Source organism: Borreliella bissettiae DN127, from assembly GCF_000222305.1.
Lineage (GTDB): Bacteria > Spirochaetota > Spirochaetia > Borreliales > Borreliaceae > Borreliella > Borreliella carolinensis.
This window is the reverse complement of sequence record NC_015921.1, coordinates 634,386-749,728: the sequence shown is the minus strand read 5'-3', so window position 1 is coordinate 749,728 and position 115,343 is coordinate 634,386. Positions and strand designations below refer to the sequence as shown.

The window sequence follows — 115,343 nt, the reverse complement described above, 5'->3', positions numbered from 1 at the left end:
AAATTCAAATCAACCTCCCTAAAAGTCTTCCAAAGTAATTCCAAGTCTCTCTCTTGCTGCTTCTAAATAAGGATTAAGATTGAGAGCTTCTCTCCAGTATTTTCTAGCTTTAGGATAATCTTTATCTTTCTTCCTATATATATCTCCTATTTTAACATAAACGCTAGAATTTGAACTATTAATTTCTAGAACTTTATTATAGTAATTAAAAGCATTGTCATAATCGCCTTTATCTAATAGAATGTCTCCATAAAGCAAATATACCTTTTGAATTAAATTCTCATCCGTTTTCTCACCCTTTGACAATTTTCTTTTTTCTTCTTCTATTATTCTTTTTATATACTCAATGCTTTTGTTTATATCATTCAGCTTATAATTAACATACGCCAAACTCCAAAGCACCAAATCTGATTTATTTTCATTAAAAGCTTTTTCAAAAAACTTTAAACTGGACTTGTAATCTCTTAAAAGCTGATAAGAATATCCCAAATATTCAAAAATATCTTCTTTAATGTTCATGAAATCAAAATTATCAGCGCTTAAAGCCTTCTTTAAAAATTTTACAGCAAGCTCACTATAAAACTCTCCTTTATGAGAATACGCCTTCCCTAATATGTAATACAAAGGACTTATAGAGACTCCGTCATTTATAGAAATTAAAAATCTCAATCTTTCTATGGATTTATCTAAAAATTCTCCTTTTAAATATCCTTCATTTACTATTAAAGAATAATAAAAATATGAAAATCCCAAAAGTAAATTTAAATTAAAATCAAATCTATGATTTTTAATATCATTCTCAGCATAATCTATTATTTCTTTATATTCTTTTTTATCCCACAGTAAAAGCAAATCAACTTCTGTTGGCCCTGCTTTTAAATAAGAACTAGAAAAAGATTTAAAATATGATAAAATATAATAAATTAAAAAAATGAAAATGAAAATCATAAATGCGTAAAAAATATATCTTAAATATCTTATTTCCATTTAAAACTCTCTTTTAGGCTAATGAAATTAAGCTGACACCCATAAGCCGAGTTCTGTACTATGCCATCATCTCTCTTGTTTTTTTATCGCTAAAAAAATCTTGCGATCTACCCGTAAGCATGTCCTCAAGAACAAAGGCTACTTACATACTTGATCTTGCTCCTAATGAGGTTTATCTTGCCCATATTTATTGCTAAATAAGCGGTGAGCTCTTACCTCACCTTTTCACCCTTACCTTTTAATGGCGGTAATTTTCTGCGACACTTTCTTAGGTTTAAAACCCCTAGGCATTACCTAGCATTATGTTCTTATTGGAGCTCGGACTTTCCTCTTAAGCTTTAATCAATAAAGCTAAGCGATGGCTGACTGCCAGCTTAAATAAAAAATATCAAATTAATAAATTTTATTCAACAAGATCTGCTAAACTACCAGGAATTATTTCATCACTTATTTGAATTTTATCCTGATAATAAAGTATTCTACTACAATAAGGACAAAATTTAATATCGTTGGGCTCACGTCTTACTTTATTTGCAAATTCAACAGGAAGTATCATATGACAACCTTTGCAAACATTGTTCACCAAGGGCACAACTCCATTTGATTTATTTCTTATTATTCTTTGAAATTTAAATAAAAAATCTTCATTCATTTTAGAAGCACAATTTAGCTCTTCACTCTCTATTTCTAAAAGCTTCTTTTCAATTTCTAAAAGCTCTTGCTCAAAACTACTGCTTTCAGCTCTAAAACATTCTTCTTCTTTGCTGTGCTTCTCGTTGACATCTAATATTTCCTTTTCTATTTTGGTTTTAAGCCCATTAACATGTGTCATCTTTTTTCTAATCGTAACTTCATCGTCAATAATCACTTGAAGTTCTTTTTCAAGAGCTTCATATTCTCTTTGAGTTTTAATGCTATCAATTTTTTCTTCAGCCTTGCTCTTTCTTGAATTAATATCTTGAATATCTAACTTTAACGCAGAATCTTCTTTTTGATATTCCTTAAACTTTTGTTGCAAATCAACAAGAACTTTCGATAATTCTTCAATCTGATTTTTTTTAGCCTCCAAATACTTGGGAATACTTTTTCGCCTTTCTTCAAGCTCAAACTTAGACTTATATATAACTTCAAGTTTTTTTAATGTATCAATGTTATTTTCCATCAATCCTCCTGTTCAATTTAAATCTTCAAGATAATCTTTTAACTTTTGAGTTTTTTTGGGATTTTTAAGCCGCCTTAATGCCTTAGATTCAATTTGCCTAATTCTTTCTCTTGTAACATTAAAATGAAGTCCAACCTCTTCAAGAGTTAAAGAATAGCCATCTTCAAGCCCAAATCTCATTTTTACAACTTCTTGTTCTCTTTCAGGAAGAGTTCCAAGAATTGCTCTTATTTGATCTTGCAAAACTACAAAAGATGTATGATTTGCGGGATTTTTTATTGCCTTATCCTCAATAAAATCGCTAAGAACAGAATCCTCCTCTTCTCCAATTGGCGTTTCAAGAGAAACGGGCTCTCTTGAAACACTCTTTACCGTTTTTACCTTTTTAAGCTCCCATCCAAGTCTGTCTGAAAGCTCTTCATCTGTGGGATCTTTGCCTAAAACTTGAATTAAATATCTGGTTTCTCTATTAAGCCTATTTATTTGTTCAATCATATGCACAGGAACTCTAATTGTGCGAGCTTGATCAGAAATAGACCTTGTTATAGCTTGTCTAATCCACCAAGTAGCATAAGTTGAAAACTTAAAACCTCTCTTATATTCAAACTTTTCAACAGCTTTAATCAATCCAATATTGCCTTCTTGAACAAGATCAAAAAAATGAAGACCTCTGTTTGCATATTTTTTAGCAATACTTACAACAAGCCTTAAATTAGCCTTAATTAACTGATCTTTAGCATGCTGCATCATTTGCTTGCCTTTAGCAATTTCTTCTGACATGCTTATTATTTTATCCGTTGGATATTCATAATACATCTCAATTCTTTCAAGTTCTTTTTGAGCAAGCTGAGCCTCTGTGATCTGCTCTTTAATAGCATCTTCTTTAAGTTTGAGAGATTTTTCTATCTCTATTTTTTTTTCAGCAATAGTCAAATCTCTTCCAAGAACCCTCAAATCTCTTATTTTTTCAATTTTCAACCTGCTTAGAATTATCCTTTGCTGTCTTTGCAAATCCTTTATTTTATTAGCAGAATCAATATAATCATCTGAAAAAATCCTTAGTTCCTCTTGATACAAAGGAATGTCTCTTAAAAGCTCTTTTAGGGCTAATCTTTCTTTTTTTAAATTCTTTTCAAAAATATCCCCCCCAAGATCATACACCCTATGCTTATTATCTACATAACTTATTAAACGATCTTGAATTGGCTTTAAAGGAATTTTATAAAAAGAGGCAATTCTTTTTTTTTTATTATAATAATCCGGACTATTCTCTTTATCCTTATCTTTTTCTCTTTTAAAAAACTCTTCCCTTTCCATTCTTGAGTAAATAGTATTCACAAGATTATAATAATTTTCTATAACAAGTCCTTCATTCTTAAGAATATTCTCAATGATACTCTCTCCAGAATCCATTTGTTTTGCAAGTTCAACTTCTTGATTTCCCGTTAATAAAAACTCTTTTCCTATTTCCTTTAAATAAAGTTTAATTGGATCTTCTGAATGGCTATCTTTTAAGACATTGTTTTTAATATACCCCGAGCCTAAATCATCCTTGACAGAAATATCTTCTTCATCACAATCATCCAGCTTATCATCAATGTCAATATCTTCCTCATCACTTTGAAACCCATCATCTAAAATCATAAAATTTCTATCAGATTCAATTTCAACCTCTTCCTCTTCATCATTTCCATCTTCGCTGACAACCAGATCTAATTCCGAAATTTTATTAACTAACCTTATACCCCTATCTTCAAGAACAGAGCAAATACAATCAAGAATCTCTGGTTCTAATATGTCATCGGGAAGTAAATTTGATAATTCACTAAAACTAAGAGATTTTCTATCTCCCAAATGAGCAATAATACCCTCTATCAGTTTCGAATATTTCTTTTCCAAATCCGACAAAACCTAACTCCCTGGAACATCATCTATGTAGATTTTTAAATTTTTTCTCTGCATATTTAAAAACATTAACTCATTTATTTGAATCTTAGCATTTACCAAAGAGTCCCCATCATATCTTTTTTTGCAAAGTAAAACACGAGAATCTAATTTTCTTCTCTTGATTGCAAGTAAAATATGAATGAGCATCTCATCATCTACTTCAAACTCAGAATTTAAAATTTCTTCAAAAAAAAATTCACTAACTTTATAGGTATCCTTTAAATCTTTTTTTAAATCCATTAATGAAAAATCTTTATTATTTTCAAATAAATTTTCAAAGCACATAAAGATTTTTCTGGCATCAATATTAATTAAATCACTATCAATAATATTGCGCCTTACTGTACTAAAATAATTAAAATTTTTCAACAAAGCTACTATTAGATACCTCTCATAAGAATCATCATTATGAGCATACAAATTTCTTTTATTATTGTCAACTACAAATCTTTCTTTTATTCTATAATAATCTTTTAATAAAGTTGTCAAACCAATACCAAGCTTATTGCTTAGCTTGTCTAAAAAAATTTTTTTCTGAGTATCTACTTTTGATAAATTTATCAAATTTAAAAATAAATTAATCATGGCATTTAAATCTACAGTTTTATTTAAATCATATTTATTAGAATAAACATCTAAGAGATATTCAAAAACATCACATCTATTATTTAAAATTTTTTGCAAAGCGTGTGCACCTTCACTTTTAAAAACATCTGCAGGATCAAGACCAAAATCCATTCTAACAACACTAACATTGATATTAAATGGCAAACAAATTTGATAAGCTTTTAAAGTTGCAGAAAGCCCAGCATCATCCCCATCAAAAGACAATATTATTTCATCAGCATATCTTTGAATCAAAGCTAGATGTTCTTTTGAAAAAGCAGTGCCAAGAGTAGATACAGCCCTCTTAATCCCAGATGCAAAAAAAGCAAGAACATCTATATATCCTTCTACCAATATAACTGATTTTGTAGATTTAATCTCCTCAAAACCCTCATAAAATCCATAAAGAAGTTCCTTTTTTTTAAAAACTTCAGTTTCACTTAAATTAATATACTTAGAACTTTTCCCATCTAAATCTCGACCCCCAAAACCAACAACATTTCCTTTAAAATCTTTAATTGGAAAAATTAATCTTTGAGATAGAATAGAGGCTCTAGGATTAGTTTTTGAGAACAAACCACTTTTTCTAAGTATTTCAGAAGAGTATCCTTTTGAAACCAAAAAATCATGAAGCTCTAACCCATTTTTAATGTTAAATGGCAAATATCCAAGTTCAAATAAATCAACGATTTCCTTAGATATTGCTCTACTCTTTAAAACATAATCTAAAGCTTTTTTGTTTTTATTCAAAAAAAATTTAATGGTATTAATTAGCCTAGAATTCAAAGAGTAAATTTTTGAAACTATGTCTTTATTTTCATTTTTATTTTCACTTTCTCTAATTATTTTTAAATCATCATAATGAATACCAAATTTTTCACATAAAATCTTAAGAGCATCATTGTAATTGATTTTTTCCATATCCATTAAAAATCCAATAACATCCCCACCCTTTTTGCATCCAAAACAATAAAAATATCCTTGCAAAGGATTTACAAAAAAAGAGGGAGTTTTCTCAGCATGAAAAGGGCAAAGACCTTTATAAGCAGATCCCGATTTAACAAGCTTAATATACTGCTCCACAATAGTTACAATATCAAATTTGCTTTTAATTGAGGCTGCTGTTTGTAAATACTTCATAATTCTCAATCCTTAGTAATAAAATTTTTAATATAATCTTTTGCCCCTAAAAGATGTGAAGAATAATCTGATGAAAATTGATGGGTGCCCAACTTAGAGTCTTTTATCACAAAAAATAAATATTGCGTATTTTTGGGGAAAAAAGCTGCTTGCAGCGAAATAATACCGGCATTTGAAATTGGAGCGGGAGGATATCCTTTATTAATATATGTATTATAAGGAGAATCTATCTCTAAATCTGAAAAATAAATTCTCTTAGGGTGGCTTCGTCCCAACTCCTCTGTAATAACATATTCAATAGTGGCACAGGATTGTAATGCCATACCAGATTTTATCCTATTATAAAAAACTGAAGACATTATTGGGGCTTCGCTTTTAACCCTATACTCGCGTTCAACAATAGATGCTATTATTACCCTATTGTAAAGCTCCTTACTTGAATAATCACTTAAAACAACGCCTATAGATTTAAGCTTACTTAAAAAATTATCAACAAACATACGAACTACATTCTTTATTTCTATACCCTTATAAAATTTATAAGTATCTGGAAATAAAAATCCTTCAAGAGAATCGTAATCAAATCCAAGCTCATAAATAAATGATTTATTATTGATTAAAAAAATAAAATCTTGAACATCATCAATGACAGAAAATTCTTTAAGCTTTAAAGCGATTCTTCTGCTAGTATACCCTTCAGGTATTGTAACATCAATATTTACATTAGAAGATCCCTTTAAAAATTCTTTATATATTTCAAACGTAGAAAGATCACCATTGATTGAATATCTTCCCTCTTTAAATTGTTTATCACTGCCTAAAATATACGAAATAAAAACAAGAAGCAGTTCGGATTTAATTAACTTTTGCTTTTTCAATTCCTTAGCTATTTTCTTAACTCCCCAACCTTTCTCAACATTAAATTCATAAACTAAGCCATTTGCTAAAGAAGATAAATTTAAGAAATATATAAAAATTGACAAAATAGATACTAAAAAGAAGAAAAGAATAAATATTTTCCCTATTTTAATAAGCACAAGAATCTCCTAGCTAAGCAAAAGTTTTTACTAATTACACTTTAGCTACCAATTAAAATTTTTAATTGGTAGCTAACATCATATTTTATAACCAATAATAACTTTTCTAAATAGACAAAAATACAAGCACCAAAATGAACCGACATCACATATTTAAAAGATCATAATCAAAATTATAAAAAGGCAATCACTTATAATCCCACTAAATTGGGGAGGGTGGGATTCGAACCCACGTAGGCAAAGCCAACAGATTTACAGTCTGCCCCGGTTAACCACTTCGGTACCGCCCCTAAAAGCCGACTGTCGGATTTGAACCGACGACCTGCGGTTTACAAGACCGCTGCTCTGGCCAGCTGAGCTAAGTCGGCAAATATAAACTAATAGTTAGTTTATAAAAATAAAATTCATTAGTCAATAGAATAATGATAAATAATTAATACAATATTCTTTTTGATCTATTTGTTGCCAGAAAGAAAAATTTTAAAAACAAGAGCACAAAAAAATATCACAAAACTAAACATTAAAATTAAATAGTAATTAATTTTTTTATTTCTCAATAAATAAAAAAATATCAACCTAGTAGATTCAAGACCAAAAGAAACAGAGCTTAAAATAATAGTAAGATCAAGATAGAATTTCTGAAAATTGTAAACAAAAATATTGTAAGAACCAGCCAAAAACACAAATAAACTCAATAAAGAATTTAAAAACAATACAATAACCAAGATTCTAATAAAATTTGAAAAACGTCTTAGATTTTTTACTTTAAAAACTTTCATAAAATTTATAAATTTTTTATTATAAAAAGTGCCTGATTTATGATTTCCAAAAGATTACCAATAACATCAGCTAATGTAATTGTTTTATTTTCATTTACCATTGATTTGTAAGAAACCGTTAAAGATTTTCGAATAAAAACATTCTGATTTTCCAACAGAGCCAAACATCTCTTTTTAAGCTCAATAAAATAATCCACAAATCTATTTGAAACTTTATCAATAGAAGTTGATTCATTTGAGCACCACTTCAAAATCCTTTCCCTATAAGGGTCATCAATTTTATTCTCTCTTTTATACCTTTCAAACTCTTCATTTTTATAATCAATCTCAAAGTAAATATTATAAATTTCTTTTTTCAAAGCAGTAATATTATTTTCAATGTCAACATATGTATTTCTCAAATCATGATTATTAATTAATACGACATTATTTATAGTTCTTAAAACTTCCATTATTCTAATATCATATATGTTTTTAAAAAAATCATTAAGAAAATATAACTTTTTAAAACTATACCTGCCATTTAATTCATTAAAAATCTCACCCTTTAAATTTAAAACTACCCCAGGATCTCTAACAAGACTTTTTATTTCTTTGATCACAAGAACTTTTAAAGAACTTTCATGCTTTTTAATAGCCTGACCCATAACATTTAAAAATAAAATGTTCTCATAAAAATTTTTTACATCAAAAAAAGGTACATATTTTTTAGGAGATGCAGCAGGGTTTTTGCAATATACTTTAAAAACATCTAAATAAGGTAAAGTTCTTGACAAGCCAACAATTTTAGATACAATCGATAAAACATTTTTCAATACGTATTCTACTCGAGATATATGATCTTCTCTTGAAATTATCTCTGAATTACTAATATCATCAGATATTGAAAAATAATTCGATATAATGCTTTTAATGATATCCTCATCTATCTCAATATCTTTTAATGTATACAAAATGTCAAAAAAAGAATTTAAATACTTACTAACACTTGAAAAGCTAGTTCCAAATCCAACCTCAAGGTCAACAATGCTAATATTGTCAGTGTTATCTAAAAGATCTACATTGAAAAATGAAAAAAAAGATTTATAAGGGAAAAACGCCAAACTATTAAAAACATAATAAAACTCAAACATATCAGAGACAATTTTGTAAGTATTAGATGAAATAGAATTAATATACTCATTTATCTTGATTTTAAGAGATTCTTCTAAATCGTTTTGAGTTTTTTCTTTTTTCAAAAAAAGCTCATATTCGCCTTCATCTAAAAAATCTTCCAAATTTTTTTTAGAATTAAGAACTTTGCTTTGAATAATTTCTAAAATAGTTTGCTCAACAATAATGCCACCTTTTTCCAATTTCTTAAAAAATTCTTTCAATTCCATTGAATATCGATAAACACTAAAAAACATTTCTACAAAACCAATATGCAAACATTCTCTCTTTAAATCTATTACTGGATTTTTACACATTTCATTAACTTGATTTTCTAGATTTTTTATAACATAAGCTTTATAAATATCTTCTTTACTTTTATCTTTCTGAAAAAAATTTAAAATAGTTAACCACATTCTAATAAGAAATGATTCTTCCATTAAACGCCCCGAAAGAAATTTTTCAAGCTGAGAATCAACATAAGGCTCATTGTTACTATTGGGTAAAACAAAATCGGAAGAATTCAAACCTAAGCTTTTTTTTATATCATTCACCAACCTATTTTTAGTCTCTTTTGAAAGTTGACCTATAGAATTGTATACACTATTGTTATTATTACCACTCATAAAACCCCAATAAAACCATTTAAAATAAAGCATTATTTATAACATACTTCAAATAAATTAAAATTGTAAATCAATTTTAGAAAAAAAATATTTACACTATAATATAATTTTATATGAATCTAGGCAAAGATACTCAAAATATAATTAAAATTGGCAAAATATTTAAAAAAAACAACTATGAATTTTATCTGGTTGGAGGCGCTTTAAGAGACTTGCTACTTAATAAGCAACCTTACGATTTTGATTTTGCAACAAATGCAACTCCTGAAGAAATAATAACATTATTCCCAAACAACATTAAAACAGGAATAAAACATGGAACAATTGGTATTATTTTTAATAAAAAAGTCTTTGAAATAACAACATACAGAATAGAAAAAGAATATGAAAATAACAGAGCTCCTAAACAAGTAGAATACACTAAAAATTTAACTAAAGATCTTGAAAGAAGAGATTTTACAATTAATGCAATTGCAATGAATATTTTCAGCTTCAACATAATAGACTGCTATGGCGGGGGGAAAGACCTTAATAAGAGAATAATAAGATGCATAGGAAATCCAAATAAAAGATTTGAAGAAGATGCTCTTAGAATACTTAGAGCAGCAAGATTTTCATCCACCCTTAATTTTAACATTGAAAAAAATACTTTAATTTCAATGAAATATAAAAAAGAAAATATTTTAATAATTTCAAAAGAAAGAATAAAAAATGAATTTCACAAATTGCTAGAAGGCACAAACATACAAAAAGGAATTTATTATCTTAAAAAAGTCAATTTTTTTAAGAATTTTTTCAATCTAGAAATAAAAACAAAATTAATCAAAAAAACTGCCCTACTTGATAAAGACAAATTTTATTTAAAGGCAATCACAATATTGACAATTAAAAAACCTATAAAAGAACTAAAGGAAAAATTAACTTTACTTAAATTCTCAAATAAAGAAATTAAGCTAATTTTATTTTATAGAAGCATAATCGATAATAACAATATTTTTAATGTCAAAAAATTAAGTGATATTAGACATTTACTTAGCAAGAGCACAAGAGAACATTATAAGGAAATAATTGACATATATAAAGCACTCAAAGGAAAAAAGAAAAAATATTTATTTATAATAAAAAATATAAAAAGAAAAAAATTGTTAAAAAATCCTCTATCTTTAAAAGATTTGAAAATAAATGGAAAAGACATACAAAATCTAAAACAAATAGACAATAAAAATATAGGTAAAATTTTAAACATATTACTAAGCTGCGTAATTGAAAATCCCAAGCTTAATACTAAAAATTATCTTATGAAAAAAATTAAAACTTTAAAGGTTAATATTTTCCATAGCTTTTAAAGCTACTTCGGCCGCTCTCATTTCGGCTTCTTTTTTAGATTTACCCTTCCCGTTTGATATAAAATTTTCTCCAACATAAAGTTCAACGCAAAAAACCTTATCATGGTCTGGGCCTATTTCCTTGTCTAGCTTATAACTTGGTGAGATTTTGTATTTCTTTTGAACATATTCTTGCAACAAACTCTTATAATCTTTAAAATCACCCCTATTAAACATCAATCTTATATACATGTCAAAAAGCCCAACCACAAATTCTGTTGCTCTTGAAAATCCACTATCAAGATAAATAGCGCCTACAAAGGCTTCAATAGCATCTGCAAGAATGCCTTTTTTGTTTCGACCATCATTACTCTCCTCTCCTCTGCCAAGTAAAATGTAAGAACCAAGATTAATCTCTCTAGCAATATTAGACAAAGAATCTTCACTAACAATATAAGATCTAGCCTTACTGAGCTCTCCTTCACTTTTATTTGGATAAGTTTTATAAAGATGATCTGTAATAATTAAATTAAGCACAGAATCTCCCAAAAACTCTAATCTCTCATTATTGCTGGATTTTTGATCCAACTCATTAGAATACGACGAATGACTCAATGCTGTATTTAATAAATCAAAATCACTAAAATTAATGCTCAAATTTTCTAAAAATTCACTTAATTGAGCTTTTCTTTCACTACTCAAACAAAAATCGGAAGAATTTTTTTTCATCAACCTTTTCTCTTTTTAATAAAATTAACAACATCGCCTACCGTCTCAAATTCATTGGCTTCGTTCTCTGGAATCTTATCATCAAAGGCCTCTTCAAGCAAATACAAAAGCTCATAAATATCTAAACTATCTGCATTAAGATCCTCAACAAATCTAGAGTCTATAGTAATTTCATCTTCTTTTTTATCAAGTTGCTCAGATATAATAGACCTAACCTTGCTAAAAATTTCATCATTATCCATGAATACACCTTCCTTACTACAAGCTACAAACCTATTTCTAGATATTGGTTATTCCTATAATATCCACATTTTAAACAAATCCTATGTCTCACTCCAAGATTCCCACAATTAAAACATTCTTGAAATTGCGGAATTTTCTTTCTCATATTTATGCTACGCCTTGTTCTACTTCTAGATTTTGAAGGCTTAAATTTTGGAACAGCCATTATTTTCTCCTAACTACTTTTAAACTACATTAAATTATCTTAATAATATATATATTAACCAAGTCATTTGTCAATAAACTTAGATTTTAATCTATTAAACACCAATTCTGGAACAAAATTAGAAAGATCAACATCCTTTTTGCTCATTAATTCCTTTACAAAATCTGACCTTACATATAAATGTTCTGCACTACTTGGTAAAAATATAGTATCAATTTTAAAATTTAACTTATTATTAACAAGATATCTTTCAAACTCTATATCAAAATCATTAAAAGCCCTAATTCCCCTAACAATAAATTTAATAGAATTAATTAATGCATAATCAACAATAAACCCGCTATACCTATCTACAAGTACATTTGAAAAATTTAAAGATGCGACAACTTCTTTTGTAAGACTAAACCTCTCAACATCACTTAGCAAATATTTTTTTGATTTATTTTTAGCTACTAAAACAACAACTTTATCAAAAATAGCCAAAGATCTTTTAATTAAATCAATATGGCCCCAAGTAATTGGATCAAAAGATCCTGGAAAAACTGCCACCTTCATATCAAGAAAGCCTAAACCCTCTATTAATATCTTTAAGAATTTTTTTACGCCATATTGGCTGCTCTTCTAAATTTTCAAATTCAATTTCTTTAATAATTTTGAAATATAAATATTCCCCTCTAGAAGATGTATCCACAATAAAAAATTTACCAGCACCTCTATAAACCAATTTTTCATTACTTGAAAGATTATTTTCAACTGTTAATTTATTGATAACACAATCAAAATGAACAGGTTTATCTTCATTTTCAATCTTTAAAGACATACTACAAACAATATCATTTATTTTTTTTTCACAAATAGCACAAGCAATATCAAGATTTATCCTTGTTCTAAATTTTATACTTTTTCTTCTAAACTTACCTTTAAAAAAATTTTGTTTATCTGTATTCAAAACAGCCGATTTATTATTAAAACTATTTATTGGGGCAACATTTTGACTTTTGCTCTCAGAATTTAATCTTTTATTCTTAAAACCATAAAAACGTTTATTGTGTTTCTGAAAATTACTACTCTTAAACTTACTTTGAGTATATTTCAAAATCAACCCCCTTAACTACAGAATAAATATTTACTCTGCATAAAACTAAAAACAAATATTTAAGAACAAAATCATTCACATAGCTTAAAAGTTTTTCAAAAAATCGAAATTTTAAATCTTTAGCTTTTTAAAGACCAAGGTACAATTAAATTTATATTGAAATTTAATAAGAATGGTTAATCAATGTTCTTAATTAGAATTAATACACAACCAAACTTGCCCAAATTATTTCTTAAAGCAGTAAAAATCTTACTAAATATTGAATAAAAATTCACAAAACAAAAGATCAATCAAAAATAATTCTTAATCTCAATCTAATTTGATTCATCTTATGACTTAATTTGCTAAAAAATTTAAAATAATTAAAAACTTAATGCTTAACTTTTTTAATATTAAGACGCTCCTTTATCTTCATAGCAGCTTTACCAATTCTATTCCTCATATAATAAAGCTTTGCCCTTCTAACCTTTCCTTTTCTTAAAACTTCAACCTTTTCTATAATAGGAGAATATACTGGAAAAATTTTTTCAACACCTATTCCTGAGGAAATTTTTCTAACCAAAAATGTTTTGCTAATTCCCTTGTTTTGAAAAGCAATAACAATCCCTTCAAAACTCTGCAACCTTTCATTACTACCTTCAATAATTTTATAAAAAACCCTCACAGTATCTCCCACATTAAAAACAAAAGCCTCATTTTTCTTATTCTGAGCCTCAATTTTTCTTATCAAATCCATTATCTTCTCCTATTATCTCTAAATATTTAAGGTATAAATCATATCTATTTTTCTTAGTTTTTTCTCTAGCTTTAACAAGTCTCCACTTCTTTATATTTTCATGATGCCCCGAAACAAGAACTTCTGGAACCTTTGCCCCCTTAAAATCATAGGGCCTGGTATAATGAGGATATTCAAGCAATCCATTTTTTACACCAAATGATTCTTCTAATAAAGAATTAGGATTTATTACTCCATCTAAAAGCCTATATACACTATCTATTAAAACAAGAGCTGAAATCTCTCCTGAAGATAAAACATAATCTCCAATAGAAATCTCAAAATCAACATACAAATCTATAATACGCTGATCAATTCCTTCATATCTTCCACAAATTATAACAATTTCTTCTTTTTTTGACAAGGAATACGCCAACTCTTGGGTATACTTTATTCCAGAAGGACTTAAGAATATTGTTGTTTTATTGACAGCTTCTACATGCTCAAGAGCAAAAGAAAGAGGTTCAGCCTTCAATACCATTCCAGCACCGCCTCCGTAAGGCAAATCATCACATCTTTTATGCTTATCTTTTGAAAAATCCCTAACATCAACAAGCTCAAAACTTACTATTCCCTTGTCAATAGCCTTTTTCATTATTGAATTTTCAAAAAATGGTTTAATTATTGCTGGGAAAAGGGATAAAACTGTAAATTTCATTTTAAAAGATCTAAAACCTTAAGCTCAATTGTTTTTTCTTTAGCATTTATATCTCCAATATAAATGCTTAAAAAGGGAATAAAGAAAAATTTAATACCCACTCTAACCTCAAGAAATACATTATTTAAATATTCAAAGAAAGCTACAACTTCTCCTAGTTTTTTATTGTTATTAACAATAGAATAGCCAATAAGCTTTCCTAAGTAATATTCACCTTTTTTTAAACTCGATGCAAGAGAATCATCAACCCACAATTCAAAACCAATCACCGGCTTAACTGCCTCTGGGGTATTAATTCCTTCAAACTTTAAAAATAATGAATTGCCCCTTACATTAACATCTACAACTTTAACTTCAATATCAGAAGCATTGTTTTTTTTTAAAAGCACTTTATTATTTTTCAGATTAATAAAATCACAAAAATTATTGGATATGCTTTTAACCTTAGCATACCCATTAACTCCATAAGACGATAATATAACGCCTTTAATAAACATAAATTAATCTAAAATTTCGAGTTGCACTCGCCTATTGGTTTTAGCAGCACACGCTCCAAGTAAAGTTCTAATAGCTCGTGCAATACGCCCCCGTCTTCCTATTATCTTACCTACATCGCTTTGAGAAACCCTTAATTCCAAAATAGTTGATTTTTCTCCCTCAATTACATTTAGTTTCACTTCATCTTCTTTATCTACAAGAGACTTTACTATAAACTCTATAAGCTCAATCTCATTCCCATACTCTTTCATCTAAACCTCCTGACTTTTCGCATTCAAGCTGTTTTTATTTAAAAGCATTTTCACTGTATCACTTAAAATTGCTCCCTTGCTTATCCAATCTTTCATTCTATCTTCCTTAATTTTTATTTGGCTTTGCTTTTCAACAGGATGATAATAACCAAGCTCTTCAATTGCTCTACCATCTCTAGGAGATGTAGAATTCATAACTACAATCCTATAATAAGGCCTTTTTTTAGCTCCCATTCTCTTCAATCTTATCTTAACGCTCAAATTTATTCCTCCTTATTTTCCCCAAAGGGATGCAATCTTACTTTGAAAATCTTTATTTTTCATTTTTTTCATAATCAAATTTGTTTGACTAAACTTTTTTATGAGCTTATTAACATCAAAAACAGTTGTTCCACTTCCCAGAGCTATTCTTTTTTTTCTTGAAGGATTATTCAAAATCACTGGATTTATTCTTTCTTTTTTGGTCATAGAAAGAATAATAGCTTCTTCTTTATTAAAACCCTCTTCATTTAAATTGTTGCTATTCAGCATTGATTTTGAAACGCCCGGTAAAAAACTTACAAAATTAGAAAACCCTCCTACTTGTTTAATTCGCCTAAATTGGCTCAGATAGTCTTCAAAATTAAAACTGGCTTTATTGATTTTTTCCTCAAGCTTAATAGCCTCTTCTTTGTCAACAACACTTTGAACCTTCTCTACAAGACTAACAACATCCCCCATGCCAAGAATTCTAGAAGCAATTCTTTCTGGGTAAAAGGAATCAAGATCCTCAATTCTTTCTCCAACACCAATAAATTTAATAGGAACTGCACAAATACTTTTAAACGATAATACAGCACCCCCCCTAGTATCTGAATCAAACTTAGAAAATATTGCACCAGTAAGCCCAACATTTTCATTAAATTCCTTAGCAATATTTACAGCAGCTTGACCCATCATAGAGTCTACCACCAAAATGGTTTCTGCGGGTTGCAAAATCCCCTTGATTTTTTTTATCTCTTCAACTAACAAAGATTCAACCTCAAGTCGTCCTCTAGTATCAACTATTACAGAATCAAAAAAATTAGACTCGGCGAACTTTATAGATGCTTTAACAATTTTAATAGGATCTTTTTCCTCCTCAATTGAAAATACTGGAACACCTATTTGGCCACCCAATATTTTTAACTGCTCTACAGCCGCTGCTCTAAATGTATCAGCAGCTACAAGAAGCACTTTTCTATTTTCCTTTTTAAGCTTTAAAGAAAGCTTGGCACATGTTGTGGTCTTGCCAGATCCTTGAAGTCCCAACATAAGAATATAAGATTGTTTATTGGCAGGATGTAAACTAAGCTCATAACTTTTGCCTCCCAAAAATTTAACAAGATTATCATTGACAATTTTAATAAACTGAGATTTTGGATCAATACCCCTTAAAACTTTTACTCCCTTGGATTCTTCAATTATAGAATTTAAAAAACGCCTTATAACTCTTAAGTTAACATCAGCATCAACTAAAGAATTTTTAATAATCTCAATAGCCTCTGCAATGTTTTTATCATTTATTGTAGATTTTCCAGAAAGATAGTTTATAAAATTTCTAAAATTTGACCCCAAACTTTCAAGCATTAAAAATAACCCTTATTCTCAAAAATAATCTTGTCAAATATAAGATACAAAAAAAGGCAATATTAATCAATATCTCCCCCTGTCAAATAAAATTTATTAAAAATAACACTAGAAGCAGGCCCAACAACAGAAACTTCAGTGTCTAATGAACTAAGCTTTAATACTATATTTTCTTTATTAAGCTTTTTAATCTCTTCTTTTAACAAATCAAAAAAGGCTTTTAATTTAAAACTTTGACCATACAGTACTAAATAATTAAAATCAAGCATTCTTTGAATATTAATAATAATTATTGCCAAATATTTAACAGTATCTTGCATAATTTTATTTATAAAATCATATTTCTCATAAAGAGAAAAAATGTCATATATTGTAACCTTCTTCAATCTGCCTTCATACTTTTCATAAAGCTCAGGAATCTCCCCATTCATAAACTCTTTTGAAATCAATCTCTGCAAAGCAAAATTAGATATTAGCATATTAACACAACCCTTATTACCACAAGTTGGACAATTTTTTTCTCCCTCATAATCAATTATCATATGACTAACCATACCTGATTTATTATTAAAACCAGGATAAACATTGCCGCCTGACCAAATCGAAAGTTCAGCGGTATCTGTGTAGTCAAAAAACATAATATTATCTATATTTTTGCCCATAAATTCAGCAAGGGATAAATTTTTAACATAACTTTCAAGGTAAACTGTAAGCGAAAAGTATTCCTCAAGTATTCTCTTAACAGGAACATCTTTTTCAACCCATGCCCCATAACTATCATTAACAATACCTAATTCTTTATCCTTTATTAATCCTGTAATACTAAAGCCTAACCCAATAAACTTATCTCTTGAGAAATTATGCTTCCAAATAATTTCTATCATATGATCTTTTATTTTTTCTAAAATATCATAAGCACTAACTGGAGGCTCAAAAGAATGAGTCTCGCTTATTAAAACCTCGCATTTAAGATTAGCAATACCTATTTGAAAATAATTGCTAGAAATAATAACTCCCATTGAATACGCATAATCTTTATTAATATCAAGAAGTATTTCTTTTCGCCCATGTTTTTTAATATCAGACACCCTAGAACCAACTTCAATCAAAAGATTTTCTTTTATCATTTGATTAGTCAAAATAGTAACTGCAGCATTTGTTAAGGTCAACTTACGAGCCAGGTCTGTTCTTGAATATTGCATATTTTTCAAGCTAAGAAGAATTTTTCTTCTATTTCCGCCTCTAATTGAGACCATATTTTCACCCTGCATAATGCACCTCCTTTATTTTTAAAATAAAAAAATATTATAAAATATCATATTAAAAACCAATACAATATTTTATCTATTCCTAAAAGACAAAAATGCCTTTATAGGGCTAAAAAATATTTTACATCATAATATCACATTCATAAACTATCAAAAACTTAAAGCTTGACAAAAAAAGGAATAAAATCATTTTTACATAAAAACTCATCAATAAAAATTAATTGGGTTTAAAAATAATAAACACAAGAAAAGCCATTTTGCCTTAAAAACTAATAACTTTAACTTATTTTTTCCTTAAAATAAGAAAATTCCATAGTAAAACTACCTCTTCCTTTAGTAGAGCTTCTTAAAATAGAAGCATACCCAAAAAGTTTCTCAAACGCCGCCTCTGATTTTATCAAATCATACTCTCCAATATTGCTAACCGAATGAATAACCCCCCCTATAACATTTAGTGTAGAAATAATTTCTCCTGTATGCTCAATAGGTGTTCTAATTTCTAATAACATAATTGGCTCAAGTCTAATAGGATCTGATTTTTGGAAAATACTATGAAAAGCAAATCCTGAAATTGACTCAAAAGTACTCTCGCTAATTTTATTAGCACCACAAATAATAGAAAAAATGCTAACATTAATATCAACAATAGGGTATCCAAAAATTCCACTTACAAATGTGGCTGTAATTCCCCTCAATATTGCAGACTTAATTGCGGGATCAATACTGCATTCAAAATCAATTTTATTTCCCTCGCCCCGTAACAAAGGCTTAATGATCATTCCAATTTTAAAATCAATATTTTTACCACCAAAAATATTGTTAAATTCAAAAACTTCTTTCACAATTTTACCAGCACTTTCTCTGTAACTTACTTGAGGTTTTCCTGTATAAACATTAAGCTTAAATTCATCTTTAATTCTTGTCAAAATAATCTCAAGATGTAATTCGCCCATTCCAGATATAATCAATTGCCCTGTTTCTTTACTCTCAGAATAACTAAAGGTAGGATCTTCTTTGGATATTATTTCAAAAACTTCCTTTAACCTAACCTCATCTGATGATCTTTCAGGCTCAACAGACATTAAAACAACCGGCTCTGGAAACATAACAGATTCAAGCAAAACATTATTGTTTTCTTCAACAAGAGTATCTCCTGTAACAGAAAACTTTAATCCTAAAACAGCACCAATATCGCCTGCTTTTACAAAATCTATTTGTTCATTTTTATTTGAGAAAACTCTAAAAATTTTTGTAAACTTTTCACGCTTACCATTTGAAGCATTGATAATTCTTTTATTAGAATTAATTTCACCAGAATAAACTCTAACAAAATAAAGATGCGCAGCAATTACACTTGAATATTGAACTTTAAAAACAAGAGCCGATAATTTTTTATTTTCACTAGGATCAACTAAAATTTTTTTATTTGCATCTAAAGAAAAAGCACTAAAACTTTTTTCAAAAGGACTTGGCAAGTAGTCTACAATCGAATCAATCAAAGGCTCTATTCCAATATTTTTTAAACTAGTTCCCATTAAAACAGGAATAATAAATCTAGAAATAGTGCCTATTCTAATCTCTCTTTTAATAATATCTAAGCCAATCTCTTTATCTTCAAGAAATAATTGAGTAATTTCTTCACTAAATTGGCTAAGAATGTCTATTATTTTTTTTTTAAAAAGAATCACTTTTTCAACAAATTCTTCTCTAATTTGACTATAAATTAATTTTGGAATTCCATTTTCCATTGAAAAATGAAGCTCTTTATTTAAAAGAATATCAACCACTCCTTCAAAATTGCTTTCATTTCCAATTGGGATTTGCAAAACTAAAGGAATGGTTTGAAATTTATTTTCAATATCTCCCACAACTTTAAAAAAATCAGCGCCTATTCTATCCATCTTATTAACATAAGCAAGTCGTGGGATTTCATATTTTTCTGCCTGTTTCCACACAGTTTCCGTTTGGGCCTGAATCCCATCAACAGCACTAAAAATAACAACGCCCCCATCAAGAACTCTAAGAGATCTTTCAACTTCTGCCGTAAAATCAACATGTCCCGGAGTATCAATAATGTTTATTTGACAATCCTTCCAATGGCAAGTAATAGCAGCTGAACTAATAGTAATTCCTCTTTCTTGCTCTTGGGGCATCCAGTCAGTAATGGTGTTTCCCGAATCTACATCCCCCATTTTATGGCTTTTGCCAGTATAATAAATAATTCTTTCTGTGGTAGTAGTTTTGCCAGCATCAATATGGGCCATAATTCCAATATTTCTAATACTCATAAATCTCCAACACCAACTACAGCCTTAATGCAGATAAACTCATTAGTAGAAGTTAACCCTTTTAATAAAATTGTTATTTTGTATCGCACTCACAATACTTGCTTTCATGCTCATCATGACAAAAACAATTACAATTTTCAAGTATTGCCTTATGCATCCATAAATGCTTCTCAAGATCACTCATGATATCATCTATAATATTAGCTGTACCATAATCACCAGCAGTATCAAGCAATTTTCTCATTCCAAAAATATTTTTTAAAATCTCATCAATACTGCAAACAATGTTTTGCATTGAAGGCAAAAAATTTGAAGTTGATTCAATATCAAGCTCCTTAATAAAGGATTTTTTCATAAACTCAGAATATCTAAATTCAGAATCATATCCAAGCATTCTTGAGCGCTCTGCAACAACATCAATAATTTTTTCAATATATTCATAAAGATTTTGAGTTTTTTCGTGAACAACAAAGAAATTGGTATCTTTTATATTCCAATGAATACCTCTTAAATTAGAATAAAAAATATGCAAACTTGCTAACAATTCTTGTAATTTTAATTGTATTGCTTCTAAATCATCCTTTTTTATATAGCTTAAATACTTTTCCATAATTATCTCCTTTATATAATCATTATAATACATAATGAGATATAATTATAATTTTAATACTATAATAAATTAAAAGGATATTTAATGGAAAAATTGTTTTTAATTTTTATATTGTTTTTATCTCAAGCATGCAATTTAAACACAATGCACCAAATAAATACAAAAGAAGATATGAAAATCCTATATTCAGAAATTGCTGAATTGAGAAAAAAGCTAAATCTAAACCATCTAGAAATAGATGATACCCTAGAAAAGGTTGCAAAAGAATATGCTATTAAACTGGGAGAAAACAAAACGCTAACTCATACCCTTTTTGGCACAACCCCAATGCAAAGAATACATAAATATGACAACTCCTTTAATTTAACAAGAGAAATACTGGCATCAGGAATTGAACTTAACAGAGTGGTTAATGCATGGCTTAATAGTCCAAGCCACAAAGAAGCTCTTATTAATACAGATACCGATAAAATAGGTGGCTATAGATTAAAAACAGCTGACAATATAGATATATTTGTAGTTCTTTTTGGAAAAAGAAAATATAAGAATTGACACCATTAAAGCTTATACTGTATACTACTTATTAGTAGTAAAAGGGCTCATAGCTCAGTTGGTCAGAGCGCCTGCCTTACAAGCAGGATGTCGGGAGTTCGAATCTCTCTGGGCCCAAAAATAATCTAAACCTCAATTACTTTTAGTTCTAAAAGTAATTTTACTTTAGAATTTTTAAGCATATTATTTAATTCTTTTTGCACTGTGTTAGCTTTTCTTAGGCTTTCAAAAAGAAAAATAAACGCCCCCCCTTTACCAGCGCCACTCAACTTACCAGAAAGAGCACCCAATTTGATCCCCCTACTTATCAGCCAATCGAGAGTATCATTAGACAAACCCAATCGCTTTAAACAATATTGTGCAACATTCATTTCATTAGCTAAAGAATACACATCTTTATTCTGAAAAGAAACATAAGAGTTGCTTACAGAAAGGCCAAGTTTTTCAATAAAAACAAATAAATCCGCATTGGATAATAGATGTTTTTTCAAATTGAGAATTATTTCTTTAGTTGTTAAATCTCTTTTTATTGCTCCTATTAAAAAATAAAAACCAGAATCTTTTATTCTTTTTGAATGCAAAACATCTTCTTTTTTCTCTAAATAAAAAGTTCCACCAAGATCAATTAGTCTAATATCCATTCCAGAAGATTTGCCGTGAAAAATATTTTCAATTTGATTTGCCAACAAAATTTTATTACAATCTCTATATTCAAAATGACTTGTAATATATTCTGCAAAGCATAAACTAAGACTGGCAGAAGAGCCAAGACCAACTCCAATAGGAATTTCAGAAACTATAGCAAACTCAATCGGATTAACTTTACTATAATTTGAAACAATAAAACTTATAAGGCCATTTAATCTCTCGCTGGACTTTCCTAAATATCTCCAATTTTTAGACACACTATAAGCCAGTTCCATATAAATTGGAACTGTAGCTCCAATAACTGGAAACCCATAAACAGCACTATGTTCTCCTAAAAACAATATTTTAGCGGGCTTTCTTATTTTTAACATTCATCACTTTCAAGCTTAATGCCTTCATGCTCTAAAACAATTGGAATAATTTTTGACAAATCAAAAGCTTTAATATTGGGCCTGTAAACTAAAAAAGTTTCATTTCCGGCTCCCAAAGCTTTAATCAAATCACACTGACCCAAAAGGTGATCAAAACCTGAAGACAAAGCTGCCGAAACTCCTATTGCCTCTCCTATTGCCAATCCCAATTCTTTAGCCCTTCTTAAGCTAGAAATTAATGCAGAATTAGAATTTCTAACATTTAAAACAAGTTTTTTCATCTCCAAATTGCATTTCAATATAAAGTCTAAAATAGAATCTCTATGTTTATTGTATTTGTAAATAGAAGTAGTGGTTTTAACAGCTTGCAAACCTCGCATCAAATAAAAATCATTAAACTCTAAAGCGCCTAGCTGCCTGCATTTAGGATCAAAACCACCTTCAAACTCAATAACACCCCCAAAAATACTAGTAGCAATATCATATCCACTACCTATTCCTCCTTGAGAATGCCTGTAAGCTTCTAAACAATATTTAAAAATTTTAACCTTATCAACAACATTGGTGGCATTATAAATTAAAAAAAGCCCACAAACTATGCCAATAGCAACAACAGCACTTGAGCCAAATCCCCTTTTAATTCCATCATTAAAGAAAAAATTACTTGTATCAATATATATATCATATGCAAAGCTGTCTAGATTAAAAAAACAATTTTGACTTAAGTAAGAAAACATTTTAAAAACAAAATCGTTTCTATTTTCTATTAAAGAAAAATCGTCTATCTTTTTCTTTTTGCTAAAAAACCGCCAAGAATCGCTCTTTTTAAAAGAAAAAAATGCTCTCTTGTTGATGGCAATTGCCAACCCCAATCCCTTTTCCTCTAAAATAGTATATTCCCCCATTAAAAGCAAATTTCCGGGTACAGAAAAACTAATCAAATCCATTCTAAGCCACGCCCAACCTTTGAAACAATAAAATCAATGCCAGTAAAATTTTGCTTAAGTCCTTTTAAAATAGTATTTAAATTTTTCTCCAAACAAATAAACTTTACTTGGGGCCCCGCATCCATTGTCTCAAATACAAAAATACCCTCATTTCTCAAATCAGCAGCATACCTAATTAAATCTATTGTACTATTTTTAAAATAAAAAATAGAAGATGCAAACATTAAGGCAAACATATTCTGATAACTTTTTACAATGGTTGCTCCAAAACGCATAAAATCTTTTTTTAAAAAAAAATATAAAGCATCTTTAAAAATCTTTTTACTAGAAGCAATCCAAGCATCATAATAAAATTCATGGCGCTTGCAAATATTCATTGCAACTCTTGAAGACAATTCTTTTTCATTACTATCAATTATGGCAAATATTATTCGCAAATCATTAAAATAAGATTGATCTCTTAATTGAAAAGATTCTTTTGAACCCTCTTTTAAAATAGTAAACCCCCCGTAAATAGCTCTTGAAGCAGAAGCTGATCCTACTCTTGCAAGATTAGATGCGCTATTACAAGAATATTTATTAAAATATTTCAAAATACAAGCAGCAATAGAGGCAAAACCCGAACTTGAACTTGCAAGACCCGCTGCTGTTGGAAAATTGTTTTTACTTTTAATTTTAAATCTAACATTCGGTTCATTTAGAATTTTTCTTGCATAATCAAAAAACACCTTTTCTCTATTTTTTAATATAACTGGCTTTGAATTTAAAATTATTTCATCTCGATCTGAAAGTTCAAGCTCACTTATTGAACAAAACTTATCAACACTAACAGCAAGACTAGAAGTGGCTGGAATGTTTAAAAAAGCATCCTTCTTGCCCCAATATTTAATTAAAGCCAAGCTTGCATGAACTTTACACTTTATTTTCATTCTCCAACCTTATTTTCTTTAAAATTTCAAAAGCAAAATCAAAAGAATAAATATTCATTCTTTCCATTTCTAATAATATTTTGTCTTTCTCAAAATCAGAAATATTATATTTTGTTTTTAAAAGGTAGAGTATTTTATTAAAATGCAATCTCATGTGACCCTTTTGAATTCCATTAAATGCAAGAGCTCTTAATGCTGCAAAATTACTAGCAAGTCCAACACACGAGAGAATACCAATAAATTCGCTCTTACTATTTACATTCATAATTCTAAAACTTAAAATCGAAGCTTCACTAAAAGATATAACCCCGCCCTTAGTTCCAACTTGCAAAGGAATTTCAATTTCTCCAACCAAAAAATTATCAGTCGTATAAAATTTACTAAGGGGAAGATATTTGCCGCTTTTTGAAGCAAATCTATGAACAGAAGCCTCAAGAGCTCTTGTGTCATTAAAAGTTGCAAGACATACCCCTGTAATTCCATTCATAATGCCTTTATTATTAGTAACGGCTCGCTCCTCCTCGTGAAAACCTATACTAGAAATAAGTTCAATTTTTTTAGCCAAATTCCAAGAATCCTCTTTGCCTGGTAGCAAATGTTTAAAATCTAAAACAAAGCGGGCTTTGGCTGTAAATTCACTAATATCATTGCTTAAAACTTTTAAAACACACTCATATCCTAATTCTAAAAAAATAAACTCTGCTACGCGCTCTGCAATTGAGTTTAGCAAATTAGCGCCCATAGCATCACAAGTATCCACATAAAGATTTAATTTTTGAATACCAAGCTCTTTAATGTACCTGGTTGACAACCTTCTAAACCCACCCCCCCTTTGATTCATATTGATTAAAAGGGGTTCAGCCCAAGTTTTGATTTTATCACCAAGATCAACAAAAATTTTACTTAAATCTTTTTCCGATTTTATATAAATTTGAGAAATTCCCAGCACTTCACCCAAAGAATAACTCAAATCAGCATTTTCAAGAATCTTTGCCGCAAAATTTAAGGCAGCAACAACAGAAGGCTCTTCTGTTGCAATTGGCAAAGAATAATATTTGCCATTTATTTTCAAATTTTTTACAATTCCAATAGGAAAAGATAAATATCCAATATAATTTTCTATCATATTAAAAAGAAAATCTTCATTGGAATTATTATAAAAAAAATCTTTAAAAGATAATCCCAAAAAACTTTTTATCTCTTGCCTTTTTTCTAAAACACTTTTATGTCTAAAATTTTCACTAAGTTCCATAAAACTGTTTAAAGACTCCAAGTTCATCAAGCAAATAACTACTCAAAAAATACTTATTATTTCTAAGTTCTGATAAAGTTTTGCTTCCACTTAAAAACATAGACATTTTTAAAACATGCTCATAATCTGAAAAAAGATTAAATACAGCATCTTCTCCTGAATTATAAAAAGCCCTAAGAACAGCTGCTGCAACACCTATAAGTCTAGCTCCAAGGGCAATGCCTTTAGCAATATCCATACCTGTCTCATATCCACCAGATGCAAAAATATTGGCCCTTAGAGAATCATCAACACTAAGTAAAGTAAAAATCGAAGGAATTCCCCAATCAGAAAAACAAGACGCAATGTTTAAATTATTGCCCTTAATGCCTTCTACTAAAATCCAATTGGTTCCACCACTCCCCGCAAGATCAATATAAGAAACGCCAAGACGGAATAATTCCTTAACGTCTTTTGGTGAAATCCCAAAACCTGTCTCTTTTACAATCAATGGAATACTTAAAAAGTCAGACAATTTGGCTATTGACTTTCTTATTCCTTTAAAATTTCTATCTCCATTAACATTCATCAATTCTTGTCCTGCATTAAGATGAACAATAATTGCATCAACTTCCAATCTTTTGATCATTTCAGCTATTTTAGAAATACCAAATTCAACAATCTGAACAGCGCCAATATTGGCAAATAAAGGAATATTATGAGCATACCTTTTAAGAGCAAAGTCTCTTATGTACTCGGGATACTTAAACAAAAGCTTAAAAGAACCTAAGCCCATAGGAATTTTTAAATAATTTGCAATTCTAACTAAAGATTTATTAAAGTCATTACCTTCTTTACTGCCTCCTGTCATGGAAGAAATAAAAACAGGCATGCTAATATTGTATCCAAATATCTCTTCTTTTGTGTTTATCTCAGAAAAATTAAAATCACTAAGAGCATTATGTTTTAGCTTAATAAACTTTAAGAAATTGCAGCTACTTTTAACATCGTTTTTATTTAAACAAATCTCAATATGCCTTTTTTTATTTTCCAATATATTAGGCTCGATACCCATAAACTCGGTATCCATCATTCCTTAATTCTTTCAAATAAAATCCTCTGGATTCACCAGGAACTATTTTATTTTGAAAAAAATCTTTATATTCTTCAAAATTTGCATTATTTCTGGTTTTTATAAGCCCATCAAGATCCCATAATTTAACAACATCAAAAGCGCCCTCTTCAATGGTAAGTTCATAAATAATCATAATATTGCCAGACCCATAAGAACAAAACAATATCTTTTCCCCTGTAATGTCTTTCTTGGAAAATACTCTTTTTAAATAAAATGCTAAAGATAGAAAAATTGAACCCGTATACAAATTTCCTACTTCCATAGCAGCTTCAACACCATCGTAAAAATCTATTGACTCTAAATAAGCATTTCTAACAGATTCGTCATCACTATAATATTTTTTCAAAATATAATGCATTGAATCTATTGGCATTTTAGCAAAAGGAACATGCAAAACAAACCTATAATTAGAAAATAAATCTTTCATGCTAAGTTGCTTTTTGAAAGCAAAATCTCTTAAAGCATTCTCATTTGCATTATTGTAACATTCAACTGAATATTGACCTCGCACCTTAGCTTCAACACTTCCAAAAGGCCTAAAAAAATCATCAACATCATCGGTATAAACTCCAAATTCAGATAAATTGATCGAAAGTATCTTCGGATTTTTTTCAATCAAAATTGCAGTTGCACCAGCTCCTTGGGTAATCTCAGCCGTAGTAAGATTGCTATAATGCGCAATATCTGAAGAAAAAACTACGCCATATTCAGAATCATTAGAATGACTCAAAACACTTGCCACAGTGTGCAAAGACATAGCGGCCCCAGCACACGCATGCTGAACCTGGAAAGTTAGAAAATTATTTCCTAGATAAATACCAGATTGCCTTAAAGCTCCAAAAACATAAGAAGAAATGGCCTTTGAATGATCAACGCCGGTCTCAGTTCCACCCAAAAGCATTCTAATTTTGCTTAAATCAAGATTATTGTTGTCAAAAATAAGCTTAACAGCCGAACTTGCCATAGTTACACTATCCTCATTAGGTCTAGTAAACCTAAAACCTTTTTGCAAGGTTACATCTATTGCTCTATTGATTTTTTTAAAAAAAACTTCATTAGAAGAATATAAAGGATTTTCCAAAAGAATAGAAAAATCTAAATAATTTAAAGGTAAAAAAATTCTAATATCACTAATACCTATTTTCATATATTCCTCAATGCATTATTAACTTAGATATTATATTATAATTTACAAAAATTATCAAAATCTTATATAATAAAACCTAAAAATGGAAGTTTATGAAAATAGCCGTACTTTTATCTGGAGGGGTTGACAGCTCTGTTGCCCTTTATAAAATTATAAATAAGGGATATTCAAATATAAAATGCTACTATTTAAAAATTTGGCTTGAAGATGAACTGTCTTATATTGGAAACTGCCCTTGGCAAGAAGACTTAAATTATGTTGAAGCTATATGCAATAAATTTAATGTACCGTATGAAATAATAAACTTTCAAGAAGAATATTATAACAAGGTAGTAAGCTATACTATTGAAGAACTTAAAAATGGCAATACCCCAAGTCCAGATATTTTTTGTAATCAAAGAATTAAGTTTGGAGCATTTTTTGAAAAAATAAATAGCCAATATGATTTGGTTGTAACAGGACATTACGCCAAAATACAAATAAAAGAAGGCAATTTTTTTTTAAAACAGGCAAAAGATAAAATTAAAGACCAAAGCTACTTTTTATCTCATCTCTCTCAAAAACAAATGTCAAAACTATACTTCCCCTTAGGCACATTGCTTAAAAGCGAAGTAAGACAAATAGCTAAAAACATAAATTTACCCAACAAAGACAGAAAAGATAGTCAAGGCATTTGCTTTTTAGGAAAAATTAAATATAACGAATTTATCAAATATCATCTTGGCGAGAAAAAGGGAAATATAATTGAAAAAGAAACAGGAAAAATAATAGGAATTCACAACGGATATTGGTTTTTTACAGTTGGACAAAGAAGAGGAATAAAGCTTAGCAACGGGCCATGGTTCGTTATAGAAAAAGACCTAGAAAAAAATATTATATATATATCCCATAACGAAAATTATTTAAAACAAGCAAAACGCAAATTTTTAGTTCATGAAATACATTGGATAAACGATATACCTTCAAATTTTGAAAATTTTAAAATTAAGATAAGACATGGAGAGAAAAAATACTCATGCAAATTAAAACTTATTACAAATAACTTAATGGAAATTTCTTTAAATAAAAAAGATAATGGACTCTCTCCAGGGCAATTTGCAATTTTTTACAAAAATACAAAATGCCTGGGGGGTGCTAAAATTTTTAAAATTATAGAATAATAATCATATAAAAAGTAAGTAGAAGCTTTAAAATTTCTACTTACTTTTCGATCTTAAAGTAATCAACAGATTCTTTTAAATCTTTTACACTCTCTAACATTTTTTCAGACATTGCAGAAAGCTCTTCACTGCTTGAAGCTGTAGTCTGAACTAGCTGACTAACTTGCTCTATTGCATTTTTAAATTGCTCTATTTGAACACTTTGCTTAGAGCTTTCATTAGAAATATTTTTCACAAGTCTGGCCGTTTGCTCCATGCCAGGAACTATTTGTTCAAAATTTTCCCCAGCACGACTTGCAACAGTTAAGCTTCTGTTTGCAATATCAATAATCTCTCTTGCTGATTCTTTGCTTTGATCCGCAAGCTTTCTAACCTCAGCAGCTACCACTTCAAAACCCTTGCCCTTCTCTCCCACTCGTGCAGCTTCAATCGAGGCATTTAAAGCAAGTAAATTAGTTTGTCTTGTTATTTCATCAATAATTCCAATTTTTTCAGTAATTACAGTCATCGCCTCAATAGCTTTAACAACAGATTTATGCCCCTCTTTAGTCCTTTCATTAGTATTAACAGCAATTTTTTCAGTAGTAGATGCATTTTCAGTATTCTCAGAAACACCTTGTGATATTTGCTCAATATTTGCTGTCATTTGCTCTAAAGTAGAAGCCTGCTCAACAGCGCCAGAGCTTAAATTTTGACTTGCATTTGCTATTTGAATCGCATTTTCATAAAGGTAATCTAGATTTTCAATGACCCCTTTTGCAACTGAAGAAAAATTGGTTCTCAATTGTTCAAGACCTTCGTACAAGCTATAAAGCTCTATGCTATCCCATTTGCCAAAATTAACATCAGCAGTAAAATTACCAGAAGCAAGTCGTTCAGAATATTCTAATATCTTATTCAAAGAAGAACTTAACTTTTTCACAAGATAAAGAGTTGCAATAGCAAGAATAAACAATGTAAATGCAAAACTAATACCTAAGATTATAGACGTGGCTCGTGACATGTAATAAAAATCATCTTCCGAAATTCTCATTAAAAGAATAAATCTATTATTAGACAATTTTAATAACACCTTTTGACTAATTCCCACATATTTCTTACTGCTATTAGGATCATAATAATAAATAGTTGAAATTTCTTTATTTTTTTGTAATAAATCTTCAGATGTTTTCTTAATAATATTAGAATAAGAAGCACTAATATCAGTCAAAACATCACCAGGCAGTACTGTATGATGAACCAATAATCTACCCTTAGTATCATAAGCTAACGCACGACCGCTAGAGAGTATCCCAAAATTAATTCCTCTAAAAGACCTATATATATAATCCATTGAATAGAAAAAAATAAAATAACCAAAAATATCGCCTGTTTCAAAATCTCTTAATGGTATGCCTATTAATATGTAAGGAATCTGGCCTTTTTTATTTTTTATCTTAGAAATATCTTTAACCAAAGACTCCTCAATAGACCCAGGATCTGTCAACATAACAAAGGAATTGTAAACAATACTTTGAGACTCTTTAAGTTTTGTAAAATATTCTCTATCTCCAATAGATTTGCCAAAATCACTATTATCCTTAACGGCCGAAGTAAAAATTATTTTACCTTCTTTGTTTGTAACCATCATATTACTACCGGTTTGAATAAGCATTTCAGATTGATCTGAAATAAAACTCAACCTTTTGGATTTAATTTTACTAGCCTCATTAAATTTTTCAGCAGAGTTGAAATACATGGAACTAACCCTAACTTTCTCTTCCATTGAAGAAATATAAAGGTTGAAAGAATTTTTAATGTTTCCAATAAGATTCATCATAAGATCAAACTGCTGATCTACCAATTTACTATTAATCAACATTCCAAAAATAAAAAACAGAATTGATATAAAGAATGCTATAAGAATAAGAACAAGTAGCAACATCCTAGCTTTCAGCTTCATACTAACCACCTCTTTCACAAAAAATAAATTCTAAAACTCTGAAAAATCATCATCAAAATTTAAATTCTTATCAGCAATATCGATAGCTTTTTTAGGGTCAACTCGCTTGTTAATAGTTCTTACAGAGGACTCGCTCTCAATATCTAAAGAATTATTATTTCTATTACCATTTAAATTTGAAACCTCATTACTTTTTAAATTTGGATTTTCATCTTTAAAAGAATTATCAAGACAATCCATTAACCTAAAATCATATTCATCATCTTCTAAATTCTCAATTGTAGAATCTTTAATTTTGAAAAATAATACAGATTTTCTAAGCTCTTTAGATTTTTCTAACATTTTGTCGGACATGCTAGAAAGTTGCTCGCTGCTTGAAGCCGAAGACTGAACAACTTCTCCAACCTGGTCTAAAGCCATTTTAAATTGAGCAATCTGATCACTCTGCTTAGAGCTACCTTCTGAAATCTTCTTAACAAGATTAGCCGTTTCTTCAATTTCGGGTAACATCTCTTTAAAAATCACTCCTGCTTCGGTTGCTACTTTAGAGTTATCTTCAACCAACTCTCCAATCTCAAGAGCCGAAATTTTACTCAAATCAGCTAACTTTCTAATCTCACTAGCCACAACAGCAAACCCCTTTCCTTCATCACCGGCTCTTGCAGCTTCAATAGCAGCATTCAAAGCAAGCAAATTAGTCTTTCTGGCTATTTCTTCAATAACACTAACTTTCTCTACAATATCTTGCATAGCAATAACAGATTCTTCTACAGCCCTACCACCTATTTGAGAATTTTCATTTGTCTTTAAAGCTATTTGTTCTGTTTCATAAGAATTATTAGCGCTCATATTTACGCCTGAGGCTATTTGCTCAACATTAGCTGACATTTCTTCAAGAGCAGATGCCTGCTGTAACGCACTAGAACTTAAATTTTGGCTTGAACTGGCAACTTCTAAACTTGCCTTATTTACATAACTAATATTTCTTAAAACACTTGCAATCGCTACAGAAATAGCTTTTTTCATTTTCACAACCTGAAGACTCAACATTCCAAGCTCGTCAAAAAAACTATCATCATCAAGGGCATAATCTTTATCTAAATTACCCTTAACCATATCTTGAACTAAAACTCTAATTGAATTTAAACGAAAACTAATAATCTTATCTATTCTCATTAAAAGAACAAGACTTAACACAGCAATACCTAAGAGAGAATATAAAAGATACTGAAATTTTAGACTAGATATTACTCCGTAAATATCTTTATAAGGAAGCCGAGCAATAAGTACTCCGCTCTTCTCTCCTAACTTACTGCTTATGGGTAGCAGTGCATAGTAGCACTCTTCTCCCATTTCGGATAAAAATATTTTATCAATAGTGTAAACCGAAACTTCAGTAGGAATATTTGACAAAAGAGGTGGTTTAGAAAAAACATCTTTAAGGGTATTTAAAAATTTAGAACTAACTCTACTAGTTTCATTGTACTCTTCAAAAGGATTGACTGCTATATTATTAGGATCCACATAAATAAAATTGCCTCTCTTATAAAAACCGAATCTAAATCTATCAAAACTATCTGCTAAAATATCATTAAGCAGATATCCAGCCAAATACCCACAAACAAGTTTGTCTTCTGGAGAGTATACAGGTACAATTATTGCAAAAGCCTTTTTTTCGCTTTGTCTAGACCTAATAGCAACTTCCGCGGATATTCCTTCAGAAAGATTTGAATACCAGCCTATAAATTTTAATTGGTTTTGCCTATAATCCTCAACAGCTCTTTTAAAATAATTAGTATTGGCCTCAGAATGACCAAAATCCATATTATTCTCATGCCTTGTGCTAACAATTATTCTCCCTTCAAAATCAAAAAAAGCGAATTCTTCAAAAAAGGTATCATTTTTAAGATTGGACATAAAATTGTATAAGTATTGTCGATATTTTTTGCTCACCTTTACAGAATCAATAACAAATTTTGAATTTTTTCTTAAATCTATCAATTCAGACTCAGAGAAATCTTTTCCTCTATTCTCAGAAATTGCAAATTCTGATATGGTTTCGAGTGCCAAATTTGAAGCTGCACCATTGATTATGACATACAAAGTATCTAAAAAAGATTGCGTAGAAAAAGCTGCCCTTCTTACTTGTGCCCTTGTAAGCTGCTTATAATAATCTTCTAAATAACCGCATAAAACAAAATTAAAAATCATGGAAAAAAGTAACAGTATAAAAATTAAAAACAATAATAAAAATCCAACAAACCTGTATTTAAGCTTCAACAACATAATAAACTACCTCACAAATCATCTACTTATTTAATCAAATAAACTCAAGACCAAAGGGTATCAAAAAAAAACTTACAGCAAAAAATCAAAAACTCTTAAAAAATTAAAAGAATTTTCACAATATGAAAAACAAATTATAAGCTATTATTAATTGCTAATGCTTTTTATAGGGTATTCCTAAAAACTTAGGTGCATAATTTCTTTTTGAAAAAAAGATAAGACTTAAAATAATAATTAAATATGGAGTAATAACTAATACTTTGGGAGGTATTATTAAAGACAAAAAGGGAGATTGAGCTAAAACAATTGTCAAAGTTTTCACAAATGAAAATAAAAAACTGCCAATTAAAACTCCCAAAGGCGTCCATTTCCCAAAAATTAACATTACAATAGCAATAAAACCTTGTCCGCCCGTAACCCCTTGCACATAACTTGATGCAACCACTGTTGTAAGAACAGCGCCTGAAACCCCCGCTAAAAACCCACTCAAAAGAACACAAAAAAATCTAATTTTATTTACACTAACTCCAACAGACTCTAATACCTCTGGATTTTCACCACTAGCATTAATTCTAAGCCCAATTTTAGTGTATTTGAAAACAATATGAAATAAAGCCACACTTAGGATTGCGATGTATACGGAGTATCTTTTACCAAAAATCTGGAAGATAAAAAATGTTTTGCTTAAAATTCCATCAAAAAGTATCGGCAACTTTATTTCTATAGGCGGAGTTGAAATAGAAGAAAAAATCAAAGTACTTATAAAAACAGCAATAGCGGGTCCTAAAAAATTAAGTGCCATTCCGGTTATAATTTGATCTGATTTTAAAAAAATTGTAAAAACAGCATGCAAAACAGCAAGCAAAAGCCCTGCTAGCCCACCAACAAAAATTGAAAACAATGGATCATTTGTAAAATATGCAACTGTAGCTCCTGAAAATGCTCCTATTGTCATTATTCCTTCAAGTCCAATATTAATAATTCCACTTTTTTCACTTATAAGACCCCCAAGACCAGCTAAAATTAAAGTTTGAGAATTTATTAAAGTTTCACTAATCAAGAATATTATTATATTTGACACCCTTAACACCTTTTAAAACAATTTTATTTAAAAAATAGCTAGCAGAAATTACAAGAACAATTATTCCCATCATCAAAGATACAATTGAAGATGGAAGCCCCATTAAACTTTGAACCCTACTGCTTCCATAAAGCAATATAGAAAAAAGAATGCTGGAAAATATTATGCCAATTGGAGAATTGTTTCCCATAAGAGAAGCGGCTATTCCATTAAAACCAATTCCCTCCATATAAGAAAGCTTAAATATGGCTTTATTAACACCCATAATTTGAATAGCCCCAGCAAGACCTGCAACAGCTGCTGAGAGAAACATTGAAAAAATGAGCACAGCTTTTACATTAATACCCATACATCTTGAAGCTTCAATATTACTTCCTGTGGCATTTATTTTAAATCCAATAATAGTTTTATTAAGCAAAAACCATATTAAAATAGCAAAAAATATGCCTAAAATTATTCCAAAATGAAGAGGCGCTTTTAAAAGTTCATTAACAAAAGGATGAGAAGACCTATAAGCAAGCCCTTCCGGGGAGAGCTTCCAAGAACCTAAAAAATCAATATATGCACTTTCTTTAATGGGTTTTGAAAAATCACTATTATCTCTTTTGATAAAACTAAAATCTAAAATTATATTGTTCAAATGGAATAATATCCAATTAAACATTATTCCTGAAATCACTTCGCTAATATTAAATTTAGCTTTTAAATATCCAATTAAAATTCCTAAACTACCTGACGCTATAAAAGTAATAATAAAAATAACAACTACATGTAAAATTGGGGGCAAATCAAGTAAAATTGATGCTATTAAAGCAATAATAGATCCTAGTATAAACTGACCTTCAACCCCAATATTAAAAAGACCCGCTTTTAAAGAAATGCCAATAGAAAGACCTGTAAAAATCAAAGGAGCTGCATAACTTAAAACATAACCTAAATGCTTGGGAGAAGAAAATATAATATCTAATATTATAAAATACATTCTAAAAGGAGAATGACCAAGCCCCATCACCACTAGCCCAACAATTAAAAATCCCACAAATAGCGCAAACACACTAACAAATGCTGAAGAATTTAAAAATTTCAACATAAATTTACTAAATACGTTTTTACTAATTTTCATTTAGCTTAAACCTATCATCATTTTACCAATAACATCAACATCAAAATTGTCCTCTAAAATACCCACTATCCTTCCACTATGCATTACAGCTATCCTGTCACAAACATTAACAAGCTCATCAAGCTCAAGAGAAACCAATAAAACAGATCTGCCGGCATCTCTTTGCTCTATTATTCTTTTGTAAATATTCTCAACAGCCCCAACATCAAGGCCTCTTGTAGGCTGAATAGCTAAAAGAATATCTGGCTCTAAACTAATCTCACGAGCAACAATAACTTTTTGCTGATTGCCTCCAGATAAATACTTTACCTTGCTCAAAATATCTCTTGGCCTAATATCAAAATAACTTACAAGTTGATTGCTCAATTTTTTTAAAATATTAAGATCAAACCCCACAAATTGTCTTTTAACTTTATCAAATTGTCTTTTAATAAAATTGAAAAGATTGAATTTTAAATCAAAATTACTCTTTGAATGAATTTTTTTTAATTTCAAATAATTAGGACAGTCAAAACTCTTAAGCCCAATATTTTGCATAACATTGAATTCTAAAATAAGGCCGTGTTTCTGCCTGTCTGAAGGAATACTTCCAATTTTTTTATCTATTCTTTGTTTAATCGTTAAACCTTTTAAAGATTCCAAACTCCCCGAAGAATTTTTTTTCAAAATATCACCTTTAAATATGCTTTTCAAACCCAAAATTGCATCAACTAAATCTTCCTGACCACTTCCTTCAATACCTGATATTCCAAGAATTTCTCCATTTCTCAGATCAAGATTAACGTCTTTAACTTTTAAAACTCCTCTCTCATCTTTAACACTTAAATTCTTTATTTCAAGAACATTAAAATGATTTTCAAATTTAATTTTAGAGGATCGAAGTGCAACTTCTTTTCCTATCATTAATTTTGTAAGATCTCTGTCATCAATCTCAGCAATATTAACAGTTTTAACAACCTTCCCAAGACGCATAATTGTACATTTCTTTGCAATAGATCTAATTTCTTTTATTTTATGAGTAATAAGTATTACAGTATGACCTTCTTGAGTGAGTACCTTTAAAATATTCATAAAATCATCAACTTCACTTGGAGCAAGCACTGCTGTAGGTTCATCAAAAATAATAATATCTGCATTTCGATAAAGAACTTTCAATATCTCTATTTTTTGCTCCATTCCAACACTCAAATCTTCAACCCTTTTTTCTAAATCTATCTTTAAACCATACTTTTCCGAAAGATAACTTATCTTTTTTTTGGCTTGCTTGTAATCAAGAAAACCAAATTTTGAATTTTCATATCCTAAAATAATGTTCTGAACAGCGGTAAATTGCGGAATTAACATAAAATGTTGGAAAACCATTCCAATCCCATTTCGAATAGCCTCGCTTGAATCTTTAAAGCTTATTTCTTGACCTTTTAAAATAATTCGACCACTATTTACTTGATGAACCCCATAAATGGTTTTCATTAAAGTGGTCTTTCCAGCACCATTTTCTCCAAGAATAGCGTGAACTTCGCCGGCCTTAAATTTAATAGAAACATTATCATTGGCAACAAAATCGCCATAACTTTTTGTAATATTTTCCAATACTAGTACATCTTCTTTCATTAAGCTTTAGCCCTAATAAATATCAAACAACTGACTTACAATATTCTATTCTAATGAAATATAATAAAACTTAAAATTTATATTTTCAATAGCATTTTAAATTTTAAAAAACAAAATAAATTATTTATAAAAATTAACTGCTAGTAAATAAAAAATGCTTAAAATATAAAAACCTTAATAAAGAGAACAAATTAATGCTAAAATAATATAATAAGTAAACCATTATAAAAGAGAGTACTATGAAAATCAAAGCCTGCATTTTTGATATGGATGGAACCTTGGTAAATAGCATTATGGATATTGCATTCTCAATGAATTCTGCTCTTTCAAACTTAGGATACAATCAAATAGAACTAAGCAAATTTAATGCTCTTGTTGGTAAAGGATTTAACATGTTTGTAATAGACACTCTAAAGCTATTATCTCTTGAATATAATAATACCAATCTACAAGACAAACTTTACAAAGAATTTGTAAAAGAATACAATAAAAATCTTTCATCCCAAACACAACCATACGAAAATATAAAAACCCTTCTAGAAACTATGAATAAACTTAATATTCCAATTGGAATTTTAAGCAATAAAAACCACGAAGAATTAATAAATTTGGTAAAAAATGTTTTTGGAAATATATTTTTTTTTGAAATCAGGGGTTATTCAAAAAAATTTCCGCCAAAGCCAGATCCTGAGAATGCCCTTGATATGATATTAGAATTAAATGCCCGAAAAAAAGAAATTGCATATGTTGGAGACAGCGATGTAGACATGCTAACTGCACTAAACGCTGGATTTGTGCCAATAGGGGTTTCTTGGGGATTTAGAAGTGTTCAAGAATTAAAAGAAAGTGGAGCAAAACACATAATACATAATCCACTTGAACTATTGGATCTAATAAAATGAATGTAAAGCCATATTTCCCTTATCTATATCATTATCTATTCAATCATGAAAGCATAAAAAGTTTATCTGCTATAGAAAAAGAAATTGAAATGCTTAGCTATTTAAAAGAAAATAAAAAAACTATTGCCACATTCATCAAAAATGATTTTGAATCAGAACTAAAAGACCTGATTCAATACGTCAAAGATAAAACAGATATAATGATTACCCCATTTGTTTTATCTGGCATTGAAGCTATTGACTTTAACATTGTAAAGCCTCTTTTTAGCAAAGAATTGACAAAAAACGACTTAAATTTAATATTTAACTTTGTCAAAGTCAATTCATCTTTAAGAAAAGAATTCTTTTATAATTTTAATACTATAAGCAATGGATACATTACTTTTTATATAAACAAACTATTTGAAGGAAAAAACTCTTATACAATATATTTAATACAAAAGGAAAATAAAGCACTTTATTCATCAGACATCATAAAAAATTATATAAAGATATTACTTCTCTTAAAAGTATTGGTAATCAAATATTGCTTTGAAAAAGGAATAGAGCTTACTACTAAAAATATTGAATCCACTTCAAAAGCAATAAGCAATGATACCGATTTTCTAGACGAAAAAACGGCCAAGCTTATAATTGAAAGCTTTTTTAAGTATGAAACTTTACAAACAATGTCTCCAATTTCAACATTAATTGCTATTTTTTCAGCCAGATCAAGAACTCCAAAATACAAAAACAACCCGATTAAAGGTTTTATTGGATATGATGAGAGTTGGTTTTCAATAAAACAGTCAGGCTCTAAAGAATATGATTCAAGAATAATTAAAGAATTATTAGAAATAGCTAAGGGAAATAAATGGTAAAAAAATTTTCAATTTTCTTAAAAGCAATAATAATTTTTTCAATATTTGAACTTTTAATCGAAGAACTCTCAATAATTCTTTTTTTACCATACAAAATACGATTTGCACTAATATTTATTGGTTTTCTATTTGACACAATTTTTATTTTTATTTTTTTATACAAAATAACCAAAGCCTATCTTTCCCAAAGATTAGAAATCTACGTCAGAAACAATCTATTCTTTGATATAATTCACTGCCTTATCCCTTTAGCATTTTACAGTTCATATCAACTTAAAAACATAATTACCGCTCATGAAACAATATTAAATCCAATAATGCTATCACTTTTCAAATTAAGATTTTTAAGACTTCTTAGGTTTAACGACCTAATAATAGAAATATATTACAATTCAAAAGAAAAGAACCTAATACTAATAGCATTTGCTAGGACGTTTTCAATGAGTTTATTAATACCATTTACATTTTTTATAATAATATCAAGCTCAAAAATTGTAAATTCAATACCAGAAAAACAAGAATTTAATATTATTAAAAATATATCAATAATAAATGAAAAAGCTTACATTAAAGAAAAATATCCCTTCATCTTAATAATCAAGGAAAAAGATGACATAATATACTCAAAATCAGACGAAATATTTGTTTACTACAGTCCTAGTGAATACAGAGTAATAGAAATAGAAAAAACAAAATTTTATATAGATAAATATTTGCAAAGAAAAAGCGATTCTATTCTTGGAATTTTTCTATTTACATTGTTTGCATCATTTACTATTTTTTTAATGAATTTTTATAAATTTTTTAAAGCAAGCTTTTTAAATCCTATTATTTTAATGACAAAAATTTTACAAGACCCATTAGAATATCGAAAAATTCAAATTCCTTTTACTTTAAGCGAAGAAAAAGTATATGAACTTGCAAAATCATTTAACAATATTTTACTAAAAGAAAAACTAAACTCAAAGCGAAAAAGCAAAATACCTTTAGAAATTGAAAAAGTAAAAAAAATAATTAATAAAAACCAGGAAATAAAATGAAAATTCAAATAATCACAGCACTACTTACATTGTTGAATTTTTCAATTAATGCTAGACTTTTGGATATCTCAATTGAAAAAAGAGCAAACGAAGAAATAAAAAAATATTCGTCTTACAATTTAATTTTAGAAAAAGAATACTACACCAATCTTCCAACAAGTGAAATAGAAAAAAATATTTATAAACTAACAGAACATTTTGTACAAAGCATAATGCTAAATAAAACTAACTACGGCCTATTAAATTCAACCTACAAAGAAGCAAATAAATATCTAATTCAAAGCGAACTTATTGATAAAAAATTTTTAAAATATAAAATATTTAAAATTAAAAATATAAATGGAATTTTTAAAAGCTATTCATTGTTATACACAAAAAAAGGATTTTACAAATTAGAGCTTTACATAGAAAATAATACAGAACCTTTAAAAATATTCAACCTTAACATTACTTATTTTTTAAAGAATTTAGATAAAATAAGTAATGAAATGATTTTTTTCCCAAAGGAATGAAAATAATAAAATTAAAGATTGAACTTTTTTTATAAATAATTTATTTAACAAATACAGACATAACTCTTTGAAGAACCTTTGCCCTATCTAAGGGTTTAACAATAAATGTTTTTGCTCCTTTTATTAAGCAATCCTTAACTAATTGTTCTTTGCCTAAAGCAGATATCATTATCACTCTAGCATTTTTATCAAATTCCATAATATTAGAAAGACAAGTTATTCCATCCATTTTGGGCATGGTAATATCAAGAGTGACAATATCAATATTGGGGTAATGATTCTTGTACTTTATCACAGCCTCCTCTCCATCAGCTGCCGTATCAATAATATTAAAACCCTCTGATGTAAAAATTTGAGTAAGTTGCTTTACGGTAAACACAGAGTCATCAACAATTAAAACATTAAAAGGAATACCTGTATCATAATTAATTCCTCTAGGTTTAGATGAAGAATCTGCAGCAATTGTAGTCTTTTGGATCATATTAACCTCTCTTTTCTAATAAAAAGAATTTTTTTCATATCAAACCCTCTCTCTTATTGCAATATTAACTTCTATAATTTTACCATCAGGCAAAGAAAAAGGAACAATTAAAGCCTCAGAACCTTTATTACTTATTTTCATATTTTCTCCATAAATAAAAGCTGGGGGAGTTATATCAAATACAAAACCTTTGGCATGCAAAGTAGTAACAAAATTTCCAGCAATAATGTTGCCAACCTCAGTTAGAGTTGCGGCAACCATCTCTTTTGTTTCCTCATCATCAAAATCATCATACTCTTCAAAATTTAACTTAGAAGCAACAAAAAGAGCTGTGTCTATATCCATATCAATAATTATACTACCCTCAACAGACCCAGCAAGCCCCACTATCACAGAAACACCTTTTATCTTTTGATTTATTGACTTAAGCCCGGGTTTACCCATTTCTATATTTTCAACAAGCAACATATCTCTTAAAACCGAAGAAGCAGCATCCAAAAATGGCTCTATATAATCTATTCTCATTAATTTCTCCTTTAGACTTTCCTGTACAAGTTAAAATACTTTGTGGATTTCTCTTTTATAAAAACATCATTATTTTTAAGCTCTTCGTTATCTCCCAAAACCAAAAGAGCCCCTTTAATAGCTTTGGAAGCAATGATATTTAAAATCAAAATCTGATTTTCACTATCCAAGAAACATAAAACATCTTTTAAAAAAACCATTCCCAAATTATCAGGCAAATCTGAAAAAAGAGCATCGGAATATTCAAACAAAACATTACTTAGAATTTCTGACTTAAATTTATAAACTCCAGGGCTTTGTTCAAAAGAGTTTCTACGATAAATTTCACTAATACCAATTTCTGACTCTGAAAACATCAACCTAGAAGTTTCAACAACTTTTGATAAATCATTATCAATAGCTGTTAGCTTAAACGGTTTTACATAATATTCAAACAAGGCATTAGCTAAAGCCATAGTCTCTTTTCCACTGCCACAACCAATTTCCAATACATTGAAAATAGAATTTAAGTTATCCATAAAATTTAAGTGACTCTCAACAATCTCATTTTTAAATTCTTCCAAACAATCAGCTCTCCATAAATTTCCTGATGATTTTGAATAAAATTCATTTAAAAAACTATCGTAAGGCAAGTAATCAGCATCAACCATATTAAATTTTACTCCAACTTTTTCCAAAAACACATCACTTACCAAAGAAGCATTAAAAGAGTATTTCAAAAGATTTCTTTTAATACTTTCCAAATTAAAAGTTGCAAGATTGTTTAGAGTTGAATTTTCATTATTATTATCATTTTTTGAAGAAACATTACTAGAAACATCACTCTTATCATTCTCTAGTATATCTAAATTGTCACAATCGCTTACAAAGTCGCTTTTTTCAACAAGATTTTGATCAGATTTTAATAACTTTTCTTCCTCACCATAATTAAAAATTTTAAAAACATTAAGAAGTATATAAAGCTTTTCATTATAATCTACAACACCTTTTATATAGTTTATTAAAGAATCCTGAGATAAAACTGGATGTGGATCTTGAATAAGGCTAGAATCTATTGAAAAAACATTATTAATTTTATCAACAATTACCCCTATAAGAAGATCTTCGTTTTTTAAAACCATAATATCTTCAATATCTTTTTTATTAAATTCTAAATTAAACATTATTCTAAGATCTATAATAGGAATTATTTCGCCCCTTAAATTATCAAGCCCGGCTACATACTTTTTGGCATTTGGAACATAAGTAAAATTACTAGATTTTCTAATTTCTTTAACCTGCATAATGTCTACTAAATAATGATCCGATCCAAGCTCGAAAGAAACAACTTTAAAATCAAAATTGGTTAATTTAGAATTGCAATTTTTATCATCTGAGATTTTGGGTCCAAAATAAATTTCTTTTATCTGCACAAGAAATTCACTCCTTAGTATCTTTTTGTAAATCAAAAAGCTTAAAAACATCAATTATCAATACAACCTTACCATTGCCAAGCGTAGTAGCCCCAACTATACCCGCGCTTGATGAAAATTTATCTTTAATAGGCTTTACTACAAAATCTTCCTCGCCAAGAATAGAGTCTACAACAATTGCCGTTTTCATGTTACTAGTATTAACAACTATTAAAAATTTTTCTATTAATGAATCATCTCTTGTTATGCTAAAAAGTTTATCAAGTCTAAGCACAGAAACGACTTCATCTCTTAAATTATAAACTTCATGATAATTTTCAAGCAATTTTATATCATGCTCGGTTATTCTATGAGTTTCAAGAACATTATTCAAAGGAATAACATAAGTCTCAGACCCCGACTTTACTAAAAGGCCTTGTATAATCACTAACGTCAATGGTAGTTTAATTTTAAAAATTGTTCCAAGGCCAATTTCTGATTCCACCAAAATGGTTCCATTAAGCTTTTCAATGCTTTTTTTCACAACATCAAGACCAACTCCTCTACCTGAAAGATCTGTTACTTGAACTGCTGTTGAAAAACCGGGAGCAAAAATTAAGTTAATAAGTTCAAAATCAGAGTAAATTGCATCTTCTTTTATTGTTCCCTTTTCAATTAATTTTCGCCTAATAACCTTTGGATCTATACCAATCCCATCATCTTCAATCTCAATTGATATTACATTACCCTCATTCTTGGCGCGCAAAATTATAGTACCTTCTTTGCTCTTTCCCCTTTTAACTCTCTCTTCAACTGTCTCAAGGCCATGATCCATTGAATTTCTAACACAATGCATCAAAGGATCTACAAGGTCATCTATAACAGACTTATCAAGCTCAGTTTCTTCTCCTTCCATTTTAAGATTTACAATCTTATTTAATTTCTTTGAAAGATCTCTGACAACTCTTGTAAACCTTGAAAAAATATTGGATATTGGCAACATTCTGGTTTTTAAAACACTCTCATGCAAATCCGTAATTATTCTTGACAGTCGCCCAGAAGTCATTTTAAAATTTTGAAGAAGCCTGAAAAAAGAATTTCTCAATTCAGATATATCATTAAGGGTCTTTTCCATTTTAAGATTCATCAAAGAATTAATATGTGACTCAACCTCATCTTCTAATGTTAAGCCAGCATCTTTGAAAACTATCTTTAAGTCAATTAAAAAGTTTCTCTGAAAACTTTCTTGATAATCATAAAAATAATTAAAATTATAAAATAATGTAATCATTTCTGAATTTATTTGATTATAAGATGACTTACTTATTACAGCCTCACTAACAAGATTTAATATGTAATCTATTTTTTTACTATCTATTCTAATTAAATTAACACTAATTGGACTATTTTTCTTAATACTTTTATTTTCTTTAAGAGGTGCGTCATCCTTATCTTTTAGGCTCACATTCCTTAAAGATTCTAAATTAACACTTTTGATTTCAAAATGACTAACAACATCTGGTAAATTAATTTTTTTAGCAATGCTGTCTGCACTGGTATTTGATATTAAGTAATATATTACAAAATCAAAAAACTTATCTGCCAATAATTCGCTAGAATCTGGGAGAGACTTGAAAACTTTTCCAAGACTTTTTAATGCTTGAAGCATTTGAAGCCCACTAATAGTAGACATAGGATTGTCTTTTACAAAATCTAGTCTAACTCTAAATAACTTTTGATTTTCAACCTCAAGCAATAAATCAGAAATCTCATCCTCTGTAAAATCAAAACCAGCATTTAAAACAAGATTGGGATCTAAATCAATATCTTTAATCTCTTTATCTGCAAGCTTTTTTAATTCTTCTTTTACGTTAAATTCATCAACCAAATAGCTTTCAATTAAATTTGAAGAATTTAAACTTTTTTTCACGCCATTTATATCTGAATATATCAGATAATAATCTACTCTTGTTAAAAATTCATTCTCTATGATTTGCTCATATTTAGGAATTGTATGAAGCACAGATCCTAAATTTTTCAAAATATTAAATATTTTTAGTCCACCATTTTCCGCACCAGAATCTTTATTTGCATTAAAAACAACGCTGATCCTTAAAACCTTTTGCCCAACTCCTAGCCCTTCTCTTATCTCCTCGAGATCTGACTTTGAAAGACAAAAATTGTTTTTAGTTGGATTTTCGTCAAATCTATTAATACGAGTCTGATCATCAACTACTAAAAATTGCTTTAATTTACTCTTAAGATCACTTATATCATTCAAATACACCTTGCCGTCAAGACGAAGCGCAAGCATTTCCTTAATAACATCTAATGAGCTTAAAAGCAGATCAACAAGATCATTGTTTATATTTGCCCTACCGTCTCTAATGACGTCAAAAACATCTTCAACAATATGGGTAAAATCAGATAGCTCCATCATGTCAAGAGAAGCAGAGCTTCCTTTTAAAGTATGAGCTGCTCTGAATATTTCATCAATAGTATCAGAATTATTAGGATCATCCTCTAGCGACATAATATTCTCTTCAAGGATATCTACAAGATTTTGAGCCTCTTCAAAAAAAACACCTAAAAGCTCTTCATTTTCCAAATCTAATATTTCCATACTATTTCCTATTATTTTATATATGTAAAGCTAACCTTTTAGGCAGCTTTACATATTAACATATTAATTTAAACCTAATTTTTTGGAGATGATTCCTCAGGCTTCTCGCTCTCAACCTTTTCTATAAAGTTTTGGAAAGAGCCTTCGGGCATAGAAATTTTTTCTCTAAGCTTTAAAACTCTTTTAAAAGTTTCGTGTGCCTTTAATTTACGAAGAGATTCAGTTCCATTAGTCTCATAAACTTTAAATACAGACTCACTATCAATATCAGAATCTATTGAAACACTCAACTTATCATAAAGAACTCTTAAATCTTTAACATAAAAGATAAAATTTTGCTCTTTTGAACTATGCGATTTTGAAACTCTAAAAGCCTTAAATCTCATTTTACTTGAAGCAAGAGGATAATTTGGAACATCGTCTTTAATTATTCTAGATGATATATTAGGAATATAGTTGGGATTTGACCAAATTAAATCAGCCCACCCTTTAAACTTTAAAGTGCCCATAGAATAAGCATATTCCATACCATTCATATCTTCAAATAAAACTTCAAGATCTATCTCATATCCTAAGCTATAAACTGACACCTTAATCTCTTTCATGGTTTTAATATTATCAATAAGACCTTTACCTAAAAACTGATTTCCACTTTCTCCTGAATAAAAAGGAATTTTAAATGGTGGCATAATCATAGCAGATGATTGAGAATAGCTTGGAAATAAAACTCTTACTCCTAAAATAGTATCGCCTGCATACCTTTTTGACTCACTCTTAACAACAGCAGGCGCAACAACTGAATTTTTAACGTAGGCCTGCAACCTTGCAGAAGGAGTAAGTAAAACGCTCCAATTATTTATCCCAAGATCTACAACCATATCTTCCGGCTTAACAATACCAGAAGCACCCGAATATACATAATCAACATAATTTGTAAGATCAAGTCTAGTTGAACTTGGATCTCTTGCAAGCTCGGCAAAATCTAAAACCAATTCTCCGGGTTCTGACCTTTTAGAACCCTCTGTTAATCCATCAGTCTCTTGAGCAAAAAGAACGGTGGATAATAAAAAAAATAAAATACTTTTAAATTTCCTTTTCATTTAAACCAACTCCTTATATATAAATCTTTTATAAAATTTTCGTTTTTTAATTGTTATCATTAGTAAAATTAAATTTATTAACTTTGCTCCTTCAAGATACACCCTTCAATAAGAATAACAAGCTTTTTTATTTTGCCAGGATAGTTAAAGCGCATTGTTTTTATTAAAGACATAGCAAACAGATTAACCTTAACATCAAAAGATTCATAAGATTCATTATAATCACCACTATTAAAAGAACCATAAAATTCTCTTGAGAGATTTATATAATAAACTCCATTTTCTAAAAAAGAATATAAAAATCGTGCATCACTTAATAAAAATCCAAAAGAAAACCCCTCATTGCTTCCTAAAAGGAAATCTTTTACCAAAAGATCTAAATTATCTTTTAAATTTTTTTTATCTTTTAAATATCTTAAATTAGCAACAAATCCCTTGCTAGAATGAAAATAAAAAACCTTTTTTGAAAAAAGATTATCATAATTTAAAAAAACCATACAAATAGAAAACAAAAAGCTTGCTGCTAAAACTCCAAAAAGCACTTTAACCATATACTCTTTTTTCGAATTTAAAAATTCATAAATCACTGCATTATACTTAAAAAATATATCCGAAATATTATTTTTCATAAAAATTTATAAATTCCATTAAAGCTTTAAGTATTAGAATATTAAATTTGCTCATGTAATTATAATCCAAAATTAATTTAGCATCTAAAATGTTGGACAAAAACCCCATTTCAATCAACACAGCAGGCATACTACTGTTTTTTATTACAAACCATTGCTCTTCTCTGATTGGCCTAATATTGGTTTCGCTTAACTCATTTTTAAAAACTTTATACAAAATTTCAGCCAATCTTTTTGATTCATATTTATATTTAATATCTAGTATATCATTAAGCTCACTTAAGTATCTATTACCTTTAATATCATATCCTTTAAAATCTTTAATAACTTCTCTTTTTGAATTCTTAGGAAGATACCAAAACTCAACTCCCCTGGCCTCACTATTTGGAGCATCATTAGCATGCATGGATAAAAATATAACATTATTTGGAAAATTTGGCTTTATTGCATTTGCAAATTCCGACCGTTCTTTCAAAGTTAAATAAATGTCATTTACACGAGTTAATAAAATATTTTTATTTACAAAATAATTACTTAAAATTTTAGACAAATATATAGAATAGGTTAATGTAAAATCTTTTTCCTTAAGCACAACATCATAGCCATTTATCTTTAAAGTTACAATAGCACCAGTATCACGTCCACCATGTCCAGGATCAATGATTATCGAAGTAATTCTGGGTTTATTATAACCTTTAAGAGAACTGAAATAATTTTCAATTTGCTTTAACACCTTTTGACTTATTAAAATTTCTCCACGAGTGTCAACAATTGGATCTACAAACATATAATAACCAGAAGATGTAAGCGCATATTCAAAACCTACCCTAAACTTTAAATATCCTTTGTCATTTTCAATTGTAAAAACATCATTTTCAATGTTAAAATCGAACTTAAAAGCATTAGTATCAAAAAAATCAAGAACATTTAAATAATCGGGGGTCTTAGAATACAAGCTTAAATATGGAAACAAAATCAAATCAATCAATAATATCATTTTCCCAAAGCTCAATGGCACTCTTTAAGTCTCCTTTAAATCTTAAGCTATTTTTAGCAATCTCGCCTTTTATCTCTTTAAACTCTTTTTGGAAGAAAAAGGGATTAATTTTGTATTTTAAACAAATTTTACAAAACCTTAAAAAAGAAAAAACAACGCCATTTCCAACAAAAATTGGGACATAATTCTTAAGTAAAAAAATTAAAAAACTTTTGCTTTTGGTCAAATTTTCTGGTGAATTTAATGCAGTATACTGAATTCTCAGCTTCCTATAAATATAAACATGTTCGCCAAAATAAACAGCTCTTAGTCCAAAATCTATTCTTTGAAAATATTCATTTTGAATCCTTCCGTCAAAACCTCCAAGCTGTAAAAATTTCTCTTTAGAATAAAGTCCACAATAATCCATGGTAATCAAAGTTTTTTCATAGTCTTTCTCAGAATTTACTAAAATTACCTTAAACTTTTGCTTTTTATCTATGCTTGGAAGAAAAATTGAAGGAATCATTTCCTCTTCTTTATCAAAAAACTCCCCCCCAACAAGAAGAACATTTTTTTTAACTATTTCATCGAATATATTTGGAATCCAAAAAGGATTTAATAAGTACATATCACTCTGCAAAACAAAAACAAAATCACAGCTGGATTCTTTCATTGCTAAATTAACCTTTTCTCCTGAATTTAAATCATCAGAAAGTAAAATAAATTTTAACTTATCGTAACTTTCTGAGATGAACTGCAAAGAACTTCTATTGCTCTGTTTTTCAATTGAAATTATTTCTCTTATAAAATCAAAATTTGATAAAAATTCAAACAAATCTTCTCTAAAAATTTTTGTTCCTCTGCTTAATATTACAAAAGAAATTCCAAAAGAAGATTTTTGTGAATAATTATTTTTAGATTGAATAACAGTATATGAATAGCCGCTACCTGGAAGACGCATAAATTACTTTTAAAATCCTTACAATTAAATTATAATAATCATATGTCAAATAATACAATGTTAATTGCAAGAATAATGAATATTAATACATTATTCTACAGCATGATTATTATCATTTTTGCACTCATTTCTTGCAACCATAAGAATATACATTACGACAAGAGAATTAAAAAATTTTTAGATAAAAACAAAATTGAATATAAAATAGATTCAGAAAATGACTTTATAGCATTTAAAGATATAAACAATAATGAAAGAGAAGAGGTAATCATCAGGTCAAGACTAAACTCATATAAAAATTCAAAGATAAGAGAAATATTTGGAATTGTCAAAGTATTTGATATAAACACACAAAAAATAAAAGAAATATCCGACTCCCTTATGAGCGATAGCTATAATAACAGAGTATTTGGATCGTGGGAGATTATTCATAATACAGAAAAAGGAATCAACTCTTTAACATATATTGTAAAAGCAGAAGAATTTGCAAGCGATACATTTTTGCTTGATGTAATTGACGAGATTGCCTCAACAATAAATATTTTTAAAAAAATAATAACAACAAACAACGAAAACATTGACAATAATGAAGCAAATAACAATGCAAATGAATCAAATAAACAGTCTACCTTAAAGCAAGAAGAAACAAATTCAATAAAAGAATCTGATAAAAATGAACTTAAAGAAGATCAAATCGAAGAAGAACTTCAAGAAATCAAAGCCCAATAATTTCAAAATCATTCTACTAATAAAGAATTAATATCAAAGCAAAAATGCACCTTGTCACCTATTTTTATTTTAAATTTAGAAAATGAGCCTCTTGGAAGCTCAAGAGCATACTTTACCTTATAAAGAGAATTAACATTTGCCCTAGAGTACGGCTCTAAATCATAAATCTCTTTAATAATTCCATTTGAATCAATATAAGCTATTTCAAGCGACAAAGGTGTATTTTCCATCCAAAAAGATAAATTTTGCTCTTTTTTAAAAACAAAAAGCATTCCATTACCATATTCAACTTTTTGAGTACCCATATAACCTTTTGCCCTATCAAGCTCATTAGATGCTATTTTTAAAAAAAACTTAACCCCATTTATCACAACTTCTTTATCATAAAAATGATCAGTAAAAGATAAAAAAGACATCAATAAAACTAAAAATAAAAATCGTTTTAAAATTTTTTTCAATTATAAGCCTTATTAAAAATCATTTATTATAATTTGAAATATAAGATTTTAAAGTCATTCTTAAAATATTTTTATTTAAAACAATAATATAATCACCAAGATCCCATAAATAATTCAAAGGCGTTACCAGTGTAGCCTCGCCAAACTTTTTCTTTACTTCAATAAAAATTGAATACTGAGATATTAATTTTTTATCAAAAACAAAAGTGTACGAAAACATTTTATTTTTGTCAAAATTAAAAACAGCATATTTTAAATGGGTTTTAGCAATAAATTGTAAAGTCTGCTTCTTAGCGTAAGGAAATTCAACCTCTTCAATATCATAATAAAAAATAGTACTTTTAAGAATATTCTCTTTAACAGACTCCATGCTAGAACCCATAACAAAAGATGTGAAAATAGAAAATAAATAAAAAACTGTAATACCCATACAAAGCCTTTAGCCATAAACAATATAAAGAAAAAGTATAACAAATAAAAAACTTGAAAATAAATAAAGCAAAATATCAGCATTAATCCCAAAATAGAAAAGCTTTACTAAGACTTTAGAAGCTGCTCTATTGTTTACCATTTTTGCTCTTTCTTTTCTTTTAAAGGGTTTTTCTTTAAGCTCTTGAAAAGGACTGTAGTGACAATTAGGACAACCTTCTCCAAAAGCAGAAACTGGACCTACGTGCCTACAATTTGGACATTCGATATCACCAAGCTTAGCAGCACAGTTAGGACAAACAGATCGATTAAGTCCAACTTTTTCACCACATTGCTCGCAAAAAACTTCAAAATTTACCTTTGCCAAACGAAAATTCCTCAAAATTTTACTTAAAAATAAGTATTTAAAATACTATATAATTAATTATAATAAAAATTGTATGAATATTACATATTTAAGGGATGCTAAAACATGAAATCGGGATTTGCAGCAATACTTGGTAGACCATCAACTGGAAAATCTACCCTTTTAAATTCAATATGCGGACATAAAATATCAATAATATCCCCTATTCCGCAAACAACTAGAAATAAAATAAAAGGAATCTTTACGGACGACAGAGGACAAATTATTTTTATAGACACACCAGGATTTCATCTGAGCAAAAAAAAGTTTAATATTGCAATGATGAAAAACATACACTCTTCAATAGGAGAAGCTGAACTTATTTTATACATAATAGATATTCAAGATAAACCTGGAGAGGAAGAGAACAAAATGTTAGAAATAATAAAAAACTCTAAAATTAAATTTTTAGTAATACTTAATAAAATTGACCTTAAAAATACAAAAATAAACGAAATAACACAATTTCTAAAAGAAAAAGAAATAGAAGCTAGCAATATAATTAAAATATCTGCTGAAAAAAAAATTAACACAGAAGAGCTAAAAAATAAAATTTATGAAAATTTTTCAGAAGGCCCGCTTTATTATCCACAAGAATACTACACCGATCAAGAAATAAATTTTAGAATTAGCGAAATAATAAGGGAAAAAGCTATTGAAAACCTAAAAGAAGAACTTCCCTATTCTTTGTATGTAGATATTGATACCTTAGAAAATAAAAAAAGAGGTCTTTTTATCAGGGCAAATATTTTTGTAGCAAATGAAAGTCAAAAAGGAATAATTGTAGGGAAAAACGGAAAAGAAATAAAATCAATAGGAGAAAGAGCAAGAAAAACAATTGCAAAAATTTTTGAAACAAAATGCAACCTATTCCTCCAGGTAAAACTTAAAAAAAATTGGAACAAAGAAGACAAGCTAATAAAAAGACTTATAAACTAACATTCAACTACAATTTTCTAAATTCTTGAAACTTGAAAAACAAAATGTTAAAATTTACCTAAATTTAAATTAGGAATAAAATGTGAAAACAGCGCACTGGGCGGATTTTTACGCAGAAAAAATAAAAAAAGAAAAAGGTCCAAAAACCTTGTACACAGTAGCATCAGGAATTACTCCGTCTGGAACTGTGCACATTGGCAATTTTAGAGAAGTTATCTCGGTAGACCTTGTGGCAAGAGCTCTGAGGGACTCTGGATCAAAAGTAAGATTTATTTATTCTTGGGATAATTACGACGTATTTCGGAAAGTTCCTAAAAATATGCCAGAACAGGAACTTCTTACAACTTATTTAAGACAAGCAATAACAAGAGTCCCTGACACAAGAAGTCACAAAACAAGTTATGCAAGAGCTAATGAAATTGAATTTGAAAAATATCTGCCTATAGTGGGGATCAATCCTGAATTCATTGACCAAAGTAAACAATATACCAACAACGCTTATGCAAGCCAAATAAAATTTGCACTTGATCATAAAAAAGAACTCTCTGAAGCATTAAACGAATACAGAACTTCAAAGCTTGAAGCAAATTGGTATCCAATTAGTATATTTTGCACAAAATGCAATAAGGACACAACAACTGTAAATAATTATGACAACCATTACTCTGTTGAGTACTCATGTGAATGTGGAAATCAAGAATCTCTAGATATAAGAACCACATGGGCCATTAAACTTCCTTGGAGAATAGATTGGCCTATGAGATGGAAATATGAAAAAGTTGACTTTGAACCTGCAGGAAAAGACCACCACAGCAGCGGCGGCAGTTTTGATACATCTAAAAATATTGTAAAAATTTTTCAAGGTAGCCCTCCTGTAACATTTCAATATGACTTTATTTCAATAAAAGGACGTGGGGGAAAAATATCCTCCTCATCAGGAGATGTTATATCGCTTAAAGATGTTCTTGAGGTCTACACACCCGAAGTCACTAGATTTTTATTTGCAGCAACAAAACCAAATACTGAATTTTCGATCTCATTTGATCTTGACGTAATTAAAATATACGAAGATTACGACAAGTTTGAGAGAATCTACTACGGAGTAGAAGATATAAAAGAAGAAAAAAAAAGAGCATTTAAAAGAATTTACGAACTATCTCAACCATACATGCCAAGCAAAAGAATCCCTTATCAAATCGGATTTAGACATTTAAGCGTAATCTGTCAAATATTTGAAAATAATATAAATAAAATTCTAAATTACTTGAAAAACGTTCAAGAAGACCAAAAAGACAAACTAATAAATAAAATAAACTGCGCAATTAATTGGATAAGAGATTTTGCACCCGAAGATTTCAAATTTTCATTAAGATCTAAATTTGATAATATAGAAATACTAGAAGAAAATAGCAAAAAAGCAATTAATGAACTTTTGGATTTTTTAAAGAAAAATTTTGAAGTTGCTACAGAACAAGACATTCAAAACGAAATATATAAAATTTCAAGAGAAAATAACATAGAACCCGCTTTGTTTTTTAAACAAATTTATAAAATTTTAATCGACAAAGAAAAAGGGCCCAAATTAGCTGGATTTATCAAAATAATTGGCATTGATCGCTTTGAAAAGATTATAAGTAAATATATTTAAGCCTTAAAATTAATAAAAAAATAAGTCATAGTTATATGACTTATTAAGACTTTAATGCAAATAATCCGTTATTTCAACTTTCCTTGACTAGCAACAGATTCCATTGCCTTTTTAATTTTGCTTTCATCACCTAAATAGTAATGTTTAATGGGGTTTAAATCTTTATCTAATTCATAAACCAAGGGAATGCCTGTGGGAATGTTAAGCTTTAAAACATCTTCTTCACTTAAATTATCAAGATATTTAACAAGCGCTCTTAAAGAATTACCGTGAGCAGCAATAATAACTTTTTTACCTTCAAGAACTTCTTTTGCAATCTCATCAGTCCAATAAGGAATAACTCTTGCAACAGTATCTTTAAGACACTCTGTTGAAGGAAGTTCCCTTTTAGGAATATGTTTATATCTTGGATCTTTTATGGGGTGACGATCATCAGACTCATCCAAAGACATTGGGGGAACATCATAACTGCGTCTCCAAATTAAAACTTTATCTTCCCCATATTTTGCAGCTGTTTCTGACTTATTTAAACCTTGCAAAGCCCCATAATGCCTTTCATTTAATCTCCAGGTTTTTTTTACACTAATATAAGATTGACCTAGCTCTCGCAAAATAATATTTAAAGTGTCATTAGCCCTTGACAACGAAGAACTAAAAGCAATATCAAAAGAATAACCTTCTTGCTTGAGAAGTAAACCTGCCTCTACAGCCTCATCGATACCTTTATCAGAAAGTTTAACATCTGTCCAACCAGTAAAAAGATTTTCTCTATTCCACTCACTCTCTCCGTGTCTTACTAAAACTAATTTATACATAAAATCTCCTAGTATATTATATTATTTTATTTACTAATACTAATAATTATAAATTAGCACAAAATCTAGTCAAGATTTCAACCTTAATTAAATAATGATATAATTTAAAATACATTAAACTTTAAGTTTATCAAGCAGGGAAAAGAATTTATGGAAAATCAAAAAATTTTAGTAGCAAAATATGCGGTTGATCACTACATCAAAAGCAATATGAATCTTGGAATTGGAACAGGCACAACTATTTATCATGCAATAAAATATTTAAGCGAAAAGATAAAATCAGGTAACTTAAAAAATTTAAAATTCTATACAACAAGCAATGATACAAAATATTTACTCTCAAAAGAACAAATTCCTTATGAATCAAATTTTTCAAAACTTAACAAAAATCTAGACATTGCAATTGATGGCGCTGATGAGATTTTATTAGAAAAAAAAAGCTTAATAAAAGGAATGGGTGGCGCACATCTAATGGAGAAAGTAATAGCTTACAATTCAGAAACATTGCTAATAGTAGCAGATGAAACAAAAATTGTAAAAAAATTAGGAACCAAAATGCCTATTCCAATAGAAGTTGCCCAAAATGCTGTTGGATTTATTATGACTAGACTTGAAGAAATGAATTTAGAACTAACCTTAAGAATTTGTAAAGAAAAAAAAGGACCCACTATAACTGATAACAATAATTATATCTTAGATGTAAAAATGAATGTGGAAAATCCTGAAGGAACAGAAAAATACTTCAAACTATTTCCAGGCATACTTGAGATTGGAATATTCAACCATAAAAACACAAAAATAGTTTATTACCAAGACAAACAAATCAAGGAAGCCTAAACTTAACTTTAAAAAAGTTATCATTAAAATAGTTTATAATCTTTACTAAATAAAAATCTAACTTAAACCTTTCACGCCCTTTTAATAGCATAATATTATTATCAAAAATAAATTTTCTACTTAAAATTGAGCAGTAATTAATAAACTTAAAAAATTGTTCTTCATCATATTCAAATCTAAGCCTAAGATCCCTCAAGCTGACCCCCTGAATACTTCCAAGCCCTTGAATAAAATGATAAATAAAAAACTGTAAATCATCTAACAATTCAAACGTTACTAAGTGATTATTTACTTTAACAAAACCCCCGTCTTTTCTAATCAAAGCTCTTACATTATTACTCTTATCATTACAAAAAAGCAGGCTTACAGCATGCACCCCTAATCCTAAATACGGTTTTAACTTCCAATTTAGCTTATTGTGCTTGCTCTCATGACCCTTTAATGCAAAATTAGTAATTTCATAATTAATATAACCACTAGATTCTAAGCAATCTAGGGCATAAAACCACAACCTTTCCGAATCAATCCTGTTATCAAAATCTCTCAAAACAAAGTCTTCCTCTTCACATATAAAATCGTTAAAACAAATATGCTCAGGCATATATAAAAGCAATTCTTTCAAATCTCGCTTGAGATGAGATTTTTTTTGCAAAGGCATATTGATAGTCATATCAACATTTAAATCAAAAGGAAACTTTCTAATATTGTTAATCAAAATATTTAATTTTTCATAAGAAATCTCGGGCATCCCCAAAATCTTTCTAAACTCTAAAGAAAAACTTTGAACATTAAGACTAATTCTGGTAATACAAAATTCATCCAAAAGTTTGAATTTTTCAAAATCAACATAGCCTGGAATAATTTCTAAAGTAAACTCTTCTAATAAGGCTAAATTAATATATTTGGACAAGGAAGTAAAAATGCATTTTAAATTATCTTGACTACATAAACAAAAATCTACATGCTTAATGTAAAGTGTTTTTATAATTGGATGACCTAACAAGGTTAAATGGCATTTTAATTCCTCTAAAATTCTATTAAAAATGCTAAAATCTTTACAACAAAATGACACATTAATATAAAGACTTAACTCGATAAGAGGTAAAAGATCTGCTCTCATAATTGGTCTTTTAAAAATTTGGGTTTAATTATAACATATATAAAGTGCAAATATTAAAATATATTTAAAAAATATAATAAATAAGGGAGATTTGAAGGAGATTTTTAATGACCAAAGACTACTACAATATACTTGGAATACAAAAAAATGCTAGTAATGAAGAAATAAAAAAAGCTTACAAAAAATTGGCAATAAAATATCACCCGGACAAAAACAAGGGAAACAAAATAGCTGAAGAAAAGTTTAAAGAAATAAACGAGGCTTATGAAATTTTATCTTCTCCTGATAAAAAAAGAAATTACGACTCTTTGGGTAGCACCAATTTTAATGGCAACAACGACCATTTTGAAAGAGAATTCAGCAGCACAAGATTTGGCAATTTTGAAGATTTAGATTTTTTTTCCAAAATCTTTGGAGGATCTTCAAGAAAAACAACAGATAGAGAAATAACTGTAAATATTTCACTTTATGATGCTTATATGGGAAGTAAAAAAATAATACTTATAAACAACAAAAAAATCGAAATAATAATCCCAAAAGGAACATTAGAAACAACTAAAATAAAAATAAATAACAAAGGCCCTATTAATCCCATTTCTGGAGCAAAAGGAAGCTTAATAGTCAAATTTAATATATCAAGTTATAAAAATTTTAAACTGAGTGGAAAAACCTTAGAAACAGCAATAGAGGTTTACCCATGGGAAATAGCCTTAGGTTGTGAAAAGCTATTTGAAACAATTGAGGGCAAAAAAATAAAACTTAAAATCCCTTCGGATGCAAAAAATGGAGAAATTCTGAACTTAAAAGAATTAGGAATGCCCATAATTGGAAGCAGCTCAAAAAGGGATCTTAAAGTGACTTTGATAGTAAAAATTCCAAAAATAATAAATAATGAAGTAAAAACTATTTACGAAAGATTAAAAGAAATATACAGCTAAAGTGTTTCTGAAAATAAATGACCAAAATTTTTTAAATTTGCCTCCCAACCCGACCGATATTCATTAAATTTATTTATTTTAGATTCATATTCTTTGATTCCATCCTCAATATTATCAAAATTCTTAGCAATATCCACTGAAAACTGAAAAACATCCCCTTGTCTGGGAGCAAGAGTAAAAAAGGCAAATTTCCAATTTCCAGAATTTATAGTAGATACAATCCTTTTTTGGAAAACATAATCGGAGATTAAAACAAATTTTTGAAACTCTTTTCTTCGCAAATAAATAAGCTCATTCCACTCATTAAAAATAGCATCTGGCAATTCATTTAAACCAATCTCAATTATATTATTAATAGACAAAAGAATTTGTAAAATTTCTATTAAATTCAAATAATAGCTATCAAAACATTGAATTGTAATTTCAAGCAAAGCAATTTTTATAAGCAGCTTAGAAATGTCAAGACTATGATCTTTCATAATTTTATCAATTCTCTCTTTTGTGTGATCTATAATGAATTTTTTATGAGTTTCTTTAATATTGCTGCTTTTTTTAATTTGCTCTACTTTTTCATAGTAATCATTAATTTCTTTATTAATTACATCTAAATTATTGCTATTAGCCTCATTGGAGAAAAAATCCAATGAATTACTAAGTCGACCTAAAAATTCTTCTTGAATAAAAAATGTGGCAATTCTTATGCAAGAAAATGGTGCTTTGCTCTTTTTTTCAAAATTTTCAATTTTTTGTTTAAGATCTACTCTAAAATTTAAATATTTAAGTTTGTCTAAAAATTTATTAAAACAGGAAACATCTTCTAACAATTCATCTTCATGAATGTCCAAAAATTGGGAATTAGGATGATATTTTCTTATCAAATTTTTAATAATAAGTAAAGTATCCAAAAAAATAGCTTTATTGGCATCCCAAGATTTATCGATACTGGGATTAAAATCCCTATAAATTTTATCCAAAAATACAAGTTTATCTTTTAGCAAATTAGCATCGTTAATAAGGCTTGACTGTTCTCGATAAGAATAATAATTTATTAAACTATACCTAAAAATACTAAAATTAAGATATTTTTGAAAATCAAAAAATCTATAAAATCCTAATGACCCAAAATCAAAAAACTTCATGCCGCAATATCATCTTATTTAAGTTCTACTTTATCTTTTTATACAGATTTAAAAGTATTGGAGACGCTATGAATACAGAAGAATAAGTTCCAACAATTACCCCTACCATAAATACCAAAGAAAAATCTTTTATAGACCCTTCAGTAAACACATAAATAGAAAATACTGCAACAAATGTTGTAACTGACGTCAAAATAGTTCTTGTCAAAGTTTGACTAATACTTATATTTAATACATTTAAAAATGTGTTGTCGGTTAATCGCTTAACATTGTCTCTAATTCTATCAAAAATAATTATTGTGTCGTTTAAAGAATATCCGATAATAGTTAGTATTGCCACAATAATATAGCTATTAATCTCTATTCTAAATACCCCCAAAAAAGCAACTATAAAAAATATATCATGAAATATTGAAAGTATGGAAGCAATGGCATAACTTAGTTTAAATCTTAAAGTTATATAAATCAAAATCAGAATAAATGTTCCTAATACCAAAAATATTGACCTAATTCTCAAAGTAGAAGAAAAACTTGAATCAATAAAATAAGAATCCAAAATTTCAATATTAGCATCAAATTTTTTTTTAAGTTCATTTAGTATTGTTTTTTGAACCTCTGTTTTAAAAGCATAATCAATAATATCTGACTTTACCATAATAGAGAATTCGCTTTTATTCCCATTTGGTGAAAAAACGCTATTGACATCTAAAGCCTTATAAATCGGAGAGAATATTTCTTTAATTTCATTTTCTTTAATATTTGATTTTTCTATTGAAAGATTAATATTAACTCTAGAAGAAAAATCTATTCCCCAATTGTATCCACCATGATAAAAAAAAGTATAAATAAGCCCAACCAAAATTAAAACAACACTGACAATTAAAACATTGCTCCCATATTTTGAAAAATTAATTACTCTTTGCATATTTTGAACTCCAAGATATACTTATAAATTTGCTTTTTCTAGCAGATATGATAAATTCCAAAATAAATCTTGAAAAAATCAAACTACTAAAAAGGGATGCCACAATTCCAACAGAAAGAGACCACGCAAAACCTTGAATAACCCCAGTCCCAAGAAGAGTTAAAAAAAGCACCGCAATAAATGTCGTTATATTTGCATCCATAATTGATAAAAATGCTTTTTTAAAGCCATCTTCAAAAGCATTTTCAAATTTTCTGCCTTCTCTAATTTCTTCTTTGATTCTCTCATAAATAACTATATTTATATCAACGGCCATACCCATTGTCAAAATAAGGCCCGCAATACTTGTTAAGGTTAAAGTAAAATTAAAGGCCGACAATATTGCTAAAATTAAAAATACATTATAAATAACAAGTGAAAATCCAGCTACAACGCCACTCAAACCATAATAAACACACATAAACAAAAAAACTAAACAAAGAGCAAGCGCAGAAGCTTTAATACCAAGATCAATAGTCCTAGCACCAAGAGTAGGCCCTATTATTCTCAAATCATCTATTTTAATATCAACTGGAAAAGCTGCGGTTTTAAACACTAAAGCAAGATCTAAGGCCTCTTTTTTATCAAAAGAATCACCTTGAATTGAAACATTGCCCCCAGTAATAGCATAGCCAATTCCTGCCACAGACTTAATTTTACCTTCCATAACAACAGCCAAAGACTTTCCAACATTTTTTTGAGTAAATTTAAAAAATTTTTCACTTCCATCAACATCAAGACTAAAAGCAACAGTATCTCGACCTGTTCTGGGATCATTAGAAACCCCAGCATCTTTAATGTGAGCACCATCAAATGAATTTTCAGGACTCGTATCAACTACATAATAACGAACTGATGACTCATCATCCACACCATAAGAATCTTTAACATACCAAGGAAAAATTTGTTTACTATCTGGAAGGTTCATGCTTGCCTGAATTTCGGGAATAGAAAAAAGAGAGCCCGCTTCTAATATCTTTCTATGCAAAAGAGATGTAGACTCACCATCAACCACATAAAAAGTCAAATTGCCTTTTCCGCTCAAAAGAGTGCCTACTCTACTCTCATCTTTTTCTCCAGGAATATCTAAGAAAATTTTATTTCCCCCAGCCTCTCTTACAATTTTAGGCTCTGTAAGTCCGAATCTATCTACTCGATCCTTAAGAATTTGCATTATTCGATAAATAGCATCCTCTCGCTCAGCAAAAGTCAAAGAACGACCTAATTTTTTCTCAACACTTGAATAATCAAGAGAAATAGTAACGCTCATCCCCCCAGACAAATCAAGTCCAAGATGTATTATTCTACTTTTGCCCTTCTTTATGTTCTCATAATATCTATAAATCTCTAAGCTTACTTCTCCCATATCAGAATCGGTCAAAAATCCTTCTCGCAAGGTTTTAGCAGTAAAAATATTAGGCGGAATTTTCATTGAAGACTTATAATTATTTTTTGCTATTGGAATTAAATAAGAAAGACTAGTTGGAATGCTGCTGTTGGGATCTTTGTTATACAGCTCCTTAAGCTTAACAAGATCATCCAAAGCTTTTTTCTTAGAATAATCCCTTAAAGCCTCTTGCGAATATGAGCTTATTTTTTTATCTTCAATGCTCATTAAAAAATACCACTTTAAAGTCGGAAATATTAAAAGACATGCAAAAAACGTTACCAACAATATCAATATAAGCTTAGATCCTTTTTTCATTATACAAATCCTTAAAATTTTAAAAAATACCATTATTAGCTAACAGTTCTAATTTTACCTTTAAACAACACCTTTTTTAACTTCATTTTTTTCAGACAAAACTTTCTCAATAGAGTTTTTTATAAATACTGCTTCGTTATTTGGGCTTAGTTCTAAAATAACATCCGTATCGCCTAATTTTTTCACAACTCCAAAAATTCCACCTACTGTTAATACCTTATCGCCTTTTTTCAGATTTTTTATCATTTCTTTCTTATTCTTCTCCTCCTTACGCTGGGGAGATATCACCAAAAACCAAAATATAGCAATAACAGGCACAAAAACTAACAAACTTCGCAAAAAGCTACTATTGCCGCTAAATTCTTGCAATAAAAACACAAAACCTCCTACACTATATATATGTCACTTTTATCTTATTAATGTCATCAGGATAAACTACTCCAAATAAAAGCTTAAAATCGTCTTTTTTGGTATAATTAGAGTTACTTATTTTATTATACTCTTCAATTAAATAATTAATAATACCGTCGTCGTTTCTATAAAGAGCCTTGCTAAAGGCGCTTCTGTAAAGACCAAGCTCAAAAAGTTCTTTAACGCTTTTACCTTTATTTTCTCTTAAAAGTTGCCTATCTACTATTGCTTTTGAACCATCAAAGCCTATACAAAAAACAAATTCATCCTCACTCAAAATAATTCCTTTGAATAATAAAATATTCACCGGCAAAAACACAAGTTTGCCGGTGAAGCTTTTTTACATCATTCCCATTCCTGGATCCATAGGATAACCACCACCACCAGAAGTATTTTTCTCTTCTTTAATATCGGTGATTGCACATTCTGTTGTTAATAAAAGCCCAGCAATCGAAGCAGCATTTTGAAGCGCACTTCTTGTAACCTTAGCAGGATCAATTATTCCACTCTCAATCATATTTACCCACTTAAAGCTAGAAGCATCAAACCCAAGCCCTTTTTTCTCGGTTTTAATTTGATGAATATAAATAGATCCCTCAAAACCAGCATTTGAAATAATCTGTCTCATTGGCTCTTCAAGACTTCTTTTTACAATCTCAAAACCTTGCTTTTCCTCATAGCTTAATTTGCTTGTATCTATTGTATCTAAATACATAGCAACTTCAATAAGAGTTGCTCCACCACCAGGCACAACACCTTCTTCAACAGCAGCACGAGTTGCAGAAAGAGCATCTTCAACTCTATGCTTTTTCTCCTTAAGCTCTACTTCCGTAACAGCTCCAACATTAATAACAGCAACTCCACCAACAAGCTTTGCAAGACGCTCTTGAAGTTTTTCTTTATCATACTCAGATGTTGAATCTTCAATTTGCTTTTTAATAAGCTCTGAACGCTCCTTTATTTGTTCTTTATTACCAGTATTAATAATAGTAGTATTGTCTTTATCAACCTTAATAGTTTTAGCCTGTCCAAGTTGCTCAATCTCAACTGTCTCAAGAGTAAGACCTAGCTCTTCACTGATTAAAACACCGCCGGTAAGCACTGCAATATCCTCAAGCATTGCTTTTCGTCTATCACCAAAACCAGGAGATTTAATTGCGCATACCTTTAAAGCTCCTCTAACGCTGTTTAAAACAAGAGCAGCAAGAGCATCTCCTTCAATGTCCTCAGCAATAATTAATAAAGGTTTATTTGTCCCCAAAACTTTCTCAAGAACTGGCAAAAGCTCTTTAATAGAGCTAATCTTTTTCTCATATATCAATATGAAAGCATCATCAAAATTAACACTCATATTCTCTTTATTGGTAGAAAAATAAGGAGAAAGATATCCTCTATCAAATTGCATACCCTCAACATAAGAAATTGTAGTATCAAAAGTTTTTGACTCTTCAACTGTTATAACCCCATCTTTTCCAACTTTATCCATTGCCTCAGCAATTTTTTCACCTATATAACTGTCATTATTAGCAGAAATTGAAGCTACTTGTGCAATCTCTTCTTTTGTTGTAATTTTTTTTGCAGACTGACGAATTTTCTCAGCAGCAAGATTTACAGCGTGATCTATTCCTTTTTTTATTCCAATAGGATTAATTCCTGAAGACACATTTTTAAGGCCTTCTCTTGCAATAGCATAAGCAAGAACAGTAGCTGTTGTTGTTCCATCGCCAGCAACATCATTTGTTTTAATGGCAACTTCTTTTAAAAGCTGTGCCCCCATGTTTTCAAACGGATTTTCAAGCTCAATCTCACGAGCAACGCTAACCCCATCCTTTGTAACCGTTGGAGAACCGAACTTTTTATCAATAAGAACATTTCTCCCTTTTGGACCAAGAGTTACTTTTACAGCATTGGATAATTTTTCAACGCCACTAAGTAAGCTTTTTCTAGCATCCTCATTAAAATATATGTCTTTAGCCATAAAAATTTTACCCCTTTCTATAAATAAAAATAATTTATATATAACAATATAAGATTAACATAAACTTAATACATTCGCTATAGAGTATTACTTCCATACATTAAAAAATATAAAATATACAAAACCAGCACAAATTTTTATTATATAATGTAAATATTAACTAATCTTTATATTATAAAGACAAAGAATTTATGTTTAGAAAGCTAAAAAAATTGAAAACCTATATTATTATTATTTCAATAACTAAATTTTCAGAAGATAACCTTTTATCAATAATATCAAATATAAAATATTTGATTGAACACAAAAAGCTAGCTTACAAAATACATTGGACATTCCCAACATACTTTTTTGAAATTTTAAGAGAACACGAGGAATTAAATAACTGGCTTTTTGAAAGATTCAAAACCAATACAGATATATATATGCCTGGAACTTACAGTGGAAGCCCTCATGAATACATGCTGCACGATGAGATACATTTAGATTTGTATTGGGCACTAAAAAATCCATTCAAAAGTGGATATAAAGACATATTTCAAAATAAGCCTATTATGTTTTATATATACAACATAGAAAAGTTTAGAAAAAAGGTAACTGAGCTTTACAGAAAGCTTAATTTCAATTATACAGAAGGAATAAGAAAGAGCAAAAATAATAAAAATTACTTAATTTTTTATAAAAATAACTGCCAGTATTTATATGAAGTACAAAAAATAGATTCTCCAAAAAGCAACGTAGAAACTCTTATTTATTTTTATGAAATCAAAGAAACTTATGATAATCAAGAATTAAAAAATTTTTTACTTTATTTAAAAGTCCTAGAAAACAGTTTACATAGCATTAAGATACAAAATCTAGAAGGATCCAAGCTTACTACTGAACTACTAGAGATTCCAAAATTCAACTCTCTTAAAGAGCAAGAACCAATAATAAATTTTCAAAACAAAAGACTTAAAGATTATCAAATTAACGAAAAAAGCTTAAGAGAATTTTTAATACATAAGCACCAAGATGAAATTGTAAAAAATTCAGAATCAATTGTGCCTAAGAATTTAGAATACAATATGGAAGGAAATTTCACATTATCTCACGATCAATACAATATCAAATTCGAAAATGGAAAATTAAATAAAATAAAATTTAAAGATAAAAAAGTTGAATTTCTAAATACATCTAGAACCTATTTTAAGGTTTCATCAAAAAAAGAATTAATAAAAGAAGCATCCATTCAAAGCTCATTTTCATTCTCAAATGAAAAAATTTTAGGAATAAAACAATATTTGGCTTTCAACTCTGCTAAAAATTCAACAATTGATTTTTTTATAGATGAGACTATCTCTAGCTTCTTTATATCGATCAAAATAAAATGGCCCTCTAAAATAGATCTGGATAAAAAAACATTAAAAAAATGCAATCCTGATTATCTTCTTGAATATTCGGCTCTTGAAATCCCTGTATTTGAAATTGCAAAAGGCACTAATTTAAAAATAACAGCAAAATACAGCGATCTTGATACTTATGAAAAAATAATAATAACTAAAAACAATCCTAAAGGCTACATTAATGGTACAGAATTTTTGATATCTAAAGGAAATGATAAAAACAGCAATTTTTTTATAAGCTTTTTAAATGTTGAAAAACATATTATTCATACAATTAATTATAAAATTGAAAAAATAAATTCTAAAAAATGGTTAATTTTAAATATAGGAGGTTCTTATAACACAGTCAAGATCCAAGATGTAATAAATTACTCTCAAACGCTAAATTTAATGATACTACCATTAAATAATAATTTTGATAACAAAATAAAACTGAATTCAAAAATAAAAAATTTAATTTTTTATACTAATATAAAAAAATATGAAAATAAATAAATAATAAGTAGTAAAATATTAATAACTGGGTATAAAATTATCTTAAGAAAAACATAAAAAGTATTTAATCTTTAATTTAAACAAAAAGGTATAATAATATGAACGATAACATAATAGACGTCCATTCCGCATTGGAAAAAGTCGGTATTACAAACGATCCTGTATTATTGAAAAATTTAACATCAGAATTAGGAATGAAAGCATCTCATTCGAGAAACAGAATCATTCTCTACATAGCATCAAACCCAAAAGAATACTTTACAGCAAAAGAAGTTTATAATAAACTTATAAAAGAAATTCCAAGCCTGTCAAAAGCAACAGTATATAACACATTAAATATTCTAAAAGAAAGAAATATACTAAAAGACATAAAAACTACTGATCAAAAAGAAACAAAATTTTATCTAAGCTTGGCTTCCACAATAGCTCACTTTAAATGCAACAAATGCAATCAAGTCCACCCTATTCAACTTGACGATATTAAAGATATTTTGAAAGACAAGCTTGGAGAAAACTGGGAAACAAAATCTATTGAAATAATTTACTCAGGGCATTGCAATAATTGCTACAAAAAAGATATCCATAACAACAACAATATCCCACCAGAGAACAAGGGAATCACTTTATGAATATAAAAAATATCATTTTTATACTTATATTCTTATTGCTCTTAATATTAGTTAGTCCTAGAATAAAATTTAAAAATGAATTTTTAAAAAAAACAATTCCTAAAAACATAGAAGAAATTGACAGTTACTTATTAAAAGAAGAATTGCAATTTAATTTAGAAAACAATACAAAAAAAGAAATAATCTGGTATAAAGAAAAAGCCCAAAAAACTTCATATTCTGTGGTCTATATTCATGGATTTGGAGCATCAAAAAATGAAATTTATCCGGTTCCGAATAATATTGCAAAAGCTCTTAATGCAAATATTTTTTTTACAAGACTTAAAGGACACGGAATTAACAATAAAAATGCATTTCGGGGAATAACTACCCAAGATTGGCTGAAAGACATTGATGAGGCTATTAACATTGGCAAATTAATAGGTGATAAATTAATATTAATTGGGACCTCTAATGGGGGTGCTGCCAGCATCTGGGCCTTAGCAAACTATCCAAATGAAATAAACTCGGTGGTATTAATTTCTCCTAACATATTCCCTTATGACAAAAGAACAAATATCGTTTACTATCCCTGGGGAAGACAAATTGCATATCTTATAACAGGTGGTTACAATAAATTTGAAACAAAAGAGTATAAACGAAAAGAACATATGAGTATAAATAGCCACTCTTCAAAAGTACAACATGTGGATGCAGTTATTGCAATGATGGGCCTTGTCACATTATTAAATTCATATAATTTCGATGAAATAAAAATACCTTTAATAATAGCCCACACACCCAATGATCATACAGTAGACCCAATAAAAATAAACGAATTTATAAAAAATTATGGGGGTGAAAAAAAAGATATTCCTATTATACTTCTTGAAAATTCTCACGCACACGTACCTATTGGAAACCAAAGCTACAAAAGTGCCCAAAATACATCATACTTTACAAAGTATGCAGTTGATTTCATAAACAAGATTAACAAGTAATTAGCCTTAAGGCTATTACTTGTTAAAAAATTAATCCTCTAGTAATTCTTCTATTTCATTCTTAAGAACACTAACGCCTGGTCCGTAAACTACCTGAACCCCATTGCCTTTAATAATTACTCCTTTAGAACCCGTTTTTTTTAAAATTTTTTCAGAAACTTTAAAAACATCTCTTACTGTAATTCTTAGCCTAGTTGCACAACAATCAAGCTCAACAATATTTGAAGCACCACCAAGCCCGAGAATAACCTTAGTAGCATAATTTTCCTCAAATTCACTCTTAGTGCTTGAAGGCTCTTCAGAAATTACATCTTGCGTTCTACCAGGAGTTTTAAAATCAAACTTTTTTATTAAAAATAAAAAAGTAAAGTAGTAAAGGAAAAACCAAACAATGCCTACAACTGGCACCAAAAGCCAATTAGTTCTTGAATTTCCCTGCAAAACACCAAAAAGAATAAAATCAATAAACCCCCCAGAAAACGTCTGACCTATTGTAATTTGAAGAATATGCGCCAACATAAAAGCAAATCCATCAAATGTAGCATGAATAACATAAAGAATAGGGGCTACAAAAAGAAAAGAAAATTCAAGGGGTTCTGTTATGCCCGTTAAAAATGATGTTAGAGCCGAAGACATCAAAAGACCAAAAACTTTTGTTCTCTCCTCACGATTTGCGGTATGATATAGAGCAAGTGCCGCTCCAGGCAAACCAAACATCATGGTAATATGTCGTCCACTCATAAAACGACTAGTGCCAATAAAAAATCTATTTGTACCTTGAGCAGCAAGTTCTGCAAAAAAGATATTTTGAGCCCCTTCGATCAATTTTCCATCAATAATAACAGATCCCCCAAGGCCTGTTGTCCAAAATGGCAAATAAAATATATGATGAAGACCAAAAGGTCCAAGCATTCTTAAAAAAACTCCATAAATAAGTGTTCCAATATAACCGGTTGAATCTACTAAGCCTCCTACTTTATTAATTCCAATTTGTACAAATGGCCAAAAAAGAAACATAATAACAGCAAGAAAAATACTAGAAAAAGAAACAACAATCGGCACAAATCTAGATCCGGAAAAAAATCCAAGGACCTTGGGCAAATCAACCTTGTTAAACCTAGAATGAAGATAATAAGTCAAAATACCAACCACAATCCCCCCAAAAACTCCCGTTTCTAAAGTTTTAATACCAAGAACAAAACCCACAGCGCCACTAGAAAAAGACTCCGCTTTACCTGATACATCAATTAAAACTCCAATAGTAGCATTCATCACAAGGTAGCCAATAAATGCTGCAATTCCGGATGTACCTTTATCTGATTTGGCAAGTCCAACAGCAATTCCAATAGAAAATATTGGTGCTAAATTTGAAAAAATAATAGAACCTGAAGCGCTCATTACTTTGAAAATTGATTGTAAGAAAAATATATTCAAAAAAGAATACGTCCTAACGGTTTCTGGATTAGAAAGAGAACCTCCAATTCCTAAAAGCAGCCCCGCTGCTGGCAAAATAGCAATAGGAAGCATAAAAGAACGCCCAAATTTTTGAGCTTGTTCAAAACCCCTTAACATAAAACCCTCCTAAAATAAAAAATAAATTAACCCCTAAGTTTAAAAATTATTTTTTAATCTGATTTATTTTTTCTACAAATTTTTTAGTAATCTCAGCGGGCCTTGTAATAGCACCCCCCACAACTACTAAATCAACCCCCATTTCAAAGCATTTTTGAGCTTTCAGGGGGGTATCTATTTTCCCCTCCACTATTAAAGTAGCTTTCAAATTAGAATTAAGTAAAGTTTTTAAAAAATTAAAATCATTGTCTGCAATGTTCAAACCATTAGTACTTTTTGTATAGCCATACAAAGTTGTTCCAATAAAATCAAATCCCAATTTATCGGCATTAATAGCTTCATCTAAAGAAGAAATATCTGCCATCAAAAGCTGCTTTGGATATTTTTTTTTAATATTTTCAAAAAAATCATCAAGTAGTACGCCATCGGGCCTATTCCTAAAAGTGGCATCAAGGGCAATTATATCTACCCCCTCATTACAAAGCTCATCAATCTCTTTCATGGTAGGAGTAATAAATACATCGCAATTATTATATTTTTTTTTAATGATACCTATGATTGGCAAATCAACTTCTAATTTAATCTGGCTAATATCATTAACTCCGTTGGCTCTTATTCCAATAGCTCCACCTATTTTAGCTGCCAAAGCCATCTTAGACATAATAAAACTGCTGTGTAAAGGCTCGTTCTCAAGAGCTTGGCAAGATACTATTAACCCTCTTTTGATTTTTGCAATAATAATTATACCTCCTATAAAATTTATTTTTTAAAAAAAATATAAAAACTCAAATACAGATTATATTTTTTCTTTAAAAAAAACAATTCTTTTAAAGAAAATTAACATAAATTCGCAACATAAAAACAAAAATAATTTATTATCCAATAAACATTAGGCTATAATTTAGGCATGACAAATAAAATCAACTGGTTTCCTGGACACATGAAAAGAGCTTTAGATCTAATAAAGAATAATTTGCAAAAAGCTAATATTGTGCTAGAAATACTTGATGCTAGAGCTCCATTTAGCAGTAAAAATCCATTAACTGAAAAAATTATTAAAAATCAAGCTAAAATAATTCTTTTACACAAATCTGATATTGCTCAAATATCAGAAATTATAAAATGGAAAAAATATTTTGAAAATCTTGGCAATACTGTAATAATAAGCAATATTTACAAAAAAGGAATGCGTAAGCAAATAATAGATATTATTAAAAAATTGGCCATTGTTAAAAAGATAAAAAATTATAAAGAAAAAATAAAGGTTTTGATTATTGGAGTTCCAAATGTTGGAAAATCTTCAATAATAAATCTATTATCCGGCAAAAAGAGCGCAAAAGTTGCTAATAAACCTGGATATACTAAAAATATACAAATAGTAAAAATAAATGAAGAAATCAATCTTTTTGATATGCCAGGAATTTTATGGCATAATCTAGTAGACCAATCGATTGCAAAAAAACTTGCAATATTGGATATGATCAAAAATGAAATAGTAGATAATATAGATCTTGCATTGTATTTACTTGAAATAATGGATCAAAATAATAAAAACATTTTACTAAAAAAATACGAAATATATCATAAAAATTCACTTGATATTCTACAAAATTTTGCAAAAGCAAGAAAATTAATCGGTAAAAAAAATGAGCTTAACCTTGAGAAAGCATCAAAAATATTAATCAAAGAATTCAGAGAAGGCAAATTTGGCAAAATAATTCTTGACAAGAATTATAATACCTTTTAAAAAAGCATTTACATAAATAATAATATTAAGTATAATCTTGATTTGTATTAATACCGCCATAAGGAGGTTGAAATTAGTTGGATAATTATATCCTAGAGATTGAAAATCTAAGTCATTATTATGATAACAATGGAAACAAAACTTTAGATAACATAAATTTAAAAATTAAAAAAAATGAGTTTATCACATTACTAGGCCCATCCGGATGTGGAAAAACAACATTAATAAAAATATTGGGTGGTTTTTTAAATCAACAAAATGGAGAGATTTATTTCTTTTCTAAAGAAATATCTAAAACCAATCCAAACAAAAGAGAAATTAATACTGTATTTCAAAATTATGCACTTTTCCCCCATATGAATGTTTTTGACAATATTTCATTTGGACTTAGAATGAAAAAAACACCAAAAGATATAATCAAAGAAAAAGTAAAAACATCTCTTTCATTGATAGGAATGCCAAAATATGCATACAGAAATATTAACGAACTATCAGGGGGGCAAAAACAAAGAGTTGCAATAGCAAGAGCAATAGTAATGGAACCTAAGCTTTTATTGCTAGATGAACCACTTTCTGCGCTTGATTTAAAAATGCGGCAAGAAATGCAAAAAGAATTAAAAAAAATACAGCGTCAACTTGGAATCACATTCATATACGTTACTCATGATCAAGAAGAAGCATTAACAATGAGCGATAGAATTGTTGTAATGAATGAAGGAATAATTTTACAAGTAGGAACGCCTGAGGAAATTTACAATGAGCCTAAAACAAAGTTTGTAGCCGATTTTATCGGAGAAAGTAATATTTTTGATGGAACATACAAAAAAGAACTGGTTGTAAGTCTGCTAGGTCATGAATTTGAATGCCTTGACAAGGGGTTTGAAGCTGAAGAAGCAGTTGACCTTGTAATACGCCCAGAAGATATAAAACTGCTTCCAAAAGGAAAAGGTCATTTAAGTGGAACCATAACATCAGCAATTTTTCAAGGGGTTCATTACGAAATGACTCTAGAAATTCAAAAAACAAATTGGATAGTTCAAAGCACAAGACTTACAAAAGTTGGAGAAGAGGTTGACATATTCTTAGAACCTGATGACATTCATGTTATGCACAAGGAATAATGGTTGTGAAAAAATTGATATTAATCATATATTCTATATTCCTATTAACATTTAGTATTTTCCCCTTACTGATAATAATATTGCTTGGATTTTTAAATGAAAAACACGAATTTACAATCCATAATTTTATTGAGCTTTTAAATCCAAGTTATCTTAGTATCTTTTCAAGAAGTCTAAAACTCGCAACAATAGCAACAATTTTTTGCATTTTAATAGGCTATCCTGCCGCCTGGCTAATTTCATTATCAAAAAAAAGCGCTCAAAACAAATTAATAATCATGATAATACTTCCCATGTGGATAAATACATTGCTTAGAACTTATGCCTGGATGAGAATACTTGGAAAAAACGGATTCATAAACAACTTATTTGAAAAGATCGGATTTGGAACTTTAGATCTTCTTTATAATGAACAGGCTGTTACAATAGGCATGGTATACAATTTTTTACCTTTCATGATCTTGCCAATATACACAGGACTTTTAAAAATTAAACCAGAATGCATTGAAGCAGCTCAAGATCTTGGGGCAAGAATGTGGCAAATATTACTTTATATAAAAATACCTCTAACGCTCTCTTATCTGGCAACAGGAATAATTATGGTATTTATTCCTTCAATTACAGTATTTATCATTTCAGATTTGCTAGGAGGCTCTAAACAAATTTTAATAGGAAATCTAATAAGCAAACAGTTTCTCTTTATAGAAGACTGGAATACTGGATCTGCAATTTCATTTATTTTAATGTTAGTAATATTAATTTTTAATTTAATAATAATAAAATTAATGCGAAAAAATAATGGAGAGTAAAATATGTTTAGGGCCCTTAAAAACATTTTCTTATTTCTAATACTCAGCTTTATTTACCTTCCAATAATAATCTTAATAATTTATTCTTTTAACTCTGGTGACAGTGGATTTATATGGCAAGGATTTAGTCTAAAATGGTATAAAGAAATTTTTGCCTCAAGTCAAATCAAATCCGCAATATTTAACACCATTTTAATAGCTACAATCTCATCTTTGACCTCTGTTGTTATTGGAATTATTGGTGCTTATGCAATTTATAAATCAGAAAACAAAAAATTGAAAACAATATTATTATCGGCAAATAAAATAACAATAATTAATCCCGACATCGTAACAGGAATAAGCTTAATGACATTTTATTCTGCAATAAAAATGCAGTTGGGATTTTCCACAATGCTAATATCACATATAATTTTTTCAACACCATACGTAGTAATAATAATTTTGCCCAAATTATATTCTCTTCCCAACAATATTATTGATGCTGCCAAAGATCTTGGGGCCTCAGAAATTCAGATATTCTTCAATATAATTTATCCAGAAATCGTCGGGAGCATAGCAACCGGAGCTCTTATTGCCTTCACATTATCAATAGATGATTTTTTAATATCATTTTTCACTACTGGGCAAGGATTTAATAATTTATCTATCCTAATAAACTCGCTAACAAAAAGAGGCATCAAGCCCGTAATAAATGCTATTTCTGCAATATTGTTTTTTACAATATTGAGCCTTTTGTTTATTATTAATAAATTTATAGGAATTAAAAAATTAACAACAGATGCTGAGCTTTAAAATGAAAAAGGAGTACTTATGAAAAAAATTTTTATATTAATAGCAATTCTTACAACTTTTGCTTGTACTAACAAAGACACAATAACTTTAAACGTATTTAATTGGGCAGAATATATTGACGAGACTTTATTAGATCAATTTGAAAAGGAAAACAATATAAAAATTAATTATGAAATCTTTCACAACAATGAAGAAATGATGGCTAAATTTAACAACACAAATAATTACTACGATATAATAGTCCCATCAGAATACTTAATCCAAGAATTAATCGATGAAGGCAAAATTGAAAAATTAGACTACTCAAAATTGCCAAATGTAACAAAAAATATTACTCAAAATCTTACAAATTTAGAACATGATCCTGGTAATCTTTATTCAGTACCAGCCTACTGGGGATTAATGGGCATACTTTACAATAAAACTAAAATAGATTTAAATGACATGCAAGGTTTTGACATATTGTTTAATAAAAAATATAAAAAAGAAATTACAATGCTAGATTCCCCTAAAGACAATATTGGGGTTGCTTTAAAAAAACTTGGATACTCAATAAATGAATATGATGCAGATAAAATCAAAGAAGCTGGGGAACTTTTAAAAATCCAAAATCCACTATTAATCGGATATTTCTCAGATGTACCTGCAAAATCATTAATGCTAAATGGAGAAGCATCTATTCAACTCACATGGAGCGGCGAAGCACAAAGCGCTATGCTAAAAGACAAAAATTTAGATTTTTATGCCCCAGAAAATACCAATTTATGGATAGATGCATTTGTAATTCCTATTGATGCTCCAAACAAAAACTTGGCTTACAAGTTTATAAACTTTTTATACGAAAATGAGCCATCTTACAAAAATTTCAAAGAAACTAGATATAATTCTCCAAACAAAAACGTAATAAAAAGAATAGAAGAAGAAGCAAAAAATAACCCCGAAATGAAATTATATTTAGAAGAAAAATTTATACCAAAAGATTTTTCCAAATTTGAAATTTTTAAAAAAATACCTAAAAAAATAAAAGAAGAAATCCTTAAAATATATTTAAATCTATCTTCTTAAATATTTAAATTCAAAAAAACTTAAAAGCTTTAAAATTTAAAGCTTTTAAGTTTCGCGACTATTTTTTAAAAAAGATTTAAATACTAACTTTATATCAAGCCCAATTATAGACAAAGCAATCAATAATACCAAAAATCCTTGATAAATTAAAAATGGAAAAATGTCAAAAGGAGAAAGCTTACCTTTTGTAAAATCTATAAGAGCTATAACATGCATACTATGAGGCAAAATACTTAAAAAAAAGCACGAAGACATACAAAGTAAAGCCGCAATACGATTTGAGTTTAAATTATTATCCTTAGTTATTGATCTTACAACAGAACCACTCATTAAAATAGCAAGTCCATTATTTGCAAGAAACATGGTCAAAATGCCAACCAAAACAACAATGACAAATTCCGAAGTTCTCTTAGACTTTGACATTTTTTGCAATTTTAAAAGCAACCAATCAAACCCCCCATACTTAATTGTCATATAAGAAATTCCACCTGTAGAAATAACAAGAATAAACATTTCTCCTAGGCCTAAAAATCCTTCATTGATTTTTTTAGCCAGCAACAAAAAAGTAACATCTGCGTAATAAATTCCAATAATACCAGCAACAACAATACCCAAAAACAAGGCTAAAAATACATCAAAGCCTGAAATTGCAACAGCCATAACAAAAATATATGGAATAATTTTAAAAAAATTTATCTCACCAGGCTCAATAATAAAACTATCGACCTTGCAATAATAAGAGCCTAAAAATGCAAAAGTAATACTTGCTAAAATTGCTGCTGGAAACGTATAAAAAGCTCCATTTTTAAAAACATCAACAATATTAACTTTTTGAGTATGACTTGAAATAATCGGGGTATCTGATATTAAAGACATATTGTCCCCAAATGCACCAGCGCTAAGAATAGTCCCAGCAATCAATGGAAGAGGAATATTTACCTTATCTGCAAGTTCCAGGGCAATAGGAGCAACAGCAACAACAGTCCCCATAAAACTTCCAGTAGAAAAAGATAAAAAAAGAGTAATTAAAAAAATGCCGCATACTAGCAAATTCAATGGGACATATTTAAGGCCAATATTTACTACAGCATCAACGCTTCCTATTTCTTTACAAACAGCGGAAAAAGCACCGGATAACATAAATATTAAAGATATAAAAATAACATCTTGTTGAGCGCACCCTTCAATGAATTTATTCATTTTTGCTAAAAAAGATCCCCTAAAAATAATAAATGTCAAAACAATAGCAATAAACATAGCAACTACAGGGGGCATTTGATAAAATGCTTTTTCTACACCATTAAAATAAAGAACAAGTCCTGTGCCAATATAAACCCCTATAAAAAGAAAAAAAGGCATAAGTCCCCAAAAATTTGGAACCACATTAGTTTCACTTTCCAATTTCAAATCTCTTTCCAATTTTAACCTCCTAAATCACATAATTAAGAACAATTTATTCTAAATAAAATCAAAAAAATTGAACAATGCAAATCTTAAAATTTTTATTTTTTTTTAAAAAATAAAAAAACTTTTTTTATATCAAGCCCCAAAATAGATAAAATAACAAAAAACAATAAAAATCCAAAATAAACCAAAAATGGCAAAACACTAATTGGCGACACAAGTCCATTTGAAAAGTTTACTAAAATAATCATTTGAGCACCATAAGGAATAATGCCTTGGAAAATACAAGAGAACATATCTAAAATAGAAGCACTTCTTTGAACACTGATGTTATTTTCAAAAGCTATCTTTTTTGCCACTTTGCCGCAAATAAGTATGGCAATTGTATTATTAGCAAGAAAAACATCAACTATTGAAACAAAAGCCCCAATAGAAAATTCCGCTGAACTTTTTCCTCTAATCAAAGATTTTAATTTAATAAGTAGCCATTTAAAGCCTCCATTATGAATAACAGCAAAAGAAACTCCCCCTGTTAAAATTGAGAGAAAAATTAAATCTGCCATATTTAAAAATCCTTTATTAATGTTTTTCATTACATCTAGAAAGTATAAATTGCCATAAAAAATGCTAATAAGACATATAGAAAAAATACCTAAAAAAAGAACTATAAAAACATTCATTCCGGCCAAAGAAAAAAATATAATCATTAAATAAGGCACAGTTTTCACCAAATCTATTGAACTTTCATGTAAAAAATTTGTGGTATTGGGCAAATTCTCAGAAAGAAAGAAAAAAGAAAAAAAAGTTAGTATAGCAGATGGAAAAGCATAAAAACTGCTACTAATAAAAACATCCAAGATATTGCTACCTTGAGTCCGACTAGAAACAATCGTTGTATCTGATATTAAAGAAAGATTGTCTCCAAACATAGCCCCACACATTACAGATGCTGCTATTAAATTCGGATTAATGCCACTTTTAACAGCAATATTAAAAGCAATAGGAGCAATTGCAACAATAGATCCAACAGAAGTACCAGCAGAAAAAGAGAGAAAGCAGGTTACAAAAAATATACCAGAAACAATCCAATTGGGATTAATATATTTAATTCCCAAATTTGCTACAGTTTCAACACAGCCCATTTCTTTGCAAAGAGAAGAGAAAGCTCCCGAAAACATAAAAATAAGACACATCAGTATAATATCGTACTGAGCAGCCCCTTTAATAAATATGTGAATTTTATCGGAAAATTTTCCTTTAAACACCAAAAAACAAACAATGGAAGCCAAAAACATTGCAACACTGGCCGGCAGCTGGTAAAAGGCCATTTCTACACCAACAACTCCTAAATAAATCCCCGTGCCTAAATAGATAATAATAAAAACAAAAAAAGGAATAAGCCCAAGAAAATTTGGCTGCCCTCTTACTTCAATATTTTCCATATACATCCTTTAAATATAAGCACCGTTTTTATAAAAAAGATTACCTATATTTTTAAATGATACAGCAAATTATTAACCGATGCATAAATTTGCAATCAAATCAAGAATAAAAATCCCCAATTCTCTTAAAATATTTAAAAAGAAAAATAAAATTTATCAAAAACTTTACTACTAAGTCGCAAGAAATAAAAATCTAAGAAAACTCATTATAAATAAAGCAAATGCTAAAAAGGAATGGGAATAAATTATATAAAGAATTTTATCTCATTTATCTCATTTATAAAATATCTTTTAAAATCTTTTAAAAAACTAGAAAATTAAATTTTGCGCCAAAAATGATCTTTTTCTAAAATAGAGTCTATCTCTTTTGGCCCTTCAGAGCCATAAAAATAATTACAAATTTCAATATCTACCCATTTATTTGAAATATCTGAAACAAATTCCCAAGAGCTTTCAATCTCATCACTTGTTGCATACAAAGTGCCATCCCCTAAAAAAGCGTCTAACAATAAACGCTCATAAGCCTCATCAAACAATCTTTTGAATGTTCCATGATATGAAAATTCCATATTAGCAGTTTGAATTTCATAATTATATCCGGGCTTCTTAGTATTGAATTTAATCTCAATTCCATCCCTTGGCTGAATTCTAAATATTAAAGCATTGGAAAAATCAACAGAACTATTGTTAAAAAGGGTAAAGCTTGGTTTTTTAAATTGAATATATATTTCTGAAAATTTCCTAGCAAGACCTTTGCCAGTTCTAAGATAAAAAGGAACACCGGACCAACGCCAATTATTAATAAACACTTTCATAGCTAAATAAGTTTCAGTATTTGAATTTCCCAAAAATTCTGTTTCATCTTTATAGCCTTTTTTAAAAACCCCTTGAACTTTTGAACCTATATATTGACCCTTAACAATGCAATTCTTAATATCCTCTTTGCTAATTTTCCTCAAGCTTTTTAAAACTTTTACTTTTTCATCATGAATAAACTGAGAATCAAATTTAATAGGAGACTCCATTGCAACAAGGCTTAACAATTGTAAAATATGATTTTGAACCATATCTTTCAAAGCTCCAACAGAATCGTAATACTCTACTCTTCCATCAAGCCCTAATTCTTCTGCTACCGTAATCTGAACAAAATCCACATAACGATTATTCCAAATATTTTCAAAAATAGAATTGCCGAATCTAAATGTAAAAATATTTTGAACCGTCTCTTTGCCTAAATAGTGATCTATTCTGTAGATTTGATCTTCTTTAAAAGCAGAATAAAGCAAGCTATTTAATTTTTTTGCTGTTTCAAGACTAGAACCAAAAGGCTTCTCAAGAACTATTTTTGACAAAGTCAATCTTTCGCTTAAAAAACACCTTTTCAAATGATTAATTATAGGTCCATAAAATGTAGGAGACGTCGAAAGATAATATATCGTTTCTCTATTTTTATCTAAAAATTTAAATAAATTTTTATAGGGCTCCTTTTCATTAAAATCACCAAATACATAAACAAAAAAATTTAAAAAAATCTCAATCAACGAATCGGTCTCTTCCTGCCATAAAGAATCTTTAATATACAATCTAAATTCTTTATCTGTAAAAATTTTACGAGAAAAACCAATAACCCTAAAATTGCTAATACATTTATTTTTAAATAAATTAAACAGCGAAGGAATAAGCTTTTTTCTAGACAAATTCCCGGTAACTCCAAAAATTACAATATCAAAATTAGAAACACTTTTTTCTTTCATAGAATTTAGTCCAATCTGGCCAATTTATTATATTTTGAAAAACCAGATATACAAATATCAACAATAAAAGTTAAGCTCAAATTAAATATCATTTTTTTATAAACAAAACTAGTATATAATAAGGAGAATGAAAAATCTATCACTATTTACAGATTTTTATGAAATTTCAATGATGAATGCTTATTTTACAAAAGGCATTAATCCTAAAGCAAAATTTGAAGTATTTTTCAGAAAAACACCGTTTAAAAATGGATACATTGTTTTAGCTGGAATGCACACATTAATTAATGAATTAAAAAATATTCGTTTTGGAGAAAATGAGCTTGAATATTTAAAAAGATTTAATATGTTAGATAAACGATTTTTAAACTTTCTAAAAGAATTCAAACTAAACGTAAAAATAAACTCAATACAAGAAGGTCGCCTAGTTTTCCCCTATACCCCAGTAGTTGTGATTGAAGGGCACTTAATAGAATTATTATTAATAGAAGGACTAGTTTTAAATATAATAAACTTTGAAAGTTTGATAGCAACAAAAACCGCTAGAATAAAAGAATCTGGTGCAAAAATTTTAGCAGAACTTGGGCTAAGAAGGGCACAAGGAATAAATGGAGCACTTTCTGCCAGCAAGGCCGCCTACATAGGGGGAGCAGACTTCACAAGTAATATGCTTGCTGGATATAAATACAATATACCAGTCACAGGAACAATGGCTCATAGTTGGGTAATGAGCTTTGAAACCGAAGAACAAGCATTCAGAGAATATGCAAAAACATATCCAAACAAAGTAAGTTTACTAATCGATACTTATGACACGCTTAACAGCGGATTAAAAAATGCCATCAAAATATTTAAAGAATTAAAACAAGAAGAGGAAAATAATTTTTCAATAAGAATTGACAGCGGAGATCTTGAATATTTAAGTAAAGCCGCAAGAAAAGAATTAAACCAAAATGGATTAAATCATGTAAAAATTATTGCATCTAATGAACTTGACGAAAATATTATCATGTACTTAAATTCAATAAATGCTCCAATTGATATTTGGGGCGTTGGAACAAATTTAGTTACAGCAAAAGGAGATCCAAACCTTTCAGGGGTATACAAAATGATCTCTATAGAAAAAAATGGGAAATTTATACCAAAAATAAAAATATCAAATAACACAGAAAAATCCACATTGCCTGGGCAAAAAGAAGTTGCAAGAATCTATTTAAATGGCCAGATGATCCTTGATTTTATCTTTCTAAAAGAAGAAAAAGATAAAATCAAAGACCATCTAGATTCAAGAAAAGAATTTACCGTTTTTCATCCAATACAAGACAACATTTTCAAAATCATCAAACAATATGACGATTTTGAATTTCTAATTCACACGGTCTTAGAAAATGGAAAACTTTGCAAAGGCTATGAGCCTAGCTTAAACAATATTAGAAATAAAACCAAGCTTGACTTAAGCAAACTTGAACATACGTACAGAAGAATAATTAATCCCCACATATATAAAGTAAGTATCAGTAAAAACTTAAAAAAGTTAAAAAACAAGCTCATAAAAGATATCAAAAACAATTAATATATGCATATATACAAAACTAACGAAGTAAATAAAATTTATAATAAAATCAAAGAACTAACTCAAAACGACAATATTTTTAAAAAAGAAACACTCATCATAGTAAAAAATGATCTCTTAAGAGAAGAAATTAAAAAAACTATAGCAAAACTAAATGGGATTTCTTATAATCTAAATATTAAAAAAAATGCTATAAAAAGCATATATGAAATTTCTTTAAAAAATCCTAATATAAAAAAATACATAAAAGAGAACACTTTCTCATTTTACTTGGAAACAGAAAAATTCATTTTATATAACATATTGAAAACCGAAAAACTAAAATACATAAAAGATTTCAAATCAATAAAGAATAGATACTTTTTTGCATCAAAAATAATAGATTTATTCCACCATTATTACTCAAAATTTTCAAAATTAATTGAAACCTGGGAAGACAATGGATTTTTATTCCAAGAAGAAAATTTAAAGCCCTACGAGAATATGCAAAAAGAATTGTTTAAAAAACTCTTTGAAAAGCAAAAAAATATTTTAAACTTACATAAAAAAATAATTCAGGAAAACCCAACAAAAAATATAAAAATTGAAATTAAAAAAATAATATTTATTGGCAATAACAGAGAGATTGAGAAAAAAATTCTTAACTCTTTAGAAAAAATTTTTGATTTTGAAGTGCATGTGTTAATTTTTGAAGATTTGCTCAACTATGAATCTGCCCTTGTTGAAGAATTGTTGTTAACAAAAACAAAAATCAACCCAATAAAATATCAGGCTTTAGAAAAAGTAGACATTGAATTATTTAAAGGTAAAAATTTTTTAACAAGCATTAAAAATAATATCATGGCAAAAACTCCAATTTCAAAATTAGACGATAGCTTTAAAATAATAGAAGCTAAAAATCAAAAACGCGAAGTAGAAATTTTGACAAATCAAATAATACACTCAATGCAACAAAATAACCTGAAATTAAGCGACATAGCAATAACTTGTTTGCAAGAAAAATTTAATGAATATTTGCCATATATAGAAGAGTGCCTAAATAAATATGAAATCGAATACAGCGTTCTATGTTATAACAATTTGTCAAGAGGAGAAAGCATAATAGCCTTAAAAAGGCTAATGGATCTTTTCATATCAAAAACCGGAACAATTAGCAATTTCAGTAGAAAAGAAGTATTTGATCTGCTAAGCAACAACAAAGTAATGAAAAAATTTAATATATCAACATCTGAATTAAACTATTTAATAGAATTTAGCGATGCAATGAACATTAGTTTTGGCGCAAACAACACCCACAAAGAAAATTTAAACTATGATCAAAACTTTTTAAACTCTTGGGAAGATGGATTTAATCGATTTTTAATGTCTGAAATATTTGACGAAAAATACGAAGAAGAAACTCAAAAAGAAAGCACAAGATTTCAAGATCAAGAATCAATAATGAAACTTATAACAATAGTAAAAAGTTTGTACGAAGATATAAACTATTTTAAAAATAAGGCATATAAAGTATATGAATGGGCAGAAATCATAGAAATTTTTATTCAAAAATATATTTATCTTGAAGAATTTAATACAACCGATGAATATTTGCAAAATAAAATAAAATCCTTTAAAAATTTTCCCAGAGATTTAAATGACAATCTTTACAAAAACTATTTACAAGAAATTAATGAAATAAAAATTGAATTTTACCTTTTTAAGATTATGCTTGAAGAAAGTATTGAAAAAGAAAAATACGGAGTAATGTATAAAAAAAATGGAATATTGATTGCCAATTACAAAGAACTAGAATATCTTCAAAAAAAAGAAATTCATTTTTTGGGATTTCAAAAATTCAACTCCAATATAAATTATGATAATATGAATTTATTAAATGAATACTATGAACATGAAAACACTGAAAAAGAGACAATAACAGCTCTTTTTAATTTGATTTTTGCAACATCAGAAAAATTTTACCTTTACTGCTCATTTCAAGACACCTTAAGCCCAGAAATTAATACATCAAAAACAATCAACAAAATACTTGAACACATACAAAAGTATGAAAAAAATTTTAAAATAGAAAAACATCCAAATGAAAATCACGACCTAGCATATTTTAAAGATGCAAAAGAAAATTATTTAATAAACTATGATCCAGAAGCCTTCAATATTGCAAAAATACTACAAAATTCTAAATCGATTAAGTTCAAGCAAAATAAAATCAAACTAGAAAGCCCAATTAAGCTAAATTTATACGAATTAAAAAACGCCCTTTCTAACCCTTACAAACATTTTTATGAAAAAACTTTAAACGTGAAAATACAAGACATAAGATTAGAAAATGAAATCAAAGAAAAACAAGAAGAACAAATTTTCAGTGTTATTGAAATTATTTACAGACTTATAAAAAATTCAACACTACTTCATGAATACATAATGGGAAAAAAAGATAATATAAAAATAGCAATAGAAATTATCAAAAACCACATTAGATATGAAATACAACAAGGAAGCATTCCTTTCAACATAGATCAAAAAACGACTGTAAATGAAATCTTAAAAAGAATAAATAAATTAAAATTTAATGCTACTGAAAGCTTTTTTAAGCTTTCAGCAATGACAAAAAGCAAAATTAAATTTTGTAAAAAAATAAAACTAAATTTTCAAAAAAAAAATATAGAATTTGAATTAAAAAAAGATATTGAGAATGTATATAAAGTCGAAAACGATTATTTTTATTTAAATTTTGTAAAAAAAGACTGTCGCAGTATCCCGGATAAAATAAAAAATGAAATAGATTTATATATAACAGGACTGCTAATAAAAAAAGAAATACAAAATTTCAATTCATTAACGGAAATAAAAATTGATCTTGAAAGCTTAACAGCAAAAACAACTATCTGTTATCATCACAAAGAAATATTAATTGAAGACATTGAAAATATGCTTATGCAATTTGCATACATATCAAGCTATCCAACTCCAATTTACCAAAGCTTGATAATTAAAATTTTAACAAAAATAAATCAAAATAATTTTTCAAATTGTTTTAAAAATTTCATAAAAATGCAGATAAAAAATCCTCCCAAAGTTTATTTCACAAGCAAAGCACACGAGAGATTCTTAAAAACTAGCGAAATAACACTCTGCGATTACTATAACAGATTTAAAGACACTCATGATTTCAAGTTAGACGAAAATTTACTAACATTGATAGAAAAATTTTACATTAAATTTGTAAGGACAAAAAATTAAAATCCATGGACAAAATCCTAGAAAAAATTAAAAATAACACAACAATATTAATAGAAGCATCGGCAGGCACTGGTAAAACCCACATACTTGAAAATGTGGTTATAAATTTAATAAAAACCAAGCTATACTCCATAAATGAAATCTTGGTATTAACTTTTACAAAAAAAGCCACAGAAGAAATGCACACAAGAATACTAAAAGTAATAGAAAATACTTACCTTAACTCAAAAACAAATGAAATTTTAAAAGAAGCTTATGAGCAGTCAAAAAAACTCTTTATATCAACAATCAATAAATTTGCATTACATGCCTTAAATAATTTTCAAATTGAAACAGAAAATTATTCCAAGTATAAACCTAAAGAAAAATTTTCAAAAGAAATAGATGAAATAGTTTACGACTTTTTAAGAAAATCAGATAGCTTGATTCAAGCTCTTGATATTAAAGACTACGAACTTAAAGTATTTAAATCTGATGCTAAAAAAACAGAAGAGATTGTTTTAAAAATAAAAAAAGCTTACGAAAGAGATACAACTCAAGAGCTTGGGGATTGGCTTAAAACCCAAACGGCATTTGAAAGCATTCTTCTTAAAAAGGAAGAGCTGATCAAAGATTACAACAAAATAATAGAAGATTTGGATAAAATGACAAAAGATGAAATATTAAGCTTTTATAATAAACATATTCAAACTGGTAAACTTGAAATAGAATACTCTAAAGAAAACGACATATTCAAAATATCAGAAACATTAATGAAAAATAAATTTTTTTCAACTCTACTAGAAAAAGAAACTAAAAAAAATTCTAAATTATCACCTAAAGAACTTAAGATTAAAAATGATTTAATCTGCTTAGGAATTAATATTAAACACGAAAAATATAAATCAGAAGACAATAGAAATAAAAATAGAAACAATTTAAAGCAATATGTTGTTTTAAAAGTTGAATACAAAATACTAAAGTATATAGAAGAAGAACTAGAAAAAACTATTAAATTAACAAGCACAATAGATCAAAATTCCATAATTTCAAATTTAAAAAATCACTTAAAATCAGCAGACAAAAAACTTCTAAATGCAATCAAAAATCGATACAAAATCATTTTAATTGATGAGGCACAAGATTTAAGCTTAATACAAATTGAGATATTTAAAATATTAAAAACAGCAGGAATAAAATTAATATTCATAGCCGATCCAAAACAGATAATATATTCCTTTAGAAAAGCAGACATTTCATTTTATAACAAAGAAATAAAAAATAAAATCAACGCAGACGCTAGAATTGTACTAAAAATAAATCACAGATCAAGCAAAAAACTCATAGAGCCTTTAAATAAAATTTTTAATAATATATACAATAATGCAATAGCTGATGACATTGAAAAAATTGAATTTACTAATTCAATTCCAAATCAAAAAAACGACAATAATAAAATTTTCATCAACGGACAAGAAATAGAAGGAATCAATATAATAACCACAAATACAGAACTCGAAGAAGACATTTACCAAAAAACAGCATTAACAATAAAATATTTGCTTGCATATGGAAAAATTGCTCAGAATGATAAAATTAGAAATATTGAAATGCAAGACATTAAAGTACTTTGCAGAGGAAAAAATGAAATCAATTTAATAGATAAAGCATTAAAAAAAGAGCAAATCCAAACAAACAAAACTCAAGAAAAATTTTTAAAAACCAAAGAATTTAGCGAAATTTTCTATATTATTAAATGCTTAGACCGAAAACAAAGTTTTAAAACCCTAAACTATATTCTAAGCAGTAAAATACTAAATGTGCCGTGGAATTTGCAAAGAATTTTAATCAAACAAGACAAAATTCACCTTATAGAAGAATTTATTGAAAATATAACAGCTTTGCTTGAAAAAAATGAAATAACATTAATAAATGCAATTAACAAAATCACATTCGAAAAAAACTTGTGGATCAAAATTGCAAATATCACCAAAGATCAAAAAATTATTGAATGGGCAAAAAATAAAATAAATTACAAAGGTCTTCTTATTAAAGAAGGTAAGCTTGAAAATTTAAAAATCTATGAAACAACACTTGAGACAATCTCTAAAATATATCATAAAGAACAAAACATACAATCTCTAATCTCTACTTTAGAAAGCTTAATAACAAACGAAGAGCCTGAAGAAATAGAAGAAAAACCCAACGGCATAAACAATGATAATGAATCTATAGAACTCATGACAATTCACAAATCAAAAGGGCTTAGCATGAATATTGTATTTTTAATCAATACAACTCCAATAGAAAATAGCAATTTTCTTTCAAAAAAAAATCAATTTTACAAATTTTATAAAGACGGCAACATTGAATATGATTTTTTTAAATTGGAAGAAAATAAAAAATATGCAAGACTAAAAATACTAAGCGAAGAAAAAAATATATTTTATGTGGGAGCAACAAGAGCTAAATTTACTCTTTTTATTACAAAAACAAATAGCATAACTAGCAAATTATTAGAAATAGCAAAAATCTTTACTATCGATGATATTAAACAAGACTTTAACATATATGAATTTATTGGTCAAAAGAGATTTAATAAAAGAAAAGGCATTACAAATGTAAATACAAAATTAATTCCGCCAAAACCAATAATTAAAAACATGTTTAAAAAAGAATATACATCTAGTTTTTCAAGCTTAACAGCACAAGCCCATCATAAGGCATTTTATGAAAACTATGATTTTAAAAATATTAACTACGAAAAAGAAACAGATCTTGATTACGAGCCCGGATTAGAAGAGACTTTGCCTAAAGGAAAAGACAGCGGGAACATTTTACATGCCGCTATGGAAGAAATAGTCTTTAGCACAGCAAAAGATACATTTGATAATTTTAAAAAAAATAACATTGGAATTATTGAAAAACAAATACAAAAAATTAACTCAAATCTCAATACAATAGAGATACAAAATTCATTAACTAAAATGATTTATAACATACTAACCTATAATATAAGAGCAATTAATACTCGACTATGTGATATTGAAGAATTACAAAAAGAAATGGAATTTTTAATAAAAATAAATTCTGAATTTCAAAACCAAAAACATCTTTTTGACAAACACTTTGAAGATCTTCACATAAAACTAAGTGATGGATATTTAAAAGGAATAGTAGATCTCATATTTAAAGCTAATAATAAAATATATATCCTGGATTACAAAACAAATTATCTTGGAAAAGATACGGATGATTATACTATAACAAATTTAGAAAACACAATAAAAAAGGAATATTATGATTTGCAATATAAAATATATGCTCTTGGAATAAAAAAAATATTATTTAAAAACAAAAGAGAATATAATCAAAAATTTGGTGGAATAATATATCTTTTTACAAGAGCATTTAAAGACAATATTGAATGCTTAAATTCAAAATTTGAAAATGGCATTTATTTTAATCTTCCAAAATTTAACGACGTAGATTTAGATAAAATCATCTTAGAATTAAGCATTAAAAGACAATTATGAGAGATTTTTTAGTATTAAGAGAATTTTTAAAAGATAAAAGCAAAAAATTCTTAACCCCTGAACTTAAGCTTTATGAAATAATTGAACTTTTAAATATCAATAAAAAAAATTGTTATAAAGCACAAACACTTGCAAAGTTCACAAACAATGAAAATATTGCAATATTTTTAATATTTTTATTTAACTATTTTGATAAAGGCCACCTAAGAGCTGATATAAATCTATTAGCAAAAGATATTCAAAATACAATAATATTTACAAAAGACAACCTAGAAAAAACCAATAAAAGTTACAACAAATTAATAAAAATGCTAAAAGAGTTAGAAACATTTGGAAATCCAGAAACTATTAAGAATATGGTTTTGCTTTTAAAAAAAAACAACATACTAATGGAATTTAACAATAAGCTTAAAATTACAACTCCCCTAATTTTGGAAAACAATATCTACATTTATACTCAAAAAAACTACAGAGAAGAAGAAGAGTTAATAAAACAAATTATAAAAAGATTAGAAAACCATAAAAATGAATTAAATGACAATAAAATACAAAATATAATATCAACTTTAAATATCAATAATTTAAATAAAGAGCAAATTACATCAGTGAGAAAGGCATTAAAAAGCAACTTCTTTCTATTAAGCGGAGGCCCCGGAACAGGCAAAACTACAACTATTAACTATATCTTAAAAGCAATTAACAAAACATTAAACAATAAAAAAAAAAGATTAGTAGCAATTGCAGCCCCCACAGGAAAAGCCAGCCTAAGACTGCAAACAAGTATAGACTATTCATTCAAAAATTTAGAAATAGAATGCAATACAATCCAAAAACTATTGGGAATCAAATTTATAAATAAAAAAAATTTATATGATGAAGAAAATCAATTAAATTTTGACGTAATAATAATTGACGAAGCTTCAATGGTAGACGCATATACTTTTTTAAAACTACTAAAAGCAACTCCAATAACCACTAAGTTAATAATGGTAGGAGATAAAAATCAACTCCCATCAGTAAACGAAGGAAATGTATATTCAAGTCTTTTAGGAATAAAACAAATAAATAACGATAATGTAGAAGAACTTAAAGAAAATTTCAGAAGCAACAAAGAAATAAATTTGCTCTCAAAAGCAATATACAAAGAAGATAGCACTTTGATTTGCAAATACATTAATGACAATAAAAATATTCAACTGAAAGAAATAGAAAAAATAAACTTAAAAAAAGATCTAATAGAATATACAAACAATTTATATAAAAAAATACCCACTTTTAATCTTAAATTGCTAAAAGAATCAAAAATTGAAATAATACTTGAAACTTTACTTGAAAATATAATTTTAAGTTCAAAAAATTTTGGCAAATTTGGAACTAAGACACTAAATGAAATAATAAAAACTTACCTAAAAAAGACCTATGGAAGCTTTATTGGCCAAATAATAATGATAACTAAAACTGACTATAAAAATAAATTATTTAATGGAGAACGGGGTGTTATTTTTAATGAAAATTCTAAATTTTATGCTTTATTCCAAAGAAAAGATGAAAAATATAAAAAAATAAATTTAGATTTACTAACAAATTATGAATTCAGTTTTGCCACAACAATACACAAAAGCCAAGGATCTGAATACAAACATATAAAAGTAATATTAGAAAATAACCCTTTTTTAACAAAAGAGCTTATGTATACTGCAATAACAAGGGCCAAGGACAGCTTAGAAATAATTTCTAACAAAGAGACTATTATTAAGCTAAGCAAAAAATCTAGCAAAAGAGATTCAAAAATACTAGAACACGTAAACTCATTTAAAGAAATTGACAAATAAATTAAAAACTACTATAATCTTTTAAAAGAATGGCTTTGGGGGCGTAGTTCAGATGGTTAGAACGCCTGCCTGTCACGCAGGAGGTCGCGGGTTCGAGACCCGTCGCTCCCGATGATAACTTTATATTTTATCGTGTCAACAGCTTTTCTTAGGGAATCTATTGATACTCTAACAAATTTTTTAATAAAAAAATCACAAATCTTTAATTTAAAAGTTATAATTTAAGTAATTAAAAAAATAAAATCTATAAGGAGAATGTAAAATGAATCTACAAAAGTGTCTATTTTTGACTACTTTACTATTGATTTCAACATCTGTTTTCGCACAAACCAACACAACAACAAAAGAAAATGTAATTCCAAATAGGAACTTAAGCCAATTTGGAGTAGAAGAGATTTGCCCAATATGCGGATATGTTAATTGTATTTGCGATGAGCAAACTACAGAAATCGCTGCAAAAATCTCTCAATCAAATACAACAGGCTTTTTTACAAGCATGGCTGCTATACTTGCATTGCTAGCAGTAATTACTACAGGATTAGCCCTAGCAAAAAAGAAATTATATAAATCAAAATTAAAAATTTAAGTAAACTAAATACTGTAGCTTTTTAAAAGCTACAGTAAAGTTTCAAAATCAATTCTTCAACTCTATTTAAAAAATTAAGAAGTGCAAATATCCTCAACCCTGATCTCACAAAGCATCTTTTTAACATCTTGAAATTCGCAAAGATTGCCTTTTAATGCCGTAGCTGTACCAGCTGCAACACCAAATTTAAATGAATCTTTTAAAGTACTTCCATTATCAAAAGCATACACAAATCCTGCAATCACAGAGTCTCCTGCTCCAATAGTGCTAACAGAATTAATCTTTGGAACAAAGGCCCTAAAAGCAACATTTTTACTACCAATAAAAATAGCCCCGTCACTTCCCATGGAAATTATAATGTTTTGAATCCCGCTTTCTACAAGATTTCTCCCGATTTTAATCAATTCTTTTGTAGAATTAAATTTAACATTAAAAAGATCCTCAAGTTCATAAATATTGGGTTTTATTAAAAAGGGATTTAATTTAAGAATTTTTCGCAAAGGCTTGCCACTAGTATCAATGACAAGCTTAACATCATTAGAAATGCTATTAGCTATTTCATTGTATGCATTCTTACCAAGAGCTGGGGGAACACTTCCTGACATCACTAATATACTATTACTTGTTAAGCTTTTAAGTCTATCTTTCAAAAGTTCAAATTCATTCTCAGAAATATCTGGAGAATTGGCATTAATTTCTGTTTCTCTGCCATTTGCTATCATTTTAATATTTAATCTTGTATCATATTTTATTTTAATAAAATCGTTTTTTATACCCTTAGAATCAAGAGACAATCTTATATAATCACCCGTAAAACCCCCCAAAAATCCTAAAGCCATGTTGGGTTTTCCCAAGTTTTTAAGAACAATGCTTACATTTATTCCCTTACCGCCAGCAAAAAAATTGTTATTTAAAGCATAATTAAGACTTTCTTCCTGAAATTCTTTTAAAACTATTTTATAATCCACAGAAGGATTGAGCGTTAAAGTATATATCAAGATAATCTCCTTTGATTGATAAAATCAATTAAATAAATAGTAAAATTTAATAAATGTATATACACTATATAATATATAAAGGTGATTATTATGCAAAATTTATTTTCAAAAAACTTAATTGTTTTAAATTATAATGCAACTAGCAAAGAAGATGTAATTAGAAAAATGGCTAGCATGTTTAATGAAAATGGATACTTAAATGACATGGAAGCATTTATAAAAGAAATTAAAAAAAGAGAAGAAATTAACGGAACAGGCATTGAAGAACATATAGCCATGCCTCATGCAAAAGGTGATTTCATTAAAAAACACGGAATTGCTATTTTAAGAATTACTGGGGATGGTTTTGATTTCAATTCTTCTGATCAAAAGCTTTCAAAACTGTTTTTTATGATGGCGCTACCTGAAAAAACTCCAAGCAATGCACATATAAAAGCTATATCATACCTAAGTAATACTTTTAGCAACAACTTGCTAAGACATGAACTTATGAGCACAAATAATGAAGATAGATTTTTAGAAATAATTATGAACAAAGGCAATATAAATGAATCTAAGAATTTAAATACAAAAAAAGATTTCATTCTTGCCGTAACAGCATGCCCTGTGGGAATAGCTCATACCTATATGGCAGCAGAAAGCCTTAAAAAAGCAGCTTTGGAATTAAATATAAACATAAAAGTAGAAACAAATGGATCTAGTGGAACCGAAAATCCAATAACAGAAGAAGAAATAAAAAAAGCAAAGGGAATCATTATTGCATCTGGCAAAACTATCGACAAAGAAAGATTTAAGGGAAAACCTTTAATCGAAGTGGGAGTAAAAGACGGTATACACAAAGCAAAAGAGCTTATTCAAACAATTCTTAAAAACGACGCTCAAATCTACAAAGGGAACACAAACACATCCGCTGAAACTCTCCAAAAACAAACCAAAAGAACCGGAATTTATAAACACCTAATGAATGGGGTCTCATTTATGCTTCCATTTGTAGTTTCAGGAGGAATAATAATAGCAATATCATTCATGTTTGGAATCAAAGCATTTGACATAAACGATCCAAGCTACAATAAAATAGCAGATATTCTGATGCAAATCGGCGGTGGAAGCGCATTTGCTTTAATGATCCCAATACTTGCTGGCTATATTTCATTTAGCATAGCAGAAAGACCAGGACTTGCACCTGGAATGATTACAGGATTGATGATGAGCAATGGAAATGCAGGATTTCTGGGAGGTATCTTAGCAGGATTTATTTCAGGCTACGTTACGCTAACTGTAAAAAAAATATCTGACAAAATCATTCCTAGCAATTTAAGGGGAATAAATCCGGTATTAACTTATCCTTTTTTATCAGTTATAATTTCAGGAATTTTGATATATGCAATGCTTAGTCCAATATCTGCTATTAATAAATCAATAACAGATATGCTAAATCAACTTAGCGGAACCAATATGGCAATACTTGGAGCTTTGCTAGGAGGAATGATGGCAATAGATATGGGAGGACCTGTAAACAAAGCTGCATATGCATTTGGAATTGCAATGATAACTGCAAAAAATTATATTCCTCATGCAAGCATAATGGCAGGAGGAATGATACCTCCTATAGGAATTGCTCTTGCCACAAGTTTATTTAAAAACAGATTTTCAAAAGAAGAAAGAGAATCCGGAAAGGTTTGTTATTTTCTAGGAGCATGCTTTATTACAGAAGGAGTAATTCCATTTGCAGCAGCAGATCCTTTAAGGGTAATACTCGCATGCATACTAGGCTCATCTGTAGGAGGATTTGTTTCTGCACTTTTCAAGGTAGAAGTTATAGCTCCACACGGCGGAATATTCATTCTACCAATAGTAGTAAACCCATTAATGTGGATAATATCTATTTTAGTAGGATCTATTATAACAGCTGTTTTAATAGGAATTTTAAAAAAAGAATATAAGAATATAAACGATTAAGTTTATATTCTTGAACCTAGTCAATAAACTAATCTAAGTTTTATTGGTGTTTCAAGACTTAATCCTTTAACCATGTCTATCTCAAACCTTAGTGTATTTGAGTTAATTTGTTTGAACCCAAATTGTTCTTGAACATTTCTAGAAGTCTTCACTGTAAGATTAAGTTTTGAATTGTCAATAAGTTCACTTGCTTTAGAAGTAAAATCCGATAAAAAATAAACCAAAACATCTTTATATTCTTTGGCAGACATTGGAATCTCATCCGATGGCAAAAGAGCAGCAAGTGCATCGCTAATATATTCTTTATTTTCATTGATATTCTTAGTAGCGTTTTCCAAATTAATATCAAGTTCAATAATATTTTTACCATCTTTTTTTTCTATCTTAAACACAGATATATCAGTTTTTTTCATATAATCGCCTAAAATTTTAATTAAATTATCAAACTTAACAACCAAATTAATAGAATCTCCTTGGATTTTAATGCTCAAAAGCTTAAGTCCAAGCTTTTCCCCTCCATTTTTAAAGTATTTTTTTATTTCATCTACAGGGAAAAGAGGCATATTTGCAATTTCTTCTCCAACTAAAGTTGTTAAGAGTTCTTTTCTAATTTTCTCAAATTCTCTATTAACATTAACAAATATTGAAACAATGCCACTAATATCATCATTTAACTCAATTTCAACATTAGAGCTACAAGCAAAAAAAATAATCGATAAACTCAGGCTAATAAAACATTTTCTCATAACAAACTCCTAACTAACAGTTAAAAACTATTATAATAGAATATATAGCTATAAAGCAATAAAATTAAAGGAGACCGCCTATGGTGCACGATGAAACACTAGAACCAAAATTTTTTCAAAGCCTGCTAGACAATAGCCCTACCCCTTATCACCTAGTAAACTATATTGAAGAGAAATTAATAAATTATTTTAATGCACAACAATTAAAACTTGAAGAAAAATGGAAAATCGAAACAGGATCATATTACATAAAAAAAGAAGGAACTAGCCTTATTGCCTTTAATATTGATGTTGAAAAAAAATATGAGCCGTTTCTAATAGCAACAGCACACACAGACAGTCCGGGATTAAAATTAAAAATAGATGCAACAGAAAAAACAAGTGGGGTATTTTACAACCATATTGAAGTTTATGGTAGTCCAATAATTTCTACTTGGATTGACAGAGACTTAAGCTTAGCAGGAATTGTATATTTTAAAAAAAATGAGCATATTGATTCAAAATTAATCAATATCGAAAACATAGGAATCATTCCAAACCTTGCAATACATTTAAACCGACAAATTAACGAAGGATTTAAATATAATGCTCATGACAATTTAACAATAATAAGCAGCACAAAAAAACCAATAAAAGATAATATATTAGAACAACTTGGAATAGAACATAAAAATTTTCTATCTTGTGATCTAATATTTACAGAATCACAACCTTCCAAAATAATAGGAACTGAAGGAGAATTTTTGGCTTCTAAAAACCTTGACAACAAATCGGGATGCCATGCAATCATGAATTCTTATGTTCATACAAACAATGATAAAAATAAAATAGCTGTATTTTTTGACAACGAAGAGATAGGATCTTTAACCTCAAGAGGCGCTGATTCAAATTTTTTATCAGAAGTTTTAGAAAGAATCGATCTTGCTCTTAATTTAACCAGAGAAGAGCATTTAATAAAAACAAGCAAATCATTTAACATCTCAATTGACAGCGTTCACGGCATTCATCCGGGATATACATCCAAACATGATCCAAACTACCAAGCAACTCTGGGAAGGGGCATGGTTGTAAAAAATAGTGCCAATTTCAGATATGCAACAACTTCAACAGGATTTGCAAAATTAAAAAATTTGGCTATTAAAAATAATATTAAGATTCAAGAAATAATAATGAAAGCAAATGTTCCTTCAGGTACAACAATTGGTCCAATCTCAAATGCAAGAACAGGAATAGAAACTATTGACATTGGAACACCAATGTGGGCAATGCATTCCCTGCGTGAAACAGTATCAATAGCTGACCACATAGAGGCAATTAAATTACTAAGGGCTTTCTTTGAAAAAGGAATTTAAAATTGGAAAAAATAAAAGAAATAATTGTAGTTGAGGGAAAAGATGATCTTAAAAGAATCAAAGAATCTTTTGACTGCACAGTAATAGAAACAAAAGGATTTGCTTTAAAAATTGAAACTATTGAATTATTAAAAAAAGCCTTAAAATACAAAGGAATAATAATCTTAACAGACAGCGATAAATCTGGGAATATTATTAGACAAAAAATAGTCAAACATCTGGGAGAAAATAATAAAATCAAACATGCGTATCTTAATAGTAAAAACACCGAAGTTGAATCAGTAAATAAAGCAGAAATAATAAAGATACTTAAAAGGGTTGGAACTTTATCTAAAGATAATCAAAAAGATTTATTAACATTAAGTGATTTGCTAGAACTTGGCATAATAGGAGAAAACTCAAAAGAAAATAAACAAAAAATACAAAAACGCCTTTGTTTAGGACATGGAAATAGTAAAAAACTCTTAGAAAGACTTAATTACTTCAAAATAACAAAAACAGACCTAAAAAAACAATTGACGCTAATTAACTCCCCCAGAAGGACTTGAACCTCCGACCTAGTGGTTAACAGCCACCCGCTCTACCACTGAGCTATAGGGGAAATTGAACACTAAAAATATTATCTTAAATTTAAAAATTTTTGTCAATTATTTTCCAATATTTTTAAAATCCCATTAGCAAGAATTTTGGAATCTTGATCTCTAAGCTTAGAAGATCTAATAGACCAAGCTTCCTCTGGAAATGCTAAATTTCTAACTTCTACTAAAAGCTTAGTCATTACTATATTGTTTCTTAAAACATGAAGATTTTGACCCTTAATATAAAAACTTCTTTTCATTCCTTCTGTAATTTTTTCTGCTGCAGACTTTGAATGAATATCATATTTTTTCTCGTCATCTTTTTGATAATAAAACCCCATACTCTTAGGCGCTCCAACACTATTATCCGCATGCAAACTAAAAAAAGCCATATCCTTATCTTTAATATGTTTATATTTATTAACAATGTTTTTAACAACGACCAATCTTTTTTTAAGGCCTGATGGAGTGCCACTTATCCAGGAATCAACAGTATCATTTTTATTTAAATCATAATCATTATAAACTTCGTTTTTAACATTAACAAAAGTATTGTTAGCAAAAACACTATTCCTAATTAAATGGTCAGGGGCTAAAATAGTAAATTCAACATTAGCTCCCTCTTCTTTAAGATATACATAAAGCCTTAAGGCAATATCATATACATATTCATCTTCAACAACAAAAACTTCATTTCCAAGACCATCTCTAGATTTAACAATAGCTCCAGGATCAAGACCGCCGTGACCTGGATCAAGAATTATTAACTTATCTTTAAGCCTTGATCCTTTATTAAACCTAGAATTTACCAACTTTTCAAAACTTTTGAAAAGTTGCGTTGCCTTCTTATAAGAATTCAAAGGAGAATGCCAATCTTCTGAATAAAACTCACTTGGCTGACTTATCTTTCTTGGCTTATACCAATAATAGAAATCACCAACAACCTCAAATATTGGTATTTTGGAGTCTAAAATAACCAAAGAGCTAATATCAAAAAGATCTTGATTGGCAGTAATTCCAAAAGTATTTAAATTTAGCTTTTTGTTTTTACTTGAGGGAAGATTAACTATTGTTTGCACTTTATTAGAAGAATTAGCGCTAAAATCAACCTTGTTTTTAACAAATAAATCGTTTTTACTTTTAATTATAGAAGAATCATTTGAAAGTTTTTTATCAAAAATTTTCAATTTTTGATCATGCATAATATTATTGCTGCTTAAATTATTCCAATTTTTAAGATCTTCAATTAACACCCCGTAATGTCTGGCTATGCTATACAAAGTCTCCCCCACAGCGACTGAATGATAGATAAACTTATTATCTATTTTTTTCTCAATTTTTAAATCTCCCTTAACAGGTCTTTCCAAATCGTTATTTACAATCTTTAAAACATTTAACAATGAACCCGCTTTAAGATTAACAGCTCGATTGCCATTAAGAGCTACAAGATCCTTAGCAGTAACACCATAAATATAAGCTATTCTACCAAGAGTTTCCCCTCTTTTAACATAATGAAAATTAACATTCTTGGTGGCTTTCTTTAAAAAAAGTTGTTGACCAATCCTTAATTTATCATCACTAATAAAATTAAATTTTAAAATATCCTTAGAACTAATATCAAAATCCTGAGAAAGTTTTGAAAGTGAGTCACCTTTCTTAACCACATAAGGCTTTAAAAAATCAGGCTCGGTTAATACAAGCTTCATTCCAGCCTTAAGATCTTTAGAGCGCAAATCATTCCAAGCTACTATCTCTTCTTGACTTAGTCCAACAAGCTTTGAAACACCCTCAACAGTGTCGCCTTCTTTTACGGTGTAAAAAATTACCCCTTTATTAACAGATTCTAGCGAACTAAAAGAATGATTAACTTTATGGGTAATATTTTGACCTAAATTAGAATCACTTGGAATAATTAATATTTGACCTGCTTTAATATTGTCAACACTAAGTTTATTAATCCTTTTAAGATCGCTTACTTTGGCTTTATACTTAATTGCAATTGAAAAAAGAGTATCTCCTTTGACAACCTTATACTCAAAATCGGCATTAAGATTTATAGGACTTATTATTAAAAAATATAATAATATAATAAGCTCTATAATTTGCAAAACACAAAAAGTTTTACTTTTCCTTAATGCCAGTATTTTGAACAATGTAGTCATAAATTATCCAATAATAATCATATTTTTTGAAGAAGAAAGTATATCTTTTGGAAATATAAAATTGCCCATCGTCAAAATATAAATCAGCAATCACCTTGCCCGAAGTATCAGAATAAGTCGTCTCAATAATAGAAAATTTATTTGGTGCTTTTGAAATATCTGAATTATTAGAATTCCACAAATATTCTTTATATTCTTCAACTACATTTTTATTAGGGATAGGTGATAACTTTTGCTTATAAAGGTATGCCTTGCCTTTGTCATTTAATAACAAACCTTCAATATCAAGATATAAAAAGAACTTTTCTTTTTTCCCAAACTGCAACGCCTTTAGCAAATATTTGACAATCTCATCAGGAGACAATTTTTTCTTTTTCAAGATATCTTGAATATCATTATTTTCAGATAAATTAACAAGATCTATATTGCCCCGATCTTCATCAAAACCATCATTTAAAAAAAGCGTAATAATATTGGATTCTTTTTTATTAGATGGATCTGAAATGTCTGGGAAAAAAATACCCTTAACAAAATAAACTCCATCTTTACTAAACTTAACAAATTGATTTAAGTTAATAACTACAGAAAATTTTTCATTAGGCCTCAGGCTCATATTTCTAACAGGAATTGCAACATTTTTAGATCTCTTTTTAACATATTCAATAGGTCTTTTAACTTTAATATTGGTGGTATCAGTAACATCAAAATCAAAGCCAAAAGAATTAATATCGCCTATTTCTAAAGTTAAAACACTCTCAGATGCATTGCTAATAGAAACTTCAATAAAAACATTACTATTGACACGATAAATAGATTGATTGAAAAACTTGATTTTAAAATCAAGGCCCTTGTAATCTCCAGCAAACAAAACAAAAGAAATATTCATAAAAAAGATATAAAAAAGCAATTTTCTAATATTCATAAGCTCCCCTCAAAACCTAACCACATTATATATAAAGAAAGTAATAATGCCTATAGTATATTATTATACTAAATTAATTAAACAAAAAGGTAAAAAATGAATATAGATGAAGAACTAACAACAATATTAAAAAATAATTCCAATTTAAAAAAAATGAAAGAATTTTTAGAACAAAATACATTTTTTTCATTAACAGGATACGAAGGATTTTTCAAGGCTTTTTTAATAAAAAAAATCAAAGAATATAGTAAAACTGAAAAAATAATATTAATAGTTAAAGACGAGCACACATTAGATAAAATCAAAAACGATTTACAAGTAGTTACAAATCAAATCTTTGAACTAAACTATTTTAGCCCCCTTGTATACAAGGGTATTGGCTCAAAAAATACGATCTTTAACGAAAGAATCAAATTTTTAATCAATTTTTATAAAAAAAATCCTGGAATATATATTACGGTATTAAAATCATTGCTTAGCAAAATACCCGATAAAAATACATTACTAAAGAATATATATAAAATTGAAAAAAATACCAATATTAATATAGCAAGCATTGAAAAAACTCTTATAACATTGGGATATGAAAAAACATTCAGAGTAACAATTCCGGGAGAATTTACAATAAAAGGAGAAATTATAGATTTATATCCCTTTGGAGAGCAAAATCCAATAAGAATTATACTAAACTTTGACAAAATAGAAGAAATAAAGAAATTTAATCCCTTAACCCAATTAAAACACGATAATGAAATTTTAGAATTCCAAATTCTTCCAAAAAAAGAAATTATTTGGGACAAAGATGCTGTTAACACCCTAAAAATGAAGATTAAATCTGCTGAATATAAAAAGATTCTTGATGAGTTAGATTTTAAAAAAGAAACAAAAACAGAAGAAATGTTTTATCCACTAGTAGCAAATACTTACTTGATTGATGAAATTGAAAAACACACACCTATTGTAAACTTTGAAATTAACGATTTCGAAAAAGAAATTGAAAAAATACACCAAGAATATGAAAAGCTTTACAAAGAAGCAAAAGAAGCTGGTAAAAATATAATTAATCCAAAAAGAATTCTCTTAAATTCTAAAACCTTTAATCTAAAAAGTAATGTTTTATTTTCAAAGATTAAAAGTCCTAAATCAAAAGAAATTATAGAATTTAAAATCGAAAGTGGAAGAAACTTTTTTTCAAATATAGCACTTACAAAAGAGGAATTTGAAAATTGGCTAAAAAATGGATTTAAAATCATTATTGCAGCAGAATCTGAATCACAAAAAGAAAAACTTAAATATATTTTCAAAGAATTACCAAAAGTATCAATTGAGGTGTTAAAAATATCTAGCTCTTTAATAATAGAAAAAGAAAAAATTGCCATTATTCTTGAATCAAACATTTTCAATACAGGGCAAAAAATAAACAAAACCTTTGAATCTTCAAAAACAAAAGCTATTGACTCTTTCGTTGAGATTGAGAAAAATAGTCATGTAGTTCACATAAACCATGGAATTGGTATATTTAGACAAATAAAGAGAATAAAAACAAGCTCTCTTGAAAAGGATTATATTGAAATTGAATACGCTGAAGGAGAAAAACTTTTCATTCCAATTGAACAAACAAATTTAATCCAAAAATACATTGGAAGTGATCCTAAAAATATTAAATTAGACAAAATCAGTTCTAAAACATGGATAAAAAACAAAGCAAACGCAAAAAAAAGAATCGAAGAGATTGCGGACAAATTAATAGAACTTTATTCAAAAAGAGAAAGCATTAAGGGCATTAAATACCCAGAAGATAACGAATTACAATTGTTATTTGAATCTGAATTTCCATACGATGAAACTCAAGATCAAATAAGAGCAATAAAAGAAATAAAAGAAGATATGATGAGCTTTAAAGTGATGGATCGCCTTCTTTGTGGAGATGTTGGATTTGGAAAAACCGAAGTTGCTATGAGAGCTGCTTTTAAAGCCGTAATGGGAAACAAACAGGTAATTGTACTCTCACCAACAACTATCTTGGCAGAACAGCATTTCAGTACATTCAAAAAAAGATTTAAAAATTTTCCAATCAAAATCGAAGTATTAAGCAGATTTATCAAAAATAACACAGAAACCCGGATTTTAAAAGAAATGAAAAGTGGGAAAATTGATATAATCATAGGAACACACAAAATTCTTTCAAAAAAAATCACTTGCAAAAATTTAGGATTAATAATAATTGATGAAGAACAAAGATTTGGCGTAAAAGAAAAAGAAAAACTTAAAGAAATAAAAATTTCTGTTGATTGCCTTGCTCTTTCTGCAACACCAATTCCTAGATCTCTTCACATGTCACTAATTAAGCTCAGAGATATTTCCGTTTTAAAAATTCCACCTAAAAACAGAGTAAAAATAGAAACTTATTTAGAATCGTTTAGCGAACTTTTAATAAAACATGCAATTGAAAGCGAACTATCTCGAGATGGTCAAGTTTTTTTAGTAAATCACAATATTGAAGAACTGCATTATTTAAAAACGCTTATTGAAAAATTAACTCCTTATGCAAGAATTGCAATAATTCATGGAAAACTTACAGGAGACGAGATTGAAAACATAATGCACAATTTTATTAAAAAAGCATATCAAATTTTATTGGCAACAACAATAATTGAAAATGGAATAGACATTCCAAATGCAAATACAATAATAATAAATAATGCAAACAAGTTTGGACTTGCACAGCTATATCAACTAAAAGGAAGAGTTGGAAGAGGATCTAAAAAAGCTTATGCTTATTTTTTATACCAAGATAGCGAAAAACTAAATGAGTGCTCTATTGAAAGGCTAAGAGCAATAACCGAATTTTCAGATCTAGGAGCAGGTTTTAAAATAGCAATGAAAGATATGGAAATAAGGGGTGTTGGAAATTTACTTGGCAGAGAACAACACGGAGAGATTGAGTCAATTGGATTAGATTACTATCTAACAATGCTAAATAAAGCAATTGAAAAGAAAATGGGAAAAATCTCGTCAGAAAAAGAAGTTGATATTGAAATTAACTATAGTGGCTTTATTCCCGACAATTATGCAAAAAACGAACAGGATAAAATACTAATCTACAAAAAAATCTTTGAAATTCAAACTGAAGAAGAAAATAAAAAAATAAGATCGGAGCTGCAAGACAAATTTGGCCCAATACCCAAAGAAATAAATAGTCTATTAATGTTGGCTGAACTTAAGATTTTAGCAAAAGATTTAAACATAATAAAATTAAAAGAAACAAACAAAACTTTGGAAATAGAATATAAAAATATAGAAAGCATCCCTATGGAAAAAATAATAGAAATACTTCAAAAACATCCTAATTTATTAATGTTAAATCCCTCATATCAAAAATCAATATTTTTAAGCTTTAAAAATATTGAAAAATCTGAGAAAATAAATTACATATATAAAAATATTAACTTACTAAAAACAAACACATAGCTTGTCAAATACAAAAGGAAAAAAAATGAAAATATTAATAATAAACACAGGAAGTTCTTCATTGAAATTTGCTATTTATCAATATGAAAATTCAAAAAAAATAATATCTGGAATTGTTGAAAAAATAAAATCACAAAAATCAATCATAAAAATTATAAATACTGACGGATCAATAACAGAAAGATTTGAAAAAGGAATTGAAAATCACCAAAAAGCAATAGAGAAAATGTTTGAATTGCTATTAAGCAGCAATTTAAACATCCTTAAAACCATTAATGAAATTGAAATAATAGGACACAGAGTTGTACATGGGGGCTTAAGTCTTAAAAATTCAGTAATTCTTACAAACAGTATTTTAAATACATTAAAACAAATTTCTGAACTTGCTCCACTTCACAACCCAAATGCAATCATCGCAATAGAAGCGGTGCTTAAAATTTTACCACACGCAAAACAAGTTTTATGCTTTGATACTTCATGGCATCAAACTATAAAAGAACATGCTTTTCTTTATGCAATTCCATATTCTTGGTATAAAAAATACAATATTAGAAAATATGGCTTTCATGGCCTTTCTTATTCGTTCATAACAAAAAGATCTTCAGAAATTTTAAATAAAAAAATAGATAATCTAAATTTAATAATATTACATCTTGGAAATGGAGCAAGCATTAATGCTGTTAAAAATGGAAAATCTTATGACACAAGCATGGGAATTACTCCGCTTGAAGGGCTTGCAATGGGAACAAGAAGCGGTGATATAGACCCATCAATTATTAATTTGATGAGCAATATATTAAATAAAACCACCAAACAAATTGAAGAAATATTAAATAAAGAAAGCGGCATACTAGGAATTTCTGAAAAATCAAATGACATGAGAGATATTTGGAACAAAATTGAAGAAGGAGAATATCAATCAAAACTTGCAATAGATATAATGACATATAGAATAAAAAAATATATCGGATCTTACATTGCTGCTCTTGATTTTAATGTTGATGCAATAGTTTTTACAGGTGGAATTGGAATTGTTGATTATAAAATAAGAGATCTTGCACTAAAAGGGTTTGAAAAAATTGGAATAGAGCTGGACCTTGAAAAAAATGAAATGGCCCAAAACAAGAATTTAGAATCTAAAGAAATATCAACCACTAATAGCAAAGTAAAAATACTGGTAATAAAAACAAACGAGGAATTAACTATTCTTGAAAACATTTATAATTTAATTCCAAAAAATTTATGATTTTTAATTTTAAAACCTAAAATCTGGTTTATTTATTAAAATAATTTTAAATAGTTTTATATTCAATTCTAGCAAAGTAAAGTTGCTTTTTTAACACTTTCCATTACTTGCTTCCCTTTTACAATTTCAAGAAGAGTAAAAGCAAATTCAAATGAAGTTCCAACGCCTTTAGAAGTAATAAAATGATTGCTTATAACAATATTTTTATCTACAAACTTACCATCAAGCACATTTTTTTCTAAACCTGGATAACACGTAAACTTATTAAGCCCTAGAAGACCTTTAGCAGCAAGCACTACTACTGGAGAAGCACAAATAGCTGCAATATATTTACCTCTAGCATTCATATCTTTTAAAATCAAATCTAATTCTTTTGAATTAAAAAGATTAGTAGCTCCAAGCATGCCTCCTGGAAGAATTATTAAATCAAAACAATTTTCCTTACAGTTTGATATTACATCATCTGCTAAAAAAGAAACCCCTTTTGAACTTATCACAACATTGTCATCATTTGAGCTGATAACTTGAATATTAACATTGCCCCGTCTTAAAATATCAATCGGAACTATGGCCTCAATATCTTCAAAACCATTTGCAAGAATAATCCCCACTACCATTTACAACTCCTAATGCTGATGGAGGGACTTGAACCCACGACAACTCGGATATGAGCCGAGTGCTCTAACCAACTGAGCTACATCAGCCTAAACCTTTATTAAGTGTATAAATTCAATAATGCTTTGTCAATGCTATTATTAAAAAGCATTATTATAAAGTATAATACAAAATGATTTGCTAATAAACACAGGCAATATATTAGCATTTATTATTTTATGGTTAAATGAAAAGAAATTTTTATCTTATTATCCTTTTTATAACTAACAACTGCTTCTCCATTGATTTTTGGGATACGATGGAAAGAGAAAAACTAATAAATGAAATAGTAAGCAAAATGCAAGATCATGAGCTGCTGGGACAAATGTTCATGATAAGTTATCCAAATCAATCAATAACAAATTTTGTTCTTGATTTTATAAGTAAAAAAAACCTTGGTGGAATTAAAATTTTTGGATGGAACGCAAAAAATTTAGAAAACTTAACAGAAAGTATTAATAAAGCTCAAAAAGCATCTCAAAATAATAAATTTAAAATTCCTTTATTTGTAGCAACAGATCAAGAAGGTGGATGGACACAGCACATAAAATCAAATACATCAGAAACAATTGGTAATCTTGGAATTACAGCGTCTCTTTCTCCAAAAGATTCTTATAATACAGGGTATTACATAGCACAAGAGCTAAGTCGAATTGGAATAAATTTAAACTTTGCGCCCATAGTAGATATATATAGTGATGAAAATAATTTCACAATAGGCCCAAGAACATATTCAGATAATCCTAAAATAGTATCACTTCTTTCCCTGGCCTTCTACAAAGGACAAAAGCAAGGAGGAATAATTTCTACTGCAAAACATTTCCCGGGACACGGCAACACCACTCTTGACTCCCATATAGATATTCCAATAATAAATTCTAATTTACTAGAAATAAACTTAAATGAACTTTTACCATATAAAATATTAATCCAAGAAAATATCCCAGTAATAATGACAGGACATATAGCATACCCAAAGATCACAAATGGAGAAAATATTCCTGCATCATCCTCAACAAAAATAATTAAAGATATACTAAGAAAGAAATTAAAATACAATAATATAATAATTACTGATGATCTATTAATGAACGCAGCAAAATACAATAATGAGAGTATTTACAATACAATTGAAAGAATAGTTAGAACCAAAAGCGATATTTTTTTAATATCTTTAAATGAAAATATACAAAAAAATGCTTACAACATGCTGCTAAACTTAATGAAAAAAGATTCGGAAATCAAAAATAATATTGTTGAATCTAATAAAAGAATATTAAGAATAAAATTGGCATACTTAAAAGAAAATAAAAATAAATCTGATATTTATCCTAATTTCAATAAAAATGAGAAAATATATTCAAAAGAAGGTGAAAAATTTTTTGAACAAAGCACATTAAGGGGTATTACAAAAGTAAGAATAGAAAAAGAAATATCTAAAACTAAAAAAACTCTCATAATATCTCCTTACTATAAAATGATTACAGAAGGCAAAAAAATATTTCAAAATACACATGCTTATTATTATAACTATTATCCCCTAAACAGGATTAATCCTGAAAAACTCGACGAAATTAAAAAATTAATTAAAAAATTTGAGCAAGTTATCTTTAGTTTATCAACACCCGGAAGCTTAAAATATTTAGAAAATTTGAAAGAATATAAAGATAAAATAAGTGTAATTGTATCTCTTACGCCTCAATATATTAAAAAATTAAATTGGATAAAAAACATAGTAATCATTTATGGAACAACGCCTCTGGCATTTAGATCTGGATTTTTAACACTCACTAAGGATTTTGATCCAAAAGGAACCATTCCTTTAAGAAATATTATAAATAAATATTATCCTTAATGTATGCTAGCATTCTATTTTTTACGATCTCTAGAGAACCTTGTTTGATTCTAAACCCACTAGCATTTTTATGCCCCCCGCCCCCAAAATCTTCTGCCAATTTACCAACATTAAAAGAATCTTTAGATCTTAGCCCAACTATAATAGAACCATCATCCATTTCCTTTAAAATGCCTAAAATTTCATTATTCTCAACATTACTTAAAATCATATAAAAAAGCTCATTAACCCCACTAACACCGCCGTCTTTGCCAGAACTAGAAGAAGATAAAAATGTAAACAAAACCTTACCATTCCAATAAGATTCAAGACTGTTAAGCATTAACTTAAGAGTTTCTATTGATTTTAAGCTTTTGGTAACTTCTATATAGCTATAAACTTCTTTAAGACTTATTCCTTTTGAAACCAGTCTTGCAACCATTTCAAAAGGCTCTGGATCACTTCTTGAGATAAATTTAAAAAACCCAGTATCAGTGCAAAATCCTACTAAAATATACCAAGCTTCTTCTTTTGTAAGATCATATCCAAACTCTCTGATCAATTTTTCAATTAAAAAAGTAGTAGAAGGTGCAAAAGGATCAATATAGCTTACACATTCCAATCTTTCACCAGACATATGATGATCGATTACTAAAATGGGCATATCCTTTACATAAAACACAAATTCATCACCTATTCTATCTAAAATTGAACAATCTAAAATAATAACCGAATACTCTGAAAGCTCAACATTAGGCCATTCAGATAAAAACTTATCCTTAAAAGGAATTATTTCTTTTCTAATAAAAGGGCCTTCATTTAACAAAACAGAATTTTTATCAATTCTTGAAAGAAAAGAAGATAAAGCTAAAGACGAACCTATGCAATCAAAATCAGGATCTTTGTGCCCAATAATAATAAAATTATTATACTTTTTAATAAAATTAATAACATCTCTCATAATAAAGTTCGCAAACCTTCCATAAAACAAGTTCTTAACTTATTTTACATTGACTATATTACAATATTTCAATAAAATAAACCACAATCACTAAAAAATACAACAGGTGGAAAATTGTGGAAAAACTAAAACAAGAAGATATAGATAAAGCATTTTATATGGCAGAAAAAGCAAGAAACAATTCCTATTCTCCATATTCAAAATTCAAAGTAGGTGCCTGCATCAAGACTAAAGCAAACGAATTTTTTATTGGAACAAATGTTGAGAATGCAAGCTTTGGAGCAACTTGTTGCGCAGAAAGAAGCGCGATTTTAAATATGATTGCAAAAATTGGTGTACAAACAATAGATTTTTTATTGCTCAATACAAGTCCTGAATCTATTCCGTGCGCTATATGCCTGCAAGTAATGTCAGAGTTTTTTGATCAAGATACAAAAATAATAATAACAGAATCTAAATCATTTAATGAAAACAAAATGCCAATAAAAATTTATACATTAAAAGATTTGCTTAAAGCTCCTTTTGACAAAAAAGAACTAAGAAGAGTTACGTAATAGCAGTTTGCAATCAATTTAATATCTTTAGAGAAACCAAAGCACTTGCAAGCTTATTTAATTTGTTGCTTGCAAGAGTATTGGCAGATAAATCAAATACATTTAAAATAAGTTTTTTCTCATCAGAATTAAAATTATATTCCAAATCTTCAAATAATAAAAAATTAATAATTGGAGCAAATTTTTCTATAAAGCTGTATAAACTATTATTAAGATCATAAGTTTCATAATAATAATTGAATATATCTTCTAATGACTTTTTGTCAAACTCTTTTAAAACCTCGTAAAAAATATTTTTAATATTATCAATTAAACTTTGCAAATCATTATTATTTAAAATAATTTTTTTACATTTTTTTGTGAAAAAATCTGCTTGCCGCATAAAATAATCCCTCGCTTTTGCCCCAAGAAACCAAGATTGAGCTTAAATTTAATAAATGATAGAATGTAGCGTTAATGTTACATTAATAAAATTATGCAATAACTAGGAGAATGTTACAATTATGGTCAAGGTAATAAGCTTAAAAAACATTCATAAATTTGCTTATTTAAAACTGGATCCTTTAAAAAAAGAAGATATCTGCATTGTTTATATTGAAAAAAATTCAAAATTAATTGCAAATCTTAAAGCAAAAGCAAAAGCTGATCAAATTAAAATAACTCATCTTTATATTGATGATGATTTTAAATCAGAGGGCATAGAAAGAATAATGATTAGTAATTTAATTCACTACGGCAAAAAAAATAAATTTAAAACAATTTCATGCCAAATTGCTGAAATACAAGAAGAGCTTTTAAGCTTGGGATTTGAACATAAAGATTCTCAATATAAAAAAGAATTAGCATCTGAAATAGAAGAAGATAAATTTGTGATGGGAATAGGAATAATCTCTATATTTACCGAAGTAGCATCAATATCTTCCAAGCTTACTGTTGGAATACTGTTTAATTCATTTGCACTTATTGCCGATGCTTTCCACGTCATGGCCGACTTTGTCTTATCTACAATAACTTACTTTAGTCTAAAAATTACAAGCAAACCCGAAACCATCCATTATCCTCATGGACACAAACTAATGGAAAGCTTAATAGCTTTTATCATGGGAATAATCATACTTGTGGCAGGATTTACACTATTTTTAAATACAACCGGATTAAATAAATTTATCACTCTTGGGGGGGAGTCTGGATTTAATCTACATATACACCAAAACAAAAATAAAAATGATGATATATATGAACGCGACCACAGCCACTCACACGATCATGACCATGACCATGACCATGACCACAACCACAGCAAAGAAGATAAAAAAAACATACTAGAAATATTTTCAAATAAATCTCTTAAAAAAAGCTTATGGATACCACTAACCCCTTTCATTTTTTTTATAGTGAAAATAATAGAATATTTGACAAAATTCCAAATAGGAAAAAGATACAACAATCAACTTCTCTTAGCACTAGCTTCAGCTGATAAAAACTGTATATTCTCACATGGCGGGATTACACTAAGCTTGCTACTTGCAACTTACATGTGGAGTGGCTTTGACAAAATTATGTCTATATTTATTGGCTTTATCATAATAAAAGAAGGACTTAACGTAATAATAAATAACGCAAACAATTTGCTCTCAAAACAAAATATAGATCTTAAAAGAAGCGTAAAAGACACGTTAAAAAATTCACATATAAAATTTAAAACACTCAATTTTCATAATCAAGGCAACAACCTTATACTTTATATCAAAATAAATTTGAATTCAGAAAATGACTTTAAAAATTTTATAAATAAAATACAAGATATTAAAAAAATCATAAAACAAGAATATAAAGAAATAAATGATATATATTTCTTAATCTAATTATTTTAGTTTAATTAAATTAATAATAAACAAATAATTGACACTCATAATAAAGTTATGTTAACATTTTAAACTGTAAGACGCAGGGTAGAGCAGTTGGTAGCTCGTCGGGCTCATAACCCGAAGGTCATAGGTTCGAGTCCTATCCCTGCTATGCTTTATTTTTAATATGTGAGGAATTGATGAATAGAAAACAAATAGCTAAAGGCAAGCTGGTAAGGAGATTTGGTATCAACATTTTTGAGCAACCAAAATATGACAAACTCCTTAAAAAAAAGCCGCATTCTCCCGGAATGCATGGAAAAGCCAGAAAAGCTAAGATCACAGAATATGGAAAACAATTGATAGAAAAGCAAAAGATAAAGTTTACTTATGGCGTAAGCGAAAGACAGCTAACCAACACTTTTAAAGAAGCAAAAAAACATCACGGTGTTACTGGAGACAACTTACTCTCAATACTTGAGAGAAGAATTGACAATGTTGTATATAGAGCCGGATTTGCCATCTCAAGAGCACACGCAAGGCAAATAGTTTCTCACGGTATTATTATATTAAATGGAAGAAGAGTTACAATCCCTTCAATAATACTAAGAGCAAATGATCAAATTCAAATAAAAGAAAAAGACAGCCTAAAAAAATTAATAAGATCAAATATAGAAAAAACTTCGTCTCTTAGAAATTTACCAACTTGGATAGAAGTAAATGCTGATGATTTAAACATAAAAGTAAAGCATGCTCCGTCAAGAGACGAGATACCTACACTTGCTAATGAACAAATGGTTGTAGAATATTATTCTAAGAGAGCATAACATATCTTTTATTTCTGCATTATTAAAGGAATAAAAAAAGTGGCTTTAATCAGCCACTTTTTTTATTTACCCTTTTTTTTACCCTTTGAAAAATTTTTTCCCAAATTACTCTTAGCAAAACAAGAAAAGCTACTATTCTTTCTCAAGCCCTTAACATTAGGCTGAGCATTAAAAGACACTCTGTTGCCTGAAGGCTTTCTAACTCCATCTTTCATATATCTACTCCTAAAATATAAATTTAAATGTGTAAATTTTTAAATAATATTTAAATAATCAAAAACTTCTTCCAAACTGGAAACAAACTTAACATCTATATTGTCCTTAACTTCTTCTGGGAGCTTAGAATAATCTTTTTTATTGTCTTTGGGCAAAATAACCTTGCTTATGCCGTTTCTATAGGCTGCTAAAACCTTTTCTTTAATGCCACCCACAGGGAGAACAAAGCCCTTTAAAGTCACCTCACCAGTCATTGCAAGATCCAAAGGAACTTTCTTATCAGAGAGTATTGAAGCAATTGCTGTTGCAATGGTAATACCTGCAGAAGGCCCATCTTTTGGCGTTGCTCCTTCTGGAAAATGTAAATGAATTTCAGGACTTTCCTTTACATCAAAATTAAGCTTAGAAGAATAGGTTTTAACTATAGAATATGCAAGCTGTGCACTCTCTTTCATAATAGCACCAAGACTGCCTGTTAGAATAATGTCTCCCTTTTTCTCAAACTTAGTTGCCTCAACAGGAAGAACTGTACCACCATAATTTGTCCAAGCAAGCCCATAAACAAATCCTGAAGAATCAATCTTAATTAAATCCAAATTATACTCAGTATCAACATAATTATAATAATTATTAATATTAATTATTTTATAAATACCTGGAATATCAGGATCATGAGTAAAAAGCGAATTATTTCCATGTATCAAAGAACTTGGTGAATAAAAATTGCCTTTGATGATTTGATCTTTAGAATACTTATAAAGCAACTCCCTTACAAGTTTTCTAATCAAATTAGTTAAAACTCTCTTTAGTCCCCTTACACCAGATTCCATAGTATAGTTTCTAATTAAATTAAAAATAACATCATCTTCTATTCTTATATAAACTTTGTCTAAAAAACTCTCTTTAATTATGCTTGGAATCAGAAAAATCTTAGCAATCTCTAATTTTTCAATATAAGAATACCCCTCAACTTTAATTATTTCCATTCTATCCAAAAGCGGCTTTGACATGCCATTAAGGGAATTGGCTGTTGTAACAAATAAAACATTAGAAAGATCATAAGGAATTTCTAAATAATGGTCTATAAATTTATAGTTTTGCTCGGGATCTAAAACTTCCAAAAGGGCAGATTCGGGATTTCCCTTATAGCTACTATTAATTTTATCTATTTCATCAAGAAGAATAACGGGATTTGATTTACCCGCTCTTTTCATTGCACTAATAAAAACACCTGGAAGAGAGCCAACATAAGTTCTTCTGTGTCCCCTAATCTCTGCCTCATCTCTTAAGCCACCAAGAGATATTTTAACAAATTCCCTAGACAGTGATCTTGCAACAGATTCCACAAGAGATGTTTTGCCAATACCAGGAGGCCCTACAAGACATAAAATAGGGGCTTTAACCTTAGAATTAATTTGATAAACAGCTAAAAAATTTATTATCTTTTCTTTTGCTTCATCCATACCATAATGAGAATTTCTTAAGATAAACTCAATCTCGCTTAAATGATTTTTCATAACAGTATTTTCATTCCACGGAAGATCTAATATTAATTCTATATAACTTCTAATAATATTAGCATCAGGAGAATTCATCTGCATTTTAGACAATCTAGAAATTTCTTTTTCAATCTTAGATTTAACATCTTCTGGAATGTCTTTAGAATTTAATCTGTCAATATAATCGTTTTCATCTTTGCCTAATCTTTTTTGTATCTCTTTAACTTGTTCAGAAAGAAAATAATCCCTTTGTCCCTTATCCAACTTGGCTCTAACTTTAGAATTAATATCTTTTTTAAGATCTAAAAGGTCAATTTCAATGTTCAAATTAACAATTAACTTTTCTATTCTGGTTTTAACATTTAGCTCTTGCAAAAGCTCTAATTTTATGCTATTTTCCAAGTTTGAATTAGAAGCCATAATATCGACAAGTTTGCTTGGATTCTCAAAATAATTAATTGGCTCATTGTCAGTATCATAAGATTTTAAAGATAGGGAATTTCTGTAAGTTTCATAAGTTTCTTTTAAAAATTTAGAGTAGGTAAAAAGTTCTCTATTTAATCCACCAGCATCAGGCACAAAAGTAACTTTGGCTCTCAAATAATCATTTTTTTTTGAAACACTGCCTATAAGAACCCTACTTTGACACTCAACCAAAACTTTTACTACGTCTTTGCTGACCTTTATAACTTGGATAAGTTTAGAATAAGTGCCCACAGAGCATAAGTTTTTAACTCCTCCCTTATCAGATTCATCATAATTAGACTCATTTGGATAAGCAAATAAAATCAATCTTTCCTCTAACATGGATTGCGCTATGGAATTAATTACATATTCATTATCAAAAGTTACCCACAATGTCATATTGGGGAAAAGAACATTTTCTTTTAAAATAACAATCGGAAGATCTTCTTTTTTATTTTTTATCATATTTAAGATTGATTTCATATAACTCTTTTGCCCAAGGTTTTTTAATTGCATTTCCCACCAAAATTAATGGATTAACATCTGCATTTAAAACAGATTCTTTTGTAACAACAACCTTCTTAGCCTTACTAATCGAAGGAACCTCAAACATAACATCTTTAAGAAGACCCTCTAAAATAGATCTAAGACCTCTTGCTCCAGTATTTTTTAAAATGGCTTCATCTACAATTGATTCTAAAGCATCTTTTTCAAATACCAATTCAACATTGTCCATTTTAAACATATGATAATACTGCTTAACAATAGAATTTTGGGGATCAACCAATATTCTCAACAAATCTTCTTTATTTAACTTTTCAAGATACGAATGCACAGGAAGTCTGCCAACAAACTCTGGTATTAAGCCAAATTTAATCAAATCTTCCATTTCCAAATACTTTAATGAAGTATCTTCTCTTATATTCTTTTTTTCAATTGCTGAAAACCCAATAGAACTTTTATTTATTCGGTTCTTAACAATATTTTCAAGCCCAACAAAAGCACCACCACATATAAAGAGTATATTTTGAGTATTAATTTCAATAGTATCCTCATAAGGATGCTTTCTACCACCTCTTGGGGGAACATTGGCAATGGTGCCTTCAATTATCTTTAACAAAGCCTGTTGAACCCCTTCTCCAGAAACATCTCTTGTTATTGAGACATTTTCATTTTTTTTAGCAATTTTATCTATCTCGTCTATATAAATAATCCCTTTCTCAGCTAAGCTAACATCCCCATGAGCAGCATGTATCAATTTAAGCAAAATATTTTCTACATCTTCACCAACATATCCGGCTTCCGTTAAAGTTGTAGCATCTGCTATTGCAAATGGTACATTCATCTCTGCAGCCAGCGTTTTTGCAAGCAAAGTTTTACCGCTGCCCGTAGGACCAACCAAAAGTATGTTAGATTTTTCAATCTCAATACCATCATCATATTTATTATTTTTCAATATTCTCTTATAATGATTATAAACAGCCACGGATAAGACTTTTTTTGCATCTTCTTGCCCAATAACATGCATGTCTAAATGATCTTTAAGCTGTTTGGGAGTTGGCAAACTGTTGGACTTTGAATCTAACGGCTTACACAACTTTTCTTTAAAAAGATTGTGACATATTTTAGAACATTCCGGACAAATCGCTACTCCATTAGATATAACAACATTGCCGCCAAGCTCAGCGACACTAAGTCCACAAAAAGAACACTCTTTTACTTTTTGACCTTTTACTCTTGCCATAAAAACTTTTACCGAAAATAAAACTACTCCCTTGCTAAGATACTATCTATAAGACCATATTTAAGAGCATCGCTTGACGTCATAAAATAATCTCTTTCCATATCAAGGGCCAGTTTTTCCTTATCAACACCTATCTGATTAGACATAATATCTATTATTAATTTTTTAAGTCTTAAAATTTCATTAGCCTGTATATTAATATCACTAGCCTGACCACTTATTCCACCCCAAGGCTGGTGAATCATTATTCTAGAATAAGCTAAAGATTCTCTTTTACCCTTAGCACCACCAGCAAGCAAAAAAGCTCCCATTGAAGCAGCTTGCCCAATACAAATTGTCCTTACATCAGGCTTTATATATTGCATAGTATCATAAATCGCAAGACCTGCAGTAATACTTCCTCCTGGAGAATTCAAATAAAGATAAATGTCTTTGTTTGAATCTTCTGATTCTAAAAACAAAAGTTGAGCAATAACAATATCTGCCTTGGGATCATTAATCTCACCACTCAAAAATATTATACGCTCTCTAAGCAATCTTGAATATATATCAAATACCCTCTCATAATTTCCCGTACTCTCTATTACAGTGGGTATTAAATTATGCATAAACTCCATTTTTTTTACTCACAAATTTTATAATTAACAAAATCTTTAAAAGAAATTTTTCTGCCCCTTACCTCTTTAAGATTTTCCAAAATTTTTTTCTTAGCTCTTTTCCTTTTGATATCATCCTTTAAATAAGAAATCAGATTTTGATCTTCATAAAATTTTTTAATCTCCTCATAACTTACGTCTAAATTCTCAGACTGTCTGACCATTTCATCCTCAACATCGCTCTCAGTAACTTTAATTGGATCTAAATCTACCATTTTCTGAATTATCAACTTAGATTTCAAATTTCTAAGAATCTCATCTTTTAAATTATCACTACCAACATATCCTGAAGAATAGAACATACTTTTAAAGTCTTCAAGGCTCATATTATTTTTATTTTGCCTTTTGGAATCCCTAAAGGCAATTTCAATTTCAGCCTCAATCATTGAATTCGGAATATCTATTTCTAATTTTTCAGAAACAGCAGAAAAAAATTTATTTAGCTTTAAAGTTTCTTTTTTTTCTTCAACAATGTTTAAAAGACTAGATCTTATAAAATTTTTAAGATCATCTAGTGTATTATATTTATCACTAATATCCTGTGCAAATTCATCATCTATTAAAGGGAGATCTCTTTTTTTAATGCTCTTAATCTTAATCTTCAATTTTCTTAAAGAACCTGCAAGTTCTTCAAATTTGTAATCTGCAATATAAGACTTTTCTATAACTCTCTCTTCATTTATGCTCATACCAATTACATCTTTGTCAAAATCATAATAGGTCTCAGATTTTCCAACCGTAAAAACAAAGTCTTGTCTTTTTGTTGATACTATCTCATTTAAAAGGCCATCAAGCTCAACAAAATCTACTTTAACAATGCTATCTTTCTTGACAACGCCTTGCTCATCTTCAATGATAATTGCATTTTCTATTTGAAGATTCTTAATCTCATCATCAATATCAGAATCATCAATAAAAACTTCTGGAACTTCCACTTTAACATCAATCGCATCAAAACTTGGAATTTTAAATTTAGGATAAGTTTCATATACAAAAGTAAATTCAAAATCTTTATCAAGATTTAATCTTAAAT

103 protein-coding genes, 7 tRNA genes and 1 other RNA gene (2 of these 111 cut by a window edge) are annotated in these 115,343 nt (G+C 28.6%); 37 read left to right on the top strand and 74 right to left on the bottom strand.

Translation table 11 applies throughout. The features are described from left to right. The 11 genes from BBIDN127_RS03575 to BBIDN127_RS03530 all read right to left on the bottom strand — a co-directional run. On the bottom strand, nt 1-8 hold the 5' end (the start) of the coding sequence (locus BBIDN127_RS03575; RefSeq protein ID WP_044054999.1) for a rod shape-determining protein. It extends 1,042 nt beyond the left edge of the window; the window shows 8 of its 1,050 coding nt (coding positions 1-8); the start codon lies at nt 6-8; its stop codon lies off the left edge, out of view. Nucleotides 9-18: 10 nt separating this feature from the next. Beyond that, complete coding sequence (locus tag BBIDN127_RS03570; RefSeq protein WP_014023923.1) at nt 19-987, bottom strand: tetratricopeptide repeat protein; 969 nt, start codon at nt 985-987, stop codon at nt 19-21. A 24-nt stretch (nt 988-1,011) separates the two neighbouring features. Beyond that, nucleotides 1,012-1,364, bottom strand: an RNA gene (rnpB, locus tag BBIDN127_RS07170) — RNase P RNA component class A. Between the two features lie 26 nt (nt 1,365-1,390). Beyond that, the gene (locus BBIDN127_RS03565) at nt 1,391-2,149 is read right to left on the bottom strand and encodes a zinc ribbon domain-containing protein (protein ID WP_014023922.1); all 759 of its coding nucleotides are present in this window, start codon (nt 2,147-2,149) and stop codon (nt 1,391-1,393) included. A gap of 12 nt (nt 2,150-2,161) precedes the next feature. After that, entirely contained in the window at nt 2,162-4,057 is a 1,896-nt protein-coding gene (gene rpoD, locus BBIDN127_RS03560) for an RNA polymerase sigma factor RpoD (protein ID WP_044054975.1), read from the bottom strand. A 3-nt stretch (nt 4,058-4,060) separates the two neighbouring features. Continuing rightward, nucleotides 4,061-5,842: a DNA primase gene (gene dnaG, locus BBIDN127_RS03555; RefSeq protein WP_014023920.1), complete on the bottom strand. Its 1,782-nt coding sequence runs from the start codon at nt 5,840-5,842 to the stop codon at nt 4,061-4,063. Between the two features lie 5 nt (nt 5,843-5,847). Next, nucleotides 5,848-6,879 (bottom strand): endolytic transglycosylase MltG, encoded by a 1,032-nt coding sequence (gene mltG / locus BBIDN127_RS03550; RefSeq protein ID WP_014023919.1) that lies wholly within the window; start codon nt 6,877-6,879, stop codon nt 5,848-5,850. Nucleotides 6,880-7,087: 208 nt separating this feature from the next. Further along, a tRNA-Tyr gene (locus tag BBIDN127_RS03545) sits at nt 7,088-7,169 on the bottom strand. 4 nt (nt 7,170-7,173) lie between these two features. Next, nucleotides 7,174-7,247 (bottom strand) — tRNA-Thr (locus tag BBIDN127_RS03540). 87 nt (nt 7,248-7,334) lie between these two features. Beyond that, complete coding sequence (locus BBIDN127_RS03535) at nt 7,335-7,658, bottom strand: hypothetical protein (protein ID WP_014023918.1); 324 nt, start codon at nt 7,656-7,658, stop codon at nt 7,335-7,337. 5 nt (nt 7,659-7,663) lie between these two features. Further along, a complete protein-coding gene (locus BBIDN127_RS03530) occupies nt 7,664-9,436 on the bottom strand; it encodes a hypothetical protein (RefSeq protein ID WP_014023917.1) in 1,773 nt (590 codons plus the stop codon). A gap of 113 nt (nt 9,437-9,549) precedes the next feature. On the opposite strand from BBIDN127_RS03530, the gene BBIDN127_RS03525 reads away from it, so the two are divergent. Next, nucleotides 9,550-10,782, top strand: coding sequence for a CCA tRNA nucleotidyltransferase (locus tag BBIDN127_RS03525; RefSeq protein ID WP_014023916.1), 1,233 nt, complete (start codon nt 9,550-9,552; stop codon nt 10,780-10,782). Here BBIDN127_RS03525 and rnc read toward each other — a convergent pair. The 14 genes from rnc to BBIDN127_RS03455 all read right to left on the bottom strand — a co-directional run bounded on the left by rnc (nt 10,753) and on the right by BBIDN127_RS03455 (nt 20,990). Further along, nucleotides 10,753-11,490 (bottom strand): ribonuclease III, encoded by a 738-nt coding sequence (rnc, locus tag BBIDN127_RS03520; protein ID WP_014023915.1) that lies wholly within the window; start codon nt 11,488-11,490, stop codon nt 10,753-10,755. The two genes, BBIDN127_RS03525 and rnc, sit on opposite strands and share 30 nt — an antisense overlap. After that, entirely contained in the window at nt 11,490-11,732 is a 243-nt protein-coding gene (acpP, locus tag BBIDN127_RS03515) for an acyl carrier protein (protein WP_004789379.1), read from the bottom strand. Before acpP ends, rnc begins: the two co-directional genes overlap by 1 nt. A gap of 23 nt (nt 11,733-11,755) precedes the next feature. Continuing rightward, on the bottom strand, nt 11,756-11,938 hold the full coding sequence (gene rpmF, locus BBIDN127_RS03510; protein WP_014023914.1) for a 50S ribosomal protein L32: 183 nt from the start codon (nt 11,936-11,938) through the stop codon (nt 11,756-11,758). A 63-nt stretch (nt 11,939-12,001) separates the two neighbouring features. Further along, nucleotides 12,002-12,493, bottom strand: a complete 492-nt coding sequence (coaD, locus tag BBIDN127_RS03505) for a pantetheine-phosphate adenylyltransferase (RefSeq protein ID WP_014023913.1) — start codon at nt 12,491-12,493, stop codon at nt 12,002-12,004. 1 nt (nt 12,494) lies between these two features. Beyond that, the gene (locus tag BBIDN127_RS03500; RefSeq protein WP_014023912.1) at nt 12,495-13,034 is read right to left on the bottom strand and encodes a hypothetical protein; all 540 of its coding nucleotides are present in this window, start codon (nt 13,032-13,034) and stop codon (nt 12,495-12,497) included. A gap of 370 nt (nt 13,035-13,404) precedes the next feature. Next, complete coding sequence (gene rplS, locus BBIDN127_RS03495; RefSeq protein ID WP_014023911.1) at nt 13,405-13,770, bottom strand: 50S ribosomal protein L19; 366 nt, start codon at nt 13,768-13,770, stop codon at nt 13,405-13,407. Continuing rightward, nucleotides 13,748-14,467, bottom strand: a complete 720-nt coding sequence (trmD, locus tag BBIDN127_RS03490) for a tRNA (guanosine(37)-N1)-methyltransferase TrmD (RefSeq protein WP_014023910.1) — start codon at nt 14,465-14,467, stop codon at nt 13,748-13,750. Before trmD ends, rplS begins: the two co-directional genes overlap by 23 nt. Next, nucleotides 14,464-14,964 (bottom strand): ribosome maturation factor RimM, encoded by a 501-nt coding sequence (gene rimM / locus BBIDN127_RS03485; protein ID WP_014023909.1) that lies wholly within the window; start codon nt 14,962-14,964, stop codon nt 14,464-14,466. Before rimM ends, trmD begins: the two co-directional genes overlap by 4 nt. A 3-nt stretch (nt 14,965-14,967) precedes the next feature. Then, nucleotides 14,968-15,216, bottom strand: coding sequence for a KH domain-containing protein (locus BBIDN127_RS03480; RefSeq protein WP_002557283.1), 249 nt, complete (start codon nt 15,214-15,216; stop codon nt 14,968-14,970). Beyond that, nucleotides 15,217-15,477: a 30S ribosomal protein S16 gene (gene rpsP / locus BBIDN127_RS03475; RefSeq protein ID WP_014023908.1), complete on the bottom strand. Its 261-nt coding sequence runs from the start codon at nt 15,475-15,477 to the stop codon at nt 15,217-15,219. 12 nt (nt 15,478-15,489) lie between these two features. Further along, nucleotides 15,490-16,824 carry a signal recognition particle protein gene (gene ffh / locus BBIDN127_RS03470; protein ID WP_014023907.1) on the bottom strand — a complete coding sequence of 445 codons (1,335 nt, stop codon included), beginning with the start codon at nt 16,822-16,824 and terminating at the stop codon, nt 15,490-15,492. A 62-nt stretch (nt 16,825-16,886) separates the two neighbouring features. Next, nucleotides 16,887-18,095, bottom strand: a complete 1,209-nt coding sequence (gene badR, locus BBIDN127_RS03465; RefSeq protein WP_014023906.1) for a host adaptation transcriptional regulator BadR — start codon at nt 18,093-18,095, stop codon at nt 16,887-16,889. Nucleotides 18,096-18,370: 275 nt separating this feature from the next. Continuing rightward, complete coding sequence (gene fusA, locus BBIDN127_RS03460; protein WP_014023905.1) at nt 18,371-20,380, bottom strand: elongation factor G; 2,010 nt, start codon at nt 20,378-20,380, stop codon at nt 18,371-18,373. A gap of 73 nt (nt 20,381-20,453) precedes the next feature. Next, a complete protein-coding gene (locus tag BBIDN127_RS03455) occupies nt 20,454-20,990 on the bottom strand; it encodes a Dps family protein (protein WP_014023904.1) in 537 nt (178 codons plus the stop codon). Nucleotides 20,991-21,074: 84 nt separating this feature from the next. Between BBIDN127_RS03455 and BBIDN127_RS03450 the strand changes: the two genes are divergently transcribed. Together BBIDN127_RS03450 and BBIDN127_RS03445 are read left to right on the top strand one after the other, a co-directional pair. Further along, nucleotides 21,075-21,542, top strand: coding sequence for a BB0689 family surface lipoprotein (locus BBIDN127_RS03450; protein WP_014023903.1), 468 nt, complete (start codon nt 21,075-21,077; stop codon nt 21,540-21,542). A 43-nt stretch (nt 21,543-21,585) separates the two neighbouring features. Then, nucleotides 21,586-21,659: transfer RNA gene (locus tag BBIDN127_RS03445), tRNA-Val, on the top strand. Nucleotides 21,660-21,667: 8 nt separating this feature from the next. Here the strand turns inward: BBIDN127_RS03445 and mvk are convergent. From mvk to BBIDN127_RS03415, 6 genes are read right to left on the bottom strand one after another with little or no spacing between them, the layout of a single operon-like run. Then, a complete protein-coding gene (gene mvk, locus BBIDN127_RS03440; protein ID WP_014023902.1) occupies nt 21,668-22,561 on the bottom strand; it encodes a mevalonate kinase in 894 nt (297 codons plus the stop codon). Then, on the bottom strand, nt 22,555-23,508 hold the full coding sequence (locus BBIDN127_RS03435) for a GHMP family kinase ATP-binding protein (RefSeq protein ID WP_014023901.1): 954 nt from the start codon (nt 23,506-23,508) through the stop codon (nt 22,555-22,557). The genes mvk and BBIDN127_RS03435 overlap by 7 nt, the downstream gene beginning before the upstream one ends. After that, entirely contained in the window at nt 23,499-24,437 is a 939-nt protein-coding gene (gene mvaD / locus BBIDN127_RS03430) for a diphosphomevalonate decarboxylase (protein WP_014023900.1), read from the bottom strand. The genes BBIDN127_RS03435 and mvaD overlap by 10 nt, the downstream gene beginning before the upstream one ends. Then, nucleotides 24,421-25,689, bottom strand: coding sequence for a hydroxymethylglutaryl-CoA reductase, degradative (locus BBIDN127_RS03425; protein ID WP_014023899.1), 1,269 nt, complete (start codon nt 25,687-25,689; stop codon nt 24,421-24,423). Before BBIDN127_RS03425 ends, mvaD begins: the two co-directional genes overlap by 17 nt. Then, the gene (fni, locus tag BBIDN127_RS03420) at nt 25,679-26,743 is read right to left on the bottom strand and encodes a type 2 isopentenyl-diphosphate Delta-isomerase (protein ID WP_014023898.1); all 1,065 of its coding nucleotides are present in this window, start codon (nt 26,741-26,743) and stop codon (nt 25,679-25,681) included. Before fni ends, BBIDN127_RS03425 begins: the two co-directional genes overlap by 11 nt. Further along, nucleotides 26,727-27,950, bottom strand: a complete 1,224-nt coding sequence (locus tag BBIDN127_RS03415; protein WP_014023897.1) for a hydroxymethylglutaryl-CoA synthase — start codon at nt 27,948-27,950, stop codon at nt 26,727-26,729. Before BBIDN127_RS03415 ends, fni begins: the two co-directional genes overlap by 17 nt. 92 nt (nt 27,951-28,042) lie before the next feature. On the opposite strand from BBIDN127_RS03415, the gene mnmA reads away from it, so the two are divergent. Continuing rightward, the gene (gene mnmA, locus BBIDN127_RS03410) at nt 28,043-29,110 is read left to right on the top strand and encodes a tRNA 2-thiouridine(34) synthase MnmA (protein ID WP_014023896.1); all 1,068 of its coding nucleotides are present in this window, start codon (nt 28,043-28,045) and stop codon (nt 29,108-29,110) included. Nucleotides 29,111-29,150: 40 nt separating this feature from the next. Here the strand turns inward: mnmA and BBIDN127_RS03405 are convergent, their stop codons facing one another. The 5 genes from BBIDN127_RS03405 to BBIDN127_RS03385 all read right to left on the bottom strand — a co-directional run bounded on the left by BBIDN127_RS03405 (nt 29,151) and on the right by BBIDN127_RS03385 (nt 37,153). Beyond that, complete coding sequence (locus BBIDN127_RS03405) at nt 29,151-31,052, bottom strand: methyl-accepting chemotaxis protein (RefSeq protein WP_014023895.1); 1,902 nt, start codon at nt 31,050-31,052, stop codon at nt 29,151-29,153. A 30-nt stretch (nt 31,053-31,082) separates the two neighbouring features. Further along, a complete protein-coding gene (locus tag BBIDN127_RS03400) occupies nt 31,083-33,338 on the bottom strand; it encodes a methyl-accepting chemotaxis protein (RefSeq protein ID WP_014023894.1) in 2,256 nt (751 codons plus the stop codon). Between the two features lie 154 nt (nt 33,339-33,492). After that, nucleotides 33,493-34,419: an ABC transporter permease gene (locus tag BBIDN127_RS03395; protein WP_014023893.1), complete on the bottom strand. Its 927-nt coding sequence runs from the start codon at nt 34,417-34,419 to the stop codon at nt 33,493-33,495. Next, nucleotides 34,391-35,542, bottom strand: coding sequence for an ABC transporter permease (locus BBIDN127_RS03390; RefSeq protein ID WP_014023892.1), 1,152 nt, complete (start codon nt 35,540-35,542; stop codon nt 34,391-34,393). Before BBIDN127_RS03390 ends, BBIDN127_RS03395 begins: the two co-directional genes overlap by 29 nt. Continuing rightward, nucleotides 35,543-37,153 carry an ABC transporter ATP-binding protein gene (locus tag BBIDN127_RS03385; protein ID WP_044054974.1) on the bottom strand — a complete coding sequence of 537 codons (1,611 nt, stop codon included), beginning with the start codon at nt 37,151-37,153 and terminating at the stop codon, nt 35,543-35,545. Between the two features lie 239 nt (nt 37,154-37,392). On the opposite strand from BBIDN127_RS03385, the gene BBIDN127_RS03380 reads away from it, so the two are divergent. From BBIDN127_RS03380 to BBIDN127_RS03365, 4 genes are read left to right on the top strand one after another with little or no spacing between them, the layout of a single operon-like run. Further along, complete coding sequence (locus BBIDN127_RS03380; RefSeq protein ID WP_014023890.1) at nt 37,393-38,055, top strand: HAD family hydrolase; 663 nt, start codon at nt 37,393-37,395, stop codon at nt 38,053-38,055. After that, the gene (locus tag BBIDN127_RS03375; protein ID WP_014023889.1) at nt 38,052-38,915 is read left to right on the top strand and encodes a hypothetical protein; all 864 of its coding nucleotides are present in this window, start codon (nt 38,052-38,054) and stop codon (nt 38,913-38,915) included. The genes BBIDN127_RS03380 and BBIDN127_RS03375 overlap by 4 nt, the downstream gene beginning before the upstream one ends. Next, entirely contained in the window at nt 38,909-39,955 is a 1,047-nt protein-coding gene (locus BBIDN127_RS03370; protein ID WP_014023888.1) for a hypothetical protein, read from the top strand. The genes BBIDN127_RS03375 and BBIDN127_RS03370 overlap by 7 nt, the downstream gene beginning before the upstream one ends. Beyond that, complete coding sequence (locus BBIDN127_RS03365) at nt 39,952-40,467, top strand: hypothetical protein (protein ID WP_014023887.1); 516 nt, start codon at nt 39,952-39,954, stop codon at nt 40,465-40,467. Before BBIDN127_RS03370 ends, BBIDN127_RS03365 begins: the two co-directional genes overlap by 4 nt. A gap of 40 nt (nt 40,468-40,507) precedes the next feature. On the opposite strand, the gene BBIDN127_RS03360 is transcribed toward BBIDN127_RS03365, so the two are convergent. The 8 genes from BBIDN127_RS03360 to BBIDN127_RS03325 form a co-directional block, all read right to left on the bottom strand. Next, on the bottom strand, nt 40,508-40,948 hold the full coding sequence (locus tag BBIDN127_RS03360) for a response regulator (RefSeq protein WP_002557259.1): 441 nt from the start codon (nt 40,946-40,948) through the stop codon (nt 40,508-40,510). A 39-nt stretch (nt 40,949-40,987) separates the two neighbouring features. Continuing rightward, nucleotides 40,988-41,473, bottom strand: a complete 486-nt coding sequence (locus tag BBIDN127_RS03355) for a chemotaxis protein CheX (RefSeq protein ID WP_014023886.1) — start codon at nt 41,471-41,473, stop codon at nt 40,988-40,990. A gap of 11 nt (nt 41,474-41,484) precedes the next feature. After that, entirely contained in the window at nt 41,485-42,885 is a 1,401-nt protein-coding gene (locus BBIDN127_RS03350) for a CheR family methyltransferase (protein WP_014023885.1), read from the bottom strand. Nucleotides 42,886-42,892: 7 nt separating this feature from the next. Then, the gene (locus BBIDN127_RS03345; RefSeq protein WP_014023884.1) at nt 42,893-45,487 is read right to left on the bottom strand and encodes a chemotaxis protein CheA; all 2,595 of its coding nucleotides are present in this window, start codon (nt 45,485-45,487) and stop codon (nt 42,893-42,895) included. A gap of 74 nt (nt 45,488-45,561) precedes the next feature. Beyond that, nucleotides 45,562-46,587, bottom strand: a complete 1,026-nt coding sequence (gene flaA / locus BBIDN127_RS03340) for a flagellar filament outer layer protein FlaA (RefSeq protein WP_014023883.1) — start codon at nt 46,585-46,587, stop codon at nt 45,562-45,564. A 77-nt stretch (nt 46,588-46,664) separates the two neighbouring features. Then, nucleotides 46,665-47,216 carry a hypothetical protein gene (locus BBIDN127_RS03335; RefSeq protein ID WP_014023882.1) on the bottom strand — a complete coding sequence of 184 codons (552 nt, stop codon included), beginning with the start codon at nt 47,214-47,216 and terminating at the stop codon, nt 46,665-46,667. After that, complete coding sequence (locus BBIDN127_RS03330) at nt 47,206-48,204, bottom strand: N-acetylmuramoyl-L-alanine amidase (RefSeq protein ID WP_014023881.1); 999 nt, start codon at nt 48,202-48,204, stop codon at nt 47,206-47,208. The genes BBIDN127_RS03335 and BBIDN127_RS03330 overlap by 11 nt, the downstream gene beginning before the upstream one ends. Further along, a complete protein-coding gene (locus BBIDN127_RS03325) occupies nt 48,197-49,156 on the bottom strand; it encodes a glycosyltransferase family protein (RefSeq protein ID WP_014023880.1) in 960 nt (319 codons plus the stop codon). Before BBIDN127_RS03325 ends, BBIDN127_RS03330 begins: the two co-directional genes overlap by 8 nt. Nucleotides 49,157-49,213: 57 nt before the next feature. Here BBIDN127_RS03325 and BBIDN127_RS03320 point away from each other — a divergent pair, with 57 nt between their 5' ends. Beyond that, nucleotides 49,214-49,885 (top strand): hypothetical protein, encoded by a 672-nt coding sequence (locus BBIDN127_RS03320; protein ID WP_044054997.1) that lies wholly within the window; start codon nt 49,214-49,216, stop codon nt 49,883-49,885. Nucleotides 49,886-49,893: 8 nt separating this feature from the next. On the opposite strand, the gene BBIDN127_RS03315 is transcribed toward BBIDN127_RS03320, so the two are convergent. From BBIDN127_RS03315 to BBIDN127_RS03305, 3 genes are read right to left on the bottom strand one after another with little or no spacing between them, the layout of a single operon-like run. Beyond that, nucleotides 49,894-50,343 (bottom strand): DUF192 domain-containing protein, encoded by a 450-nt coding sequence (locus BBIDN127_RS03315; RefSeq protein ID WP_014023878.1) that lies wholly within the window; start codon nt 50,341-50,343, stop codon nt 49,894-49,896. A 19-nt stretch (nt 50,344-50,362) separates the two neighbouring features. Beyond that, nucleotides 50,363-50,773, bottom strand: a complete 411-nt coding sequence (locus tag BBIDN127_RS03310; protein WP_014023877.1) for a hypothetical protein — start codon at nt 50,771-50,773, stop codon at nt 50,363-50,365. A 9-nt stretch (nt 50,774-50,782) separates the two neighbouring features. Next, nucleotides 50,783-51,139 carry a hypothetical protein gene (locus tag BBIDN127_RS03305; RefSeq protein ID WP_014023876.1) on the bottom strand — a complete coding sequence of 119 codons (357 nt, stop codon included), beginning with the start codon at nt 51,137-51,139 and terminating at the stop codon, nt 50,783-50,785. Between the two features lie 105 nt (nt 51,140-51,244). On the opposite strand from BBIDN127_RS03305, the gene era reads away from it, so the two are divergent. Next, nucleotides 51,245-52,117 (top strand): GTPase Era, encoded by an 873-nt coding sequence (gene era, locus BBIDN127_RS03300; RefSeq protein WP_014023875.1) that lies wholly within the window; start codon nt 51,245-51,247, stop codon nt 52,115-52,117. 82 nt (nt 52,118-52,199) lie between these two features. After that, nucleotides 52,200-53,765, top strand: a complete 1,566-nt coding sequence (lysS, locus tag BBIDN127_RS03295; protein WP_014023874.1) for a lysine--tRNA ligase — start codon at nt 52,200-52,202, stop codon at nt 53,763-53,765. Nucleotides 53,766-53,833: 68 nt separating this feature from the next. Here lysS and gpmA read toward each other — a convergent pair whose 3' ends face one another. Further along, the gene (gene gpmA / locus BBIDN127_RS03290) at nt 53,834-54,580 is read right to left on the bottom strand and encodes a 2,3-diphosphoglycerate-dependent phosphoglycerate mutase (RefSeq protein ID WP_014023873.1); all 747 of its coding nucleotides are present in this window, start codon (nt 54,578-54,580) and stop codon (nt 53,834-53,836) included. 150 nt (nt 54,581-54,730) lie between these two features. Here gpmA and rpiA point away from each other — a divergent pair, with 150 nt between their 5' ends. After that, the gene (gene rpiA / locus BBIDN127_RS03285) at nt 54,731-55,417 is read left to right on the top strand and encodes a ribose 5-phosphate isomerase A (protein WP_014023872.1); all 687 of its coding nucleotides are present in this window, start codon (nt 54,731-54,733) and stop codon (nt 55,415-55,417) included. On the opposite strand, the gene psgB is transcribed toward rpiA, so the two are convergent. Next, on the bottom strand, nt 55,404-56,537 hold the full coding sequence (gene psgB / locus BBIDN127_RS03280; protein ID WP_044054973.1) for a HemN-related non-iron pseudo-SAM protein PsgB: 1,134 nt from the start codon (nt 56,535-56,537) through the stop codon (nt 55,404-55,406). The genes rpiA and psgB overlap by 14 nt on opposite strands. A 107-nt stretch (nt 56,538-56,644) precedes the next feature. On the opposite strand from psgB, the gene BBIDN127_RS03275 reads away from it, so the two are divergent. After that, entirely contained in the window at nt 56,645-57,475 is an 831-nt protein-coding gene (locus BBIDN127_RS03275; protein ID WP_014023870.1) for a DnaJ domain-containing protein, read from the top strand. Here BBIDN127_RS03275 and BBIDN127_RS03270 read toward each other — a convergent pair. The 6 genes from BBIDN127_RS03270 to groL all read right to left on the bottom strand — a co-directional run bounded on the left by BBIDN127_RS03270 (nt 57,472) and on the right by groL (nt 63,672). After that, nucleotides 57,472-58,614, bottom strand: a complete 1,143-nt coding sequence (locus tag BBIDN127_RS03270; RefSeq protein WP_014023869.1) for a hypothetical protein — start codon at nt 58,612-58,614, stop codon at nt 57,472-57,474. The genes BBIDN127_RS03275 and BBIDN127_RS03270 overlap by 4 nt on opposite strands. A gap of 25 nt (nt 58,615-58,639) precedes the next feature. After that, nucleotides 58,640-59,539 carry a protein translocase subunit SecF gene (secF, locus tag BBIDN127_RS03265; RefSeq protein WP_014023868.1) on the bottom strand — a complete coding sequence of 300 codons (900 nt, stop codon included), beginning with the start codon at nt 59,537-59,539 and terminating at the stop codon, nt 58,640-58,642. Further along, the gene (secD, locus tag BBIDN127_RS03260; protein ID WP_014023867.1) at nt 59,523-61,283 is read right to left on the bottom strand and encodes a protein translocase subunit SecD; all 1,761 of its coding nucleotides are present in this window, start codon (nt 61,281-61,283) and stop codon (nt 59,523-59,525) included. The genes secF and secD overlap by 17 nt, the downstream gene beginning before the upstream one ends. A 60-nt stretch (nt 61,284-61,343) precedes the next feature. Then, the gene (gene yajC / locus BBIDN127_RS03255) at nt 61,344-61,682 is read right to left on the bottom strand and encodes a preprotein translocase subunit YajC (protein WP_094248965.1); all 339 of its coding nucleotides are present in this window, start codon (nt 61,680-61,682) and stop codon (nt 61,344-61,346) included. Beyond that, nucleotides 61,675-61,971 (bottom strand): hypothetical protein, encoded by a 297-nt coding sequence (locus BBIDN127_RS03250; RefSeq protein WP_014023865.1) that lies wholly within the window; start codon nt 61,969-61,971, stop codon nt 61,675-61,677. Before BBIDN127_RS03250 ends, yajC begins: the two co-directional genes overlap by 8 nt. A 63-nt stretch (nt 61,972-62,034) precedes the next feature. Next, complete coding sequence (gene groL, locus BBIDN127_RS03245) at nt 62,035-63,672, bottom strand: chaperonin GroEL (RefSeq protein WP_014023864.1); 1,638 nt, start codon at nt 63,670-63,672, stop codon at nt 62,035-62,037. Between the two features lie 191 nt (nt 63,673-63,863). Between groL and BBIDN127_RS03240 the strand changes: the two genes are divergently transcribed. From BBIDN127_RS03240 to BBIDN127_RS03230, 3 genes are all read left to right on the top strand, one after another. Then, nucleotides 63,864-65,552, top strand: a complete 1,689-nt coding sequence (locus tag BBIDN127_RS03240; protein ID WP_014023863.1) for a hypothetical protein — start codon at nt 63,864-63,866, stop codon at nt 65,550-65,552. A gap of 98 nt (nt 65,553-65,650) precedes the next feature. Beyond that, the gene (gene bosR / locus BBIDN127_RS03235; RefSeq protein ID WP_014023862.1) at nt 65,651-66,181 is read left to right on the top strand and encodes an oxidative stress transcriptional regulator BosR; all 531 of its coding nucleotides are present in this window, start codon (nt 65,651-65,653) and stop codon (nt 66,179-66,181) included. Further along, the gene (locus BBIDN127_RS03230) at nt 66,178-67,161 is read left to right on the top strand and encodes a lipase (protein ID WP_014023861.1); all 984 of its coding nucleotides are present in this window, start codon (nt 66,178-66,180) and stop codon (nt 67,159-67,161) included. The genes bosR and BBIDN127_RS03230 overlap by 4 nt, the downstream gene beginning before the upstream one ends. A 30-nt stretch (nt 67,162-67,191) precedes the next feature. Here BBIDN127_RS03230 and BBIDN127_RS03225 read toward each other — a convergent pair whose 3' ends face one another. Together BBIDN127_RS03225 and BBIDN127_RS03220 are read right to left on the bottom strand one after the other, a co-directional pair. After that, nucleotides 67,192-68,733, bottom strand: coding sequence for a maltose/glucose-specific PTS transporter subunit IIC (locus BBIDN127_RS03225; RefSeq protein WP_014023860.1), 1,542 nt, complete (start codon nt 68,731-68,733; stop codon nt 67,192-67,194). Nucleotides 68,734-68,779: 46 nt separating this feature from the next. Then, nucleotides 68,780-69,478, bottom strand: coding sequence for an N-acetylmannosamine-6-phosphate 2-epimerase (locus BBIDN127_RS03220; protein ID WP_044054971.1), 699 nt, complete (start codon nt 69,476-69,478; stop codon nt 68,780-68,782). Between the two features lie 162 nt (nt 69,479-69,640). On the opposite strand from BBIDN127_RS03220, the gene ylqF reads away from it, so the two are divergent. The 5 genes from ylqF (at nt 69,641) to BBIDN127_RS03195 (ending at nt 74,270) form a co-directional block, all read left to right on the top strand. Beyond that, a complete protein-coding gene (gene ylqF, locus BBIDN127_RS03215) occupies nt 69,641-70,480 on the top strand; it encodes a ribosome biogenesis GTPase YlqF (protein WP_044054970.1) in 840 nt (279 codons plus the stop codon). 77 nt (nt 70,481-70,557) lie between these two features. After that, nucleotides 70,558-71,601, top strand: coding sequence for an ABC transporter ATP-binding protein (locus BBIDN127_RS03210; protein ID WP_014023857.1), 1,044 nt, complete (start codon nt 70,558-70,560; stop codon nt 71,599-71,601). A 5-nt stretch (nt 71,602-71,606) separates the two neighbouring features. Next, nucleotides 71,607-72,410 (top strand): ABC transporter permease, encoded by an 804-nt coding sequence (locus tag BBIDN127_RS03205; protein WP_014023856.1) that lies wholly within the window; start codon nt 71,607-71,609, stop codon nt 72,408-72,410. 3 nt (nt 72,411-72,413) lie between these two features. After that, nucleotides 72,414-73,205 carry an ABC transporter permease gene (locus BBIDN127_RS03200; RefSeq protein WP_014023855.1) on the top strand — a complete coding sequence of 264 codons (792 nt, stop codon included), beginning with the start codon at nt 72,414-72,416 and terminating at the stop codon, nt 73,203-73,205. Between the two features lie 18 nt (nt 73,206-73,223). Beyond that, entirely contained in the window at nt 73,224-74,270 is a 1,047-nt protein-coding gene (locus tag BBIDN127_RS03195) for an ABC transporter substrate-binding protein (RefSeq protein WP_014023854.1), read from the top strand. A 45-nt stretch (nt 74,271-74,315) separates the two neighbouring features. Here the strand turns inward: BBIDN127_RS03195 and BBIDN127_RS03190 are convergent, their stop codons facing one another. The 3 genes from BBIDN127_RS03190 to zwf form a co-directional block, all read right to left on the bottom strand. Further along, nucleotides 74,316-75,671 (bottom strand): Na+/H+ antiporter NhaC family protein, encoded by a 1,356-nt coding sequence (locus BBIDN127_RS03190; RefSeq protein ID WP_014023853.1) that lies wholly within the window; start codon nt 75,669-75,671, stop codon nt 74,316-74,318. Between the two features lie 101 nt (nt 75,672-75,772). Continuing rightward, complete coding sequence (locus tag BBIDN127_RS03185) at nt 75,773-77,116, bottom strand: Na+/H+ antiporter NhaC family protein (RefSeq protein WP_014023852.1); 1,344 nt, start codon at nt 77,114-77,116, stop codon at nt 75,773-75,775. Between the two features lie 317 nt (nt 77,117-77,433). Then, on the bottom strand, nt 77,434-78,870 hold the full coding sequence (gene zwf, locus BBIDN127_RS03180) for a glucose-6-phosphate dehydrogenase (RefSeq protein ID WP_014023851.1): 1,437 nt from the start codon (nt 78,868-78,870) through the stop codon (nt 77,434-77,436). A gap of 127 nt (nt 78,871-78,997) precedes the next feature. On the opposite strand from zwf, the gene BBIDN127_RS03175 reads away from it, so the two are divergent. The 6 genes from BBIDN127_RS03175 to BBIDN127_RS03150 all read left to right on the top strand — a co-directional run bounded on the left by BBIDN127_RS03175 (nt 78,998) and on the right by BBIDN127_RS03150 (nt 89,619). Beyond that, nucleotides 78,998-80,443 (top strand): nicotinate phosphoribosyltransferase, encoded by a 1,446-nt coding sequence (locus tag BBIDN127_RS03175; RefSeq protein WP_014023850.1) that lies wholly within the window; start codon nt 78,998-79,000, stop codon nt 80,441-80,443. Nucleotides 80,444-80,446: 3 nt separating this feature from the next. Beyond that, on the top strand, nt 80,447-83,686 hold the full coding sequence (locus BBIDN127_RS03170; protein ID WP_014023849.1) for an exodeoxyribonuclease V subunit gamma: 3,240 nt from the start codon (nt 80,447-80,449) through the stop codon (nt 83,684-83,686). A gap of 5 nt (nt 83,687-83,691) precedes the next feature. Further along, entirely contained in the window at nt 83,692-87,201 is a 3,510-nt protein-coding gene (gene recB / locus BBIDN127_RS03165; RefSeq protein WP_014023848.1) for an exodeoxyribonuclease V subunit beta, read from the top strand. Beyond that, a complete protein-coding gene (recD, locus tag BBIDN127_RS03160) occupies nt 87,198-89,033 on the top strand; it encodes an exodeoxyribonuclease V subunit alpha (RefSeq protein ID WP_014023847.1) in 1,836 nt (611 codons plus the stop codon). Before recB ends, recD begins: the two co-directional genes overlap by 4 nt. Nucleotides 89,034-89,070: 37 nt before the next feature. Further along, nucleotides 89,071-89,144 (top strand) — tRNA-Asp (locus tag BBIDN127_RS03155). A gap of 151 nt (nt 89,145-89,295) precedes the next feature. Beyond that, a complete protein-coding gene (locus tag BBIDN127_RS03150) occupies nt 89,296-89,619 on the top strand; it encodes a hypothetical protein (protein WP_014023846.1) in 324 nt (107 codons plus the stop codon). Nucleotides 89,620-89,693: 74 nt separating this feature from the next. Here BBIDN127_RS03150 and pfkB read toward each other — a convergent pair whose 3' ends face one another. Next, a complete protein-coding gene (gene pfkB, locus BBIDN127_RS03145; RefSeq protein ID WP_014023845.1) occupies nt 89,694-90,617 on the bottom strand; it encodes a 1-phosphofructokinase in 924 nt (307 codons plus the stop codon). Between the two features lie 90 nt (nt 90,618-90,707). Here pfkB and BBIDN127_RS03140 point away from each other — a divergent pair, with 90 nt between their 5' ends. Continuing rightward, nucleotides 90,708-92,576 carry a fructose-specific PTS transporter subunit EIIC gene (locus tag BBIDN127_RS03140; protein WP_014023844.1) on the top strand — a complete coding sequence of 623 codons (1,869 nt, stop codon included), beginning with the start codon at nt 90,708-90,710 and terminating at the stop codon, nt 92,574-92,576. 20 nt (nt 92,577-92,596) lie between these two features. On the opposite strand, the gene BBIDN127_RS03135 is transcribed toward BBIDN127_RS03140, so the two are convergent. Further along, a complete protein-coding gene (locus BBIDN127_RS03135) occupies nt 92,597-93,322 on the bottom strand; it encodes a hypothetical protein (RefSeq protein ID WP_014023843.1) in 726 nt (241 codons plus the stop codon). An 80-nt stretch (nt 93,323-93,402) separates the two neighbouring features. Between BBIDN127_RS03135 and BBIDN127_RS03130 the strand changes: the two genes are divergently transcribed. Both BBIDN127_RS03130 and rnmV read left to right on the top strand, forming a co-directional pair. Next, nucleotides 93,403-94,674 (top strand): M18 family aminopeptidase, encoded by a 1,272-nt coding sequence (locus BBIDN127_RS03130; RefSeq protein WP_014023842.1) that lies wholly within the window; start codon nt 93,403-93,405, stop codon nt 94,672-94,674. Between the two features lie 2 nt (nt 94,675-94,676). Next, on the top strand, nt 94,677-95,222 hold the full coding sequence (gene rnmV / locus BBIDN127_RS07225; RefSeq protein WP_014023841.1) for a ribonuclease M5: 546 nt from the start codon (nt 94,677-94,679) through the stop codon (nt 95,220-95,222). On the opposite strand, the gene BBIDN127_RS03120 is transcribed toward rnmV, so the two are convergent. The 3 genes from BBIDN127_RS03120 to BBIDN127_RS03110 all read right to left on the bottom strand — a co-directional run bounded on the left by BBIDN127_RS03120 (nt 95,204) and on the right by BBIDN127_RS03110 (nt 98,336). Next, nucleotides 95,204-95,275: transfer RNA gene (locus BBIDN127_RS03120), tRNA-Asn, on the bottom strand. The genes rnmV and BBIDN127_RS03120 overlap by 19 nt on opposite strands. Before the next feature lie 42 nt (nt 95,276-95,317). Then, nucleotides 95,318-97,414, bottom strand: a complete 2,097-nt coding sequence (locus BBIDN127_RS03115) for a LysM peptidoglycan-binding domain-containing protein (RefSeq protein WP_050792362.1) — start codon at nt 97,412-97,414, stop codon at nt 95,318-95,320. Then, entirely contained in the window at nt 97,374-98,336 is a 963-nt protein-coding gene (locus BBIDN127_RS03110; protein ID WP_014023839.1) for a hypothetical protein, read from the bottom strand. The genes BBIDN127_RS03115 and BBIDN127_RS03110 overlap by 41 nt, the downstream gene beginning before the upstream one ends. A 96-nt stretch (nt 98,337-98,432) precedes the next feature. Here BBIDN127_RS03110 and mfd point away from each other — a divergent pair, with 96 nt between their 5' ends. Together mfd and BBIDN127_RS03100 are read left to right on the top strand one after the other, a co-directional pair. Beyond that, entirely contained in the window at nt 98,433-101,807 is a 3,375-nt protein-coding gene (gene mfd / locus BBIDN127_RS03105) for a transcription-repair coupling factor (protein ID WP_014023838.1), read from the top strand. 25 nt (nt 101,808-101,832) lie between these two features. After that, nucleotides 101,833-103,053 carry an acetate kinase gene (locus tag BBIDN127_RS03100; RefSeq protein ID WP_014023837.1) on the top strand — a complete coding sequence of 407 codons (1,221 nt, stop codon included), beginning with the start codon at nt 101,833-101,835 and terminating at the stop codon, nt 103,051-103,053. Nucleotides 103,054-103,121: 68 nt separating this feature from the next. Here the strand turns inward: BBIDN127_RS03100 and BBIDN127_RS03095 are convergent, their stop codons facing one another. Beyond that, a complete protein-coding gene (locus BBIDN127_RS03095) occupies nt 103,122-103,670 on the bottom strand; it encodes a DJ-1 family glyoxalase III (protein WP_014023836.1) in 549 nt (182 codons plus the stop codon). A 13-nt stretch (nt 103,671-103,683) separates the two neighbouring features. Continuing rightward, nucleotides 103,684-103,757 (bottom strand) — tRNA-Met (locus BBIDN127_RS03090). A 209-nt stretch (nt 103,758-103,966) separates the two neighbouring features. Here BBIDN127_RS03090 and BBIDN127_RS03085 point away from each other — a divergent pair. Then, nucleotides 103,967-105,562: a glycoside hydrolase family 3 N-terminal domain-containing protein gene (locus tag BBIDN127_RS03085; protein WP_014023835.1), complete on the top strand. Its 1,596-nt coding sequence runs from the start codon at nt 103,967-103,969 to the stop codon at nt 105,560-105,562. Here BBIDN127_RS03085 and BBIDN127_RS03080 read toward each other — a convergent pair. Then, on the bottom strand, nt 105,540-106,502 hold the full coding sequence (locus BBIDN127_RS03080; RefSeq protein WP_014023834.1) for a DHH family phosphoesterase: 963 nt from the start codon (nt 106,500-106,502) through the stop codon (nt 105,540-105,542). The genes BBIDN127_RS03085 and BBIDN127_RS03080 overlap by 23 nt on opposite strands. A 116-nt stretch (nt 106,503-106,618) precedes the next feature. On the opposite strand from BBIDN127_RS03080, the gene cdd reads away from it, so the two are divergent. Beyond that, nucleotides 106,619-107,056, top strand: a complete 438-nt coding sequence (cdd, locus tag BBIDN127_RS03075; RefSeq protein WP_014023833.1) for a cytidine deaminase — start codon at nt 106,619-106,621, stop codon at nt 107,054-107,056. Between the two features lie 13 nt (nt 107,057-107,069). On the opposite strand, the gene BBIDN127_RS03070 is transcribed toward cdd, so the two are convergent. Continuing rightward, the gene (locus tag BBIDN127_RS03070; RefSeq protein ID WP_014023832.1) at nt 107,070-107,438 is read right to left on the bottom strand and encodes a hypothetical protein; all 369 of its coding nucleotides are present in this window, start codon (nt 107,436-107,438) and stop codon (nt 107,070-107,072) included. Between the two features lie 121 nt (nt 107,439-107,559). Between BBIDN127_RS03070 and BBIDN127_RS03065 the strand changes: the two genes are divergently transcribed. The 3 genes from BBIDN127_RS03065 to rpsD all read left to right on the top strand — a co-directional run bounded on the left by BBIDN127_RS03065 (nt 107,560) and on the right by rpsD (nt 109,730). Further along, entirely contained in the window at nt 107,560-108,921 is a 1,362-nt protein-coding gene (locus tag BBIDN127_RS03065) for a cation diffusion facilitator family transporter (protein WP_014023831.1), read from the top strand. Between the two features lie 81 nt (nt 108,922-109,002). Next, nucleotides 109,003-109,075, top strand: a tRNA-Met gene (locus tag BBIDN127_RS03060). A gap of 28 nt (nt 109,076-109,103) precedes the next feature. Further along, nucleotides 109,104-109,730 carry a 30S ribosomal protein S4 gene (gene rpsD / locus BBIDN127_RS03055; RefSeq protein ID WP_014023830.1) on the top strand — a complete coding sequence of 209 codons (627 nt, stop codon included), beginning with the start codon at nt 109,104-109,106 and terminating at the stop codon, nt 109,728-109,730. 62 nt (nt 109,731-109,792) lie between these two features. Here rpsD and BBIDN127_RS07420 read toward each other — a convergent pair whose 3' ends face one another. The 5 genes in view from BBIDN127_RS07420 to tig are tightly spaced (at most 39 nt apart) and all read right to left on the bottom strand, a layout consistent with a single transcriptional unit that may run on beyond the window. Then, entirely contained in the window at nt 109,793-109,945 is a 153-nt protein-coding gene (locus BBIDN127_RS07420; RefSeq protein ID WP_014023829.1) for a hypothetical protein, read from the bottom strand. Between the two features lie 39 nt (nt 109,946-109,984). Further along, a complete protein-coding gene (lon, locus tag BBIDN127_RS03050; RefSeq protein ID WP_094248974.1) occupies nt 109,985-112,375 on the bottom strand; it encodes an endopeptidase La in 2,391 nt (796 codons plus the stop codon). Next, on the bottom strand, nt 112,362-113,654 hold the full coding sequence (gene clpX / locus BBIDN127_RS03045; RefSeq protein ID WP_014023827.1) for an ATP-dependent protease ATP-binding subunit ClpX: 1,293 nt from the start codon (nt 113,652-113,654) through the stop codon (nt 112,362-112,364). The genes lon and clpX overlap by 14 nt, the downstream gene beginning before the upstream one ends. A 23-nt stretch (nt 113,655-113,677) precedes the next feature. Then, nucleotides 113,678-114,262 (bottom strand): ATP-dependent Clp endopeptidase proteolytic subunit ClpP, encoded by a 585-nt coding sequence (gene clpP / locus BBIDN127_RS03040; protein ID WP_014023826.1) that lies wholly within the window; start codon nt 114,260-114,262, stop codon nt 113,678-113,680. Nucleotides 114,263-114,276: 14 nt separating this feature from the next. Next, nucleotides 114,277-115,343, bottom strand: the 3' portion of a protein-coding gene (gene tig, locus BBIDN127_RS03035; protein WP_014023825.1) for a trigger factor. It continues 298 nt past the right edge of the window; 1,067 of the gene's 1,365 nt are visible here — the last part of the coding sequence; its start codon lies off the right edge, out of view — the gene reads right to left on this strand; its stop codon occupies nt 114,277-114,279.

What these genes read in the sequence shown, in the direction of transcription:
- BBIDN127_RS03570 (WP_014023923.1), bottom strand. Translation starts at nt 987, where the DNA reads ATGGAAATAAGATATTTAAGATATATTTTTTACGCATTTATGATTTTC.
- BBIDN127_RS03565 (WP_014023922.1), bottom strand. Translation starts at nt 2,149, where the DNA reads ATGGAAAATAACATTGATACATTAAAAAAACTTGAAGTTATATATAAG.
- dnaG (WP_014023920.1), bottom strand. Translation starts at nt 5,842, where the DNA reads ATGAAGTATTTACAAACAGCAGCCTCAATTAAAAGCAAATTTGATATT.
- BBIDN127_RS03535 (WP_014023918.1), bottom strand. Translation starts at nt 7,658, where the DNA reads ATGAAAGTTTTTAAAGTAAAAAATCTAAGACGTTTTTCAAATTTTATT.
- BBIDN127_RS03530 (WP_014023917.1), bottom strand. Translation starts at nt 9,436, where the DNA reads ATGAGTGGTAATAATAACAATAGTGTATACAATTCTATAGGTCAACTT.
- BBIDN127_RS03525 (WP_014023916.1), top strand. Translation starts at nt 9,550, where the DNA reads ATGAATCTAGGCAAAGATACTCAAAATATAATTAAAATTGGCAAAATA.
- rnc (WP_014023915.1), bottom strand. Translation starts at nt 11,490, where the DNA reads ATGAAAAAAAATTCTTCCGATTTTTGTTTGAGTAGTGAAAGAAAAGCT.
- acpP (WP_004789379.1), bottom strand. Translation starts at nt 11,732, where the DNA reads ATGGATAATGATGAAATTTTTAGCAAGGTTAGGTCTATTATATCTGAG.
- rpmF (WP_014023914.1), bottom strand. Translation starts at nt 11,938, where the DNA reads ATGGCTGTTCCAAAATTTAAGCCTTCAAAATCTAGAAGTAGAACAAGG.
- coaD (WP_014023913.1), bottom strand. Translation starts at nt 12,493, where the DNA reads ATGAAGGTGGCAGTTTTTCCAGGATCTTTTGATCCAATTACTTGGGGC.
- rplS (WP_014023911.1), bottom strand. Translation starts at nt 13,770, where the DNA reads ATGGATTTGATAAGAAAAATTGAGGCTCAGAATAAGAAAAATGAGGCT.
- trmD (WP_014023910.1), bottom strand. Translation starts at nt 14,467, where the DNA reads ATGAAATTTACAGTTTTATCCCTTTTCCCAGCAATAATTAAACCATTT.
- rimM (WP_014023909.1), bottom strand. Translation starts at nt 14,964, where the DNA reads ATGTTTATTAAAGGCGTTATATTATCGTCTTATGGAGTTAATGGGTAT.
- BBIDN127_RS03480 (WP_002557283.1), bottom strand. Translation starts at nt 15,216, where the DNA reads ATGAAAGAGTATGGGAATGAGATTGAGCTTATAGAGTTTATAGTAAAG.
- ffh (WP_014023907.1), bottom strand. Translation starts at nt 16,824, where the DNA reads ATGCTTGAAAGTTTGGGGTCAAATTTTAGAAATTTTATAAACTATCTT.
- badR (WP_014023906.1), bottom strand. Translation starts at nt 18,095, where the DNA reads ATGCAGGGTGAAAATATGGTCTCAATTAGAGGCGGAAATAGAAGAAAA.
- fusA (WP_014023905.1), bottom strand. Translation starts at nt 20,380, where the DNA reads ATGAGTATTAGAAATATTGGAATTATGGCCCATATTGATGCTGGCAAA.
- BBIDN127_RS03455 (WP_014023904.1), bottom strand. Translation starts at nt 20,990, where the DNA reads ATGGAAAAGTATTTAAGCTATATAAAAAAGGATGATTTAGAAGCAATA.
- BBIDN127_RS03450 (WP_014023903.1), top strand. Translation starts at nt 21,075, where the DNA reads ATGGAAAAATTGTTTTTAATTTTTATATTGTTTTTATCTCAAGCATGC.
- mvk (WP_014023902.1), bottom strand. Translation starts at nt 22,561, where the DNA reads ATGTTAAAAATAAGAAAGCCCGCTAAAATATTGTTTTTAGGAGAACAT.
- BBIDN127_RS03435 (WP_014023901.1), bottom strand. Translation starts at nt 23,508, where the DNA reads ATGGATTTGATTAGTTTTTCTGTACCCGGAAATTTGCTTTTAATGGGG.
- mvaD (WP_014023900.1), bottom strand. Translation starts at nt 24,437, where the DNA reads ATGAAAATAAAGTGTAAAGTTCATGCAAGCTTGGCTTTAATTAAATAT.
- BBIDN127_RS03425 (WP_014023899.1), bottom strand. Translation starts at nt 25,689, where the DNA reads ATGGAACTTAGTGAAAATTTTAGACATAAAAGTGTTTTAGAAAAAAGG.
- fni (WP_014023898.1), bottom strand. Translation starts at nt 26,743, where the DNA reads ATGGGTATCGAGCCTAATATATTGGAAAATAAAAAAAGGCATATTGAG.
- BBIDN127_RS03415 (WP_014023897.1), bottom strand. Translation starts at nt 27,950, where the DNA reads ATGAAAATAGGTATTAGTGATATTAGAATTTTTTTACCTTTAAATTAT.
- mnmA (WP_014023896.1), top strand. Translation starts at nt 28,043, where the DNA reads ATGAAAATAGCCGTACTTTTATCTGGAGGGGTTGACAGCTCTGTTGCC.
- BBIDN127_RS03405 (WP_014023895.1), bottom strand. Translation starts at nt 31,052, where the DNA reads ATGAAGCTGAAAGCTAGGATGTTGCTACTTGTTCTTATTCTTATAGCA.
- BBIDN127_RS03400 (WP_014023894.1), bottom strand. Translation starts at nt 33,338, where the DNA reads ATGTTGTTGAAGCTTAAATACAGGTTTGTTGGATTTTTATTATTGTTT.
- BBIDN127_RS03390 (WP_014023892.1), bottom strand. Translation starts at nt 35,542, where the DNA reads ATGAAAATTAGTAAAAACGTATTTAGTAAATTTATGTTGAAATTTTTA.
- BBIDN127_RS03385 (WP_044054974.1), bottom strand. Translation starts at nt 37,153, where the DNA reads ATGAAAGAAGATGTACTAGTATTGGAAAATATTACAAAAAGTTATGGC.
- BBIDN127_RS03380 (WP_014023890.1), top strand. Translation starts at nt 37,393, where the DNA reads ATGAAAATCAAAGCCTGCATTTTTGATATGGATGGAACCTTGGTAAAT.
- BBIDN127_RS03375 (WP_014023889.1), top strand. Translation starts at nt 38,052, where the DNA reads ATGAATGTAAAGCCATATTTCCCTTATCTATATCATTATCTATTCAAT.
- BBIDN127_RS03370 (WP_014023888.1), top strand. Translation starts at nt 38,909, where the DNA reads ATGGTAAAAAAATTTTCAATTTTCTTAAAAGCAATAATAATTTTTTCA.
- BBIDN127_RS03365 (WP_014023887.1), top strand. Translation starts at nt 39,952, where the DNA reads ATGAAAATTCAAATAATCACAGCACTACTTACATTGTTGAATTTTTCA.
- BBIDN127_RS03360 (WP_002557259.1), bottom strand. Translation starts at nt 40,948, where the DNA reads ATGATCCAAAAGACTACAATTGCTGCAGATTCTTCATCTAAACCTAGA.
- BBIDN127_RS03355 (WP_014023886.1), bottom strand. Translation starts at nt 41,473, where the DNA reads ATGAGAATAGATTATATAGAGCCATTTTTGGATGCTGCTTCTTCGGTT.
- BBIDN127_RS03345 (WP_014023884.1), bottom strand. Translation starts at nt 45,487, where the DNA reads ATGGAAATATTAGATTTGGAAAATGAAGAGCTTTTAGGTGTTTTTTTT.
- flaA (WP_014023883.1), bottom strand. Translation starts at nt 46,587, where the DNA reads ATGAAAAGGAAATTTAAAAGTATTTTATTTTTTTTATTATCCACCGTT.
- BBIDN127_RS03335 (WP_014023882.1), bottom strand. Translation starts at nt 47,216, where the DNA reads ATGAAAAATAATATTTCGGATATATTTTTTAAGTATAATGCAGTGATT.
- BBIDN127_RS03325 (WP_014023880.1), bottom strand. Translation starts at nt 49,156, where the DNA reads ATGCGTCTTCCAGGTAGCGGCTATTCATATACTGTTATTCAATCTAAA.
- BBIDN127_RS03320 (WP_044054997.1), top strand. Translation starts at nt 49,214, where the DNA reads ATGTTAATTGCAAGAATAATGAATATTAATACATTATTCTACAGCATG.
- BBIDN127_RS03310 (WP_014023877.1), bottom strand. Translation starts at nt 50,773, where the DNA reads ATGGGTATTACAGTTTTTTATTTATTTTCTATTTTCACATCTTTTGTT.
- era (WP_014023875.1), top strand. Translation starts at nt 51,245, where the DNA reads ATGAAATCGGGATTTGCAGCAATACTTGGTAGACCATCAACTGGAAAA.
- gpmA (WP_014023873.1), bottom strand. Translation starts at nt 54,580, where the DNA reads ATGTATAAATTAGTTTTAGTAAGACACGGAGAGAGTGAGTGGAATAGA.
- rpiA (WP_014023872.1), top strand. Translation starts at nt 54,731, where the DNA reads ATGGAAAATCAAAAAATTTTAGTAGCAAAATATGCGGTTGATCACTAC.
- psgB (WP_044054973.1), bottom strand. Translation starts at nt 56,537, where the DNA reads ATGAGAGCAGATCTTTTACCTCTTATCGAGTTAAGTCTTTATATTAAT.
- BBIDN127_RS03275 (WP_014023870.1), top strand. Translation starts at nt 56,645, where the DNA reads ATGACCAAAGACTACTACAATATACTTGGAATACAAAAAAATGCTAGT.
- BBIDN127_RS03270 (WP_014023869.1), bottom strand. Translation starts at nt 58,614, where the DNA reads ATGAAGTTTTTTGATTTTGGGTCATTAGGATTTTATAGATTTTTTGAT.
- secF (WP_014023868.1), bottom strand. Translation starts at nt 59,539, where the DNA reads ATGCAAAGAGTAATTAATTTTTCAAAATATGGGAGCAATGTTTTAATT.
- secD (WP_014023867.1), bottom strand. Translation starts at nt 61,283, where the DNA reads ATGAAAAAAGGATCTAAGCTTATATTGATATTGTTGGTAACGTTTTTT.
- groL (WP_014023864.1), bottom strand. Translation starts at nt 63,672, where the DNA reads ATGGCTAAAGACATATATTTTAATGAGGATGCTAGAAAAAGCTTACTT.
- BBIDN127_RS03240 (WP_014023863.1), top strand. Translation starts at nt 63,864, where the DNA reads ATGTTTAGAAAGCTAAAAAAATTGAAAACCTATATTATTATTATTTCA.
- bosR (WP_014023862.1), top strand. Translation starts at nt 65,651, where the DNA reads ATGAACGATAACATAATAGACGTCCATTCCGCATTGGAAAAAGTCGGT.
- BBIDN127_RS03230 (WP_014023861.1), top strand. Translation starts at nt 66,178, where the DNA reads ATGAATATAAAAAATATCATTTTTATACTTATATTCTTATTGCTCTTA.
- BBIDN127_RS03225 (WP_014023860.1), bottom strand. Translation starts at nt 68,733, where the DNA reads ATGTTAAGGGGTTTTGAACAAGCTCAAAAATTTGGGCGTTCTTTTATG.
- ylqF (WP_044054970.1), top strand. Translation starts at nt 69,641, where the DNA reads ATGACAAATAAAATCAACTGGTTTCCTGGACACATGAAAAGAGCTTTA.
- BBIDN127_RS03200 (WP_014023855.1), top strand. Translation starts at nt 72,414, where the DNA reads ATGTTTAGGGCCCTTAAAAACATTTTCTTATTTCTAATACTCAGCTTT.
- BBIDN127_RS03195 (WP_014023854.1), top strand. Translation starts at nt 73,224, where the DNA reads ATGAAAAAAATTTTTATATTAATAGCAATTCTTACAACTTTTGCTTGT.
- BBIDN127_RS03185 (WP_014023852.1), bottom strand. Translation starts at nt 77,116, where the DNA reads ATGGAAAATATTGAAGTAAGAGGGCAGCCAAATTTTCTTGGGCTTATT.
- zwf (WP_014023851.1), bottom strand. Translation starts at nt 78,870, where the DNA reads ATGAAAGAAAAAAGTGTTTCTAATTTTGATATTGTAATTTTTGGAGTT.
- BBIDN127_RS03175 (WP_014023850.1), top strand. Translation starts at nt 78,998, where the DNA reads ATGAAAAATCTATCACTATTTACAGATTTTTATGAAATTTCAATGATG.
- BBIDN127_RS03170 (WP_014023849.1), top strand. Translation starts at nt 80,447, where the DNA reads ATGCATATATACAAAACTAACGAAGTAAATAAAATTTATAATAAAATC.
- recB (WP_014023848.1), top strand. Translation starts at nt 83,692, where the DNA reads ATGGACAAAATCCTAGAAAAAATTAAAAATAACACAACAATATTAATA.
- recD (WP_014023847.1), top strand. Translation starts at nt 87,198, where the DNA reads ATGAGAGATTTTTTAGTATTAAGAGAATTTTTAAAAGATAAAAGCAAA.
- BBIDN127_RS03150 (WP_014023846.1), top strand. Translation starts at nt 89,296, where the DNA reads ATGAATCTACAAAAGTGTCTATTTTTGACTACTTTACTATTGATTTCA.
- BBIDN127_RS03140 (WP_014023844.1), top strand. Translation starts at nt 90,708, where the DNA reads ATGCAAAATTTATTTTCAAAAAACTTAATTGTTTTAAATTATAATGCA.
- BBIDN127_RS03135 (WP_014023843.1), bottom strand. Translation starts at nt 93,322, where the DNA reads ATGAGAAAATGTTTTATTAGCCTGAGTTTATCGATTATTTTTTTTGCT.
- BBIDN127_RS03130 (WP_014023842.1), top strand. Translation starts at nt 93,403, where the DNA reads ATGGTGCACGATGAAACACTAGAACCAAAATTTTTTCAAAGCCTGCTA.
- BBIDN127_RS03115 (WP_050792362.1), bottom strand. Translation starts at nt 97,414, where the DNA reads ATGACTACATTGTTCAAAATACTGGCATTAAGGAAAAGTAAAACTTTT.
- BBIDN127_RS03110 (WP_014023839.1), bottom strand. Translation starts at nt 98,336, where the DNA reads ATGAATATTAGAAAATTGCTTTTTTATATCTTTTTTATGAATATTTCT.
- mfd (WP_014023838.1), top strand. Translation starts at nt 98,433, where the DNA reads ATGAATATAGATGAAGAACTAACAACAATATTAAAAAATAATTCCAAT.
- BBIDN127_RS03100 (WP_014023837.1), top strand. Translation starts at nt 101,833, where the DNA reads ATGAAAATATTAATAATAAACACAGGAAGTTCTTCATTGAAATTTGCT.
- BBIDN127_RS03095 (WP_014023836.1), bottom strand. Translation starts at nt 103,670, where the DNA reads ATGGTAGTGGGGATTATTCTTGCAAATGGTTTTGAAGATATTGAGGCC.
- BBIDN127_RS03085 (WP_014023835.1), top strand. Translation starts at nt 103,967, where the DNA reads ATGGAAAGAGAAAAACTAATAAATGAAATAGTAAGCAAAATGCAAGAT.
- BBIDN127_RS03080 (WP_014023834.1), bottom strand. Translation starts at nt 106,502, where the DNA reads ATGAGAGATGTTATTAATTTTATTAAAAAGTATAATAATTTTATTATT.
- BBIDN127_RS03070 (WP_014023832.1), bottom strand. Translation starts at nt 107,438, where the DNA reads ATGCGGCAAGCAGATTTTTTCACAAAAAAATGTAAAAAAATTATTTTA.
- BBIDN127_RS03065 (WP_014023831.1), top strand. Translation starts at nt 107,560, where the DNA reads ATGGTCAAGGTAATAAGCTTAAAAAACATTCATAAATTTGCTTATTTA.
- rpsD (WP_014023830.1), top strand. Translation starts at nt 109,104, where the DNA reads ATGAATAGAAAACAAATAGCTAAAGGCAAGCTGGTAAGGAGATTTGGT.
- BBIDN127_RS07420 (WP_014023829.1), bottom strand. Translation starts at nt 109,945, where the DNA reads ATGAAAGATGGAGTTAGAAAGCCTTCAGGCAACAGAGTGTCTTTTAAT.
- lon (WP_094248974.1), bottom strand. Translation starts at nt 112,375, where the DNA reads ATGATAAAAAATAAAAAAGAAGATCTTCCGATTGTTATTTTAAAAGAA.
- clpX (WP_014023827.1), bottom strand. Translation starts at nt 113,654, where the DNA reads ATGGCAAGAGTAAAAGGTCAAAAAGTAAAAGAGTGTTCTTTTTGTGGA.
- clpP (WP_014023826.1), bottom strand. Translation starts at nt 114,262, where the DNA reads ATGCATAATTTAATACCCACTGTAATAGAGAGTACGGGAAATTATGAG.